The 115,343-nt window shown below is 72.9% G+C and carries 99 protein-coding genes and 2 pseudogenes (1 of these 101 running past the window's edge); 52 read left to right on the plus strand and 49 right to left on the minus strand.

The genetic code is table 11. The annotated features are described in order from the left end of the window. Nucleotides 1-123: 123 nt before the first annotated feature. Nucleotides 124-1,467 carry a hypothetical protein gene (locus ABD901_RS33595; RefSeq protein ID WP_345133040.1) on the minus strand — a complete coding sequence of 448 codons (1,344 nt, stop codon included), beginning with the start codon at nt 1,465-1,467 and terminating at the stop codon, nt 124-126. 138 nt (nt 1,468-1,605) lie between these two features. After that, nucleotides 1,606-2,238 (minus strand): hypothetical protein, encoded by a 633-nt coding sequence (locus ABD901_RS33600; RefSeq protein WP_345133042.1) that lies wholly within the window; start codon nt 2,236-2,238, stop codon nt 1,606-1,608. Between the two features lie 179 nt (nt 2,239-2,417). Between ABD901_RS33600 and ABD901_RS33605 the strand changes: the two genes are divergently transcribed. Together ABD901_RS33605 and ABD901_RS33610 are read left to right on the plus strand one after the other, a co-directional pair. Continuing rightward, complete coding sequence (locus ABD901_RS33605; protein WP_345133044.1) at nt 2,418-4,466, plus strand: sensor histidine kinase; 2,049 nt, start codon at nt 2,418-2,420, stop codon at nt 4,464-4,466. Between the two features lie 28 nt (nt 4,467-4,494). Further along, nucleotides 4,495-5,145, plus strand: coding sequence for a response regulator (locus ABD901_RS33610; RefSeq protein ID WP_345133047.1), 651 nt, complete (start codon nt 4,495-4,497; stop codon nt 5,143-5,145). 4 nt (nt 5,146-5,149) lie between these two features. Here the strand turns inward: ABD901_RS33610 and ABD901_RS33615 are convergent, their stop codons facing one another. Further along, nucleotides 5,150-5,743 carry a hypothetical protein gene (locus tag ABD901_RS33615; protein WP_345133049.1) on the minus strand — a complete coding sequence of 198 codons (594 nt, stop codon included), beginning with the start codon at nt 5,741-5,743 and terminating at the stop codon, nt 5,150-5,152. A gap of 139 nt (nt 5,744-5,882) precedes the next feature. On the opposite strand from ABD901_RS33615, the gene ABD901_RS33620 reads away from it, so the two are divergent. Continuing rightward, complete coding sequence (locus tag ABD901_RS33620; protein ID WP_345133051.1) at nt 5,883-6,467, plus strand: ATP-dependent Clp protease proteolytic subunit; 585 nt, start codon at nt 5,883-5,885, stop codon at nt 6,465-6,467. Here the strand turns inward: ABD901_RS33620 and ABD901_RS33625 are convergent. Beyond that, a complete protein-coding gene (locus ABD901_RS33625; protein WP_345133053.1) occupies nt 6,457-7,104 on the minus strand; it encodes a class I SAM-dependent methyltransferase in 648 nt (215 codons plus the stop codon). The genes ABD901_RS33620 and ABD901_RS33625 overlap by 11 nt on opposite strands. A gap of 18 nt (nt 7,105-7,122) precedes the next feature. Here ABD901_RS33625 and ABD901_RS33630 point away from each other — a divergent pair, with 18 nt between their 5' ends. The 7 genes from ABD901_RS33630 to ABD901_RS33660 all read left to right on the plus strand — a co-directional run bounded on the left by ABD901_RS33630 (nt 7,123) and on the right by ABD901_RS33660 (nt 19,883). After that, complete coding sequence (locus tag ABD901_RS33630; protein ID WP_345133056.1) at nt 7,123-7,482, plus strand: YciI family protein; 360 nt, start codon at nt 7,123-7,125, stop codon at nt 7,480-7,482. Continuing rightward, nucleotides 7,479-8,684, plus strand: coding sequence for an RNA polymerase sigma factor (locus ABD901_RS33635; protein WP_380135739.1), 1,206 nt, complete (start codon nt 7,479-7,481; stop codon nt 8,682-8,684). Before ABD901_RS33630 ends, ABD901_RS33635 begins: the two co-directional genes overlap by 4 nt. 88 nt (nt 8,685-8,772) lie before the next feature. Continuing rightward, the gene (locus ABD901_RS33640) at nt 8,773-9,354 is read left to right on the plus strand and encodes a hypothetical protein (protein ID WP_345133058.1); all 582 of its coding nucleotides are present in this window, start codon (nt 8,773-8,775) and stop codon (nt 9,352-9,354) included. A 98-nt stretch (nt 9,355-9,452) separates the two neighbouring features. Then, a complete protein-coding gene (locus ABD901_RS33645; RefSeq protein ID WP_345133060.1) occupies nt 9,453-11,165 on the plus strand; it encodes a methylmalonyl-CoA mutase subunit beta in 1,713 nt (570 codons plus the stop codon). Between the two features lie 17 nt (nt 11,166-11,182). After that, the gene (gene scpA, locus ABD901_RS33650; RefSeq protein ID WP_425556751.1) at nt 11,183-13,294 is read left to right on the plus strand and encodes a methylmalonyl-CoA mutase; all 2,112 of its coding nucleotides are present in this window, start codon (nt 11,183-11,185) and stop codon (nt 13,292-13,294) included. An 8-nt stretch (nt 13,295-13,302) separates the two neighbouring features. Further along, nucleotides 13,303-14,274, plus strand: a complete 972-nt coding sequence (gene meaB / locus ABD901_RS33655; protein ID WP_345133064.1) for a methylmalonyl Co-A mutase-associated GTPase MeaB — start codon at nt 13,303-13,305, stop codon at nt 14,272-14,274. Between the two features lie 206 nt (nt 14,275-14,480). Next, nucleotides 14,481-19,883: an AAA family ATPase gene (locus ABD901_RS33660; RefSeq protein WP_345133066.1), complete on the plus strand. Its 5,403-nt coding sequence runs from the start codon at nt 14,481-14,483 to the stop codon at nt 19,881-19,883. Nucleotides 19,884-20,397: 514 nt separating this feature from the next. Here the strand turns inward: ABD901_RS33660 and ABD901_RS33665 are convergent. From ABD901_RS33665 to ABD901_RS33675, 3 genes are read right to left on the minus strand one after another with little or no spacing between them, the layout of a single operon-like run. Further along, on the minus strand, nt 20,398-20,613 hold the full coding sequence (locus ABD901_RS33665; RefSeq protein WP_345133068.1) for a ferredoxin: 216 nt from the start codon (nt 20,611-20,613) through the stop codon (nt 20,398-20,400). Between the two features lie 24 nt (nt 20,614-20,637). Further along, the gene (locus tag ABD901_RS33670; protein ID WP_345133070.1) at nt 20,638-21,603 is read right to left on the minus strand and encodes a sporulation protein; all 966 of its coding nucleotides are present in this window, start codon (nt 21,601-21,603) and stop codon (nt 20,638-20,640) included. A 40-nt stretch (nt 21,604-21,643) separates the two neighbouring features. Further along, nucleotides 21,644-21,928 (minus strand): YggT family protein, encoded by a 285-nt coding sequence (locus tag ABD901_RS33675; protein ID WP_345133071.1) that lies wholly within the window; start codon nt 21,926-21,928, stop codon nt 21,644-21,646. Nucleotides 21,929-22,130: 202 nt separating this feature from the next. Here ABD901_RS33675 and ABD901_RS33680 point away from each other — a divergent pair, with 202 nt between their 5' ends. The 3 genes from ABD901_RS33680 to ABD901_RS33690 are packed head-to-tail and all read left to right on the plus strand — an operon-like array spanning nt 22,131 to nt 24,335. Continuing rightward, a complete protein-coding gene (locus ABD901_RS33680) occupies nt 22,131-23,531 on the plus strand; it encodes a condensation domain-containing protein (RefSeq protein WP_345133073.1) in 1,401 nt (466 codons plus the stop codon). 44 nt (nt 23,532-23,575) lie between these two features. Next, on the plus strand, nt 23,576-23,983 hold the full coding sequence (locus ABD901_RS33685; protein ID WP_345133075.1) for a hypothetical protein: 408 nt from the start codon (nt 23,576-23,578) through the stop codon (nt 23,981-23,983). 4 nt (nt 23,984-23,987) lie between these two features. Continuing rightward, complete coding sequence (locus tag ABD901_RS33690) at nt 23,988-24,335, plus strand: hypothetical protein (RefSeq protein ID WP_345133077.1); 348 nt, start codon at nt 23,988-23,990, stop codon at nt 24,333-24,335. A 2-nt stretch (nt 24,336-24,337) separates the two neighbouring features. Here the strand turns inward: ABD901_RS33690 and ABD901_RS33695 are convergent, their stop codons facing one another. From ABD901_RS33695 to ABD901_RS33705, 3 genes are all read right to left on the minus strand, one after another. Beyond that, nucleotides 24,338-25,582 (minus strand): SGNH/GDSL hydrolase family protein, encoded by a 1,245-nt coding sequence (locus ABD901_RS33695; RefSeq protein ID WP_345133079.1) that lies wholly within the window; start codon nt 25,580-25,582, stop codon nt 24,338-24,340. 74 nt (nt 25,583-25,656) lie between these two features. Next, the gene (locus ABD901_RS33700; protein WP_345133081.1) at nt 25,657-27,537 is read right to left on the minus strand and encodes a primary-amine oxidase; all 1,881 of its coding nucleotides are present in this window, start codon (nt 27,535-27,537) and stop codon (nt 25,657-25,659) included. A gap of 9 nt (nt 27,538-27,546) precedes the next feature. Continuing rightward, nucleotides 27,547-29,037: an APC family permease gene (locus ABD901_RS33705; protein ID WP_345133083.1), complete on the minus strand. Its 1,491-nt coding sequence runs from the start codon at nt 29,035-29,037 to the stop codon at nt 27,547-27,549. Between the two features lie 204 nt (nt 29,038-29,241). On the opposite strand from ABD901_RS33705, the gene ABD901_RS33710 reads away from it, so the two are divergent. Next, the gene (locus ABD901_RS33710) at nt 29,242-29,883 is read left to right on the plus strand and encodes a GOLPH3/VPS74 family protein (protein WP_345133085.1); all 642 of its coding nucleotides are present in this window, start codon (nt 29,242-29,244) and stop codon (nt 29,881-29,883) included. A gap of 6 nt (nt 29,884-29,889) precedes the next feature. Here ABD901_RS33710 and ABD901_RS33715 read toward each other — a convergent pair whose 3' ends face one another. After that, nucleotides 29,890-30,777, minus strand: a complete 888-nt coding sequence (locus ABD901_RS33715) for a LysR family transcriptional regulator (protein WP_345133087.1) — start codon at nt 30,775-30,777, stop codon at nt 29,890-29,892. 110 nt (nt 30,778-30,887) lie between these two features. Here ABD901_RS33715 and ABD901_RS33720 point away from each other — a divergent pair, with 110 nt between their 5' ends. Together ABD901_RS33720 and ABD901_RS33725 are read left to right on the plus strand one after the other, a co-directional pair. Beyond that, nucleotides 30,888-31,553 carry a cyclase family protein gene (locus tag ABD901_RS33720; RefSeq protein ID WP_345133089.1) on the plus strand — a complete coding sequence of 222 codons (666 nt, stop codon included), beginning with the start codon at nt 30,888-30,890 and terminating at the stop codon, nt 31,551-31,553. Continuing rightward, nucleotides 31,550-31,816, plus strand: coding sequence for a CBU_0592 family membrane protein (locus ABD901_RS33725; RefSeq protein WP_345133091.1), 267 nt, complete (start codon nt 31,550-31,552; stop codon nt 31,814-31,816). The genes ABD901_RS33720 and ABD901_RS33725 overlap by 4 nt, the downstream gene beginning before the upstream one ends. Here the strand turns inward: ABD901_RS33725 and ABD901_RS33730 are convergent. Then, nucleotides 31,783-33,150, minus strand: coding sequence for a hypothetical protein (locus tag ABD901_RS33730; protein ID WP_345133093.1), 1,368 nt, complete (start codon nt 33,148-33,150; stop codon nt 31,783-31,785). The two genes, ABD901_RS33725 and ABD901_RS33730, sit on opposite strands and share 34 nt — an antisense overlap. Before the next feature lie 35 nt (nt 33,151-33,185). Further along, nucleotides 33,186-36,722: a DNA polymerase III subunit alpha gene (dnaE, locus tag ABD901_RS33735; protein WP_345133094.1), complete on the minus strand. Its 3,537-nt coding sequence runs from the start codon at nt 36,720-36,722 to the stop codon at nt 33,186-33,188. A 366-nt stretch (nt 36,723-37,088) separates the two neighbouring features. Between dnaE and ABD901_RS33740 the strand changes: the two genes are divergently transcribed. The 6 genes from ABD901_RS33740 to ABD901_RS33765 all read left to right on the plus strand — a co-directional run bounded on the left by ABD901_RS33740 (nt 37,089) and on the right by ABD901_RS33765 (nt 42,171). Continuing rightward, entirely contained in the window at nt 37,089-37,430 is a 342-nt protein-coding gene (locus ABD901_RS33740; RefSeq protein ID WP_345133096.1) for an MmcQ/YjbR family DNA-binding protein, read from the plus strand. Between the two features lie 225 nt (nt 37,431-37,655). Beyond that, nucleotides 37,656-37,784 carry a hypothetical protein gene (locus ABD901_RS33745; RefSeq protein WP_345133098.1) on the plus strand — a complete coding sequence of 43 codons (129 nt, stop codon included), beginning with the start codon at nt 37,656-37,658 and terminating at the stop codon, nt 37,782-37,784. A 293-nt stretch (nt 37,785-38,077) separates the two neighbouring features. Continuing rightward, nucleotides 38,078-38,830 carry an NUDIX hydrolase gene (locus tag ABD901_RS33750; RefSeq protein ID WP_345133100.1) on the plus strand — a complete coding sequence of 251 codons (753 nt, stop codon included), beginning with the start codon at nt 38,078-38,080 and terminating at the stop codon, nt 38,828-38,830. Continuing rightward, nucleotides 38,827-39,774, plus strand: a complete 948-nt coding sequence (locus ABD901_RS33755) for a protein kinase family protein (protein ID WP_345133101.1) — start codon at nt 38,827-38,829, stop codon at nt 39,772-39,774. The genes ABD901_RS33750 and ABD901_RS33755 overlap by 4 nt, the downstream gene beginning before the upstream one ends. Before the next feature lie 88 nt (nt 39,775-39,862). After that, complete coding sequence (locus tag ABD901_RS33760; protein WP_345133103.1) at nt 39,863-40,828, plus strand: hypothetical protein; 966 nt, start codon at nt 39,863-39,865, stop codon at nt 40,826-40,828. Nucleotides 40,829-40,989: 161 nt separating this feature from the next. After that, nucleotides 40,990-42,171, plus strand: a complete 1,182-nt coding sequence (locus ABD901_RS33765; protein WP_345133105.1) for an adenylosuccinate synthetase — start codon at nt 40,990-40,992, stop codon at nt 42,169-42,171. 36 nt (nt 42,172-42,207) lie between these two features. On the opposite strand, the gene ABD901_RS33770 is transcribed toward ABD901_RS33765, so the two are convergent. Further along, nucleotides 42,208-43,917 (minus strand): DEAD/DEAH box helicase, encoded by a 1,710-nt coding sequence (locus ABD901_RS33770; RefSeq protein WP_345133107.1) that lies wholly within the window; start codon nt 43,915-43,917, stop codon nt 42,208-42,210. Between the two features lie 111 nt (nt 43,918-44,028). On the opposite strand from ABD901_RS33770, the gene ABD901_RS33775 reads away from it, so the two are divergent. Next, nucleotides 44,029-44,466, plus strand: a complete 438-nt coding sequence (locus ABD901_RS33775; protein ID WP_345133109.1) for a hypothetical protein — start codon at nt 44,029-44,031, stop codon at nt 44,464-44,466. Here the strand turns inward: ABD901_RS33775 and ABD901_RS33780 are convergent. Both ABD901_RS33780 and ABD901_RS33785 read right to left on the minus strand, forming a co-directional pair. Further along, entirely contained in the window at nt 44,453-44,992 is a 540-nt protein-coding gene (locus tag ABD901_RS33780) for an RNA 2'-phosphotransferase (protein ID WP_345133110.1), read from the minus strand. The genes ABD901_RS33775 and ABD901_RS33780 overlap by 14 nt on opposite strands. Nucleotides 44,993-45,031: 39 nt before the next feature. Further along, a complete protein-coding gene (locus tag ABD901_RS33785) occupies nt 45,032-45,589 on the minus strand; it encodes a TetR/AcrR family transcriptional regulator (protein ID WP_345133112.1) in 558 nt (185 codons plus the stop codon). Between the two features lie 89 nt (nt 45,590-45,678). On the opposite strand from ABD901_RS33785, the gene ABD901_RS33790 reads away from it, so the two are divergent. After that, nucleotides 45,679-46,026, plus strand: a complete 348-nt coding sequence (locus tag ABD901_RS33790) for a hypothetical protein (protein ID WP_345133114.1) — start codon at nt 45,679-45,681, stop codon at nt 46,024-46,026. Between the two features lie 27 nt (nt 46,027-46,053). Here ABD901_RS33790 and ABD901_RS33795 read toward each other — a convergent pair whose 3' ends face one another. From ABD901_RS33795 to mhpA, 4 genes are all read right to left on the minus strand, one after another. Continuing rightward, a complete protein-coding gene (locus ABD901_RS33795; protein ID WP_345133116.1) occupies nt 46,054-48,210 on the minus strand; it encodes an MMPL family transporter in 2,157 nt (718 codons plus the stop codon). Between the two features lie 27 nt (nt 48,211-48,237). After that, nucleotides 48,238-49,080 (minus strand): DUF4097 family beta strand repeat-containing protein, encoded by an 843-nt coding sequence (locus ABD901_RS33800; RefSeq protein ID WP_345133118.1) that lies wholly within the window; start codon nt 49,078-49,080, stop codon nt 48,238-48,240. 76 nt (nt 49,081-49,156) lie between these two features. Continuing rightward, nucleotides 49,157-49,666 (minus strand): type II toxin -antitoxin system TacA 1-like antitoxin, encoded by a 510-nt coding sequence (locus tag ABD901_RS33805; RefSeq protein ID WP_345133120.1) that lies wholly within the window; start codon nt 49,664-49,666, stop codon nt 49,157-49,159. Nucleotides 49,667-49,983: 317 nt separating this feature from the next. Then, complete coding sequence (gene mhpA, locus ABD901_RS33810) at nt 49,984-51,378, minus strand: bifunctional 3-(3-hydroxy-phenyl)propionate/3-hydroxycinnamic acid hydroxylase MhpA (RefSeq protein WP_345133122.1); 1,395 nt, start codon at nt 51,376-51,378, stop codon at nt 49,984-49,986. A 318-nt stretch (nt 51,379-51,696) separates the two neighbouring features. On the opposite strand from mhpA, the gene ABD901_RS33815 reads away from it, so the two are divergent. Further along, nucleotides 51,697-52,191: a YciE/YciF ferroxidase family protein gene (locus ABD901_RS33815; protein WP_345133124.1), complete on the plus strand. Its 495-nt coding sequence runs from the start codon at nt 51,697-51,699 to the stop codon at nt 52,189-52,191. A 39-nt stretch (nt 52,192-52,230) separates the two neighbouring features. On the opposite strand, the gene ABD901_RS33820 is transcribed toward ABD901_RS33815, so the two are convergent. From ABD901_RS33820 to ABD901_RS33830, 3 genes are read right to left on the minus strand one after another with little or no spacing between them, the layout of a single operon-like run. Next, nucleotides 52,231-52,992, minus strand: coding sequence for an ABC transporter permease (locus tag ABD901_RS33820; RefSeq protein WP_345133126.1), 762 nt, complete (start codon nt 52,990-52,992; stop codon nt 52,231-52,233). Further along, nucleotides 52,989-54,461: a DUF1349 domain-containing protein gene (locus tag ABD901_RS33825; protein WP_345133128.1), complete on the minus strand. Its 1,473-nt coding sequence runs from the start codon at nt 54,459-54,461 to the stop codon at nt 52,989-52,991. The genes ABD901_RS33820 and ABD901_RS33825 overlap by 4 nt, the downstream gene beginning before the upstream one ends. Next, nucleotides 54,458-55,381, minus strand: coding sequence for an ABC transporter ATP-binding protein (locus ABD901_RS33830; RefSeq protein ID WP_345133129.1), 924 nt, complete (start codon nt 55,379-55,381; stop codon nt 54,458-54,460). Before ABD901_RS33830 ends, ABD901_RS33825 begins: the two co-directional genes overlap by 4 nt. A 133-nt stretch (nt 55,382-55,514) precedes the next feature. On the opposite strand from ABD901_RS33830, the gene ABD901_RS33835 reads away from it, so the two are divergent. After that, complete coding sequence (locus ABD901_RS33835; protein ID WP_345133130.1) at nt 55,515-56,804, plus strand: sensor histidine kinase; 1,290 nt, start codon at nt 55,515-55,517, stop codon at nt 56,802-56,804. 352 nt (nt 56,805-57,156) lie between these two features. Next, the gene (locus tag ABD901_RS33840) at nt 57,157-57,828 is read left to right on the plus strand and encodes a response regulator (RefSeq protein WP_345133132.1); all 672 of its coding nucleotides are present in this window, start codon (nt 57,157-57,159) and stop codon (nt 57,826-57,828) included. 53 nt (nt 57,829-57,881) lie between these two features. Here ABD901_RS33840 and ABD901_RS33845 read toward each other — a convergent pair whose 3' ends face one another. Genes ABD901_RS33845 through ABD901_RS33860 form a run of 4 tightly spaced genes read right to left on the minus strand, consistent with a single transcriptional unit; the run spans nt 57,882 to nt 61,219 of the window. After that, nucleotides 57,882-58,661: a putative protein N(5)-glutamine methyltransferase gene (locus ABD901_RS33845; protein ID WP_345133134.1), complete on the minus strand. Its 780-nt coding sequence runs from the start codon at nt 58,659-58,661 to the stop codon at nt 57,882-57,884. Continuing rightward, the gene (locus tag ABD901_RS33850) at nt 58,654-59,295 is read right to left on the minus strand and encodes a LuxR C-terminal-related transcriptional regulator (protein ID WP_345133136.1); all 642 of its coding nucleotides are present in this window, start codon (nt 59,293-59,295) and stop codon (nt 58,654-58,656) included. The genes ABD901_RS33845 and ABD901_RS33850 overlap by 8 nt, the downstream gene beginning before the upstream one ends. Then, nucleotides 59,247-60,545, minus strand: coding sequence for a sensor histidine kinase (locus tag ABD901_RS33855; protein WP_345133138.1), 1,299 nt, complete (start codon nt 60,543-60,545; stop codon nt 59,247-59,249). The genes ABD901_RS33850 and ABD901_RS33855 overlap by 49 nt, the downstream gene beginning before the upstream one ends. A 59-nt stretch (nt 60,546-60,604) precedes the next feature. Next, entirely contained in the window at nt 60,605-61,219 is a 615-nt protein-coding gene (locus ABD901_RS33860) for a pyridoxamine 5'-phosphate oxidase family protein (RefSeq protein ID WP_345133140.1), read from the minus strand. Nucleotides 61,220-61,297: 78 nt separating this feature from the next. On the opposite strand from ABD901_RS33860, the gene ABD901_RS33865 reads away from it, so the two are divergent. Beyond that, a complete protein-coding gene (locus tag ABD901_RS33865; RefSeq protein ID WP_345133142.1) occupies nt 61,298-62,644 on the plus strand; it encodes an aspartate aminotransferase family protein in 1,347 nt (448 codons plus the stop codon). Between the two features lie 71 nt (nt 62,645-62,715). Then, nucleotides 62,716-63,513 (plus strand): SAM-dependent methyltransferase, encoded by a 798-nt coding sequence (locus tag ABD901_RS33870; RefSeq protein ID WP_345133144.1) that lies wholly within the window; start codon nt 62,716-62,718, stop codon nt 63,511-63,513. A 1-nt stretch (nt 63,514) separates the two neighbouring features. On the opposite strand, the gene ABD901_RS33875 is transcribed toward ABD901_RS33870, so the two are convergent. Genes ABD901_RS33875 through ABD901_RS33910 form a run of 8 tightly spaced genes read right to left on the minus strand, consistent with a single transcriptional unit; the run spans nt 63,515 to nt 71,785 of the window. After that, complete coding sequence (locus ABD901_RS33875) at nt 63,515-64,651, minus strand: ABC transporter substrate-binding protein (protein WP_345133146.1); 1,137 nt, start codon at nt 64,649-64,651, stop codon at nt 63,515-63,517. Nucleotides 64,652-64,681: 30 nt separating this feature from the next. After that, the gene (locus ABD901_RS33880; protein ID WP_345133148.1) at nt 64,682-65,440 is read right to left on the minus strand and encodes an ABC transporter permease; all 759 of its coding nucleotides are present in this window, start codon (nt 65,438-65,440) and stop codon (nt 64,682-64,684) included. Next, a complete protein-coding gene (locus tag ABD901_RS33885; protein ID WP_345133150.1) occupies nt 65,437-66,195 on the minus strand; it encodes an ABC transporter ATP-binding protein in 759 nt (252 codons plus the stop codon). Before ABD901_RS33885 ends, ABD901_RS33880 begins: the two co-directional genes overlap by 4 nt. Further along, complete coding sequence (locus ABD901_RS33890; protein WP_345133152.1) at nt 66,192-67,052, minus strand: ABC transporter permease; 861 nt, start codon at nt 67,050-67,052, stop codon at nt 66,192-66,194. The genes ABD901_RS33885 and ABD901_RS33890 overlap by 4 nt, the downstream gene beginning before the upstream one ends. Then, nucleotides 67,049-68,044: a TIGR03842 family LLM class F420-dependent oxidoreductase gene (locus tag ABD901_RS33895; protein ID WP_345133154.1), complete on the minus strand. Its 996-nt coding sequence runs from the start codon at nt 68,042-68,044 to the stop codon at nt 67,049-67,051. Before ABD901_RS33895 ends, ABD901_RS33890 begins: the two co-directional genes overlap by 4 nt. Nucleotides 68,045-68,047: 3 nt before the next feature. After that, on the minus strand, nt 68,048-69,532 hold the full coding sequence (mmsA, locus tag ABD901_RS33900; protein WP_345133156.1) for a CoA-acylating methylmalonate-semialdehyde dehydrogenase: 1,485 nt from the start codon (nt 69,530-69,532) through the stop codon (nt 68,048-68,050). 10 nt (nt 69,533-69,542) lie between these two features. Next, nucleotides 69,543-70,952, minus strand: a complete 1,410-nt coding sequence (gene hydA, locus ABD901_RS33905; RefSeq protein WP_345133158.1) for a dihydropyrimidinase — start codon at nt 70,950-70,952, stop codon at nt 69,543-69,545. Then, nucleotides 70,949-71,785, minus strand: a complete 837-nt coding sequence (locus ABD901_RS33910; protein ID WP_345133160.1) for a nitrilase-related carbon-nitrogen hydrolase — start codon at nt 71,783-71,785, stop codon at nt 70,949-70,951. The genes hydA and ABD901_RS33910 overlap by 4 nt, the downstream gene beginning before the upstream one ends. A gap of 154 nt (nt 71,786-71,939) precedes the next feature. Between ABD901_RS33910 and ABD901_RS33915 the strand changes: the two genes are divergently transcribed. Next, nucleotides 71,940-73,334 carry an aminotransferase-like domain-containing protein gene (locus tag ABD901_RS33915; protein WP_345133162.1) on the plus strand — a complete coding sequence of 465 codons (1,395 nt, stop codon included), beginning with the start codon at nt 71,940-71,942 and terminating at the stop codon, nt 73,332-73,334. A 168-nt stretch (nt 73,335-73,502) separates the two neighbouring features. Further along, the gene (locus tag ABD901_RS33920) at nt 73,503-74,252 is read left to right on the plus strand and encodes an SGNH/GDSL hydrolase family protein (protein ID WP_345133164.1); all 750 of its coding nucleotides are present in this window, start codon (nt 73,503-73,505) and stop codon (nt 74,250-74,252) included. Here the strand turns inward: ABD901_RS33920 and ABD901_RS33925 are convergent. After that, nucleotides 74,249-75,349, minus strand: coding sequence for an acetate/propionate family kinase (locus ABD901_RS33925; RefSeq protein WP_345133166.1), 1,101 nt, complete (start codon nt 75,347-75,349; stop codon nt 74,249-74,251). The two genes, ABD901_RS33920 and ABD901_RS33925, sit on opposite strands and share 4 nt — an antisense overlap. Nucleotides 75,350-75,367: 18 nt before the next feature. On the opposite strand from ABD901_RS33925, the gene pta reads away from it, so the two are divergent. Together pta and ABD901_RS33935 are read left to right on the plus strand one after the other, a co-directional pair. Next, nucleotides 75,368-77,404 carry a phosphate acetyltransferase gene (gene pta, locus ABD901_RS33930; protein WP_345133168.1) on the plus strand — a complete coding sequence of 679 codons (2,037 nt, stop codon included), beginning with the start codon at nt 75,368-75,370 and terminating at the stop codon, nt 77,402-77,404. Nucleotides 77,405-77,439: 35 nt separating this feature from the next. Beyond that, nucleotides 77,440-77,790, plus strand: coding sequence for a VOC family protein (locus ABD901_RS33935; RefSeq protein WP_345133170.1), 351 nt, complete (start codon nt 77,440-77,442; stop codon nt 77,788-77,790). Nucleotides 77,791-77,792: 2 nt separating this feature from the next. Here the strand turns inward: ABD901_RS33935 and ABD901_RS33940 are convergent, their stop codons facing one another. Both ABD901_RS33940 and ABD901_RS33945 read right to left on the minus strand, forming a co-directional pair. Then, nucleotides 77,793-78,539: a M23 family metallopeptidase gene (locus tag ABD901_RS33940; protein ID WP_345133172.1), complete on the minus strand. Its 747-nt coding sequence runs from the start codon at nt 78,537-78,539 to the stop codon at nt 77,793-77,795. 451 nt (nt 78,540-78,990) lie between these two features. Continuing rightward, entirely contained in the window at nt 78,991-79,791 is an 801-nt protein-coding gene (locus ABD901_RS33945; protein WP_345133173.1) for a DUF6597 domain-containing transcriptional factor, read from the minus strand. Between the two features lie 72 nt (nt 79,792-79,863). On the opposite strand from ABD901_RS33945, the gene ABD901_RS33950 reads away from it, so the two are divergent. Then, nucleotides 79,864-80,427, plus strand: a complete 564-nt coding sequence (locus ABD901_RS33950; RefSeq protein ID WP_345133175.1) for a TIGR03086 family metal-binding protein — start codon at nt 79,864-79,866, stop codon at nt 80,425-80,427. Between the two features lie 52 nt (nt 80,428-80,479). Here the strand turns inward: ABD901_RS33950 and ABD901_RS33955 are convergent, their stop codons facing one another. Further along, entirely contained in the window at nt 80,480-81,025 is a 546-nt protein-coding gene (locus ABD901_RS33955; protein ID WP_345133177.1) for a MarR family winged helix-turn-helix transcriptional regulator, read from the minus strand. 95 nt (nt 81,026-81,120) lie between these two features. Between ABD901_RS33955 and ABD901_RS33960 the strand changes: the two genes are divergently transcribed. Continuing rightward, on the plus strand, nt 81,121-81,765 hold the full coding sequence (locus ABD901_RS33960; RefSeq protein WP_345133179.1) for an FMN-dependent NADH-azoreductase: 645 nt from the start codon (nt 81,121-81,123) through the stop codon (nt 81,763-81,765). 724 nt (nt 81,766-82,489) lie between these two features. Here the strand turns inward: ABD901_RS33960 and ABD901_RS33965 are convergent. Next, entirely contained in the window at nt 82,490-82,891 is a 402-nt protein-coding gene (locus ABD901_RS33965; protein ID WP_345133181.1) for a MerR family transcriptional regulator, read from the minus strand. 38 nt (nt 82,892-82,929) lie between these two features. On the opposite strand from ABD901_RS33965, the gene ABD901_RS33970 reads away from it, so the two are divergent. Next, nucleotides 82,930-83,592, plus strand: a complete 663-nt coding sequence (locus tag ABD901_RS33970) for a sporulation protein (RefSeq protein ID WP_345133183.1) — start codon at nt 82,930-82,932, stop codon at nt 83,590-83,592. Nucleotides 83,593-83,696: 104 nt separating this feature from the next. Continuing rightward, nucleotides 83,697-84,398 carry an FHA domain-containing protein gene (locus tag ABD901_RS33975; protein ID WP_345133185.1) on the plus strand — a complete coding sequence of 234 codons (702 nt, stop codon included), beginning with the start codon at nt 83,697-83,699 and terminating at the stop codon, nt 84,396-84,398. A gap of 10 nt (nt 84,399-84,408) precedes the next feature. On the opposite strand, the gene ABD901_RS33980 is transcribed toward ABD901_RS33975, so the two are convergent. Beyond that, on the minus strand, nt 84,409-85,872 hold the full coding sequence (locus ABD901_RS33980; protein WP_345133187.1) for an SDR family NAD(P)-dependent oxidoreductase: 1,464 nt from the start codon (nt 85,870-85,872) through the stop codon (nt 84,409-84,411). Nucleotides 85,873-86,020: 148 nt separating this feature from the next. Continuing rightward, entirely contained in the window at nt 86,021-87,181 is a 1,161-nt protein-coding gene (locus ABD901_RS33985; protein ID WP_345133189.1) for an MFS transporter, read from the minus strand. 379 nt (nt 87,182-87,560) lie between these two features. Between ABD901_RS33985 and ABD901_RS33990 the strand changes: the two genes are divergently transcribed. Beyond that, entirely contained in the window at nt 87,561-87,992 is a 432-nt protein-coding gene (locus tag ABD901_RS33990) for a hypothetical protein (RefSeq protein ID WP_345133191.1), read from the plus strand. A gap of 4 nt (nt 87,993-87,996) precedes the next feature. After that, nucleotides 87,997-88,200 (plus strand): DUF305 domain-containing protein, encoded by a 204-nt coding sequence (locus ABD901_RS33995; RefSeq protein WP_345133193.1) that lies wholly within the window; start codon nt 87,997-87,999, stop codon nt 88,198-88,200. Nucleotides 88,201-88,523: 323 nt separating this feature from the next. Here ABD901_RS33995 and ABD901_RS34000 read toward each other — a convergent pair whose 3' ends face one another. After that, nucleotides 88,524-89,177 carry a class I SAM-dependent methyltransferase gene (locus ABD901_RS34000; RefSeq protein WP_345133195.1) on the minus strand — a complete coding sequence of 218 codons (654 nt, stop codon included), beginning with the start codon at nt 89,175-89,177 and terminating at the stop codon, nt 88,524-88,526. Between the two features lie 68 nt (nt 89,178-89,245). Here ABD901_RS34000 and ABD901_RS34005 point away from each other — a divergent pair, with 68 nt between their 5' ends. After that, nucleotides 89,246-89,992 (plus strand): phosphotransferase family protein, encoded by a 747-nt coding sequence (locus tag ABD901_RS34005; protein WP_345133197.1) that lies wholly within the window; start codon nt 89,246-89,248, stop codon nt 89,990-89,992. A gap of 139 nt (nt 89,993-90,131) precedes the next feature. Then, complete coding sequence (locus ABD901_RS34010) at nt 90,132-90,380, plus strand: hypothetical protein (protein WP_345133199.1); 249 nt, start codon at nt 90,132-90,134, stop codon at nt 90,378-90,380. On the opposite strand, the gene ABD901_RS34015 is transcribed toward ABD901_RS34010, so the two are convergent. Then, nucleotides 90,358-90,528, minus strand: a complete 171-nt coding sequence (locus ABD901_RS34015; protein WP_345133201.1) for a hypothetical protein — start codon at nt 90,526-90,528, stop codon at nt 90,358-90,360. The genes ABD901_RS34010 and ABD901_RS34015 overlap by 23 nt on opposite strands. Before the next feature lie 283 nt (nt 90,529-90,811). Then, nucleotides 90,812-90,967, minus strand: a pseudogene (locus tag ABD901_RS59185) (phosphotransferase-like protein); the annotation flags it as partial. A 380-nt stretch (nt 90,968-91,347) separates the two neighbouring features. Between ABD901_RS59185 and ABD901_RS34020 the strand changes: the two are divergent. The 10 genes and pseudogenes from ABD901_RS34020 to ABD901_RS34065 all read left to right on the plus strand — a co-directional run. Next, a pseudogene (locus ABD901_RS34020) lies at nt 91,348-91,593 on the plus strand (IS607 family transposase); the annotation flags it as partial. Next, entirely contained in the window at nt 91,590-93,017 is a 1,428-nt protein-coding gene (gene tnpB, locus ABD901_RS34025; protein ID WP_345133203.1) for an IS607 family element RNA-guided endonuclease TnpB, read from the plus strand. The pseudogene ABD901_RS34020 and the gene tnpB, both read left to right, overlap by 4 nt. Before the next feature lie 109 nt (nt 93,018-93,126). After that, nucleotides 93,127-93,606 carry a hypothetical protein gene (locus ABD901_RS34030; protein ID WP_345133206.1) on the plus strand — a complete coding sequence of 160 codons (480 nt, stop codon included), beginning with the start codon at nt 93,127-93,129 and terminating at the stop codon, nt 93,604-93,606. Between the two features lie 33 nt (nt 93,607-93,639). Beyond that, entirely contained in the window at nt 93,640-96,597 is a 2,958-nt protein-coding gene (locus ABD901_RS34035; RefSeq protein WP_345133209.1) for a helix-turn-helix transcriptional regulator, read from the plus strand. Next, on the plus strand, nt 96,594-99,002 hold the full coding sequence (locus ABD901_RS34040) for a caspase family protein (protein ID WP_345133211.1): 2,409 nt from the start codon (nt 96,594-96,596) through the stop codon (nt 99,000-99,002). The genes ABD901_RS34035 and ABD901_RS34040 overlap by 4 nt, the downstream gene beginning before the upstream one ends. 76 nt (nt 99,003-99,078) lie before the next feature. Next, complete coding sequence (locus ABD901_RS34045; RefSeq protein ID WP_345133213.1) at nt 99,079-99,303, plus strand: hypothetical protein; 225 nt, start codon at nt 99,079-99,081, stop codon at nt 99,301-99,303. A 293-nt stretch (nt 99,304-99,596) separates the two neighbouring features. Further along, nucleotides 99,597-100,619, plus strand: coding sequence for a hypothetical protein (locus tag ABD901_RS34050; RefSeq protein WP_345133215.1), 1,023 nt, complete (start codon nt 99,597-99,599; stop codon nt 100,617-100,619). A 133-nt stretch (nt 100,620-100,752) separates the two neighbouring features. Next, nucleotides 100,753-103,482, plus strand: coding sequence for a CHAT domain-containing protein (locus ABD901_RS34055; protein WP_345133217.1), 2,730 nt, complete (start codon nt 100,753-100,755; stop codon nt 103,480-103,482). A 22-nt stretch (nt 103,483-103,504) separates the two neighbouring features. Further along, a complete protein-coding gene (locus tag ABD901_RS34060; protein WP_345133219.1) occupies nt 103,505-106,507 on the plus strand; it encodes a hypothetical protein in 3,003 nt (1,000 codons plus the stop codon). Nucleotides 106,508-106,509: 2 nt separating this feature from the next. Continuing rightward, nucleotides 106,510-106,692, plus strand: a complete 183-nt coding sequence (locus ABD901_RS34065) for a hypothetical protein (protein WP_345133221.1) — start codon at nt 106,510-106,512, stop codon at nt 106,690-106,692. A 167-nt stretch (nt 106,693-106,859) separates the two neighbouring features. Here the strand turns inward: ABD901_RS34065 and ABD901_RS34070 are convergent, their stop codons facing one another. Both ABD901_RS34070 and ABD901_RS34075 read right to left on the minus strand, forming a co-directional pair. Further along, nucleotides 106,860-109,394 carry an Hsp70 family protein gene (locus ABD901_RS34070; RefSeq protein ID WP_345133223.1) on the minus strand — a complete coding sequence of 845 codons (2,535 nt, stop codon included), beginning with the start codon at nt 109,392-109,394 and terminating at the stop codon, nt 106,860-106,862. A 180-nt stretch (nt 109,395-109,574) separates the two neighbouring features. Further along, nucleotides 109,575-109,841 (minus strand): hypothetical protein, encoded by a 267-nt coding sequence (locus tag ABD901_RS34075; protein WP_345133225.1) that lies wholly within the window; start codon nt 109,839-109,841, stop codon nt 109,575-109,577. 256 nt (nt 109,842-110,097) lie between these two features. Here ABD901_RS34075 and ABD901_RS34080 point away from each other — a divergent pair, with 256 nt between their 5' ends. Further along, on the plus strand, nt 110,098-111,114 hold the full coding sequence (locus ABD901_RS34080; protein ID WP_345133227.1) for a hypothetical protein: 1,017 nt from the start codon (nt 110,098-110,100) through the stop codon (nt 111,112-111,114). Between the two features lie 8 nt (nt 111,115-111,122). Here the strand turns inward: ABD901_RS34080 and ABD901_RS34085 are convergent, their stop codons facing one another. Together ABD901_RS34085 and ABD901_RS34090 are read right to left on the minus strand one after the other, a co-directional pair. Continuing rightward, nucleotides 111,123-114,773, minus strand: coding sequence for a CHAT domain-containing protein (locus tag ABD901_RS34085; RefSeq protein ID WP_345133229.1), 3,651 nt, complete (start codon nt 114,771-114,773; stop codon nt 111,123-111,125). A 26-nt stretch (nt 114,774-114,799) separates the two neighbouring features. Then, nucleotides 114,800-115,343, minus strand: partial view of a dihydrofolate reductase family protein gene (locus ABD901_RS34090; protein ID WP_345133231.1) — the 3' portion only. It continues 68 nt past the right edge of the window; 544 of the gene's 612 nt are visible here — the last part of the coding sequence; the start codon falls outside the window, past its right edge; its stop codon occupies nt 114,800-114,802.

Here is a 115,343-nt window from a genome sequence, read left to right on the forward strand (position 1 = left end):
TTCGCCGGGGCGGCCGTCGCGCTGCTGACGGCGAGCTACGCCGTCTGGGTCCTGCTCGACACCATCCGCACCGCCGGCACCCTTTGGTGAGATCCTAGGCCGCGCTGATCCACGAGACAGGCCCTAGCCCGGCACCGTGCCGGCGAGGCCGGTGGGCGCGCTCGACTCGCGCAGGTGCAGCGTGTTGGGGTCGAGACTCCAGGCCGCGGCGACCCGCATGACGGTGATCTCGTTGACGTCCCAGTCCTCGGCGCTCATCGCCGGGATGCCCAGCTCCGCCTCCACCGGCGTCGGCGCGCCCTGCTGCTCGAACTCGCCGCGGGAGCCGTCGCAGCGCAGCCGCCGCAGGAGCCGGCCGCCGGTGGCGAGGGCCCATTCGTGGTACTCCGCGACCCGGTGCGTGCCGAAGAACTGCACCTCGGCGCCGAGCCGCGCGCTCAGCCCCGCCGCCGCGCCCCCGTCGAACGGCAGCAGGTTGCCGGCCACGAACACCCACCCGGCGATCGGCGGCGAGACGAAGACCTGCCGGTCGTACGCGAGGTCGACGCCCTCGTCCCAGCCGACCTCCCGCGCGCCCCGCAGCCCGACGGCCGCGGTGACGACGTCCGTGCTCCCGCCGCGCACCGCCAGCCAGCAGCACTTGAAGCCGAAGCTCGCGCCCGTGTGGGTGCCCGGCGGCAGGTGCTGCGCCGGCAGCTCCCGCAGCATCGCCTCCGCCGCGGCGCACACCTCGCCGAGCGCGTCGACGCGCCCGAGCCAGCGACGCGCCGGCGTGCCGGCGTTGCCCTCCACGCCGCTGCCGATCAGCTCGACGCTGCCGTCGGAGCGCTCGTCGAGGATGATCCGGGCGCCGCCGTGCAGCAGCCGGGGGTCGAGCCCCGCCGCGGTCAGCGCCGCCTCGAACGCCGGCCCGCCGCCCGGCTCAGCGTCTCCCAGCGCACCCAGGACGGCGTCGTGCAGCGCCGCGGCCGCCTCGACCACGCGGGCCGGCCCGACGCAGTACCCGTCGACGTTCGGCATGACGACCACCTGCCCGGTCGCCGCCGTCATGATCATGACCCGCCGGACCGTGGGCCAGCGCGGCTCCATCGACGCCAGCTCGCGCCGTACCGCGGCCCCGAGCGCCGCAAGCCCGTCCGCAGGGTCCACGATCCGCACCGGCGCGTCCATGTCACCGGGCCGGCGGTCCACCTGCCAGCCTTCGTCCGTGCGCAGCGCACGCACCCGCTTCTCGGGCCGGTACTGCCGCACCGGCACTCCGGCGACCCGCTCGCAGAACGCGTGCCAAGGGTTGGGTTCCTTCGACCGGATCGGCAACGGCGGCCGGCTGCGCTGCTGCAGCTGCTCGAGGACCGTCGCGCCCAGCACCTGATCGGAGGCGCCGTCGGCCACGTGCACGCCGGCGGAGAATCCCCACTGCCCGGTCGCGTACATCCGGCCACGAAATACATGGATCTCCGCCCACACGCCGGCCACAGTACGCTCGCGCCGTGACCGGGCCGACGCCGGCGTGGAACGCGGAAATGTCCGGCCGCACTGGCCGGACATTTCCGATGATTCAGGAAGGGTCGGCGGCCGAGAACTTGTACGGTCCGGCCCAGGCGGTCATGCGCGGGCGCCGGTCAGCTCGGGGCGGAAGGCGAGGATCGCGCCCAGGGCGGCGTAGCCGATGAGCAGGTGCGAGCCGCCCACGTAGTCGGCGATCGGGGAGCCGAGGATCGCGAACGTCGGCACGGTGACCACGGCCCAGCTCTCGGCGACCGTGGGCCAGAAGCGCGCGGCGCCGCGCCAGCGGCGGGTGAACAGGATCTTCAGGCCGATCACGAACATGCCGAGCATCGACAGCGGCCAGAAGATGTCCATCGGGACCAGCCACGCGGCGTCGCGCAGCGACGGGATCGCGTGCAGGAAGCTCCACACCGTGGCGATGGTGAGCAGGACGTGCTCGACGTACAGCATGCCGCGCGCCACCTTGGTCGTGCCGGTCGCCGACGTGCGCAGCTGCACCGCCAGCAGCGCGAACAGGCCCAGCTGGAACAGGCCGCCGCCGACGTCGGTGACGGTCAGGCCCAGCGAGTCGGTCGGGTTGTTGCCGACGGTGAAGATGGCGGCCGCCCAGGACAGGGTGCCGGCGGTCAGGGCCAGGCCCAGCGCCCGGGTCGAGCGGGCCGAGATCCGGGCGGTCACCACGGGGGGAAGGTCGGTGCGGGCGGGGATCGGTTCGGTGCGGATCGTCATCTCGGGTTCCTTTATGTAGAGCGCCGTGTGTCGCAGCGCGGTATGCCGAGAACTTTGCGGGAACCACCGACCCGGGCGGCAGGGTCGGGCGACCCCGATGCGGTCCCGCGCGCTGTCCCGCCGCGGTCGGGACGCGAGTCCTCGGGCCGCCGGGACTCCCGGCCTGGCACCATGACCGGGTGTCCAAGCCCCGCGTGTCCACCCTGGTCGGCGGCGTGTTCGTCGCGCTGGCGCTCGCCGCCACCGTGACGTCCGTCGTCTTCGAGATCTCCATCGGGGCGCAGCGGCGCGCGAGCGACGGCCTGGAGGCGGGTTGGATCTCCGGCCTGGCGGGCGTGGCGCTGGCGGTGCCCGGCGCGCTCATGCTGCGCCGCGTGCCGCGCAACGCCGTCGGCTGGTTCCTCTGCCTCGGCGGGCTGCACTGGGCCGTCGACGGGGCGGCGGTGGCCTGGGTCGCCTACGCCACGACGCGGTCGCCGGTGCCGGCGGGCACGGCGGAGTCCTACTGGGTGTACCAGCGCGTCGGCGCCGGGCTGCTGCTGTGGCTGCCCCTGCTGCTGCTGTACTACCCCGACGGGCGGCTGCCGCGCGGCCGGTGGCGGTGGGCGGCGCTGGTGAGCCTGGGCGCCACCGCGGTACTGCCGCTGACCCTGCTCTTCGTGCCGGCCCGCATCGCCGACGCGATGGACGACGGGCCCGCCCCCGCCGCCGCGCAGGGGCTCTCGATCGACCTGCTGACCCTGCCGCTGCCCGACGCCGCCTGGCAGGTGCTGCTGCGGGTCGGATACGCGGCGCTCCCGCTGAGCATGCTGATCCCGTTCGCGGTGGTGTTCCGGCGGTACCGCGCCGCCGACGGCCTCGAGCGCACCCGCATGCGGTGGCTGCTGTGGGCCGGCGTCGTCGACGTGCTCGTGATGCTCTCCGCGCTGGTGCTGCCGCAGTCGTGGCTCGGCGCCGGGCTGTTCGTCGCGATCGCCGTCACCGCCGGCGCGATCGCGGTCGGCGTGCTGCAGCCCCAGCTCATCGACATCGACCGGCTGCTCGGCGGCACCGTGCTCTACGGCTCGCTGGCCACGATCGTGGTCCTCGTCGACGCCGGCGTCCTCGCCCTCGTCACGACGCTGCTGGGCGACCGGGGCGCGGCGCTGGTCGGGCTGCTCGTGGTGCTGGTGGTGTACGGGCCGCTCCGCAACCGGCTGTGGCTGCTCGTCCAGCGCGTCGTCCTCGGCCGCCGCCACGACCCGTACCGCATCATCTCCGGCCTCGCCGAGCAGCTGGAGCGCTCCGACAGCCCCGAGCACCAGCTCCTCGCCGTCGCGCGCAGCGTCGCCGAGGCGTTCCGCACCCCCTACGTCGCCGTCGAGGTGCACCGCACCGGCGGGCAGGCGCTGCTGGCCGAGTTCGGCACGGCGCCCGCCGCCACACAGACGCTGCCCATCACGTACCGCGACGAGACCGTCGGCCGGCTCATCCTCGCCGCCGGCGGCTACCGCGCCGCCCTCTCCCCGCGCGACGAGCGCCTCCTCGCCGACGTGGTCCGCCAGGCGGCCGCCGCCGCCCGTTCCAGCTACCTCGCCGCCGAGCTGCAGGTCAGCCGGGAGCGCCTCGTCGGCGCGCGGGAGGAGGAGCGCCGCCGGGTGCGCCGCGACCTGCACGACGGGCTCGGCCCGGCCCTCGGCGGCGTCGCGCTGCGCATCGACACCGCCCGCAACCTCATGCGCGCCGACGGTGTCCGGGCCGACGCGCTGCTCAAGCAGGCCCGCGAGGACGTCTCGGCCGCGCTCGCCGACGTGCGGCGGCTCGTGCACGACCTGCGCCCGCCCGCGCTCGACGACGTCGGCCTGGCCGGCGCGGTCGGCCAGCTCGCCGAGCGGCTGCGCACGCCGAAGCTGGCCACGCAGGTGTCGGCGGACCTGCCGGCCGACCTGCCGGCGGCGGTGGAGGTGGCGGCGTACCGCATCGCCTCGGAGGCCCTGACGAACGTGGCGAAGCACGCGAACGCCACCGTGTGCACGGTGCGGCTGGCCGCCGACGGCGAGACCCTCGTGGTCGAGGTCGCCGACGACGGGACCGGGATCGCGGCCGGCACCCCGTCCGGCGTGGGCCTGGTGTCGCTGCGGGAGCGGGCGGCGGAGCTCGGCGGGCGCTGCGAGATCGAGTGCCCGGCGTCGGGCGGCACCGTCGTGCGCGCCCGGCTGCCCCTGGCCACGACCGCTGTATCGTCATGAACCCAGCGCGACGCGAGGAGCCCAGGCCATGACCGACGACGCGATCCGGGTGATCGTCGCCGACGACCACCCGATCTTCCGCGACGGCCTGGCCGTCCTGCTCGGCTCGGTCGGCGGCATCGAGGTCGTCGGCACGGCGGCGACGGGCCTGGAGGCGGTCGAGCTCGCCCTGTCGCTGCGGCCGGGCGTCGTCGTCATGGATGTACAGATGCCGGGGCTGAACGGCATCGAGGCCACCCGGCGGCTCGCGGCCGAGGCGCCCGAGGTCGGCGTCGTCGTGCTCACCATGTCCGAGGACGACGGCACCGTGTTCACCGCGGTGCGGGCCGGCGCGCGCGGGTACCTCGTGAAGGGCGCCGAGCAGGAGGAGATCGTGCGGGCCATCAACACCGTCGCCTCGGGCGGCGCGGTGTTCGGCGCGACCCTCGCCCGGCGCATCGCCGAGTTCTTCGCCGCCGGGCCGCCGGCCGCGACCGAGGCGTTCCCGCAGCTGTCCGCCCGCGAGCGGGAGATCCTCGAGCTGCTCGCGGCCGGCCGCTCCAACGCCCAGATCGCGCAGGCACTGTTCCTGTCGCAGAAGACGGTCCGCAACAACGTGTCGAACGTGTTCGCGAAGCTGCAGGTCGCCGACCGCGCCGAGGCGATCGTCCGGGCCCGCGAGGCGGGCCTCGGACGGTGACGCCCTACGCCACCACGGTCAGCGAGATCGTCATCGAGTGCTTGTAGAACTCGTAGGCGTCGGCGCCCGCCGTCGCCTTCCCCGCGTCCGCCGCCCGGACGTGGATGAGCTCGTACGTGTGCCCCGGCGTCGTCGCGGGAATCCCGGCCACCCGAAACGCGAACGGCGGCGTCAGGGAATCCGGCACGTCCTGCAGCGGCCACACCTTCGCCGCGCCCGGGCCGATCAGCCCGTTGCCCGACACGTCCTCCATGAGCAGCAGGCGGTCGCGGCGCAGCGCCGGGCAGGCGCTGCCACGATCGCCGACGCTGAACTGCCCGCCGGCGTACGTCAGCTTCCACGCCCCCGCACAGCTGCTCGGCAGGTCCGACGGGGTCGGCTCCTCGGTCTCCACCGGCAGCGCGTAGGCCCGCCGCTGCGCCGGGCCGAGTTCGCGCAGCCGGTCCCAGCGCTCCAGCATCCGCGCGAAGCCCTCCGCGGTCGCCTCGGCGCCGAGCTCACGGCCGGCGAAGGCGCGCATGGCGTGCTGCACCCGCGCGGCCTCGGCGCGGTAGAACTCGGCGAAGTCCGGCGGCGCCGTCCCGATTTCGTGCGTCACGCATATAGAAAGCCGCGAGCCGCCGATGCCGTCCAATGGCCACAAGGCAAGCCGGCCGATCAGGCTCGGCGGTTCAGCCCGTAGCGGAAGGGGCGGCTCGGGGTCGGCCGGCGGCGGTGATCTCGCCTATGTTCGGCACATGCGCGCACGCTATGACCGGCGACCCGACGACGAGCCGCCGATGCCGCCGGCGCTGCACGCGCCGTGGCTGGACGAGCAGCTGTTCGGCCGGCGCATGGTGTTCCTGCGCGGGCCGATCGAGCCCGAGATGGCCTCCCGCACGGCGGCGACGCTGCTCGCCCTCGACGCGGCCGGGGCCGAGCCGATCAGCATGCACATGAGCGCCGAGCAGGGCACCCTCGCCGCCGTCTGGACGCTCGTCGACGCCATCGACTCGCTGCAGGCCCCGGTGCACGCCACCGCGGTCGGCGAGGTCAGCGCCGCCGCGCTCGGGGTGTTCTGCGCCGCCGCCCGGCGCAGCGCCTTCGCGCACGCGCGGTTCCGGCTGGCCGAGCCGCGGGTGACCTCGCCCGGCGGCAACGCCGACCAGGTCGTCGCCGAGGCCGGCCGCTACCTGCGCGACCTGGAGGACCTGATCCTGCGCATCTCCGGCGCGACCGGCCAGCCGCGCTCGCGGGTCGAGGACGACCTGCAGTCGGGCCGGTTCCTGACCGCTCAGGACGCCGTCGAATACGGGCTGGTCGCGGAGATCGTCAAGCGCTGAACTGCGCCCGCCAGCGGTGACTGCCGCCCTCCCGGAACTCCTCGACGCTCACCAGGCGCAGGCCCGTCGCCTGGTGAGCGAACGACTCCACCTCGGCCCGGGTCAGCGGCCACGGCGGCCCCTCCTCGGACCGCTCGCCCTCGTCGGCGGCCGCGGCGATGACCAGCAGCGTCCCGCCGGGGCGCACGAGGGCCCGGACGGCCCCGACGGCCCGCTCGCGGTACGAAGGCGGCAGCGCCTGCACCGTCAGGCTCTCCACCACCAGGTCGAACCCGGCCGCGATCGACGGCGGCGGGTCGAACAGGTCGGCGGCCACGTACTGCACCGGCGATCCCGGGAAGCGCGCCTTCGCCGCCGCGATCGCCGTCGGGGAGATGTCGAACGCGGTGGTCCGCCAGCCGCGCGCGGCCAGGAACTCCGCGTCGCCGCCGAGGCCCGCGCCGACGACGACCGCGCTGCCGCGCGGCTCGGCGGGACCGGGCCAGGAGGCGAGCAGGGCGTGCGGCCCGCCGCGGTCCCACGGGATCTCGGTGACGCCCTCCCCGGCGGCCGCGTAGAGGGTGTCCCACCAGCCGGTGGCATCGTCGCGGGCCAGGGACTCGGCGGCGAGCGCGCGGATGTACTCGTCGGGTTCCATGCATGCCAACATACCGACATGAAGTACCTCATCATGATCTACAGCAACCCGGCGAGCCGCGCCGCGTGGGCGGGCTTCGACGAGGAGCAGCGCCGGGCCGGGTACGCCGCGCACGAGGCCCTGCGCGCCGAGATGGCCGCGTCCGGCGAGCTCGTCGGCGCCGAGGCGCTGCAGCAGCCGGAGTCGGCGCGGATCGTCGCGGTGCGCGGCGGGCGGGCGCAGGTCACCGACGGGCCGTTCGCCGAGGTCAAGGAGCACCTGGCCGGGTACTACCTGGTCGAGTGCGACTCGATCGACCGCGCGGTGGAGCTGGCCGGGCGCATCCCCGAGGCCGAGTTCGTCACGGTCGAGGTCCGGCCCGTCGTGTCGCTGCGGTGACGATCGAGGCGATCCTGCGGGAGGAGGCGCCGGCGGTCCTGGCCTCCCTCGTGCGCCGCTACGGCGACTTCGACACGTGCGAGGACGCGGTGCAGGAGGCGCTGCTCGCCGCGGCGGTGCAGTGGCCGGGCGAGGGCGTCCCGGCGTACCCCCGCGGATGGCTGCTGACCGTGGCCTCCCGCCGCTGGATCGCCCAGTGGCGCTCCGACGACGCCCGCCGCCGCCGCGAGCTGCGCACCGCCGCCGAGCCCGCGCCCGCCGAGCCGCCGGACCTCGACGACTCGCTCACCCTGCTGCTGTTGTGCTGCCATCCGGCGCTGACCCGCCCGTCGCAGGTGGCGCTCACGCTGCGCGCGGTGGGCGGCCTGAGCACCGCCGAGATCGCCCGCGCGCACCTGGTGCCGCAGGCCTCCATCGCCCAGCGCATCAGCCGCGCGAAGCAGCGCATCCGCGAGGCCGGCGCACGGTTCGCCCCGCCGGGCCCCGACGAGCTGCCGGAGCGCCTCGACACGGTCCTGCAGGTGTTGTACCTCGTGTTCACCGAGGGCCACACCGCGTCCTCGGGCGAGGCGTTGTACCGCCCGCCGCTGACCGACGAGGCGCTGCGCCTGACCCGGCGCCTGCACGCCGCTCTCGCCTCGGCGCCGTCCGCCCTGCGCGGCGAGGCCGCCGGCCTGCTCGCCCTGATGCTGCTCACGGAGGCGCGCCGGCCGGCTCGCACGGGTACCGACGGCGCCCTGATCCCGTTATCGGGCCAGGACCGCACCAGGTGGGACGCCGCGCTCATCGCCGAGGGCGTGGACGTCCTGACCGGCGCGCTGCGGTCGGCCCCGATCGGCCCGTTCCAGGTCCAGGCGGCCATCGCGGCGGTACACGCCGAGGCACCCCGCGCCGAGGACACCGACTGGCCGCAGATCCTGGCCCTCTACGACCTGCTGCGCACCCTCTCCCCCGGCCCGATGGTCACCCTGAACCGCGTCGTGGCCGTCGCCATGGTCCACGGCCCGCAGGCCGGCCTCGCGGCCCTCGCCGAGGCCGAGGCCGACCCGGCCCTGCGCGGCCACCACCGCGTGCCGGCGGTCCGCGCGCACCTGCTCGCCGACGCCGGCCGCACGCAGGAGGCCTCCGCCGAGTTCGCGGCGGCGGCGCGCCTCACCGCGAGCGAGCCCGAACGCCGTTACCTGCTCGACCGCGCGGGTTGACGCCGGCGCGGAAGGCCTCAATGCGCTCGGCCACCTGGCGGGCGGTCAGCGTGCCATCCCCGCGCGAGCGGCCTACTATCGGGCAGAGATGGACATCGAGGTGACGGGCGCTGAACCGGTGCCGGAGCCGGGGGCAGGCCGGCGGCGGCAGCGCGGCACGCTCTACGTCGTCGTGGCGCTGGTCGTCGGGGCCGCGTTCGGGTTCGCCGTGGCCAACGCCCGGCCCGCCGAGCCGGCGCGGATGTCGGTCGTGGCGGCGCCGGTGACGCCGTCGGCGGCCGGCGAGGCGCCCGGGCTGCCGGGTGCGCTGCGGGAGCGGATGCTGGCGCGCGTCCGGCAGTACAACCAGGCCGAACCCGACGCCGTCGAGGCCTCCGACGTGCGGCTGATGACGTCGCAGCGCGACAACGTCGTGCGGCTCGACGACGAGCGGGCCTACCCGCGCGGTGACTATCGCCTCCAGGTGATCTGCCTGGGTGAGGGGCAGGTGTGGGCGCTGTTCCGCATCGGCGACGACGAGACGTACGTCGACATGGACTGCCACGACGAGCACGTCCTCGTCACCCAGCTCCTGCTGACCGCCCGAGCCGACGGCAGGCGGGCGGTCACGCTGGTGTCGGACTCCCGGGCCGGGGTCGCCGTGGGCTTCCAGGTGCTGCGCCGCGCCTGAACCCGCGCTGAAGGCGGGCTGAACCGGTGCCATATTGGGTGGGTGGAGGTTGTCACAAGGGTGGACGTCCGGCCGATACCGGCCCTTAGCATCGCCTCATGAGCGCCCCCGTGGATCTGCAGGACTGGCGGCGGCTCGCGCTGGGCGTGCTGCGCAAGTCCGGGCTGGCCGGCGAGGACACGCCGCCGGACGCGGTCGACGAGCTGCTGTCGACCGAAACCTACGACGGGGTTCGCGTCGCGCCGCTGTACACCGCCGCCGACCCCGCGCCGCCGGCCGGGCAGCCGGGCCGGGCGCCGTTCGTGCGCGGCGCTTCGACGGCGCCCCGACCGTGGGACGTGCGCCAGCGCCATGCCGACCCGGACGCGAAGGCGACCCGCGCGGCGGTCCTCGACGACCTCGAGCACGGCGCGACCTCGCTCTGGCTGGCCGGCATCGCGCCCGCCGACCTGGCCGAGGCGCTCGACGGCGTGCACCTGAACCTGGCCGCGGTGGTGCTGGACAACGGCGCCGACACGCTCGAGGCGGCCCGCGCGTTCCTGGCCCTGCCGGGCGAGGAGAAGTCCGGCAACCTCGGCGCCGACCCGCTCGGCTGGGAGGCCCGCACCGGGCAGCGCGCCGACGCCGGGCTGCTCGCGACGCTCGTGCGCTCCTCGCCGATCCCGGTGGCCACCGTCGACGCCACGGTGTACCACGACGCCGGCGCCGCCGACGCGGAGGAACTCGGCTACGCGACCGCGACGGGCGTGGCCTACCTGCGCGAGCTCGTCGCCGCCGGGCTGAGCGCCGGCATGGCCCTGGGGCAGCTGGAGTTCCGGTTCGCGGCGAGCGCCGACCAGTGGGCGACGATCGCGAAGCTGCGCGCGGCGCGGCGGCTGTGGGCCCGCGTCGCGCAGGTCATCGACGTGCCGCACCGGGGCGGGATGCGCCAGCACGCGGTGACCAGCGACGCGATGATGACCGCCCGCGACCCGTGGGTGAACCTGCTGCGCACCACCGTCGCGTGCTTCGCCGCCGGCGTCGGCGGCGCCGACGCGGTCACCGTGCAGCCGTTCGACGCGCGGCTCGGGCTGCCCGACGGCTTCGCCCGGCGTATCGCGCGCAACACCCAGTCGCTGCTCATCGAGGAGTCCTCGGTCGCGCGGGTGCTCGATCCGGCCGGCGGTTCGTGGTACGCCGAGTCGCTCACCGACGCCATCGCGCACGCCGCCTGGGAGGTGTTCAACGAGGTCGAGCGGGCCGGCGGGATGGCCGCCGCGCTGCGCAGCGGGCAGGTCTCCGACCGGATCGCCGCGACCCGGCAGCGGCGCCTCGACGACATCGCGCACCGGCGGCAGCCGATCACCGGCGTGTCGGAGTTTCCGGACCTGTCCGAGCGCCGCCCGGTCCGCGCGCCCGCCCCGGTCCCACCCTCCGGCGGGCTTCCCCGGATGTGGTACTCCGAGAGCTTCGAACGCCTCCGCGACGCCGCCGACGCCGCGGCGCAACCCCCGGCGGTGCGCCTGGTGGCGCTGGGTCCGCCGGCCGCGCACTCCGCGCGGGTCGCCTTCGCCACCAACCTGTTCGCGGCCGGCGGGGTGCGCCTGTCCGCCGAGCCGTCGGCGGTGGCCTGCATCTGCGGCTCCGACCGCTCCTACGCCGAGGAGGCCGCCGCCACCGCCGAGCGGCTGCGCGCCGAGGGCGTGACGAAGGTCTGGCTGGCCGGTAGGCCCGGCGACTACGCGGGCGTGGACGCGTACCTGTACACCGGCTGCGACGCGCTCGCCGTGCTGCAGCAGACGCACGCGGACCTGAAAGTGGTGGCGCCGTGATCCCCGACTTCTCCGAGATCGCGCTCGGCACCCCGCGCGTCGACGATGATCCCTTTGCCGGTAGCGAGCCGTGGCTCACGCCCGAGGGCATCGCCGTGAAGGGCGTCTACGGCCCCGAGGATCTCGACGGCGTCGAGTTCCTGCACGGGATGCCGGGCATCCCGCCGTACGTCCGCGGCCCCTATCCGACCATGTACACGACGCAGCCGTGGACGGTCCGGCAGTATGCGGGCTTCTCCACCGCCGAGGAGTCCAACGCCTTCTACCGCCGCAACCTCGCCGGCGGCCAGAAGGGCCTGTCGGTCGCCTTCGACCTCGCCACGCACCGCGGCTACGACTCCGACCACCCGCGCGTGGCCGGCGACGTGGGCATGGCGGGCGTGGCCATCGACTCGATCCTGGACATGCGCCGGCTGTTCGAGGGCATCCCGCTGGACCGCATGAGCGTGTCGATGACGATGAACGGCGCGGTGCTGCCGGTCCTGGCGCTGTACATCGTCGCCGCGCAGGAGCAGGGGGTGGCGCCGGAGCAGCTGTCCGGCACCATCCAGAACGACATCCTCAAAGAGTTCATGGTCCGCAACACCTACATCTATCCGCCCGCGCCCTCGATGCGCATCATCGGCGACATCTTCGGGTACACCTCGAAGCACATGCCGAAGTTCAACTCCATCTCGATCTCGGGCTACCACATCCAGGAGGCCGGCGCGACCGCCGACCTGGAGCTGGCCTACACGCTCGCGGACGGTGTGGAGTACCTGCGCGCGGGCCGCGACGCCGGCCTCGACGTCGACGCGTTCGCGCCGCGGCTGTCGTTCTTCTGGGCGATCGGCATGAACTTCTTCATGGAGGTAGCCAAGCTGCGCGCGGGCCGGCTGCTGTGGTCGCGGCTGGTGCGGGACTTCGGCGCGAAGAACCCGAAGTCGCTGTCGCTGCGCACGCACTGCCAGACGTCGGGCTGGTCGCTGACCGCGCAGGATGTGTTCAACAACGTGGTGCGCACCTGCATCGAGGCCATGGCCGCGACGCAGGGCCACACCCAGTCGCTGCACACCAACGCCCTCGACGAGGCGCTCGCCCTGCCGACCGACTTCTCGGCCCGCATCGCCCGCAACACGCAGCTGCTGCTGCAGCAGGAGTCCGGCACCAACCGGGTCATCGACCCGTGGGGCGGCAGCGCGTACGTCGAGCGCCTCACCCACGACCTCGCCGCCCGCGCCTGGTCGCACATCGAGGAGGTCGAGCGCGCCGGCGGCATGGCCCGCGCGATCGACGAGGGCATCCCGAAGCTGCGCATCGAGGAGGCCGCGGCGCGCACGCAGGCCCGCATCGACTCGGGCCGCCAGCCGGTGATCGGCGTGAACAAGTACCGCCCCGACGCCGACGAGCCGATCGAGGTCCTGAAGGTCGACAACTCGGCCGTGCGCGCCGCCCAGATCGCCCGCCTGCGCGAACTTCGCGCTTCCCGGGATGCCGCCGCCTGTGCCGCAGCCCTGGACGCCCTGACCGCGGGCGCCGCGAACGGCGCAAACCTGCTGGAGCTGTCGGTGGCCGCGGCCCGCGCCCACGCCACCGTCGGCGAGATCTCCGACGCGCTGGAGAAGGTCTTCGGCCGCCACACCGCGCAGATCCGTACCATTTCCGGCGTGTACCGCGATGAGGCAGCCGGCGCCGGAAACGTGGAACGCGTCCGCGCCGCGACGGACGCCTTCGCCGAGGCGGAGGGCCGCCGCCCCCGCATCCTGGTGGCGAAGATGGGCCAGGACGGCCACGACCGCGGCCAGAAGGTGATCGCGACCGCGTTCGCCGACCTCGGCTTCGACGTCGACGTGGGCCCGCTGTTCTCGACGCCGGCGGAGGTGGCCCGCCAGGCGGTGGAGGCCGACGTCCACATCGTCGGCGTCAACTCCCTGGCCGCCGGTCACCTCACGCTGGTGCCGGCCCTGCGCGAGGAGCTGGCCGCGCTGGGCCGCGACGACATCCTGATCGTGGTCGGCGGCGTGATCCCCCCGCAGGACTTCGACGAGCTGCACGCGGCGGGCGCCGCCGCGATCTTCGGCCCCGGCACGGTGATCGCCGACGCGGCGCTGGACCTGCTGGAGGTGCTGCGATCCCGGTTGCAGCACTGAGCGAGCTGGTGGCGGGCGTGCTGGGCGGTTCGCGCGCCTGGATCGCCCGCGCCATCACGCTCGTCGAGTCCACCCGCGCCGACCACCGCGCACGCGGCCAGGAGCTCCTGGCCGCCCTGACCCCGCACGCCGGCAACGCCCGCCGCGTGGGCGTCACGGGCGTCCCGGGCGTCGGCAAGTCGACGTTCATCGACGCCCTGGGCACCCAGCTCACGACGGCGGGCCACCGCGTGGCGGTCCTTGCGGTCGACCCTTCCTCGACCCGCACGGGCGGCAGCATCCTCGGCGACAAGACGCGGATGACCCGCCTGGCCGCGGATCCCGCCGCGTTCGTGCGCCCTTCGCCCACGTCCGGCACGCTGGGCGGCGTAGCGCGCGCCACCCGCGAGGCCATGGTGATCGTCGAGGCGGCCGGCTACGACGTGGTCCTGGTGGAGACGGTGGGCGTCGGGCAGTCCGAGACCGCGGTGGCGGACATGGTGGACACGTTCCTGCTGCTGGCGTTGGCCCGCACCGGCGACCAGCTGCAGGGCATCAAGAAGGGCGTCCTGGAGCTGGCCGACGTGATCGCGGTCAACAAGGCCGACGGCCCGCACGAGCCGGACGCGAGGGCGGCCGCCCGCGAGCTGTCGGGCGCCCTGCGCCTGCTGCGGACCTCGCGGACCGAGTGGCAGCCGCCGGTGGTGACGTGCAGCGGCCTCACGGGCGCCGGGTTGCCGGAGCTGTGGGCGCAGCTGTCCCGCCACCACGACACGCTCGAGTCCTCGGGCGAGCTGAAGGCGCGGCGCGAGCGGCAGCAGCTGAGGTGGGTGTGGTCGATGACGAGGGACGCGCTGCTGGACGGCCTGCGCACGAACCCCGCGGTGCGCGCCCTGACCCCGCGGGTCGAACGTGAGGTCCTGGCGGGCACCCTGACCCCGGTCCAGGCCTGCGAGGCGCTGCTGACGGCCTACCACCACGGCGTGGCGCCGACCGATTGAGGATTGGCACCGCGTCGCGGACCCGTGGATAATGGATCTTTATCCTCAAATCTCATGAATTATCGCTTTTCACCCTAATGGGGGCGGCCCGGATCGGGTGGGTGTCCGACCTCCCTGGAGGTGTCGGGATGGGGGCAGGCGAGGTGCCGCCCGGCCGAGATCCGCTGGTTCAGGCTGAACTGATTCACGAGAGCGCGCACGCGCGCGTGACTCGGCTGTTCGTCGACGGGCGCACCGTCGTGCGCAAAGAACCGCTGGGGCCGGACGCGGCCCGCCGGCTGCGCAATGAGGTGGCGATCCTGGAGCGGCTGCGCGGTGTGGAGCGGGTCGGGCAGTTGGTGGAGACGCCATGTTGCCCCGGGTCGATCGTGTTGGCGGACGTTGGTGACACGAGTCTGGCCGGGTTGGCGAAACCGCTGGCGGTTGACGATCTGATCGGGCTGGCGGTGGAACTGGCCCGAGCGGTGGCCGGCATGCACCACCGTGGGGTGATGCACCGGGACATCACGTCGGCCAACATCGTCATCTCCCGCGGTGGCGTGCCGTTCCTGGTGGACTTCGCCCTGGCGACATCGTTCGCCGAGATCCGTCCCGAGTTCACGCATCACAGCGAGATCGTGGGGACGTTGGCGTATCTGGCACCGGAACAGACCGGGCGCACCGGCCGGGCGGTCGACCAGCGCGCCGATCTGTACGCGTTGGGTGCGACGTTGTATGAGCTGGCGACGGGTGCGCCGCCGTTCGGCTGGGGTGATCCGCTGCGGCTCACTCATGACCATTTGGCTCGGGTGCCGGTGCCGCCGGCCGCGGTGAACCGAGCCGTCCCGGGGGCGTTCTCCGAGATCATCATGCATCTGCTGGAGAAGGAACCGGACAACCGGTACCAGACCGCGGATGGCGTGCTGTACGACCTGGAGCGGTTGCGGAGCGCGGGCACCGAGCCGGCAGCGACCGCGCTGCGGGTCGGCGAGCGCGACGTCCCGCTGCGTCTGCTCCCACCGTCGCGGCTGGTGGGGCGCGACGCAGAGGTCACGGCGCTGGAGGCGGCATTCGACGATTCGATCGCGGGCCGGTGTCGTGGGGTGCTGATCGCCGGGGCGGCGGGCGTGGGCAAGACGGCGTTGGTCGACCAGCTTCGGCCCGTCGTGACGAGCTGTGACGGCTGGTTCGTGGTCGGCAAGTTCGACCAGTACCGGCGGGATCTGGAGTCCGACGCGGTGTATCAGGCGTTCCGGGGGTTGGGCCGGCTGTTGCTGGCCGAGCCGGAGGACGATCTGGCCGAGCTCCGTGGACGGATCTTGGCGGCCGTGGAGCCGAATGCGGGTTTGATCGCCGCGGTGGTGCCGGAGTTTGCGGCGTTGCTGGGGGTGCCGCCCGAGCCGGGGGATCCGCTGACGGCGCAGGTGCGGGCGCAGCGCGTGGCCGTGCAGGCGGTGCGGGCGGTTGCATCACGGAAGCGGCCGGTGGTGATGTTCATCGATGACCTGCAGTGGGCGGAGCCTACGCCGCTGGGCGTCGTGGAACTGGTCGTGAGCGAGGAGGCGATCGACGGTCTGTTGCTGGTGGCTGCGTGCCGTGAAGGCGAGGTGGATGCGATGCGTCCCTTGGCGGCGGCGTGGTGCCGGTGGCGGGAGCAGCCCGGGGTGCGGCACCTGCGGCTGGGCAACCTGCCGGTGTCCGGCACGATCGCCCTGGTCGCCGAGATGCTGCACGTGGACGAGGCCGCGGCAGCGAGCCTGGGTGAGGTGATCGGTCCGTATACGTCCGGCAATCCGTACGAGACGGTGGAGTTGCTCAACGCGCTGCGCCGTGACGGTGTGTTGACGGCGGCGGACGGATGGCGGTGGAACGCGACCGAGGTACGGGCTCACCTGGGCCGGTCGGAGATGGCCGGGTTGCTGGCGGCCCGGGTCGAGGCCGTGCCGGCGCGGTCGCGGCAGGTGGTCGAAGCGATGGCGTGTCTTGGCGGGCGAGCCGACCTGAGCGTGCTGCAGACCGCCGTCGCCGCGCCGGTGGAGGTCGTGGAGCAACGGCTGGCGCCCGCACTCGACGAGGGGCTGCTGGTGGTGGAGCCGGGGGTGCGGGAGGCGGTGCGGTTTCGCCACGACCGGATCCGGGAGGCGGTGCTCCGGCGGATGGATCCGCAACGGCGGCGCACCCTGCAGTTGGCGATGGCGCGGCGGCTGGCCGGGGCGGCGGAGTGGTTCGCGGTCGCGGCGGAGCAGTACCTGGCGGTCATCGACGCCGTCGACGATGCCGTGGAGCGGCGTCAGGTGGTCGGCCTGCTGCGGCGCGCCGCCGGGCAGGCGACGTTGATCGGGAACTACACATCGGCGAACGCACTGCTGGCCGCCGCGCTGCGGCTCATCGATCCGGACGAGACCGCCACGCTCGTCGCGGCGCACACCGGCCGGCACACCGCGCTGTACAGCATGGGGCGCCTGGAGGAGGCGGACGAGGAGTTCCGCACTCTCGCAGGTCTGTGCACAGATGCCTTGAGCCGGGCGGACGCGAGAGCGGTGCAGGCGCGCAGCCTGACCCACCGGCACCGCTTCGCGGAGGCGATCGGGCTCGGCCTGGAGTCGCTGCGTGAGCTCGGCATCGCCGTGCCGGCCGCGGACCGGATCGCGACGGAGCTCGACCATCAGTTCGACTATCTGTACCGATGGCTCGACGACACCGATGCCGCCCACGATCCGACTCGGGCGGACATCACCGAGCCGACGCTGCTCGCCGCGACCCGGGTGATCAACGCGATCCTGCCGCCGGTCTACTTCGTCGCCGACCAGGCCACGCTCGGCTGGCTGAGCCTAGAAGCGCTGCGGATCTGGATCGAGCACGGCCCCGCCCGCACCCTGCTCGGCCCGGCGAGCCACGCCAGCTGGGCCGCTTTGGATCTGCGCGACGACTACGTCGCCGGGTACCGGTTGTTGCGGCGGGTCCTGGCGACGGGCGAGGCCCGCGGCTACGAGCCCGACACCTCGCAGGCGCGGTTCCTGTTCGCTCTGTGGTCCTGCTGGTTCGAGCCGATCGAAAACAGTATCCAGGCAGCCCGGCAGGCCCGTGAAGGGTTGATCGCGGGAGGCGACCTCGACAACGCCGGGCACACCTACTATCCGACGGTGACCGGCCTGCTCGACTGCGCGCCATCGCTGGACGCCTACGCTGCCGAGGTCGAGGCCGGACTGGCCTTTGTGCGGCGTACCGGAGATGAGCAGACCGGCGCGTCGCTCGACAGCTACCGGTGGCTGGCTGGTGTGTTGCGCGGCGAACGCTCCGCCGCAGCGGGTGAGGCGATCCCGACCGACGGGTACGCCGGCAACCTGCCGGCGTTCCACGCGCATGTCACCCGCGCGATCGCCGCTGCCGTCCTCGGCGACCTGGTCGGCCTGGCGCGGCACACGGCAGCGGCGATGCCGCTGCTATCGGCCGCCCCGGGCGTCTACACGACCGCCGTGGCCCATGCGCTGCGCGGGCTGGCCATCGCCCGGCAGGCCCGGGCCGGCCACGTTGACGAACGCGACGGCCGGCTGTCCGAACTGGACGACGTGACGCGATGGCTGGATGCCCGGGCCGCGGACGCGCCGGACAACTTCCTGCACCTGCTGCGGTTGGTCGAGGCGGAGCGAGCGTGGGCGGTCGGGGACTTCCACGCCGCCGTCCTGGGCTTCGACGCCGCGCAGCGCGCGGTCTCCCAACGCTCACGGCCGTGGCACCGGGCCCTGATCACCGAACACGCGGCCGAGTTCTACCTCGCGCACGGCCTGGAGTTCGCCGGCGTCAACCTGCTGATCGAAGCGCGCCGGGAGTACCTCGCCTGGGGCGCCACCGCGAAGCTGGACCAACTCGCCTGGGCGTACCCGACCCTGCGCCCACAGGCCGACGCGGCGGGCGGCCCGGACGGCGACGGGCCCGTTGACGTCCTCCATCAGCGGGCCGCCGTCACCACCGGAACGCTGGACCTGCTCGGCATCGTGTCCGCGTCGCAGGCGCTGAGCTCGCAGACCAGCATCGAAGGGCTGCACTCCCGCCTGGTCAAGGTGCTCAGCGCGATGACCGGCGCTACCGGCGTGCACCTGCTGCTGCGCAGCGACGACCGCCAGGACTGGCTGCTGCCGACACCGGGCGGCGGTACCGTCCTCGGCGGCGTCACCGGCCACGAATACGTGGTTCCGACATCCGTGCTGCGATACGCCCAGCGCACGGGCGAACCGCTGATCGTGGACGACGCCACCCGCGACGACCGCTTCGCCCGCGACCCGTACTTCAACGACATCGCCTGCTGCGCGATGCTGGCCGTGCCCATCCTGAGCCGCGGCACGCTGCAGGCGGTGCTGCTGCTGGAGAACCGCCTCATCCGTGGCGGGTTCACCGCCGAACGACTCGACGCCGTGAAGCTCATCGCCGGCCAGCTCGCCGTCTCGCTCGACAACGCCCAGCTGTACGCCGGCTACCGCCGGATCGCCGACGAACAGGCAGCCTTGCGGCGGGTGGCGACGCTGATCGCCCGCGGTGCGTGCCCCGATCTCGTGTTCGCCGCAGTGGCCGACGAGGTCGGCACGCTCTTCGGCGCCGACGGCACCGGAATCGTCCGGTTCGAGCCGGACGGGGAGGTGACGGTCATGGGAGGCTACGGAATCGAGCCGGCCCAACCGGGCTCGCGGGGCGAACCCGATCCCGAATCGGCCCTGGCGTCGGTCCGGGCGACCGGCCGCGCGGCTCGCCGCGACGCGGACAACCCCGCGTCGGAAGGCCTGCCCGAGGCCGCGCTCCCGAGGTTCCGTTCGGCGGTCGCGAGCCCGATTCTCGTCGAGGGCCGGGTCTGGGGTGCCATGGGTGTCGGGTCGGGCCGCGAACGGCTGCCGCAGGACACCGGACAACGCCTCGCCGACTTCACCGAACTCATCGCGACCGCCATCGCCAACGCCGAGAGCCGCGCCGAACTCGCCGCCTCGCGCGCGAGGATCGTCGCCACCGCCGACCAGACGCGCCGGCGCATCGAACGGGACCTGCACGACGGCGCCCAGCAGCGACTGGTCTCCCTCGCACTGCAACTGCGCAACGTGCAAGCAACGCTGCCGCCCGAGCTCGGCACAATCCGTGTGCAGCTCGACCGCGCCGTCGCCGGATTGACCGGCGCGCTGGACGAGCTGCGCGAGATCGCGCACGGCATCCACCCGGCCATCCTGACGAAGGGCGGCCTACACCCTGCCCTGCGCGCGCTCGCCCGCCGCTCACCGGTCCCCGTCAGCCTCGACATGCACACGGCGGGACGGCTGCCCGAGCATGTCGAGGTCAGCGTGTACTACGTCGTCGCCGAGGCGCTGACCAACGCGGCCAAGCACGCCCACGCCTCCGCCGCCCGGGTCGCCGTCGAAGCCGACACCGCCGACGCCCTGCTCCGCGTCACGGTCGACGACGACGGGGTCGGCGGCGCCGACTTCGCACACGGCACCGGACTCACCGGCCTCAAAGACCGCGTCGAGGCACTCGGCGGCCGAATCGTCCTGCGCAGCCCGCGCGGTGCGGGCACCACCCTGCGCGTCGAACTCCCGCTCAGCACCATGAACGGTGGCATCGCCGCTGACCCGCCGCGTCCGTCAGCCTGAGGCAGCTCGCGAACCTGAGGCAGCTCGCGCGAAGCGCGTTGGCGGCTGCTCGCGCGCGGGCGCCGGCGTTTGCCGTGCCAACGGTGGCGTCGCCGCTCACCCGCCGCGTGCGTCAGCCTGAGGCTGCTCACGCGAAGCGCGTTGGCCCGGCGTTTGCCGTGCCAACGGTGGCATCGCCGCTCACCCGCCGCGTGCGTCAGCCTGAGGCTGCTCACGCGAAGCGCGTTGGCCCGGCGTTTGCCGTGCCAACGCGTGGCATCGCCGCTGACCCGCCGCGTCCGTCAGCCTGAGGCTGCTCGCGTGAAGCGCGTTGGCGGCTCCTCGCGCGCGCGGGCGCTGGCGTTTGCCGTGCTGTGGACCTGTTGGCGGTGCTGCGTTCGCCGCCGCAAGGTCCGATGACGGCAGGGATCTCGGCGGCGGCCGGCCCCTCATTCATGCTCCTCGAGCCTACCATCCGCCGAAAAACCCGATCATCGCACCAACACCCGCAGTGACGATCCCGCCACCGTGCGCGCTAGGCCTCGATAGGCTCGCCCGTGTCCAGGTCCACCACCGTGATTGCCTCCATCGGGCAGGACGCGACGGCGTCGAGGACGGCGTTGTCGGGGTCGATGTCAGCCGGGGTCGGATGTGAGCGGCCCTCGAAGTCGTCGATCTCGAAGCGCTCGGGCGCGAGGCCGACGCAGCTGCCCGAGCTGATGCACTTGTCGCTCACGGTGATCCGCCACATGGGCTCCAACCTATCGAAACTCGCCTACTCGAAGAAGCCGCCACCCTCGTCGTCGTCGAAGAAAGCCTCCTCGATCATCTCGCCGGCGACGATGCCGCCGACGACGCCGGCCGCGCCCGCGGCGATCGCGGTGCCCATGCCGGGGCCGCGGCGGCCGTGCGGGTGGCCGTGGCCGTGGCCGCCGTAGGAGCCGTGGTCGTAGTGGGAGCCGTAGTGCGACGCGTGGCGGTCGGAGGCCTCGCGGATCCAGCCGTCGACCAGCCTGGGCCAGTCGGTGCGGGTGGCCTCGGCGTGCGCGATGCCGAAGCGGCTGTAGGCGTCGTGGCCGGACTGGAACATGCCCGACCGCTTGTCGAACTCCAGGATGACCTCGACGCCCTGCGGGTTGGTGACGAACGTCAGCTCGACCTCGTTGATCCGGCCGGCGTACTGCTGCGGCGGCCAGAACTCGATCTCCTGGAAGAACGGCAGCTGCTGCTGGACGCCGTGGATGCGGCCGTGCTCGACGTCGGCGGACTTGAAGCGGAAGCCCAGCTCGGCGAAGGCGTCCAGGATCGACTGGTGGATGGGAAGGGGCTCGATCGCGATCGGGTCGAGGTCGCCCTTGTCGCGGCCGCCGGCGACCTCGAGCTCGGTGCGCACGCCCATGACCATGCCGGGCAGGCGCTGGCCGTAGACGGCGGTGATCGGGGTCTCCCACGGGACCGGCAGGCGGAACGGGACCGAGCGGGCCTCGCCCGCCTCGACGCGGAAGCGCTCGGCGACCGGGATGCGGTTGATCTCCAGGCCGGCCTCGCGGTCGAAGGAGTCGGACTCGACGCGGGTGACGAGGGAGAGCAGCACGCGCTCGATCAGGGCCTCGCGGTCGCCGCCCTGGATGTGGACCTGTCCGTCGATGAAGCCGCCGGGCCTGGCGGCGGCGGCGTCGAGCACCGTGTCGACGCTCGGGCCCCCGACACCGAAGGCGGCGAGCATCTTCTTGAACACCATGCCCGCGAATCTATCACGTGGGACTGTACGGTATCCGAAATCAGAACCTTGCCAGCAGGGCGCGCAGGATGATGATGGCGAGGAAGACGACGATGAAGGCCAGGTCCAGGGAGACGCCGCCCAGGCGCAACGGGGGCAGCGCCCGCCGGACCGGGCCGAGGACGGGCTCGGTGACGCGCCACACGCCGGCGGTCAGGCGGGAGCGGACCGAGCCGGTGGCCGAAGGGCCGGCGAGCACGGCGCTCCAGTCGAGGACGGCCCGCAGGACGAGCAGCAGCTGGAACACCAGCAGTGCGAGGCTCACGATGCCGAGAACGAGACCCACTGAGTACCTCCGAGACAGTCGGGCGTGCTGCAACTGTGCGTCGGATCGCTGTGAGCCCGCTGTGCGTCGGGTGCGGGCCCGCTGGGTGACTTGCAGTAGACGGCAATATCCGTAGCGTCAAGCCTGGATTTCCGCAGCGATCGTTGAAAGACTCCTCCAATCGCGCGCCACGTCGGATGATGATCCAGAGGATCGGTGTGCCGTGGACCAGCAGAGCATCGCGTTCAGCACCGGCCGCGCCGGCGAGGGCCCGCTCATCTGGGCACAGCTGGCGATCTGGGACGTGTTCCGGTGGCTGCCGCCGGACGACACCACGCTCAACCTGCTCGTGACCTGCCCCGTGCCGGCCGGGCGCGAGCTGCCGGCCGTGCTCGACGCCCTGCGGCGGCTGGTGGAGCGGCACGACTCGCTGCACACGGTGTACGTCGACACGCCCGACGGCCCGCGCCAGCGCGTGGTGCCCGAGGGTGAGGTACCGCTGCGGCTGCACGACCTGGACGACCTCGGCGACGTCGGGCTGGAGGAGGCGGCGGGCGAAATCGGCGAGGCGCTGCGCCGACCATGGTTCGACATCGGCGCCGACCTGCCGCTGCGGGCCGCGGTGCTGCTGCGCGCCGGCGAGCCGCTGCTGGTGCTGCTCGCCGCGAGCCATATGGCCGTGGACGGCTCGAGCCTCGACATCGTCCGCGGCGACCTGGCCAACCTGCTCGCCGACCCGCCGATCGTGCTCGAGCCCGGGCAGCAGCCGCTCGAGCGCGGGGAGTACGAGCGCTCGGACCTCGGCCGCCGCCGGGAGGCCAAGGCGCTCGCATTCTGGGCCCGCCACCTGGACACGCTGCCGATCAGCATGATCGAACGGGTGCGCGGCGACGGCCCGCCGAACCTGGACTGGGGGCTCATCCAGTCCCCCGCGCTCGCCCTGGCCGCCAACTCCCTTGCCGCCCGCCACGGCATCCCGCCCGCCACCGCCCTGTTGGGCGGCACGACGCTGCAGCTGGCGGCGTACACCGGCGAGGACGACGCCGCCCTGCGCATGATCGTGTCGACGCGCTTCCGGCAGGCCAGCCGCGGCGTGGTCGCGGCCTTCAACGAGAACGCGCTGTTCCGCCTGGAGTGCCCACCGGACCTGCGCCGCACCGAGACCGTCGAACAGCTCCTGCGCCGCTGCGCGGATGCGGCCCTGGCGGCGTACCTGCACTGCGAGTACGACCCGCGCGCCCTGGAAGCGCTGTTCGCCGACCTGGGGCGCCGGCGCGGCGTGACCCCGGACGGCTACTGCTTCTTCAACGACACCCGCTTCGGCGCCCGCGACACGCCCCCGCTGGCCGCGGTGCCGGACGAGGAGCTGGCCGAGCGGGTCGCCGACCTGCTGCCGGCGACCAAGCTGCGCTCGCCGGTGATCGACCGGCTGCCGAAGGGCGCCAACTTCTTCATGTTCCTCATGGACCTGGGCGAGACGGCCGAGATCATGCTGTGCGTCGAGCACGGCTTCTTCGGCCGCCGCGGACCGCTGGGCTTCCTGACCGACCTGGAACGCCTGGTCGTCCGGGCCGCGCTGGACACGACGGCGACCACGGGCGCGCTGTACGCCGCGGTGCGATAGAACCAGCGGTGCGATGAAACCAGCAATGCGATAGAACAACAGGCATGTCCGACGACGGCTTCGTGATCGGCGACGACCCGCTCACCAACGGCATGTCCCTGTCGATACGACTGCGGCGCGACTTCACCGTGACCGACGCCGAGCGCCTCCTCGCGACGGCCCGCCGGCTGTACCGGGAGCTGAACCCGGGCACCGATGAGAGCACCGCCGAGCAGTTCGTGACCGGCGCGGCCGACGCGCTGTACGTCATCCTCGAGCACGCCGGCCTGCTCGGCGACGCCACCGACGACCGCCTCGACGCGCTCGCCGAGGACGGCCTGGCACTCGGCGGCTGGCTCGCGCAGGTCGTCCTCGACGAACCCGAGCCGCTCTCGCCCGGCCCCAGGAGCAACTGCCTGCGCACGGGCGACCTGTTCGCGTTGCCGCCGAGCGCGCTCCTGGATGCAGAATGACCGGGTGACGCTCGAAGATCCACAGACCCCGTACCTGGCCCTGGACCCCGCGAACGTCGAGCGGCTGCGGGCGCGGCTGGACCGGCTCGGGGTGGCGCTGCGCCCGCACGTCAAGACGGCCAAGTCCCTCGACGTGGCGCGGCTGGTGCAGGACGAGCCCGGGCCGGTCACCGTGTCGATGCGCCCGGGCAGCGCCCGCCCGCTGCCGGACATCCCGGTCGGCGCGCGGCTGCGCGTCCTGCCCAACGTGCGCGACCGCGGCACAGCACGATCACTACCACGTCGTGGGCGGCGGCGTCTGGGAGCGGATCCGGGGCTGGTGAGCCGCCCCGGACCCGCGCCCGGGCGCTAGTACTAGGTCGTGGTGAGGCTGCCGTCGGGCTGTCGCGAGCAGGTGACGGCCCGGGCCGCCGTGGTCGCGGCGGCGGCGAGGCAGCGGGCGAGGACGGCCTGGCCGGCCGCCGTCGGGTGCCACGACTCCTGGCACGTCTGGAAGTACGACACGCAGGTGTTGGCGATCCGCTGGATCGCGATCTTGTCCTTGCCCGACAGGCTCGTCACGAACGTGCCGCTCGGGCCGTCCTGCAGCCGGATCGGCGTGGCCAGCGCATTGGCCGGGCTACCCGCGTGCTCGCACAGGCGGGCGCCGTCGAAGGCGTGCTGGACGTCGAGGAACACGAGGTCGTCGTTCGGGAACTCGGCGGCGACGGTGTTGCGGACGTTCTGCACGAGCGTGCCCAGGCCCTGCGAGAACAGGTGCCCGGCGGACAGGCTCGCCCGGTGGATCGGGCAGCCGGCGGCGTAGCGCAGGGCGCCGAGGTCGCGGAACTTGTCCCGGTCGTCCTGGCGTCCGTCGGCCTCCCAGTAGGAGCTGTCCAGGTCGAACGGCAGCGGGTTGGTGTAGTCCTGAAAGACCACCCGGTGCTGGTGGTCGGCGTCGACCTGGTTCAGCGTGACGAGCAGCTGGCGCACGGCCGCGACCGTCTCCGCCGTCGCCGCCGAGAACTGCGCGGCGGTGGCGAGGTCGTCGGCGGTGCACGGGGCCTGCTCGACCGGGCCGTTGAGGTACGCCCAGAACTCCCACCACCCGGTCCACGCATCGGCGATGAAGCGGTTCGCGCACTTCTCCGCGACGTCGCCGAACGTGAACGAGCTGTTGTTCGAGCCGAGGCCGACCAGCACGAGGTCGATGTCGTGGGTCTGCGCGACGGCACGGAGCTGGTCGAGCTGCGCGGCGACCGTGCGGCCCTTGTCGCGGGCCGACGACGCCGCGGCGAAGTCGGCGGGGCGCCCGCCCGAGCAGGCCATGTTGTAGCGGTCCTGGATGCCCGGCAGGCTCGCCTGCAGCAGGGAGGCGTTGGCGGAGCGGTGGCAGAAGAAGGCGTTGCTGTTCGGCGCCGACCAGCCCGGGAAGGCCTGCGACACCCCGTTGACGTCGACGACGGGCTGATAGTTGCCGGCGCCCTCGCCGCTGATAAAGCTGTCGCCGAGTGCGACGGCGGCGGTGGGCAGGGCGGCGGCGGCCGGGCCGGCGGGCGCGACCAGGGCGCTGGTGGCGACGAGCGTCGCCACCAGCGCGGCACGGCGGATCACGGACACGGGCGGTCTCCCCAATCCAAAGAACGTGAAGAGTTCTCGGATCAGATCATGGGAGTACCACAACCGTCAATGCGTCAGTGGCAGTGCCTCGCCACCGACTCGGGCACGTCCAGGGCGGGGTTGCGGTCGAAGAAGCCGTACGGGCGCAGCACGAACCCGCACGCGTCGACCGGCATGACCGGCCAGTCCTCCGGGCGCGGGAAGTGGGTGAGCCCGAACGTGTGCCACAGCACGACGTCCTCGCCGTCCAGGTCGCGCTCCCGGGCCATCCACTCGGGCAGCCCGGCGCCGCCCGGGTGCTGGTTGACCAGCTCGCCGGCCGGGTAGCGCTCCTGCGGGTCGTAGCGGGTGACCCACAGGTGCCGGGTCGCGAACGCCGCCCGCCGCGCGATCGACGAGTCCGGGTCGGCCAGCAGCGCCGGCTGGCCCGCCGGGTGCAGCACGAACGCGGTCGGCTTGCCCAGCCGGTTGGTGCGCTCGGCGCTGCCGATCCGCCACACCCGCCCGAGCGCCGGGTCGGCGTCGCGGGCGCCGTCGGCCTCGTTCGCCAGGCGCGTGAACCGGCGGGTGAAGGCATTGCCGTAGGGGTTGTCCGGCCCGATCGGCAGCCGGACGAGGTCGACCTCGTCCACGGCGTTGGCCACGCCGTCCACCGTCATGTCCAGGCGCGCGTTGAACAGGTGCTGGTGGCCGGGCGCGCCCAGCTCCGGCGCGACCTGCTCGGCCCACGGGGACCCCTCGACGTGCGCGGACGTGAACAGCACGCCGCTGACCTTGCACTCGAGCTGGAACGAGCCGTCGAGGTAGAAGTACCAGTAGAAGCCGTAGTCGTAGTTGCCGACGGTCGCCCAGTAGGACACGACCAGGCGCCGCTGCCGGCGGGTCTCCTGCGCCTCGGTGAACAGGTCGGTGTGCTTCCACAGCACGCCGAAGTCCTCCTCGTGCAGGCAGACCGCGTTCTCGACCGTGCGGGGCAGGCCGTCGCCGTCGGCGAGGACGGCGTCGAAGTACCGGATCTCGCCGAGGCAGTCGCAGCCGTTGCGCAGGCTGTTGACCTGCTGGCCGAGCAGGTACTCGCCGGCGTCGAAGTAGTTCTGCCAGTAGCGGGCCGGGGACGGGTCGGCGTACGGCACCACCATCTCGGCCACCGAGGCGCGGTAGCACACCGGGCGCCCCTCGAGGGTGATCTGGTGCAGCACCAGGCCCTCGCGGGGGTCGAAGCCGATGCGCAGCCGCCACCCCTCCCACTCCACGACGTCGCCGGTGATCGCGAAGCTGGCCCCGTCGGGCTGGGTGATCTCGATCGGGCGCAGGGTCTCGCGGGCGGGCCCGACGTACGCCGGGTCGTCGTAGTTGCCCTCCTCCTGCGGCACGCGCAGGTCCTCGTGGTCGATGAGCTCGAGGACGCGCCGCTCGGTGAGGTCGACGTAGGCGACGATCCCGTCGATCGGGTGCGCCCAGCAGTGGTCCTCCGGCCGGTGCTGCAGGAACGACAGCACGCGCAGCATGCGCCGGCCGGCCTCGCCCGGGATGTCGAAGACGCCGGCCGACAGCGGGCAGGGGCGCACGAGGTCGAGATCGGTGATCCCACGCCGCTTGAGCGCCGCGACCCAGCCCGCGTCGGCCTTGACGATCTCGTCGACGGCGATGAACTCCTCGAGCAGGATCGCCGGCTGGCCGTCCGCGGCGGGGTCGACGGCGTGCTGCCAGTCGATCTCGCCGCGGGTCAGCGACGCGAGCACGATCGTGCTCGCGCCGGTGGCCACGTCCAGCAGCACGGCGCGGACCGTGCGGTCGACCGGGTCGCCGTCGCGGTGGGCGAGGACCTCGTCCTTCGCGGGCTCCTCCAGCCCCAGGAACGGGACGCGGGTGGTGGGCCCGAGCAGGCCGGCGTCGTCCAGCAGCGCGCGGGCCGCGGTGATCTCCTCGGCGGTGAGCCGGTCCAGGGGATGCATGGCGGTCGCCTAGGCCGAGACGCGGTCGTCGGCCCGCGCGAGCAGGTCCTCGATCCCGGCGAGCGCGGCCGCCTGGCGAGCGCCGCCCTCACCGATGCCGGAGTAGACCGACGGGTTCCTGAGCTTGATGACGTACCCCCAGACGAGCCCGATCACCAGCGCCGCCCCGACGATGCCGGGCAGCACGTACGTGAGGGCAGAGCCCTTCTCGGCGCCGAGGACCGAGTCGGCGTTGACGATGATCGTGGCCGTGATGGCGATGAGCGCGATGCTGGCCAGGGCCGGCGCGATGATCCGCTGCCAGGGGCTCTCGGCGGTGTCGCGGCCGCGGAAGTACCCCAGGACGCTCAGCGAGGTGCCGATCATGAGCACGAGCACGCCGACCGCCGCCACGTAGGACAGCCACGTGAACAGCTGCTGCAGCGGGTCCCTGCCCTGGATCGCGAAGATGCCGAAGGTGACCACGGCGGCGAGCGACTGCAGCAGCGAGCCGGCCACCGGCGAGCCCGTGCGGCGCCAGGTCGCGGCGGTGAAGCGCGGCAGGACCCCCTCCTGTCCGGCCGCGAACGTGTACCGCGAGACGACCATGTGGAACGACAGCAGCGCGGCGAACACGCTCGTCAGGAACAGCACGTTGGCGGCGGTGGCGAGGTTGGTGCCGAACCAGTCGGCGATCATCGCGAACGGGTCGGCCGGGCCCTTGGACAGCGCCTGCTTGCCGGCCGCGGCGGCGAGCGCCCAGGCGGAGACGGCGTAGAGCACGGAGGTGATGGCGACGGCGATGTACGTGGCCCGGGCCACGGTGCGGCGCGGGTCCTTGACCTCGCTGGAGTACACGGCGGCGGACTCGAAGCCGACGAAGGCCGCGATGCCGAACGCGAACACGCCGCCGACGCCGGCGGTGAACAGGTTGTCCGGCCGCAGGGACTCGGCGCTCACGGAGCCGCCGGCGGCGTGGCCGAAGCCGCCGAGGTCGAACAGTAGTACCGCGGCGATCTCGGCGATCAGGAAGACGCCCAGGACCTTGGCGGACAGGTCGACGTTGAACAGCCCGAGGATGCCCACGATCGCCCAGACGCCCAGCGCGCACGCCCACCAGTCCAGGTCGACCTTCCACTGCGCGGCGGCGAAGCCGCTGAACGCCCAGCCGAACAGGCCGTAGAGCCCGATCTGGATGGTGTTGTAGGCGACGATCGCGACGGCGGAGCCGGCCACGCCCCACGCGCGGGAGAGCCCCAGAGCGATGTAGGCGTAGAAGGCGCCCGCGTTCTCGACGTAGCGCGTCATCGCCGCGTAACCGACCGCGAACAGCGCGAGAGCGACGCCGAGGATGGGGAACGACAGCGGCACGCCGATGCTCCCCGTGACGGCGTACGTGGTGACCACGCCGCCGGCGAGCACGGTCATCGGCGCCGACGCCGAGACGGTGAAGAAGATGAGCGATCCGACGCCGAGGCGTCGCTGCCGCAGACCCGGTGCGGCGGGTGCAGGTTGAGCCATCGATATCCTCGCATTCATCAAAGCGGACAACGCACTCTAGGGGCCGCGACGAAGATCGTGCAATCCCGAACGACCGCTTCACGAGGTGGTAACAATGCATTTCAACGGTACGGTTGAATCGTCCTTGCCGGATGCACTAGTCTTTCCAGGGCCACTCACCCGGGGTCGATTTCGTCGTGCGTCAGCACCGAGTCGAGAGGGATCATGACAGCTCCACGCCGGCTGCCGCTCGCCGACGAATTCTGGCTCCTTGCGCACCACGATTACTCGGGCCGGGCGCTGTGCGCGCCGCAGATACTCGGCGCCGCGATGGCCTCGTGCGTGCTGACGGAGCTGTGGCTGGCGCGGCAGGTCAACCTGGCTCAGGGCCGTATCGTCGTGGTGCCCCGCTCGGCGGTGCCCAACGACCCGGTCTGGGCCACGACGCTGCAGGAGCTGTCGGCACAGCCGGTGAACTATCCGCTGCGCGAATGGATCTCGCATTTGGCGCCGCAGGCACCCGCCATGGTGACCAAAAGGCTGGTCGGCGCCAATCTCGTGGAAGAGGTGCGAAGCGGACCGTTCGGTCGCCGAAAATACGTTCCGTTAGATCCGGTGATCGGCTCCAGTCCAGCGATCTTGCTCAATCACATGATCGAGAACTTCGACCGGCTCGACTATCAGACCGCGGTTCTCGCCGGGCATGCGCTCATCACCGGATTGGACTCCGAAATCGTTTCACCCGACGCGGTCGCGACCCGCAACGGGCTGCGCGCGATGGTCCGCGACCTGCCGCCCGACCTGCTCTCGGTGCTCGCGGCGCTGCAGTCCGTGGTCAGCGCCGCGCCGCTGCGCGTGAAACGCTGACGCACCTCAGCGCGCGACGGCCTTGAGGCACGCCAGGAGCGCCTCGACCGCCGGCAGCTGGGCGCGGCCGGCCGTCAGGTGGGCGTCCAGGCGGCGCGCACCGGCGCCCGGCAGGCTCGTCACCCGGATCTCGTCGCGGTTGACGCCGCGCAGTGCCAGGTCGGGGGCGATCGTGGCGCCGTGCCCGGCGGCGACCAGGGCGAGGACCGCCGGGTAGTCGACGCAGGCGTGCGCCCGGCGCGGGGTGAAGCCGCGTTCGCGGCCGAGGCGGTCGAGGACCTCGCCGGCCGTCGACGACGGCGGGCCGGCGACCCACGGGCGATCGGCCAGGTCGCCGTAGGAGTGGATCGGCGGCCAGCCGACGGGGACGACCACGCGGTACGGGTCCTCGCACAGCGGTACCACCGTCATCTGCCGGTGGGTCTGCGAGCCCTGCACCGCGTCGCGCTCGGTGATGGTCAGGTCGATGCCGCCGAGGCGCAGCTCCCGCAGCGCCGGCGCCCCGTCGAGCTCCGTGATCGAGCACGTGACGTCCGGGTGGTCGGCGGCCAGCCGCGCCATCGCCGGCACCAGCAGGTGGCGGATCACCGTCGGGAACGCCGCCACCCGGACCAGGCCGGCGGCGCGGCCGGACATGGCGGCCAGCTCGCGCTCGGCCTCGGCCAGCTCGCGGGCGATCGCCTCGGCCCGCGCCGCGAGCAGCCGGCCGGCGGCGGTCAGCACCGCCCGGCGGCCCGAGCGGTCGACCAGGGGCCGGCCGACGCTGTGCTCGAGTTGGGCCAGCTGCTGGGACACCGCCGACGGGGTCACGTGCAGGGCCGCGGCGGCGCCGGCGAGGCTGCCGCGGCGGGCGATCGCGGCCAGCACGGCCAGGCGGCGCGGGTCCAGGTCCATCGGCAATCCGTCTTCCGTCGGGCGTCCGTCCGGGTGTTCAGCGCTGCTGAAGTCGGGCTGTAGGAATCCTCGCTCACACGTTAGCTGCACTGGATGGCAGGATCGAGGGCGTGAAGCGCTTCGTCGATCTGAGCCACCCCGTCCGCGCCGGCATGGTGACCTACCCGGGGCTGCCCGGGCCCGTGGTGGGCGACCACCTGAGCCGGGACGCGTCCCGGGCGATCTACGCGCCGGGGACCGAGTTCCAGATCGGGCGCATCGAGATGGTCGCCAACACCGGGACCTACCTCGACACGCCCAGCCACCGCTTCGACGGCGGGTCGGACCTCGGCGGGGTGCCGCTGGAACGGGTCGCCGACCTCGACGGTGCGCTCGCCGACTGCGCCGGGCTCACGGCGATCACGGCGGCGGACCTGGACAAGGCGGTGGAGGGCTCGATCGAGGACGGGGCACTGCTCGTCGGTACCGGATTGGGCCGCCACTTCGGGACGGAGCACTACGGCGACCCGGCGGCGCCGTTCCTCACCCGCGACGCCGTGGAGTGGATCGTGCGGCGGCGGCCCGCGCTCGTCGGCATCGACTCGGTCAACGTCGACGACCGGCAGGACGGCGAGCGGCCCGCCCACACCGGCCTGCTCGCGGCCGGCATCTACGTCGTCGAGCACCTCACGGGCCTGGACGCCCTGCCGGCGCGCGGCTTCCGCTTCTCCGCGGTACCGCCGAAGGTCGAGGGCATGGGCACGTTCACGGTGCGCGCGTTCGCGGTGCTGTCGTGATCGCGTTCCTGGGCTGGGCCGGCGCCGCGCTGGTGCTGGCCGCCTACGCACTGGTCTCGTCCAAGAAGCTGGCCGGCGACGGCGCGACCTTCCAGCTCTTGAACATCGTCGGCGCCGTCGGGCTGGCCTGGAACTCCGCGGCCAGCCACGCCTGGCCCTCGGTCGCGATCAACGTGGCGTGGGTGGGCATCGGCGCGGTGGCCATGTTCCGCCTCGCGCGCCGCCAGGCTCACAGGGAGTACCAGGGCGCCCGGATGCGGTAGAAGACGAACTCGCCGGGCGTCGCGCACGCGAGGTAGGTGTGGCTCCACGTGCAGGCGTCCGGGCGGGCGTCGAGCGTGCCCAGCTCGCGGGCCGCGCCGCGCGAGGCGTCCACGCCGGTCCACGCGTACTGCCCCGGCGGCGGGACGGCCGGCAGCAGCAGGTAGCTGCCCTCGTCGAGGCGCGCCGCGCGCTTGCCGGGCCAACTGTTGACCGTCCGGCCGCCGGCGTCGAGCAGCGTCTCGGTGACCCCGATGGCCTGGGTGGCGGTGCGCAGCATGACGCGGTCGCCGACCGGCACCGCGAGGGACGGGCGCTCGGCCGCGATGCGGAACACGACCTCGCCGGTGTCGGTGTTGAGCTCGGTGAGGTGGTGCTCCTCGCCGACGCAGACGCGCTGCTCGCCGCACGCGGTCACGAACAGCGGCTGGGCCTGCGTGTCGGGCGACGACCAGGTCCACTGCGGCTTGCTCAGGTGCGTGCGGTCGTACACCCGCAGCTGGGCACCGGCGGCGCGGGGCGCGACGAAGATCTGGTCCTCGTAGGCGTACACCAGGTCGCCGGGGTCGGCGAGGCCCGTGCCGGCGCCGAGGACGTGCCCGCCGGCCAGCCCGACGACCTCGAGGCCGCGGTCGGCGGTGGCGCGCACGATGTGCGGGTCGACGGTCAGCGCCTCGTCGAGCGGCTCGCCGCTGGTCGAGGTCGGCACCTGCTGTCCGCTCCAGTTGTCGGTCGGCCACCAGGCGTTCGGGCCGCCGGGCTGGTCCCAGGCCGCCGTCTGGCGCCCGTTGCCGACGTCGGTCACGACCAGGCGCTGGTCGGCGGCGGAGTACCGCACGAAGTACTTGCCGATGAGCGACCAGCGGTCGCCGGCCTGCACGTCGAACGCGGCGAACGGCACGCCGTTGTTCGCGTTGAGCAGCGTGATCCGGCGGTGGCCGTCGGCGGCGGGCCGGCCCGTCACCTCGACCATGCCGCGGGCGGAGCGGAACGTGTCGACGTCGGTGAGGGCGGCGTTGGTCCACACCGCGGCGCCGGGCTTGTCGGCGTCGACGGCGCGCAGCTCGTAGCGGCCGTCGGCGGTCGCGTGGCCGAGGAAGGCGCGGCCGCCGTCGAGGTAGGCGCGCGCCCGTTCGGCGCCGTCCGGCAGGGCGACGCCGCCGATCCGATCGAGCCGGTCGAAGCCGTAGGGGCGCTGACTCACGCGGTACACCACCGTGAAAACCAGCAGGGCGACGGTCAGCACGATGACCGCGGACGCCGACCACCGCGCACGCCGTGACAGCCATAACGACCGACGCGGGCGCAGGTCGTCGGCCAGGGCGTGCGTATGCACCCGCCGACACTACATCGTGATCCGGCCGGTTGTTGTCATGAGAAGCTGTTCGGCCCCAGCAGCGCTTTCAGGTCGCCCTTGAGGGCCGTTGTCGGGTTGACGTGATAGGGCCCGAGGCGCAGCAGCGTGGTGCGCGAGCCGTGGCTGAGCTTCACGTGGACCTCGGCCTTGCCCGGGTGGTTGACCAGGATCTCCTTGAGCCGGTCGACCAGCGGCGGCGTGCAGCGGGTGGCCGGCAGCGACAGCACCACCGGGCGGTTCTCGTCGGCGGCGGAGACGTCCGGGATGGACAGGTCCATCGCCATCAGCCGCGGGGTCTCGTCGCGCCGGTCGATGCGGCCCTTGACCACCACGATCGCGTCCTCGGCGATGTACTGCCCGACGAGCTCGTAGGTGTTGGGGAAGAACAGCGCCTCGACCGCGCCGCCGAGGTCCTCCAGCGTGGCCGACGCCCACGGCTTGCCCTGCTTGGTGATGCGCCGCTGCACGCCGGTGAGCATGCCGGCGAGGGTGACCACGGCGCCGTCGGCGATCGCGCCCTCCTCGGACAGGGTGCTGATCGTCGTGTCGGCGGCCTTGGCCAGCACCGGCTCGAGGCCGAACAGCGGGTGATCGGACACGTACAGCCCGAGCATCTCCCGCTCGAACGTGAGCAGCTCGCGCTTGTCCCACTCGATCTGCGGGATCTGCACCGTCATCGCCGTGCCGCCGGACGCCGAGTCGTCGGCGCCGAACGCGTCGCCGAACAGGTCGAACTGCCCGATGGCCTCGTTCTTCTTGAGGTCGGCGTAATTGTCGATCGCGTCGGCGTGGATGGCCAGCAGGCCGCGGCGCGGGTGCTTCATCGAGTCGAACGCGCCCGCCTTGATCAGCGACTCGATGGTCTTCTTGTTGCACACGACGGCGTCGACCTTGGACAGGAAGTCGTCGAAGTCCTTGTACGGGCCGTTCTGCGTCTGCCGGCAGCGCGCGATCGCGTCGACGACGTTGTGCCCGACGTTGCGCACGGCGGCCAGGCCGAAGCGGATGTCCTTGCCGACCGGGGTGAACGGGCCGGCGGACTCGTTGACGTCGGGCGGCAGCACATCGATGCCCATGCGGCGGCACTCCGCCAGATACATGGCCATCTTGTCCTTGTCGTCGCCGACGCTGGTCAGCAGCGCCGCCATGTACTCGGCCGGGTAGTTCGCCTTGAGGTACGCCGTCCAGTACGACACCAGGCCGTAGCCGGCCGTGTGTGCCTTGTTGAAGGCGTAGTCGGCGAAGGGGACCAGCACGTCCCAGAGCTTCTGGATGGCCTCGTCGCTGTAGCCGTTGCCGCGCATGCCGTCGCGGAAGGGCACGAACTCCTTCTCGAGGACCTCTTTCTTCTTCTTGCCCATGGCCCGGCGCAGCAGGTCGGCCTGGCCCAGGGTGTACCCCGCCAGCTTCTGCGCGGCGCGCTGCACCTGCTCCTGGTAGACGATCAGCCCGTACGTCGGGCCGAGGATCTCCCTGAGCGGCTCCTCCAGCTGCGGGTGGATCGGAGTCATCTCCTGCTGCCCGTTCTTGCGCAGCGCGTAGTTGGTGTGCGAGTTGGCACCCATCGGGCCGGGCCGGTACAGGGCCAGCACGGCGGAGATGTCCTCGAAGTTGTCGGGCTTCATCAGTCGCAGCAGCGAGCGCATCGGCCCGCCGTCGAGCTGGAACACCCCGAGCGTGTCGCCGCGGGCCAGCAGCTCGTAGGCCGGCTTGTCGTCCAGCGGCAGCGAGAGCAGGTCGAGCTCGATCCCGCGCCGTTTGATGTTCTTCACGGCGTCGTCGATGATCGTCAGGTTTCGCAGCCCGAGGAAGTCCATCTTCAGCAGGCCGAGCGTCTCGCAGGTCGGGTAGTCGAACTGCGTGATGATCGCCCCGTCGGCGTCGCGGCGCATGAGCGGCACGTGCTCGATCAGCGGCTCCGCGGACATGATCACGCCGGCGGCGTGCACGCCGGTCTGGCGGATCAGCCCCTCGAGGCCCTTGGCGGTGTCGACGACCTTCTTCACGTCCGGATCGCTGTCGTACAGCGCCCGGAACTCGACGGCCTCGGAGTACCGCGGATGGTTGGGGTCGAAGATCCCCGACAGCGGGATGTCCTTGCCCATCACCGCGGGCGGCATCGCCTTGGTGATCTTGTCGCCGACCGCGAACGGGAAGCCCAGCACCCGGGCCGAGTCCTTGATCGCGGCCTTGGCCTTGATCGTGCCGAACGTCGCGATCTGCGCGACCCGGTCCTCGCCCCACTTCTCGGTGACGTACCGGATGACGTCGCCGCGCCGGCGCTCGTCGAAGTCGATGTCGATGTCGGGCATCGAGACGCGGTCGGGGTTGAGGAACCGCTCGAAGATCAGCCCGTGCGGCAGCGGGTCGAGGTCGGTGATCCCCATCGCGTAGGCGACCAGGCTGCCCGCGGCCGACCCACGCCCGGGCCCGACGGCGATGCCCTCGTTCTTGGCCCACAGGATGAAGTCCGAGACCACGAGGAAGTACGCCGGGAAGCCCATCTTCACGATCATGTCGGCCTCGTAGTCGGCCTGCCGCTGGTGCTCCTCGTCGATGCCGTTCGGGAAGCGCCGCTGCATGCCGCGCGCTACCTCGGCCCGGAAGAACGACTCCTCGGTCTCCCCGTCCGGCACCGGGAAGCGCGGCATCAGGTTGCGGAACTCGAACATCCCGTCGGTGTCGACCTTCTCCGCCACCAGCAGCGTGTTCTTGCAGCCCTGCTGCCAGATCTCCGACGAGTCGACCGCGCGCATCTCGTCGGCGGACTTGAGGTAGTAGCCCGACCCGCCGAACCGGAACCGGTTGGGATCGTTGATGTTCGCCGCCGTCTGCACGCACAGCAGCACGTCGTGGGCCTCGGCCTGCGCCTGGTGCGTGTAGTGCGAGTCGTTGGTCACCACCGGCGGGATGCTCAGCCGCTTGGAGATCTCGGTGAGCCCCTCCCGGACCCGCTTCTCGATGTCGAGCCCGTGGTCCATGACCTCGAGGAAGTAGTTGTCCTTGCCGAAGATCTCCTGGTACTTCGCGGCGGCCTTCAGCGCCTCGTCGAACTGGTCCAGCCGCAGCCGCGTCTGCACTTCCCCCGACGGGCAGCCGGTCGTGGCCATCAGCCCTTCGGCGTGCTCGGCGATGATCTCGGCGTCCATCCGGGGCCACTTCACGAAGTGCCCCTCGATCGAGGCCCGGGAGTTGAGCCGGAAGAGGTTGTGCAGGCCGGTCCGGTTGCGCGCCCAGATGGTCTTGTGCGTGTAGCCACCGGAGCCGGAGACGTCGTCGTCCTTCTGGTCCGGCCGCCCCCAGCGGATGCGCTGCTTGGTGAGCCGCGACTCGGGCGCCACGTAGGCCTCGACGCCGAGGATCGGCGTGACACCGGCCGACTTCGCCTGCTTGTAGAAGTCGTAGGCGCCGTGCATGTTGCCGTGGTCGGTGATCGCCACGGCGGGCATGCCGAGCCGGTTGGCCTCGGCGAACATCTCCTTGAGACGGGCCGCACCGTCGAGCATGGAGTACTCGGTGTGCACGTGGAGATGCACGAACGAGTCGGCCATGCTCAACCCCCTGAGGCTAGGTCTGACGCTATCGGCGGGTCAGCCTATCCACCTCAGCCCCGCAACACACCGACCGACACTGCCATGTGCTCGGGATCGCTTCGTGTCGCCGCCGCCGATCGCGACATTCCGGGCCGCCGCTCGCACAGCGCAACCCCGGCGTCGCGCTGCGCCGTCTCCGCGCCGCCATGTCCCACTTCGGGCCGCGGGTGGCATTTTGGTAGGGGTTGGGCCTTGCTAGCTGCGGCGATGGAGATCGACCGCGGGGTGATCGGAAAGGTCAACAAATGGGGAAAATCGGATCCCAGGAAAAGTGTCGTACCGGGCTGTTACACCAGAGTTATGGGATTGCGGACCGTACGCGGCGTGAGCGTCGAAGAGGCGCTCCGGATGGTTCTCATGCTGCCCGAGGTCGACCAGCGCCAACACGGCAACCACATCGGCTTCCGGGTGCGGGACAAGGGTTTTGCCTACCTGTGCGCCGACGACTGGACCATGCTCGTCAAGGCGTCGAGGGAGGATCAGGCGGCGCTGGTCGAGGACGACCCGCGGGCGTACAAGAAGGCCCATACCTCCGGGCGGGTCGGCTGGGTGCAGGTGCGGCTGCGGAAGGCGCACGAGGACGAGGTCGCCGACCTGATCACGGAGGCGTGGCGGATGACGGCGCCCCGGCTGATCGTGGCGCGGGCCGAGCTGCCGTTGTGCTGAGCCGCCCTCTGCCTCGCCCCGCCTGACCACCGCCGCCCGTCCACGGCCACGGCCCTCAACCGGCTCCCAGCGGCGCGGGCGGCGGTGGCCGCGAGGCGCTCGGGGCAGGGCGGCGCGCCGCGAAGGGCCGCGTGTGGTTGGTCAGCGGGCGGCGGAGGATGGCGTGATCAAGCCGCGGCCGGCGGGCTCGGGCCGGATGACGTGCTCGGATTGGTGGATCAACTGGTGCATGCGCGCCTGCTGGTGGCGGGGCCGGGCGGGCACATGCCGCACCGCAGCGAGCTGGTTCGCGCCGCCGTCGCGGCTCAGGTCTCCGCGGCCAGCAGCCACCACCTCCGGGCAACGCTGGCATAGCGAGGTCGGCCGGCATTTTCTCTCCGCGTGGGACCCGCCGACCGCCACCAATCGGCCTGATGCCGACCGTCGGCCGCCGGCGTCACGCCGGTTGATGGCACCCAACGCGGAACATACGTTTCGTGCGCTTTTATCTGCTTTCGGGGTATAAGTCCGACATATCGCGCAATTCGAGTGACGGGTCGCCGACAGGAAAAGGGCGTTGCGCGGGTGCAGGGGTCCGGCTTATGTTGTTCTCAGTTCGAGAAGTACTCAAGCCGAGAAAGACTCTGACTGAGAAGGACTGCGGCGCCGTGACGAACGAAGATGCGGACTTCCTCGCCAGCTACGACCCGCGCGCCTATCCGCCCGTGGCCGTCACCGTCGACGTCGTCGCGTTCACCATTCGGGACGGGGCGCTGCACGTGCTGCTGGTGCGGCGAGCCTGTCCGCCCATGAAGGACATGTGGGCGCTGCCCGGCGGGTTCGTCGGCGAGTGGGAGGACCTGCCGACCGCGGCCGCGCGGGAGCTGGCCGAGGAGACCGGGGTCGCCTCGGCCAACCGGCGGCTGCACCTCGAGCAGCTGGGGACCTACGGGGCGCCGGACCGCGATCCGCGGATGCGGGTCTTCTCCGTCGCGTACCTCGCCTTCGCGCCGCACCTGCCCGATCCCGTGTCGGGGACCGATGCGCGCGAAGCGGCCTGGGTGCCGATGGACGACCGGCCGGAAGGGCTCGCGTTCGACCACACGACGATCCTGGCCGACGGGCTCGAGCGGGCGCGGTCCAAGCTCGAGTACTCGCCCCTCGCAACGCGGTTCGTCGGGGAGGAGTTCACGATCGCGGAGCTGCGGGCCGTGTACGAGACGGTCTGGGGGGAGCAGCTGCACGCCGGGAACTTCCACCGCAAGGTCCTGTCGGTGCCGGGGTTCATCGAGGGCACCGGTGCCACCACCGAGCGGGGCGGTGCGCGGGGCGGGCCCCGGGCCAAGCTCTACCGCGCCGGCGATGCGCAGCTGCTGCACCCGGCCCTGCTCATGCCGAGCCGGGAGGAGACGGTGCGATGAACACCGACGAGGCCATCGCCCTGGTCGAGGGGGCCACCGCCGAGGAGCTGTTCGGCGGGGCGGACGCCCACCAGCAGTACCGGGCGCTGGCCAAGCTGATCCACCCGGACGCGATCGGGCCGCGCGGGACGAAGGCGTTCGCGCGCCTGTCCGAGCTGTGGCGCAGCCGCGGGACGATTCGCAGTGCGCGCGGGGTGTACTCCACGACGACGCTCGAGCACCGCGGCGACCTCGCCAACCTGTACAAGGTGCCCGAGGGGCATCTCAAGCTGGTCCGCGACCCGGCGTGCAACGACCTCATGGCCCGGGAGGCGGCGGCGCTGCGCCGGATGGCCGAGCACGCCGACCCGAGGTACCTGCCGTACGTGCCACGGCTGGTGGACACGTTCCGCCACAAGGCCGACGGGACCGCCCGGCGGGGCAACGTCATCGGCGTTTCGGCGACGCGGCTGCACAGCCTCGCGGAGGTGCAGCGCAAGCGGCCGCACGGGCTCGACCCGAGGGACGCCGCGTGGATGTGGCGGCGGCTGCTCGTCGGGCTCGGCACGGCACACCGGGCCGGCGTCGTGCACGGCGCGGTACTGCCCGAGCACGTCCTCATCGAGCCCGGCGACCACGGCGTCGTCCTCGTCGACTGGTGCTACAGCGCCAGCGAGCCGGGCGAGCGCATCGCCGCGATCGTCCCGCGGCACCGCGACCGTTACCCCGCCGAGGTCCTCGACCGCGGCGAACCCGGGCCGTACACCGACCTGGCCATGGCCGCTGGGCTCATGGCCGACCTCATGGGCGATCGCGCACCGAAGGCGCTGCGCCGATTCGCCGACGGCTGCCGGCTCGCCTCACCCCGGCAACGGCCCGACGACGCGTGGCGGCTGCTCGCCGAGCTGGACGAGCTGCTGCACCGCCTCTACGGCCCCCGCAAGTTCCGGCCATTCGCCATCTGACCAAGAACAAAAAACGCACCCTGACCAAGCACAAAACGCACCCTGACCAAGAACAGAAACGCTCTGACCAAGCACAGGGAGTACCAAAATGGGCAGTGGAACCTGGTCGACCGATGTCTATGACGCCGCCGACCGATACCGGCGGGCCACCGGCACGAGCGCCTTCGCCTACAGCGACTCCGGCGCCCGCACCGTGCACAAGGCCCTCGACCCGAAGGGCGTCGCCGCCCGGGAGAGCCGCGACTCCGACGAGCACCCGAACTCCGTGGCCATCGCCGTGCTCTTCGACGTGACCGGCTCGATGGGCTCGGTGCCGCGGGTGCTGCAGCAGAAGCTCCCGCAGCTGCTCGGGCTGCTGCTGCGCAAGGGCTACGTCAAGGACCCGCAGATCCTCTTCGGCGCCATCGGCGACGCCACTTGCGACCGCGTGCCGCTGCAGGTCGGGCAGTTCGAGTCGGACAACCGGCTCGACGAGGACCTCGGGCGCTTCGTGCTCGAGGGCGGCGGTGGCGGGCAGATGACCGAGTCGTACGAGCTCGCGATGTATTTCATGGCCCGGCGTACCAGCATCGACTGCTTCGAGAAGCGCGGCCGGCGCGGGTACCTGTTCATCATCGGCGACGAGCAGGCCTACCAGCGGGTCAAGCCCGCCGAGGTGGAGAAGGTCATCGGCGACCGGCTCGCCGAGCCGATCGGGCTGCGGGCGATCGTGGACGAGGTGCGCCGCACCTACGACACGTACTACATCCTGCCGGCCGGCTCGTCCTACGCCGGCAACGCCACGATCCTCGACTTCTGGCGCGACCTGCTCGGCCAGAACGTCATCGCACTCGACGACCTCGACGCGGTGTGCGAGACGATCGCGCTGACCGTCGGGCTCGGCGAGGACACCATCGACCTCGACGAGGGCCTGGCCGACCTGCAGGAGGTCGGCTCGGGCGCGGCCGAGAGCGTGGGCAAGGCCCTCGCCCGCATCGGCAGCGGCCGCGCACCGGTCGCCACCGGCTCCACCCCGTCCGACCTGGCCGACCCGGTCAGCGTCGAACGCCTCTAGCGAAGACCCCGTCCGACCTGGCCGGCCCGGCCAGCGTCGAGCGCCTGTAACGAAGACCCCGTCCGACCTGGCCGGCCCGGCCAGCGTCGAGCGCCTGTAACGAAGACCCGCCGGGTGCCGTCGAGGGGGCGGCATCCGGCACCGGGCGAGGAGGACCAGCGATGCACATCATCGTCGTCGACCTGGGCTTCGGCGACTGCGGCAAGGGCACCGTGGTCGACTACCTGTGCGCCACGCGCGACGTCCACACCGTCGTGCGCTTCAACGGGGGCGCGCAGGCGGCGCACACCGTCGTGCTCGCCGACGGGCGCAAGCACACGTTCGCGCAGTTCGGCGCCGGATCGCTGCGGGCCGGGGTGCGCACGCACCTGTCGCGCTTCATGGTCGTCGACCCGCTGTCGCTGGTCACCGAGGCCGAGCACCTCGTCGCGCTCGGCGCGCGCGACGTCTGGGGCCGGCTCAGCGTGGACCGGGCGGCGCTGATCTCCACGCCGTACCACCGCGAGGCCAACCGCGCCAAGGAGATCGCCCGCGGGGCGGAGCGGCACGGCTCGTGCGGGATGGGCGTCGGGGAGACGATGGCGTACGCCCTGTCGCACCCCGGCGACGCGCCGCGCGCGGGCGACTGCGCCGAGCCCGCGCTGCTGCGCCGCAAGCTCACCCTGCTGCGGGACCGCCTCGGCGCCGGCGGCCCGCCGGTGGAGGCATGCCTGGCCGCCTACGAGGGGTTCGCGGCGACGGCGCGCCTGGTCGACGGCTTCCGCCCGGAGGGGCCCTGTGTGTTCGAGGGTGCGCAAGGGGTACTCCTGGACGAGTGGCACGGCTTCCACCCGTACACGACGTGGAGCACCACCACCTTCGCCAACGCCGAGGAGCTGCTGGACGGCGCGCCGGCCTTCCGCCTCGGCGTCCTGCGCACGGTGACGACCCGGCACGGGGCCGGCCCGCTGCCGACCGAGGACAGGGCGCTGGGCATCACCGACCCGAACAACCCCGCCAACGACTGGCAGGGGCCGTTCCGGGTCGGGCACTTCGACGCGCCGCTGCACCGGTACGCGCTGCAGGTGTGCGGCGGCGTCGACGGCCTGGCCCTGACCCACCTCGACCTGCGGGTGCACCGGATCTGCCGCTCCTACCGGGTCAACCCGCTGCGCGCCGGCGCGCCCGGCGACCTCGAGCGGCAGGAGGCGATGACCCGGGCCCTCGACGCCGCCGAGCCCGAGTACGCGCGGGTGACCGACTGGGTGCGCACCGTCGAGGACGAGCTCGGCGCCGGCGTCGTGCTCGAGTCGTGGGGGCCGGCCGCCGAGGACAAGAAGTCGTCCGTGCGGCTGACGCCCTGACCTGCGCCGGCCCCGGCGGCGCGAGGCTGCGCCGGGCTAGACCGGGCGCTGGCGCTCGCGGCGCACGACCGGCCGGCGGCCCTTGAGGGTGGTGCGGCGCAGCGTGTCGATGACCTCGTCGACGGCGCCGTCGGGGACCTCGACCAGCGAGAACCGGTCGGTGATCTCGATCGCGCCGATGTCGCGGCCGGACAGGCTCGACTCGCCGGTGATGGCGCCGACCAGGTCCTGCGGCCGGATGCCGGCCGCGCGGCCCGCGCCGACGAACAGGCGCGTCATGCCGCCGGCCGGGGTGCGCCGGCCGCCGGCGTCGCGGCCGCGCGGGCGGCCGTCGGGCTCCCGCACGCTCACCCGGCGGCCGGGGCGTTCCTCGCGCTCGCGGGGTTGCCGCACCGGTACCTCGGGAATCTCCTCCTGGTCGCCTTCGCCGACGCCGGTCGCCTCATGGGCGAGCTTGACGGCGGCGAGCGCGATCTCGATCGGGTCGAACTCGTCGGCGAGGGACTCGACGACCACCCGGAAGCGCTCGAGGCCGTTGTCGGCGATGAGGCTCTCCTGCAGCGACGCGCGGGTCAGCTCGAGGCGGCGGGCGTGCAGGTCGGCGACCGAGGGCACCTTCTCGATGGCGATGCGCTGCTTGGTGACCCGCTCGATGGTCTTGAGCATGCGGTGCTCGCGCGGCTCGGCGAGGGTGATCGCGACGCCCTCGCGCCCGGCCCGCCCGACGCGGCCGATGCGGTGCACGTAGGACTCCGGCGCCGACGGCACGTCGTAGTTCACCACGTGGGTGAGGTGCTCGACGTCGAGGCCGCGCGCGGCCACGTCGGTGGCCACGAGCAGGTCCGCGGTGCCGTTGCGCAGCCGCGCCATCACCCGGTCGCGCTGCTCCTGGCCCATGCCGCCGTGGAGGGCCTCGGCGCGGTACCCCCGCCCGTTCAGCGTCTCGGTGAGCTGGTCGACCTCGTCGCGCGTGCGGCAGAACACGATCGCGGCGCCCGGCGCCTCGACGTCCAGGACGCGGCCGAGGGCGGCGGGCTTGTGCGCCCGCGACACGACGTAGGCGACCTGGCGCACCAGCGGCGCCTCGCCCGACGGGGTGGGCTCGCGGCCGATCTGGATGCGCACCGGGTTGTTGAGGTGGCTGCGGGCCAGCCCGTCGATGCGCGGCGGCATCGTCGCCGAGAACAGCACCGTCTGGCGGTCCTCCGGCGTCTCGGCCAGGATCGCCTCGATGTCCTCGGCGAAGCCCATGTCGAGCATCTCGTCGGCCTCGTCGAGCACGACGACGTGCAGGTCGTGCAGGCGCAGCGTGCCCCGCCCGATGTGGTCCAGCGCCCGGCCGGGTGTGGCCACGACGACGTCGACGCCGAGCTCGAGGGAGCGCAGCTGCCGGCCGATGGGCTGACCGCCGTAGATGGGCACCACGCGCACGCCCAGGTCCTTGCCGTAGCGGTGGACGGCCTCCGACACCTGCACCGCCAGCTCGCGGGTCGGCACCAGCACGAGCGCCGACGGGTTGTCGCCGGGCGGCTGGGGCAGGCTCTGCAGCAGCGGCAGGGCGAATGCGGCGGTCTTGCCGGTGCCGGTGGCGGCCTGTCCGAGCAGGTCACGGCCCTCGAGCATCGGCGGGATGGCCTCGCGCTGGATCGGGGTGGGCTCCTCGTAGCCAAGGCCGGTCAGGGCCTTGAGCAGCTCATCCCGCAGCCCCAGCTCGGCGAAGCCGGTGGTGTCCTCTTCGTAGGTCACGGGATTTGCTCCTCACTAAGGCATGGCATGCGCTTCCAGCATCCCAAACGCCCGATCCGGGCCCGGTGGCGCGGTGGCCGGGTGTGATCTGCGACCGGTTAGGGTTTCCCGATGCCGGACGATCGGAACCCTCGCGACGGCGGCGATGTGGGCTGGCGCGAGCAGCGCGCACGGGCCGTCGCGCACCACGGCGCGGAGCTGGAACGGCGCCGCGGGGAGGAGGCGGCGAAGGCCTCGGCCCTCATCGCCGGGTTCGTTGCCGCCGCGCGCGAGGCGAACCTGGCGCCGGAGCCGCTGCGCGCGCGCTCATACACGGGCCGTTCCTATCGGACATCACTTCGGGGTTGGTACCTCAACCCGGCCCGCACCATCGCGGTCTCCGCGGCCGGGGAGTACTACTCGCTGCTCGTCCCGCCGTCGGCGAAGGCCTGGCTGACCGGCGCCGACCCGCAGCCCCAGCCGCCGCGGCTGATCGTCGGCGAGGGCGCCCGCGACGGCGAGTCGATCCCCCTGGCGACCCTGCTGGAGCGGTTGCTCACGCGCGGATGAACTGCGGGGGTACCTCGTCGGCGAGCCAGACCCCGTTGTCCGACCGGTAGAACGCGTGCCCCGCGCGGGACATCTCCCCCGCGAGCACGGTCAGGATGACGATCGCGCCGCCGCGGCGCGCGCCGACCCGACGGGCGGTGCCGGTGTCCGGCGAAAGGTGCACGTGGTGGCGGCCGCCCTTGTTCAGGCCGGTCGCCTGGATGGAGGCGAGCGAGCCGGCGCTCGTGCCGTGGAAGAGCAGCTCCGGCGGGTCCGCCGGCTCCAGGCCGAGCTCGACCGGGACCGAGTGGCCCTGGTTGGCCCGGATACGCTCGACGCCGTCTTCGCCGACGGCCACGGCGAAGCGCTGCTTGTCGTTGCCCGCGACGACCTCGTCGAGGGCCGCGCGGTCGATGCCGAGGGCGGCGAGCAGCTCGGCGACCGGCACCCACCCGGCGGCGTCGAGCGTGATCCCGATGCGCGCGGGGTCGTGGCGCAGGGCCTTCGACATCCGTTTACTGATCTTGACTAACTGGGCGTATTCCATAACGCGTCCGATTGTGCGCCGCGGAGGCCACCCGGCTCATCACCTTTTTGCGCGCAGGCCGTCCAGGACGACCGCCACGGTGCGCGCCCGGGCCGCCTCCGGGGCCCAGCGCGCCGCGTGCGAGGCCCCGACGAGCACGGCGACGACCTCGACCGGTCCCACGTCGGGCCGCAACGCGCCGGCGTCGCGGGCACGCAGCACGAGCGCCTCGACGGCCCCGAGCAACTCTGCGCGCACCTCGCCGAACACGCTGGACACATCGACGCCCGCCCCCGCGAGGGCGTCGGCGAACGCGTTCTTGGCCGCGCTCTGCGCGACGACGTGCTCGAGGAAGCCGAACAGCGCCGCGCCGGCGTCGGGCTCGGCGTATGCGGCCCGGGCGTGCTCGGCCAGGCCGCGCAGCCGCTCGACGAGCACCGCCTCCAGCAACGCCTCCTTCGTCGGGAAGTGCCGGAAGACGGTGCCGATGCCGACGCCCGCGCGCCGCGCCACCGCCTCGGTCGGCGCCCCGACGCCCTCGGCGGCAAAGACGTCCTGCGCCGCCTCGAGGACCCGCTCCCGGTTGCGCCGAGCGTCGGCGCGCAATGGCTTGCTCACCTCACCATCTCACCACCTTTGACATTCGGAGTGGCTACTCCGTATCGTAAGCGGAGTAGCCAGTCCGATTCAGGGTTCCGGAGGTTCCCATGGCGCTCACCGTCCTGCTCGCCCTCGTCGCCGGCTTCTTCGCGGGCAACGGGTTGCCGTACTTCCTGCAGGGCAGCCTCGGCGAGGGCCGCAACCCGTCGCCGTTCCCGGACCGCCCCGCGGTCGCCGTGGCCACCGGCGTCGGCTGCTTCCTCATCGCGGGTACCGCATGGGCGTTCGCGAACGTGAGCGAGCACCCCCTGGCGGGCTGGCTCGCGGCCGGCGCCGGCGTCCTCGCGGTCGGCCTGATCCACGCCCGCACCTGGCGCGACGCCGACCCGTGGGGCAAGCGCACCCGCCGGGCCGCCGCAGCGGCCCGGCGGGCTACATCCGTCGAGTCAGTTTGAGCCGTCGGATCGGTTTGAGCTGTCGGATCAGTTTGAGCCGACCGGCACCTGGGGCGGGGCCGGCGCGCGCTCGGCCCCGCTGCGGTTGACGTCGCCGTGCCCCGGCCACCAGGCGGCGTGCCCGAGGAGCGCGGTGAGCGACGGCACCAGGAACATCGACATCACGAACGCCGAGAGCAGGATGCCGGCCGCCACCGAGAACCCGATCTGCTGCAGGAAGGAGACCGGCGCGAGGGCCAGCACCGCGAAGGTGCCCGCCAGGATCAGGCCCGCCGCCGCGACGGACGGGCCGCCGTGCTGCACGCCGAGCGCCGCGGCCTTGCGGGGCTCATTGCCGGCCCGGGCCTCCTCGCGCAGCCGGGCGATCATGAGGATGTTGTAGTCGGTGCCGATCGCGAGGACGAACAGGTACAGCACGATCGGCAGCTGGAAGGTCACCCCGGGCCGGCCGGCCACGCCCTGGAACAGGTAGATGGCGGAGCCGAGCGTCGCCGCGAAGTTGAGCAGCACCGCGACCACCAGGTAGACCGGCGCCACGACGCTGCGCAGCAGCAGGGCGAGGATGATCGCGATGAGCAGCGCCGCGATCGGCAGGATCACCGACAGGTCGCGGGTGTTGGCCGAGTTGATGTCCGCGTAGATGGCCGTGGTACCGCCGATCAGCACCTTGGTGCCGGGCGGCGCGACGGCGTGCAGGTCGCCGCGCAGGTGGTCGTGCACCAGGTCGATCGCCTCGTTGGACGCCGGGTTCACGTTGAGCAGCAGGCTGTAGACGGCGACCGTGCCGTCGGCCGACGTCGCCGGTGGCTGCACGCCGCCGACCCCGTTCACCTTCGCGGCGTCCGCCGCGAACCGATCCAGCTGCGCGGGCGTGAGCCGGCTGCCGTCGCTCGTGGTCAGGTACGCCAGGGTGGGGTCGAGCGCGCCCTGCGGGAAGCCGCGCTCCAGGTCCGCGGCCGCCTTGGCGGACTCGGTCGTGCTCGGGAAGCCGGCCGCGAAGTCGTAGTCCGCCTTGAACATCAGTGCCCCGCTGGCGAGGGCGATCAGCACCAGGCCGGAGGCGACGGCCGTCACCGCCGGACGCCGGCCGACCGCCGCGCCGATCCGCGCGAACGCGGTGCCCTTCGGCTCGCGCTTCCACGCCTTCGACGGCCAGAACGTCGCCGGCCCGATCAGGCTGACGAGGGCCGGGATCAGGGTGAGCCCGGTGACGAGCATGACGAAGACCGCGATGGCCAGCGCCGGCCCGAGCGATCCGAACCCGCCGAACGTGGCCAGCAGCAGCACCAGGAAGGCGACGATGACCGCGGCGGCGGCCGACGTGATGACCTCGCCGACCCGGGCGACGGCGTACACCATCGCGCTCTTCTTGTCCGCGCCGGCGCGCAGCCGTTCCCGGTAGCGGAACAGCAGGAACAGCATGTAGTCGGTGCCGATGCCGTACAGCACGATCAGCAGCAGCGTCTGCAGGCTCTGGTCGACGTTGAAGCCGAACGCCTTGCCGGCCGTCGCGATCAGGTTCGACGAGACCTGCAGTACCACGCTGATGACCACGATCGGCAGCAGCGCGGCGATCGGGCTGCGGAAGATGAGCAGGATCAGCAGGATGATGAGCGCGAAGGTGGCCGAGCCGACCACCGTGAACGCGGTGTTGAAGGTGTCGTTGTTGTCCACGACCTGCGCGATCTGCCCGGCGACGCCCGCGCTCAGCCCGGTGCCGGCCAGGCTGGTCTTGATGACGTCGCGGGTCTTGGTCACCGCGTCCATCTGACCCTGGGCGTCGGTCAGGGCCGCGGTGATGGGCACGTTGATCAGCTGCACCAGCTTGTTCGGCGCGACGGCCTGGGGGCCGGTCACCGGCTGGCCGATCCCGGCGATGTGCGCGCCGGCGATCGCGGTGGACAGCGCACCGACCCGGTCCTGGTCGGCCTGTGTCAGCTCGCCGCCGTCGGAGCGCTTCACCACCACGATGGCGGTGGACGTGGCCTGCTCCGGGAACGCGGTCTTGGACAGGTTGATCGCTTGCACCGACTCGTAGCTGCCGGGCAGGAAGCTGCCCTGGTCGCCGCTGGTGATGTCGGAGAGGTTGGGCAGCAGGCCGATGATCAGGAACGCCCCGACCAGCCAGCCGCCGATGACCCACCAGGCCCGCCGCACGACGAACCTGCCCCATCTGTCGAACATCGAACTTCCTCCCTGTATGCGCGTCGCTCAGGCGCGGTGGATGGTGATGTCGCCGTAGGAGGTGCGGGCGCGCACCTCGACGGTCAGGTCGGTCTCGTCGGGCCCGATTGCGTTGTCGACCCGGTTGTGCACGCGGCCGAAGCCGGTGTCCAGCTCGAGCCAGGCGGCGGTGCCCTCGGCGATGCCGACGCTCAGGTCGCCCATGGCGGTGCCGAGGACGACGGAGCCGCGCACGACCTCGCCGACGCGGATGTTGCCGTTGGAGGACTTCGCGTCGACCCCGGCGCCGGCCCGCCCGATGGTGATCTCGCCGTTGGCCGCGCGGACCCGCACGTCGCCGGCGACCCGGTCGACGGTGGTCGCCCCGTTGGAGTTCTTGATGACGGCGGTACCGTCGATCTCGCCGACCTGGACGTTGCCGGTGCCAGTCGAGATGTCGGCGTCGCCGGCGACCTCGCGAGCGGTGACGTGCCCGGCCCCGGTGTCCAGGTGCAGCGGCCCGGTGTGCTCGAGCCCGACGTCGCCGATGCCGGTCTTGAGCCGGCACCGCCCGAGGAGCCCGGTGCTGCGGACGTCGCCGGCCTGCACGTCGGCGGAGACCCGGGACCCGGCGGGCAGCTCGATGGTCACGTCGACCGACTTGGTCTTGCGGGAGAAGTCGAAGGTCCGCCTGGGCCCGGTCACCCGCAGCGTCCCGTTGGCGTAGTCGACCCGGATCTGCTGTGCGGCCTTCACGTCGGACTCGTCGCTGTCGTCGCTCGGCCGCACCTCGACGACGGTGTCGGTGCGCTCGCTCGCGGCGATCTTCAGGTGCCCGACACCGAGCTCGACGGTGACGGCGATCGGTTCGAGGGTCTCGAAAGTAGGCATGGTTGTCCCCGCTTCGTGGGTAGGTGGAACGTCCCCGCAGGTCAGGGACGTGAGGTGAGGATTCGTGCGGTGCGGGTCAGCGCACCCAGCCGGTGAAGCGCTGCTGCTGTTTCGGCCCGCGCGGCTCGGGCCGCTGTTCGCGCTCGCCGCGCTGCAGCCCGGCGGCGGCCGCCCGCACCAGCCAGGCGTTGACGGAGCGCCCCTCCTTGGCCGCGGCGTCCTCGATCGCGGCCTTGAGCTGCTCGGGCATGCGCACGTTGATCCGGGCGGCGGGCCCTTCCTCGCCGACGAGCAGTTCGCTGTCGGCCGGCGCCTCCGCGGCGGTGGCGGCGCGCACTTCGGCGGGCGGCGGGGTCACGACGAAGCTGGGGTCGCGCCCGCGCAGCCGCAGCTCCACCGACCCCGGCGCCAGATCCCGGGTGATCTCGTCGGCCGCGGCGGACAGCGCCTCCAGCAGCGTCATCCGGATCGCCGACTCGAGCGACCCGGTCAGGTGCTCGACCAGTGCACGCGCCTCGTCACCGCTGGTCTCGGCGAGCGTGGCGAACTCGCGGCCGAGGTTGCTCACATACGTGGTCAAGTCCATGCTGCCATGATGGCACACGCTTGGCACCACCGCAAGCCACATTGGCTCAGCATGGTGTCGCCGCGGCACCGCCTGGCACTTCACAGCACTTCGTTGGCACCGCCCACGTATGGCACCGCCTGGCACCTCGCGGCACCGGCCCAGCGCCTTACGGCTTTGGGGCGCCGGCCTGGCACCTCGCGGCACCTCATGGCACCGCTTGGCACCACCGCTCGGTGCGGCCTGCACATTCGGACGAAAAAGGATATGTCGCCTGTCAGGGTATAAGTCCGAAAAGTCGTGGCGCGGAGCGCCCGACTTTTCGTGCGGAACGCCGGTCAGCGCGTGGCGTGGACGACGCGGTCGGGGCGCAAAACCACCGTGCGGCCCCGTAGCCAGCGGCGCAGCCTGCCCGACGGGTCGAGCTCGGGCGTTACCCGCACAACGCGATGACCGGAGTCCGGCGACACCGCCCGGCCGTCCGGGCAGAGCACCGACCAGCCGGGGCCGAGGGCCTCGTCCAGCAGTCGCTCGCCGTCGTCGAGCATCACCCGCGGCTGAGGGGACAGGGTGCCCGCGCGGCGGCCGGAGCCGACGCCGCGCAGCGGGGGGCTGGTCGAGCGCAGGGCCAGGCCCTTCAGGCCGGGCAGGCGCCAGATCGCGCCGAGGACCACCCGGCGCACCGCGGCGGCGCGGTCCTGGCCGCCCGTCATCGCCCAGCCGGCCACCTTCGCCAGGCGGATCTGGGCGCGGACGTGCGGGGAACGTTCGCGTTCGTAGGAGTCGAGCAGGTCGGGCGCGCCGCCGGGGGTCTGCAGGTCGGCGGCGAGCTTCCAGGCCAGGTTGTAGGCGTCGCGCAGGCCGGCGCCGAGGCCCTGGCCGATGAAGGGCGGGGTCTCGTGTGCGGCGTCGCCGAGCAGGAAGGTGCGGCCCGAGCGCCAGGGGTCGGCCACCGCGGCGCGGAAGGTGTACTCGGCTCGGCGCACGATCCGCACGCCGGTGCCGCGCAGCCATGGGGAGAGCAGCGGCTCGACGTCCAGCAGCGGCTCGTGGTCGAAGAGGCGGAACTCCCAGCGGTACCGCTGCGGGCCCAGCTGCATGAAGCTCGCGGCGCGGCGCGGGTCGCAGACCTGGTGCACGCCGCCCCAGGCCTCCAGATCGGACTCGCAGACGCCGTCGACGACGAGCCACCGTTCGGCGAAGCGCAGGTCCAGGCGCTGCGCGCCGATCAAGGTGCGGACGGTGCTGTTGGCGCCGTCGCAGCCGAGCACGGCCGACGCCGGCACGGTGTGTTCGGTGTTGTCGGACGTCAGGCGGTACCGGACGGAAGAGGAATCGGCCGCGAAGACCTCGGCGCCGCCGATGAACTCGATTCCTTCCAAAGCAGCCATGCGCGCGCGCAGCAGGCGTTCCAGGTCGGGTTGGTCGAACATGTTCGCCTGCGGGTAGCCGTGCGGGCCGCTGGTCGAGTCGCGGCGGAACTCGGCCATCACGCGGTGGCGGGCGTCGAGCAGGCGCAGGCCCAGGCCGGGGCGGCTCAGCCGCAGGAAGTCCTCGGCGACGCCGATCTCCTGCAGGATGCGCATCACCTCGTCGTCGACGTGCACGGCTCTCGGCAGCGGGTACGGCTCGGGGTAGCGGTCGAGGACCAGGCACGGGACGCCGCGCTGGGCCAGGAGGATGGCCGCGCCGACGCCGACCGGGCCGGCACCGACGATCACCACGCGATCCACGCGCCCGAATCTACACACGATCCGGGCGCGCGGACCCCAGTGAAGCGTTGGACCTGAGCAAAGCGTGCGGCCACGGGACGAGCTCAGCTGCAGGTGCGGCCGTTCAGGGCGAACGACGCGAGGTTGGTGTTCGTGGCGTTCCAGTTGGCCAGGAAGCCGAAAGTCGAGCCTCCCTTCTCGTTGCAGGGCAATGCATTAACCGCCTCAGTAAGGGTCAGCGAACCACCCCCCGCACACCCGGCCATCGGCGTGAACGGCGTGCAAATTTCGGTGCCGCGGGTAGAGCACGCCAGATCCCAACCCAGACAGGAGAAGCGAATGGCACTCGACAACCCGGCCGACCTGTTCCTCTACGAGCTGTCGGGCATGTACGACGCCGAGCGCAAGAGCAACCAGATGGTGGGCGAGATCCTCGGCAGGACGGAGCAGAGCCCGCTGGCCCAGATCCTGCGCGCCCAGCAGCAGCAAGGTCAGCAGAAGATCCAGAACATCGAGACGTGCTTCGCGATGATGGAGACGGAGCCCGTCGAGGTGCCGTGCATGGCCGTCGACGGCATGCGGGCCGAGTTCCAGGCGTTCGCCGAGCAGCGGCCGTCGATGGAGGCCATGGAGATCTACACCGTCGACGCCGAGACGCGCCTGGCACACTACGGCGTCGCCGCCTACCAGAACCTGATCGACAAGGCGCTGCTCATGGGCGAGATGCAGTGCGCCCAGATCCTGCGCACCAACCTGGTGCAGAAGCAGGAGAACGCCGGGACGTTCGAGCGGATCAGCCACGAGCTCGGTCAGCGCGTGGCGATGAGCGTCTGACATACGGGCCGCCGCGACAACGAAGTCGCGGCGGCCGCCTTACACATCCCGTAGCTCGAACAGCAGCAGCCCGATCACCACGGCGCCCGCCGCGTAGAGGGCGAGGACGCCGAGCCCGGCCCACGGCCCGATGTCGGGCGGCGTGACGTGCCGGGTCATCTGCACGGCGAGGCCGGCGTCCATCGGGCCCCAGCGGTGCAGCCGGTGCGCCCACTTCGGGCCGGCCACCATCGAGGCGAGCAGTGGCACGACGAACAGCACGGCGAGCACGGCGCCGATCGCGGCACCCGTGTCGCGCACGATCAGCGCGATGCCGGCGGCGAGCAGGGCGATGAGGGCGAGGTACAGCACCGAGCCCGCCGCCGCCCGCCGCGCCGGCTCCTCGCCGAGCGCGAGGGCCGCGAACCCGCGCCGCGGCACGACGTACGCCCCGACCAGCAGCGAGGCGCCGACCGAGACCGCGCCGGCGACGAGCACCGTGGCGGTCAGCACAGCGAGCTTGCCCAGCAGCGCGAGGGCGCGGCGGGGCATGGCGGCGACCGACGGGCGGATCGTGCCCGTCCCCCACTCCCCCGCGACCACCAGCACCGCCAGGACGGCGACCGCGACCTGCCCGAGGCGCACCCCGTACAGGCTGCGCTGCACGGTGTCGACGACACACGCCCCCTCGCAGTGGCGCGCGTCGAGCGACACGGTCATGAGCGCGCCGATCCCGGCCGTCCCCACCACCGCGGCCGCCAGCAGCCAGTACGTGCTGGCGACCGTCCGCAGCTTCGTCCACTCCGCCAACACGGCGCTCACGCGTCCCGCCGCCGCAGCAGCCACCAGGCCAGGATCAGCGCGCCGGCCGCGTAGGCGCCCGTGCTGGCCAGGCCGGCGAGGGAGCCGATCGCGGCGGTCGGGTCGGCGAGCGTGTCGTCCGGCGGCTGGGCGCGCCAGGTCGCCAGGCCACCGGCCGGCGTGAGCAGCATGACCCACCGCGCCAGGCCGAGCGGGACGACCGACCCGATGATCACCGGCAGCACCAGTAGGGCGATGACGGTGGTGATCGCGGCCGCGCTGTGCCGCACGATCGCGCCGACCGCCGTGGCGAACACCGCGATCAGGGCCAGGAACGCGGCGGTCAGCAGCAGCGTGCGCAGCACCGGCCAGTCGGCGAGGGAGTAGCGGGGGAACGCCGGCGGCGCGTACCCGTGCGCGATCAGCCTGGGCCGGGCCAGCAGCAGCGCCGCCGCGCCGCCGGCAAGGGCCACGACATAACTCACGGCGCCGATGACGACGGCCTTCGCGGCCAGGGTGAGGCCGCGACGCGGCTCCGCGATGAACGTGGTCCGGATCATGCCGCGCCGGTACTCCGCCGTCACGAACAGCGCCGCGACCGACACGAGCGCCATGGCACCCGCCAGCACGCCGAAGAGGGCGACGCTGATCGGGTCGTCCGGCGGCGCCTTGGGCCCGATCTCGCCGCGTCCCTTGACCGTGAACGTGCCGCCCTGCTCGGCGAACGACGGTCCGTCGCGTTCGGCGGGCGGCTCGCCGTTGCCCCGGTCCGCACCCGCGGGAGGCGGGTCCTTGACGACGTTCTCGCGGGGCATCTCGACGGGGCCGCCGGCCCACTCGCCGGAGGCGCCGGTGACAGCGACGCCGTCGAAGGTGGCGGTGGCCAGGGTCGGGCGCTCGCCGACCGACGTGCCGCCCGGCTGCCGCTCGACCTTGATGTCGGCCGGCGAGGCGACGAAGAGCCCGATGAGCACGTCGTGGGGCAGCGCGGCCGCGGTCACCTTCGCGACGCGGGTCCAGGTGGTGCCGTCGGCGGACTGCTCGCCGGTGACGGTGTTCCCGGCGCGGGTGAGCCGCAGCCACACCGGCGCCGCACCGGCGCGGCCGCGCACGTCGGTGCCGTAGTCCTGGCTCAGGTGCACGCCGGTACGCCGGGCGGCGAACAGCGACACGTACCGCGAGCCCGATGTCAGGCCGTCCTTGAGCATGAGCCCGGCCGCCGCGTCGACGCCGTTGTCGGCGATGGTCGCCACCCGGACCGTGATGCTCCCGTCGCCGGACAGCGGCCGGTGCACGAACTCGAACTCGTCCGACACCGGCCGCCCGTCCGGGCCGACTACGAAGTTGCGGTGCACGTTGGCGTCCGTGCCGCCGCTGGAGGAGGCCAGCAGCCCGAGCCCGACGATGAGCACGGCGGCGCCGAGCAGCGCGGCCGCCCACCGCCGCACCGTGCGCAGCTTCGTCCACTCGGCCAGCAGCGCGGCGGTCATGCCGCACCCGCCCGGGCGGCGAACTCGGTCTCGTCGCGGGTCAGCTCCATGTAGGCCTCCTCGAGGCTCGCGCGGTGCCGGTGCAGCTCGGAGAAGGCGACCCCGGCCGCGGTGAGCGCCGCCGACACCTGCGCGGAGGGCATCCCCTCGACGGCGAGGCGGTCGGTGCCGACGGCGGCGACCGTCCCGCCGGCGTTGGCCAGGACGGTCATCGCGCCTTCCCGGTCCTCGGTGCGCACGTCGACGCGGTCCTTCGAAGCCCGCTCGATGAGCTCGGCGACCCCCACGTCGGCGAGCAGCCGGCCGCGGCCGACGACGAGGAGGTGATCGGCGGTGTCCTCCAGCTCGCTCATGAGGTGGCTGGAGACGAGCACGACCCGGCCCTCGGCGGCCAGCGAGCGCAGCAGCTGCCGGATCCACACGATGCCCTCCGGGTCGAGGCCGTTGACCGGCTCGTCGAGCACGAGGACGCGCGGGTCGCCGAGCAGCGCGGCGGCGATGCCGAGGCGCTGGCGCATGCCGAGGGAGAAGCCGCCGGCCCGCCGCCGCGCCGCCGTGGCGAGCCCGGCCAGCTCGAGCGCCTCGTCGACCCGGCGGCGGGGCAGGCGGTTGCTGTGCGCGAGCCAGAGCAGGTGGTCGCGGGCGCTGCGCCCGGGGTGCACGGCGGCGGCGTCCAGCAGGGCGCCGACGTGCGTGAGCGGGCGGCGCAGCGACCGGTACGGCACGCCGTTGACCAGCGCGCGCCCCTCGTCCGGCGCGTCCAGGCCCAGGATCATGCGCATGGTGGTCGACTTGCCCGCGCCGTTGGGCCCGACGAAGCCGGTCACCTCGCCCGGGCGCACGGTGAAGCTGAGGCGGTCGACCGCGACGACCGAGCGGAAGCGCTTGCTCACCGCCGACACCTCGATGGATGGTTGCATGGGCTCGACGCTATGCGGCGGCGGGCCCCCGGTCGTCACGCCGCGGAGCGCACCCGCCGTCCCCCGCACGAGCTACGCGCGGGTGTCACCGCAGGGGGACGCCGTCGCGCCAGCGGGCGACGACAATGTCCCTGTGCAGCGGGCGATCGGGTGGGCGAGCCGGACGGGGCGCGCCGTGGTGTCGTCCCGGCCCTGGCCGTTCGCCGCGGCGGCGGTCCTGGCCCTGTTTGCGGCCGACCTGAGCAGCGTGCCCGGGCTGCTGCTGGGGCTCGCGATGACGATTCCCCTGATGTGGTACCGCACGGTGCCCGCCCTCGCCGCCGCGCTCATCGCCGCCGGGGTGGTGGTGAGCCTGCTCGCCGGCCGGGTGCCGCCCGCGGCCGGCATCGCCGCGCTGGCCGGCGCCTACCTGGTCGTGGGCCTGCGCTCGGCGCGCGCGTGGATGGTGATCCTCGTCGTCCCGTTCGCGCTGCTCGCCCTGTTCCCGGTGGCGGTCGCCCCGGCGAGCGGGTCGAGCAGCGGCACGGTCGGCGCGGGCCAGGTCCCCGGCTCGCAGGCCGACGCCCGCGAGCAGCCGGCACGGGGGCCGGGCGGCGACGCCGACACGCAGCCCGGCGCGGACCCGGGCGAGCAGGGCCGGACGTTCGCGGTGACGCTGCTGCTGCTCACCGGCGGCGCGGTGGCGTTCGGCGCGATGAGCCGGTCGCGGGCGGAGACGGCCCGCCGCACGATCGACGAGCGGCGCGTCGCCGACACGCTGCTGGACCACGCTGCCCGCGGCGAGCGCGCCCGCATCGCCCGGGAGCTGCACGACGTCGTGGCGCACCACGTGTCGATGATCGCCGTGCAGGCCGAGGCGGCCCGGCTCACCACGCCCGGCCTGCCGCCGGACGGCGGCAAGCGTCTGCTGGCCATCGGCGACACCGCCCGGACCGCGCTGACCGAGATGCGCCGCCTGCTCGGCGTGCTGCGCGAGGACGCGGGCACGCCGCCGGCCCGCCGGCCGCAGCCGGGCCTGCGGCAGCTCAACGAGCTCATCGACGAGGCCCGGGCGTTGGGCGGGGCGAGCACCCGGCTCATCGTGCGCGGCGCGGTCGCGCCGCTGGACCCGGGGGTCGAGCTGACCGTGTACCGGATCGTGCAGGAGGCCCTCACCAATGCCCGCCGCCACGCGCCCGGCGCCGCGGTCGACGTCGAGCTGGACTACGGGCCGTCCGAGCTGCGCGTCCGCGTGCGTGACAACGGCCCCGGGGCCGCCCGCGGGCCGGACGTGCCGGGAGAGCAGGGGCACGGGCTGACCGGCATGCGGGAGCGGGCCGCGATGCTCGGCGGCAGCGTCGAGGCGCGGCCCGGATCGGTCGGCGGGTTCCTGATCGAGGCCCGCCTGCCGATCCTGGCGGGCGACCGGGCGGAGGCGCAATGAGCGGTACGGAGCGAAGCGGAGTGGCCGCTCATCGTGGACACAGGTTCAGCTCATACCGCTGCCGGAGCGAAGCGGAGGTGACGGAATGAGCGGTACGGAGCGAAGCGGAGTGGCCGCTCATCGTGGACACAGGTTCAGCTCATACCGCTGCCGGAGCGAAGCGGAGGTGACGGAATGAGCGGTACGGAGCGAAGCGGAGTGGCCGCTCATCGTGGACACAGGTTCAGCTCATACCGCTGCCGGAGCGAAGCGGAGGTGACGGTATGAGCGGTACGGAGCGAAGCGGAGTGGCCGCTCATCGTGGACACAGGTTCGGCTCATACCGCTGCCGGAGCGAAGCGGAGGTGACGGTATGAGCATCCGGATCGTCGTGGCCGACGACCACGAGCTGGTGCGCAACGCGTTCGCGTCGCTGCTGGACACGCAGCCGGACTTCGCCGTCGTGGGCACCGCGGCCGACGGGCGCGAGGCGGTCCGCGCGTGCCGGGAGACGGGGCCCGACCTGGTGCTCATGGACGTCCGGATGCCGGTGCTGGACGGGATCGAGGCGACCCGGCAGATCCTCGCCGCGGCCGGTGCCGCGCCGCGGGTGCTGATGCTGACCACGTTCGACCTCGACGAGCACGTGTACGACGCGCTCAGCGCCGGCGCGAGCGGCTTCCTGCTCAAGGACGTGACCGCCGAGCGGCTCTTCGACGCGGTCCGGGTCGTGGCGGCCGGCGAGGCACTGCTCGCGCCGACGGTGACGCGGCGGCTCATCGCCGAGTTCGCGCGGCTGCGTCCGCACGCCCGCCCGCCGGGGCCGGCGTTCGGCGCGCTGACGCCGCGGGAGACCGAGGTGCTGCGGCTGCTGGCCGGCGGGCTGTCCAACCCGGAGATCGCCGTGCGCCTGGTGGTCAGCGAGGAGACGGTGAAGACGCACGTGAGCCGGGTGCTGGCCAAGCTCGGGTTGCGCGACCGGACGCAGGCGGTCGTCGCGGCCTACGAGCACGGCCTCGTCGTGCCGGGATCCGGCTCAGCGTAGGCGCCCGACCACGATGAGCGGCCTACGAGCACGGACTCGTGCCGGGATCCGGCTCAGCGTAGGCGGCCGACCACGATGCTCGTCTCGGTCTCCTCGTCGGTGACCGTCGCCGGGTGCAGGCCGGCGGCGCGCAGGACCCGGTGCGCCTCGTCGAGCTGGGCGGTGCCCGCCTCGCACAGCAGGGCGCCGTTGGGTGCGAGCCACCCGGGCGCCTCGGCGGCCACCCGGCGGAACACGTCGAGGCCGTCGTCGCCGCCGTCGAGCGCGGCCCGCGCCTCGTGGACGCGGAACTCCTCGGGCAGGAACGCGATCTCGGCCGTGGGCACGTAGGGCACGTTGGCGAGCAGGATGTCGACCCGCCCGCGCAGGTCGGCCGGCAGCGGCTCGAACAGGTCGCCCGCGAACACCTCGCCGGTGACGCCGGCCAGGTTGCGCTGGGCGCAGTCGACGGCGACAGGGTCGATGTCGGCGGCGACCAGGCGCGCACCCGGCACGCCGCGGACCACGACGAGGCCGAGCGCGCCGGTGCCGCAGCACAGGTCGAGGACCGTGGCGCCGTTGCGGATCAGCGCGCGGGCGGTCATCGTCAGCAGCTCCGTGCGGTGCCGTGGGACGAAGACGCCGTCGGCGATGTCCAGGCGTACCCCTGCGAAAAATGCGTGACCGAGCACGTGCTCCAGCGGTGCGCCGTCCGCGCGGCGGGCCACCATGGCCTCCAGCGCCTCGTCGTCGGCGGCCGCGGCGAGCAGGTGGCCGGCCTCCTCCTCGGCGAAGACGCAGCCGGCGGCGCGCAGCCGGGCCACGACCTGCTCGTGTGCGCGCGGGCTAGGCATTGAGATACGCCAGCACGGCCAGGACCCGCCGGTTGTCGTCCTCGGAGGGCGGCAGTTCGAGCTTGGCGAAGATGTTGTTGATGTGCTTGCCGACCGCCTTCTCCGTCACGAAGAGCTGGGACGCGATCGCCGCGTTGGAGCGGCCCTCCGCCATCAGGCCGAGCACCTCGCGCTCGCGCGGCGTGAGCGCACGGGTCGGCGCGCCGGCGTTGCGGGCCAGCAGCTGCGAGACGACCTCCGGGTCCATGGCGGTGCCGCCGGCGGCGACCCGGTGTACCGCATCCACGAACTCACCGACCGTGGCCACCCGGTCCTTGAGCAGGTAGCCGACCCCGCCGTTGCGGTCGGAGAGCAGTTCGCGGGCGTAGAGCTGCTCCACGTGCTGCGACAGGACCAGCACCGGCAGGCCGGGCGCCTCGGCCCGGGCGGCGATGGCGGCGCGCAGCCCCTCGTCGGTGAAGGTCGGCGGGAGGCGCACGTCGACGACGGCGACGTCGGGCCGGTGCGCCAGCAGCGCCGCGCGCAGGTCGGCGCCGTTGTCGACGGCCGCGACGACCTCGAACCCGTACGCGCCGAGCAGCCGGATCAGCCCGTCGCGGAGGAGGGCGAGATCTTCGGCGATGACAACGCGCAAGGCAGCTCCATGGTCAGCACGGTCGGCCCCCCGGGCGGGCTGTCGACGCGGAGGCTCCCGTCGAACGCGGCCAGCCGCTTCTCGACGCCGGCCAGCCCCGAGCCGGCGCGGGCCGCCGCGCCGCCCACGCCGTCGTCGCCGACGCTGACGTAGAGGGCTCCCCCGAAGTAGGTCAACGATACCCATGCGGCCGTGGCGCCGCTGTGCTTGACGACGTTGGCGAGCGCCTCGGCCGCGGCGAAGTACGCGGCGGACTCGACCGGCGCCGGGGGCCGCCCCGGCAGCTCACCGTCCACGGCCTCGACCGCGACCGGCAGCGGCAGCGTCAGGGCCAGGGCCCGCAGCCCGCCCAGCAGGCCGCGCTCGGCGAGCACCGGCGGGTGGATGCCCCGCACGAGCAGCCGCAGCTCGGCGAGGGCCTTGGTGCTGGCCTGGCGGGCCTCGGCGATGAGCGCCTGCGCGGCGTCCGGGTCGTGCCGGACGAGGTCCTCGGCCATGCCCAGGCTCATGCCCAGCGCGACGATGCGGGCCTGCGCGCCGTCGTGCAGGTCGCGCTCGATGCGGCGCAGCTCGGCGGCCTGCGCGTCGACGACCTGCGTGCGCGTCTGGGTGAGCCGGTCGACACGCACGGAGAGCACTGCGCTGCGGGTCGGCCCGAGCAGGCTGTGGTCGTACCGCGCCAGCGCCCACTGCAGCCACGGCCCGCAGTACAGGGCGCCGGCCGTGATCAGGGCGCCCTGCGGCGGGACGAGCAGGAAGTCGGCGAGGTCGTCGACGGGCCACGTCACGCCGTAGCCGTAATAGCCGCTGGCCGCGCTGGCGATGACCGGGACGAGGACGACGCCCTGCACGCCGTACAGCAGCGCGATGAGCCCGGCCAACCCGCCCGCGAGCCCCAGCGGCGCCCCGCCGACGAGCCACAGCAGGTCGCGCCACGTCGCCGGGTCGCGCACCAGCCACATCCACCGCCGCGGCGAGCCGATGAACGCGCCGGCGGGCCGCGGCCGGTAGGGCCGGGGTATCTCGACCCCGGCCCACTCACGCGCGAGGTCCCGCCGCGCGTCGGCGTAGGCGCGCACCAGCAGCTGCACCAGCGGGGCGAACACGAGCCCGACCCCGAGCACCGTGGTCAGCCACGAGAACACGGTGAGGATGACGAGGAACAGGTGGATCGGGAACGACAGGATGCCGACGAGCGCCACCCGGCCGATGCTGACCAGTCCTCGGCGTGCGAACGGCCACCAGGTCATGCAGCCATTCTGTCCGCGCGAGGGTGCCGCGGCAGTAGGTCTAACCCCCCAAAGTTCCCTCAGGCGTACAGGCCCCGGCTGTAGTTGGCCTCGGCGTAGTACTCCTCGAGCTGCTCGACGCTCTCGGGGGTGTCCTGCACGCTCTTGACCAGGTTGGCGTGCGAGGGCAGCTGCTCGGGCGTCCAGGTCTCGGGCTTCCACAGCTTCGAGCGCATGAACGACTTCTGGCAGTGGAAAAAGATCGTGTCGATGTCGACGACGAGCGCCAGGACCGGCCGGTGGCCCTCGACGACGAGCTCGTCGAACCAGGGCGCGTCGGTGAGCAGCCGGGCGCGGCCGTTGATCCGCAGGGTCTCGCGGCGGCCGGGCACGAGGAAAATCAGCCCGACGTGTGGGTTGGCCAGGATGTTGTGGAAGCCGTCGGCGCGCCTGTTGCCGGGGCGCTCCGGCACGGCGATCGTGCTGTCGTCGACGACGTAGGTGAAGCCGGGCGGGTCGCCCTTCGGCGAGACGTCACAGTTGCCCTGCGCGTCGCTGGTGCCGACGAGGACGAACGGCGACAGGGCGAGCCAGTCGCGGTCGGTCTGGCACAGGCGCGGGCGCTCCTTGGACTTGGCCCGGGGCATCGGCGACCCGAGCAGCTCCTCCAGTTCCTGTTCCGAGGTGATCTGCATGGGACCAGCATAAGGGCGGTAACAACCTGTAACAGAGCAAGTATTGTACGGCCGGACGTGTGCCATTAGCTTCAGCTCATGACGGGACAACGCACCGACGCGTACCTCGACGACCGAGCGCACGTCTTCCACTCGTGGTCGGCCCAGCGCAGCCTCGATCCGGTCGTCGTGGCCGGCGGCGAGGGCGCGACCTTCTGGGACGAGTCCGGCCGGCGGTACCTCGACTTCGCCTCGCAACTGGTCAACCTCAACCTCGGCCACCAGCACCCCCGGGTGGTGGCCGCCATCCAGGAGCAGGCCGCGGCCTTGTGCACGATCGCGCCCACGTTCGGCAACGCGGCGCGCAGCGAGGCGGCCCGCCTCATCACCGAGGTCGCGCCCGGCGACCTCAGCCACGTGTTCTTCACCAACGGCGGCACCGAGGCCAACGAGCACGCGGTCCGCATGGCCCGCGCCACCACCGGCCGCCACAAGATCCTCGCCGCCTACCGCTCCTACCACGGCGCGACCACGGGCTCGATCACGCTCACCGGCGACCCGCGCCGCTGGGCCAACGAGCCGGCGATGCCGGGCGTGGTGCGGTTCTTCGGCCCGTACCCGTACCGCTCACCCTTCCACGCCGACAGCGAGGAGCAGGAGACCGAGCGCGCCCTGGCCCACCTCGAGGAGGTGTTCACCCTCGAGGGCCCGCAGACCATCGCCGCGGTGATCCTCGAGTCGGTCGTCGGCACCAACGGCATCCTGGTACCTCCCCCCGGCTACCTCGCGGGCGTGCGTGACCTGTGCGACCGCCACGGCGCCCTGCTGATCGCCGACGAGGTCATGAGCGGCTTCGGCCGCTGCGGGGAGTGGTTCGCCGTCGACCGCTGGTCCGTGGTACCCGACCTCATCACGTTCGCCAAGGGCGTGAACTCGGGCTACGTCCCGCTCGGCGGCGTCATCCTCGGCCCGCGGGTCTACGAGACGTTCGCCGAGCGCCCGTTCCCGGGCGGCCTGACGTACTCCGGCCACCCCCTCGCCTGCGCGGCCGCCGTGGCCACGATCGAGGTGATGCGCGAGGAGTCCATCCCCGAGCGCGTCCGCGACCTGGGCGAGCGCGTGGTCCGCCCGCGCCTGGAGAAGCTGCGTGAGCGCCACCCGAGCGTCGGCGAGGTCCGCGGCCTGGGCCTGTTCTGGGCGATCGAGCTCGTCCGCGACCGCGACACCCGCGAGATGCTCGTGCCCTACAACGCCTCCGGCCCCGCCGCCGCCCCGATGGCGGAGGTGATCGCGGGCTGCAAGTCCCGCGGCGTCTGGCCCTTCACGCACTTCAACCGGGTCCACGTGGTGCCGCCGCTGGTCATCACGGAGGACGAGCTCCTGCAGGGCATCGACGCGATCGACGACGCCCTGGACGCCGCCGACGCCCACACGACCTCCCTCTGATCCCTCCCGCCCTCGTCGCCGCGCCACCTCCGCGGCGACGAGGGCCGGCGGGGAACAGCTAGGCTAGGGCAGTGACATCGGTCGAACTGAACACCGGCGTTCCGCACTCTGCCCGCATCTACGACTACCTGCTCGGCGGCAAGGACAACTTCGCCGCCGACCGGGAGGCCGCGGCCGGGATCACCGTGGACTGGCCCAACCTGGCCATCTCCATGCGGGCCAACCGCAACTACATGGCGCGGCAGGCGCGGTTCATCGCCGCCGACCTGGGCATCCGGCAGTTCCTCGACATCGGCGCGGGGCTGCCGACCGCGCCCAACCTGCACGAGGTCGTGCAGAGCGTGGCGCCGCAGAGCCGGGTCATGTACGTCGACAACGATCCGATCGTGCTCGTGCACGCCCGTGCGCTGCTGACCGGGTCGCCGCTCGGGCGGACCGCCTACCTCGACGCCGACCTGCACGATCCCGATGCGATCGTGGCGTCGCCGCAGTTCCGGGAGACGTTCGACCTGTCGCAGCCGGTCGCGGTCAGCCTGATCGCGATCCTGCAGTTCATCGTCGACGAGACCAAGGCGCGGCGGATCATCGAGCGGCTCATGGCGCCGCTGGCCGCCGGCAGCGTGCTGGCACTGTCGACGGTTACGGCCGACAGCGCGCCGGACGAGGTCAACAAGGGGGTTGCCGCCTACGTGGCGCGCGGGATCGACGAGAAGGCGCGCGACCTGAGGACGGTCGAGGCGCTCTTCGACGGGTTCGAGCTGATCGAGCCTGGCGTGGTGCTGGTGAACCACTGGCGGCCGGACGCGGCGGCCGCCGCCGTACCGGACGAGCACGTCCACATGTACGGCGGCGTCGCGCGTAAGCAGTAAATCAGGCGCCGCCGGCGGTCAACGTGACCGTCGCGGGCTTGAACGAGTTGCCGTTGACGTCGACGCCGGCGGCCTTCGCCGCCGCGACGGCCTGGTTGATGTACTCGTTCGTGTGGTCGAGGCCCTCGGGCTTCTTCTTGAGTACCGTGTCGCCGGTCTGGTTCTTGGTGTTGAGCGAGATGTCCACGGTGCGCGTCCAGTCGCCCTCGCTCACCACGCCGATGCCCAGCGGTGCCGGCCACACGAGCTTGTTCACCTCGTTCATCTGCCACAGCTGGTGTGTCTTGCCGAGCTTGGAGCCCTTGGCCACCACCATGTCGCGGCACTGCTCGGGGTTGTCGCGGCAGAAGGCCCAGCCCTGGATCGTCGCCGTCAGGAACTTCACGGTCTGGTCCTGGTACGCCTTGTCCTTGAGCTTGTCGGTGTTGGCCCAGACGGCGTCCTGCAGCATCGACGTGCCGACGTCCTTCCAGTCGATGATGGTGAAGTCCTCCGGCTTGTACAGCTGGCCGGTGGCCGGGTTGGTGGCCTCGAGCAGCTGCGCGTACTCGTTGTAGGACATGGCCTGCGCGACGTCGATCTCCTTCTTCAGCAGCGCCTGCATGTCGAACTGCTGCTGCACGAGGGTGACGTCCTTGCCGGGGTTGAGCCCGGCCTTGGTCATGCCGGCGAAGAGCTCGTACTCGTTGCCGAAGCCCCAGTTGCCGACCTTCTTGCCCTTGAAGTCGGCCGGGATCTTGATGTTGGAGCTGGCGAAGGCGACCTGGTAGGTGCCGGAGCGGGCGAAGATCTGCCCGACGTCGGTGATGCCGGCGCCCTGCTCGCGCGAGGCGAGGGCCTTGGGCACCCACGCCACGGCGTAGTCGGCCTTGCCCTGCGCGAGGACGGTCTGCGGGACGATGTCGACGCCGCCCTCCAGCAGCTGCACGTCGAGGCCCTGCTCCTTGTAGAAGCCCTTGTCCACGGCGGCGATGTAGCCGGCGAACTGGGCCTGGAAGAACCACTGCAGCTGCAGCTTCACAACCTTGGTGCCGCCGCTGCTCGTGGCGGTCGGCGTGGTGGGCTCGTCGGCGGTGCCGCAGCCGGCCAGGGCGAGCCCTGCCGCGACCACGGCCCCGATCAGGGGCACTCTCTTCACAGGATCCTCCGGGGGTACCGTTGAAAAAAACTACGAACGGGCCTTCCAGGGCATCGCGAGCCGCTCCAGCAGCAGGGTGGTCAGGTAGAAGGCGAGCCCGAGGGCGCATGCTCCGGCCACGAACGCCCACGCACGGGGATACGCGGTGAACGCGGCGGCGGAGGTGATGCGCGCCCCGAGCCCGTCCTGCAGCCCGCCGAAGTACTCCGCGACGACCGCAGCGATGACGGCCAGCGACGACGCCTGTCGCAGGCCGGTGAACAGGTGTGGCAGCGCGCTCGGCAGCCGCACCAGGCGGGCGAACTTCCACCCGCCCGCGGCGTAGCTGTCCATGAGCTCGCGGTGGGTCGGGTCGACCTCCCGCAGGCCGCGCAGCGTGTTGACGAACACCGGGAAGAACACGATGATCCCGGCGACCAGCCGGCGCGGCACGCTGCTGGTGGAGTCGAACATGTTGTTGAGGATCGGCGCCAGCGCGATGATCGGCAGCGCGTTGACGACCGCGGCGAAGGGCACCGAGACGTCGCTGAGCCACCGGGCCTGGCTGGTCAGCAGCGCGGCCAGCACGGCCACGACCGTGCCGCCGATCAGCCCGGCGAGGGCGTTGGCCCCGCTGGCCAGGGCAGCGTCGAGGACGTTGCCGCGCTGCTCGACGAGCTCGGCCCAGATCGCCGAGGGGGCCGGCAGGATGAACGGCGCGATGCGGCCCAGCTTGACGGTGAGCTCCCAGCCGGCGAGGCCGAGCACGCCGACGACGACGGGCGGCAGCACGGTGCGGGCCCACCTCATGACCGCAGCGCCTTGCGCACGGCGGTGACGGTGTCGAAGTAGGCGGTGGACTGCCGCGCGGCCTCGTCGCGGGAGGGCAGCTCGACGTCGATGGTGGCGACGATCCGGCCGGGGCGGGCCGACATGACGACGACCTTGTCGGACAGGAACACCGCCTCGGAGATCGAGTGCGTGACGAAGACCGTCGACGTTTCCGTCTTGGCGCAGATCTGCAGCAGCTCGGTCTGCAGCCGCTCGCGCGTCATCTCGTCGAGGGCGCCGAAGGGCTCGTCCATGAGCAGCAGCGGCGGGTGTACCGCAAGAGCCCGCGCGATCGCCACGCGCTGCTGCATGCCGCCGGAGAGCTGTGCCGGGTAGTGCCCGCCGAAGTCCGACAGCCCGACGAGGCCGAGCATCTCCTCGGCCCGGGCCCGCCGCTGCTGGCGCGGGATGCGGCGCAGCTCCAGCGGCAGCTCGACGTTGCGCCGCACCGTGCGCCACTCGAACAGCCCGGCCTGCTGGAAGGCGATGCCGTACTCCTGGTCCCGCCGCGCCTGCCGGGCCGGCTTGCCGGCGACGGTGAGCGTGCCGCTGGTCGGTTCGATGAGGTCGGCGATAAGCCGCAGCAGCGTCGACTTGCCACAGCCGGACGGCCCGATGAGGGAGACGAACTGTCCGCTGTCGACGGTGAGGTCCACATCGGACAGCGCGGTGACCTCGTCGGATCGGCCCGCGTTGAAGACCTTGGTCACGCCCGCGATCGACACCGCGGTCATATCACGTTCACCTCTACTCGGCGGCGGTGGCGCATGAGGGGGATCTCGAGCAGGCTGACGAACCCGGCGACGGCCAGGCCCAGCACGGCGGCGCCGAGCATGGCGGTGTACACCTTCGCGGGGTCGGAGGTGGCCTCGCGGGCGTACTCGATGACGAGCCGGCCGATGCCGCCGCGGGTGCCGGTGGAGATCTCACCGACGACCGCGCCGACGACCGCGGCGGCGCCGGCCAGGCGCAGGGCCGGGAACAGGAACGGCAGCGCCGAGGGCAGGCGCAGCTTCACGAACGTGCGCCACCAGCCGGCGGCGTAGCTGCGCATCAGCTCGACGCCGCTTGCCGGCGGGGACTGCAGGCCGCGCAGCAGGCCGACGGCGACGGGGAAGAACGCGAGGTACGCCGCGATCGTCGACACCGTCATCCAGTCCTGCCACGGGTAGGGGCCGAACGACAGCCGGCCGCTCCAGCCGGCGACGAGCGGTGCGAGTGCGACCAGCGGTACCGTCTGGGACAGCACGACATAGGGCAGCAGGCCGCGCTCGATGACGCCGAAGCGCTGCATGAGCGCGGCGAGCAGGAAGCCGACGAGGACGCCGGCGGCGAAACCGGCCGCGGTGATGCCGAACGTGAACAGGCAGGCGTCGAGGACGACGCGCCAGATCGGGCGGCCGCCGGCGAGCTCCGGGTGGCCGAGGCGCTGGATCACGGTGTACAGGTGCGGCATGGAAAGGTCGTCGGTGCGGGGCAGGATGTGCACCCCCCAGAGCGCGGTGCCCTCGGGTGCGCCGACCGCCTTGTAGCCCTCCCAGAGGGCGACGAAGGCGGCGAAGCCACCGAGGGCACCGAGAACTCGTCTCATGAGACGACCGGGATGACGTGCTCGCCGTAGGCGGCGAGCGTGGACTCCTTCGCGTCGTGCTGCAGGTACAGGGCGAACTGGTCCACGCCGAGCTCCTTGAGCTCGGCGAGGCGTTTGAGGTGCTGCTCGACCGGGCCGAGGATGCAGAAGCGGTCGACGACCTCGTCGGGCACGAAGTCGGTGTGGACGTTGCCGGCCCGGCCGTGCTGTGCGTAGTCGTAGCCGGTGCGGCCCTTGATGTAGTCGGTGAGGACCGCCGGGACCGCGCCCTGGGCGCCGTAGCGGGCCACGATGTCGGCGACGTGGTTGCCGACCATGCCGCCGAACCAGCGGGTCTGGTCGCGCTGGTGCGCGAGGTCGTCGCCGACGTAGGCCGGCGCGGCCACGCAGAACTTGATCGCCGCCGGGTCGCGTCCGGCCTGTTCCGCCGCCGCGCGGACCGCCTTGATCATCCAGGCGGCGATGTCCGGGTCGGCCAGCTGCAGGATGTACCCGTCGCCGACCTCGCCGGTCAGCGCGAGCGCCTTGGGCCCGTATGCGGCGACCCACACCTCGAGCCGGCTGTCGGGCGCCCACGCGAACTGCAGGTCCCGCTCGCGCAGGCGCACCGGCCGGCCGTTGCCCAGCTCCCGGATCACCTGCACGCACTCGCGCAGCTCGGCGAGCGTGGTCGGGCGGGCGCCCAGCACGCGCACCGCCGAGTCGCCGCGCCCGATGCCGCAGATGGTCCGGTTGCCGTACATCTCGTTGAGGGTGGCGAACAGCGAGGCGGTGACCGTCCAGTCCCGGGTGCCGGGGTTGGTCACCATGGGCCCGACGACGACGCGTTGCGTGTCGGCGAGGATCTTGCTGTAGATGACGAACGGCTCCTGCCACAGCACGTGGGAGTCGAACGTCCACACGTGGCTGAAGCCGGCCGCCTCGGCCCGCTTCGCAAGCTCGACCACGCCCATCGCGGGCGGGTCGCACTGCAGCACCACCCCTATGTCCATCGTTCACCGCACCTTCGGGAAGCCGAGGTCGACCTCGGAGGTGGCCGGGTCCGGCCAGCGGGAGGTGACGACCTTGCTGCGCGTGTAGAACTGGATGCCCTCGGGCCCGTACATGTGCAGGTCGCCGAAGAGCGACGACTTCCAGCCGCCGAAGCTGTAGTAGGCGACCGGAACCGGCACGGGGACGTTCACGCCGACCATGCCACAGATGACGTCGTACTGGAACTGCCGGGCGGCGCCGCCGTCGCGGGTGAAGATCGCGGTGCCGTTGCCGTACTCGTTGTCGTTGACGAGCTTCACGGCCTCGTCGTAGGACTCGGCGCGCACGACGGACAGGACGGGGCCGAAGATCTCGTCGGTGTACAGCGGCGAGCCCGGGCTGACCTTGTCGACCAGCGAGGCGCCGAGGAAGAACCCGGGGCCCTGGCTGACCGGCGCGTCGCGCCCGTCGACGACGACCTCGGCGGTGCCGGGGTCGGCGAGGTAGCCGGCCACCCGGTCGCGGTGCTCGCGGGTGATGAGCGGCCCCATCTCGGCGGCCGGGTCGGTGGCCGGTCCGACGGCGATGCGCCCGATGCGCTCGCTGATCGCGGCGACGAGCGGATCGGCGACGGCGCCGACCGCGACGACGACGGAGACGGCCATGCACCGCTCCCCCGCCGAGCCGTAGCCGGCGGAGACGGCGGCGTCGGCGGCCGCGTCGACGTCGGCGTCCGGGAGTACCACCATGTGGTTCTTGGCGCCGCCGAGCGCCTGGACCCGCTTGCCGGCGCGGGTGCCGGCCTCGTAGACGGCCCGGGCGATCGGGGTGGAGCCGACAAAGCTCAGCGCCTGCACGTCGGGGTGGGCGATGAGCCGCTCGACGGCCTCGCGGTCGCCCTGCACGACGTTGAAGCAGCCGTCGGGCAGCCCGGCCTGGCGCAACAGGTCGGCCAGCAGCAGCGAGGCGGACGGGTCCTTCTCGCTGGGCTTGAGCACGAACGTGTTGCCGCACACGAGGGCGTTGCAGAACATCCACATGGGCACCATCGCCGGGAAGTTGAACGGCGTGATGCCGGCGACGACGCCCAGCGGCTGGCGGATGGAGTACACGTCGACGCCGGTGGAGGCCTGCTCGCTGTAGCCGCCCTTGAGCAGGTGCGGGGCTCCGGTGGCGAACTCGATGTTCTCCAGGCCCCGGGCCAGCTCGCCGCCGGCGTCGGCGACGGTCTTGCCGTGCTCGGCGCTCACCAGCGCGGCGATCTCCTTGCGGTTGGCGTCGACGAGCTCGCGGAAGCGGAACATGACCTCGGCCCGGCGCGACAGCGAGGCGGCCCGCCATGCCGGGTAGGCGGCGAGGGCGCTCGCGACGGCGGCGTCGGTCTCGGCGGCGGTGGCCGCGACGACGTACGCCTGCTGCTCGCCGGTGGCCGGGTCCCAGACCGGCAGCTGCCGGCCGCTGGTGCCGGACACGGCCTGACCGTCGAGCCAATGCTTGATCTCACGCATGTTGTTGCCCCTAAACCAGGTAGTCGGACAGGCCTCGGCGGAGGTACTGCCCGTGACCCTTGCGGCCGTGGTAGGCGTCGCCGGAGACGATCACGGTCCCGCGGGAGATGACCGTGTCGACCTTGCCGGCGATCTCGTAGCCCTCCCAGGCCGAGTGGTCCATGTTCATGTGGTGCGTCTCGACGCTGATGCGGGTGCGCGCCGTGGGGTCGTAGAGGACGATGTCGGCGTCGGAGCCGGGCGCGATGACGCCCTTGCGCGGGTACAGCCCGAACATCCGCGCCGGCGTGGTGGCGACGGTCTCCACCCAGCGGGACAGAGACAGCTTGCCGTCCACGACGCCCTGGTACAGCAGGTCGACGCGGTGCTCGACGCTGCCGATGCCGTTGGGGATCTTGGAGAAGTCGCCGATGCCGAGCTCCTTCTGGTCCTTGAAGCAGAAGGGGCAGTGGTCGGTGGAGACCACGGACAGGTCGTTACTGCGCAGGCCGCGCCACAGGTCGGCGCGGTGGCTCTCGTGCTTGCTGCGCAGCGGGGTGGAGCAGACCCACTTGGCGCCCTCGAAGCCGGGCGCGCCGAGCTGGTCCTCGAGGGTGAGGTACAGGTACTGCGGGCAGGTCTCGGCGAACACGTTGCGCCCGAGGTCCCGTGCGGCGGCGACCTGCTCGAGGGCCTTGGACGCGGACAGGTGCACGATGTAGAGCGGGCAGTCGGCGGCGACGCTGGCCAGCCAGATCGCGCGGCTGGTCGCCTCGGCCTCGAGAGCCTCGGGGCGGGTGAGGCCGTGGTGGATCGGGTCGGTCTCGCCGCGCTCGAGCGCCTGCTTGACGAGCACGTCGATGGCGGGGCCGTTCTCCGCGTGCATCATGATCATGGCGCCGTTGTCCCGCGCCTTCTGCATGGCCCGCAGGATCTGCCCGTCGTCGCTGTAGAAGACGCCGGGGTACGCCATGAAGAGCTTGAAGCTGGTGATCCCCTCGTCGGCGACGAGCTGGTCCATGGCCTTGAGCGACTCGTCGTCGACGCCGCCGAGGATCTGGTGGAAGGCGTAGTCGATGTGGCACTCGCCGGCCGCCTTGGCGTGCCACGCGGCCAGGCCGTCCTGCACGACCTCGCCGGTGCGCTGCACGGCGAAGTCGATGATGGTGGTGGTGCCGCCGAACGCCGCCGCCTTGGTGCCGGTGTCGAAGGTGTCGCTGGCGAAGGTGCCGCCGAAGGGCAGCTCCATGTGGGTGTGCGCGTCGACGCCGCCCGGGATCACGTACTTGCCGGTGGCGTCGAGCACCTCGAAGTCGCCCTCGACGGGCCCGTCGCCCGGCATGAAGATCGCGGAGACCTTCTCGCCGATGACGAGCACGTCACCCGGGATCGCGCCCTGCGGCCCGACGACCGTCCCGCCCTTGATCAAAATGCCGGTCACGGCTGCACCAGCTCCCCGTAGGCGTCGGGGCGGCGGTCGCGGTAGAACTGCCAGCGGTCGCGGACGGCGGCCAGCAGGTCCAGGTCGAGGTCGCGGACGATGAGCTCGGGGTTGTGCGCGTCGCCGACCTCGCCGACGAACTTGCCCTCGGGGTCGACGAAGTAGCTGGTGCCGTAGAAGTCGTTGTCGCCGAGGGGCTCGATGCCGGTGCGGTTGATGGCGCCGATGAAGTACTCGTTGGCCACGGCGCTGGCCGGCTGCTCGAGCTGCCAGAGGTAGGCGGACAGGCCGCGGCTGGTCGCCGAAGGGTTGAACACGATCTGCGCGCCGTTGAGGCCGAGCGCTCGCCAGCCCTCCGGGAAGTGCCGGTCGTAGCAGATGTAGACGCCGACCTTGCCCACGGCGGTGTCGAAGACGGGATAGCCGAGGTTGCCGGGGCGGAAGTAGAACTTCTCCCAGAAGCCCTTCACCTGCGGGATGTGGTTCTTGCGGTACTTGCCGAGGTACTTGCCGTCCGCGTCGAGCACGGCGGCGGTGTTGTACAGCACGCCGGGCTGCTCCTGCTCGTACATCGGCAGGACCATCACCATGCCGAGCTCGGCGGCGAGGGCCTGGAAGCGCTCGGTGGTCGGGCCGGGGATCGACTCGGCGTACTCGTAGTAGGCGGAGTCCTGGACCTGGCAGAAGTACGGGCCGTAGAACAGCTCCTGGAAGCAGATCACCCGGGCGCCCTGTGCGGCGGCCTGCCGGGCGTAGTCCTCGTGCGCCTTGATCATCGATTCCTTGTCGCCCGTCCAGTTGGTCTGGACTATGGCGGCCCGGATGACCGTCATGGCTGCCCCTCTCTGGTCGTCCACAAAGGCCGGTTGCGGGGTGTGTCCGGTGGCTTGGGGTGACCTTGTCTTGGGTCGGATGCCGTAGGACACTAACGACACAAATCTAGGCGGACAATGGTCCGACCGTTACAGAATGTTTCGGAGATGTAATTTGCTCGCCCTTATCGCCGGGGCGGTCGACGACCGCAGCGCCCGGGGCATCGCGGCGGCCGTGAGCCGTCTGGTGACCGCGGGGACGCTGCCGGCCGGCACCCGCCTGCCCACCGTCCGCGACGTCGCCCGGGAGCTCGGCATCAGCCCGACGACGGTCAGCGAGGCGTGGCGCAGCCTGGCCCGGGCGGGCGCCATCCAGACCCGCGGGCGCTCCGGCACCTTCGTCGCCGGCCCCTCGGTACCCCGGCAGCGGCTGCGTTATGCCCAGCTCGGGTCTCTGGGAAGCGTCAGCGAGCTGCGCGGAGGCCTGCAGCGCGACTACTCCACCGGCGTGCCGGACTACGACCTGCTGCCGAGCCTGACCGAGGCCCTCAAGCGCATCGGCGACGCCCGCCTGACCACCTCCTACCTCGACGGCGCGGTGCTGCCCCGGCTCGAGGAGGTGCTGCGGGAGCGCTGGCCCTACCCGCCGGAGCGCCTCACCGTCGTCGACGGCGCCATGGACGCCCTCGACCGCGTCACCGGCGTCGTGGTCCGCTTCGGCGACCACGTCCTCGTCGAGGACCCGGCGTTCCCGCCGACCCTGGACCTCCTGGAGACGGTCGGCGCCACCGTCGTCGGCGTGCCGATCGACGAGCACGGCCTGCGCCCCGACGCCCTCGCCGCGGCGCTGGCCACCTGCGAGCCCGTCGCCGTCTACCTGCAGCCGCGCGCGCACAACCCGACCGGCGCGAGCATGACCCAGGCCCGCGCCGACAAGCTCGCCCGCGTCCTGGCCAAACACCCCGGCGTCACCGTGATCGAGGACGACCACGCCGGCGGCATCGCCACCGCCCCGCCGGTGAGCCTCGGCCGCCGCCTGCCGGAGCGGACCGTCCACGTGGTCAGCTTCTCCAAGAGCCACGGCCCCGACCTGCGCCTGGCCGCCATCGGCGGCCCGGACTCGGTCATCACCGCGGTCGCCGACCGGCGCCTGCTCGGCCCCGGCTGGTCGAGCCGCCTGCTGCAGGCCGTCCTGGTGGAGCTGCTCACGGATCCGGCGACGGTACGCCAGGTCGAGCACGCCCGCGACGAGTACGCCCGCCGCCGCACGCTGTTGCTCGACGCCCTCGGCGCCCGCGGCGTGACGGCCACGGGCGCCGACGGCATCAACATCTGGATGTCGGTGGCCAGCCAGCAAGTGGCGATGCTCACCCTCGCGGCGCACGGCATCGCGGTCGCACCGGGCGCCCCGTTTGAGGTGAGCCACCTGGACACCGACCACGTCCGCATCACCGCGGGCCTGGTCAGGGACGATTTCGAGGCCCTGGCCGACATCTTCGCCGAGGCGGCCGGCGCGCCCACGCGCGGCAGCGGCCCCCGCAGCGCCAACCACCCCCGCGGCTGGCGCTGACTGTATTCAAGCTCGCTGCGCTCGCGGTGGGGGAGCTCCGCTCCACCCACACCCGCGCCGTCGCCGGCGCCGCAGCCGCCCTGAACGCCCTTCGTGACGCTCGCGACAGGCCAGGGCCCGGGCCGGGCGGGCTGGCATAGGGTTGCCGGGAACGAAAGGACGGCTCCAGTGCGCTATGTGGCGATCGGCGACAGTTTCACCGAGGGCATGGGCGACGAACGGCCGGACGGCACACCGCGCGGCTGGGCCGACCTCGTCGCCGCCGGGCTGGCCGCGGCACACGGCGGCGACGTGCAGTACGCGAACTTCGCCATCCGCGGGCGCCTGCTCGAGCCGATCGTCACCACCCAGCTCGACGCCGCCCTCGCGCTGACGCCGCTGCCGACCCTGATCACGCTCAACGGCGGCGGCAACGACATGATGCGCCGCGGCTCGGACCTGCACCGGCTCGTCGACCTCACCGAGCGGGCGGTGCTGCGCTGCGCCGACGCTGGCGTGCGCCTCGTCGTGCTCAGCGGCGCCGACCCGTCCGAGCACCTGCCGTTCGGCAAGGTGCTGCGCGAGCGGGCGGCGCAGCTCACCGAGGCCGTCCGCGAGCTGACGCTGCGTCACGACCTGCTGTTCGTCAACTGCTTCGGCGACATCGAGCTGCGCCGCGCCGCCTACTGGTCCGGCGACCGGCTGCACCTCAACGCGCACGGGCACCGGCGGGTCGCCGGGCTGGTGCTGACGGCGCTCGACGCGGCCGGCGAGGACTACCGCGTGCCGGCCGCCGCACCGGCGGGCCGCCGGCTGCTGGCCGAGGCCCGCTACTACCGCGAGCACGTGCTGCCCTGGGTGGCGCGCCGGCTGCGCGGCACGTCGTCGGGCGACGGCCGCGCCGCCAAGTACCCGGACTGGACCGCCGCCGCCGGCTAAAGCAGCGCGGCGGTCTGCTCGGCGATCGAGTACTCCTCGTCGGTGGGCACCACGCACACCGCCACCCGGGCGCCGTCGGGGCTGACGATCGGCTCGTTCGCCGCGTTGCGGGCCTCGTCGACCTCGATCCCCCACGCCTGTAGGCCCGACAGCGACGCCGCGCGCACGGCGGGGGCGTGCTCGCCGACGCCGGCGGTGAACACGATCGCGTCGAGGCGGCCCAGCACGGCGTGGTAGGCGCCGACGTACTTGCGGATGCGGTGGCAGTACACGTCGAAGGCGAGCGCGGCGGCCTCGTCGCCGTCGGCCCGGCGCTGCAGCACGGTACGCATGTCGTTGACGCCCGCGAGGCCGAGCAGGCCGGCGCGGCGCTGCAGGGTGTCGTCGACGGCGGCGAAGTCCATGCCGGCGACCCGGTTGAGGTACGCGCCGACGGCCGGGTCGACGTCACCCGACCGGGTGCCCATGACGAGGCCTTCGAGGGGCGTCATGCCCATCGAGGTGTCGACGCTGCGCCCGCCCTGCACCGCGGTGGCGCTCGCCCCGTTGCCCAGGTGCAGCACGATCAGGTTGAGCTCCTCCAGGGGCCGGCCGAGCAGGGCCGCGGCCCGCCCGGAGACATAGGCGCACGAGGTGCCGTGAAAACCGAAACGCCGGATGTCGTACCGCGCGGCCAGGTCCCGGTCGATCGCATAGGTGGCCGCGGCCGGCGGGATGGTGGCGTGGAACGCGGTGTCGAACACGGCCACGTGCGGCACCGACGGCAGTTTCTCCCGCGCCGCCTCGATGCCGGTGATCCCGCCCGGGTTGTGCAGCGGCGCCAGGGGCACGAGCTTGCGCAGCGCGGCGAGGACCTCGTCGTCGACGATCACCGGCTTCTCGAAGCGGGTACCGCCGTGCACGATGCGGTGCCCGACGGCCTCGATCGGGGCGTCGCCGAGCCCTTCGAGCACCTGTTCGAGGGCGGCGGCGTGGTCGGGGACGCCGCCGGGCTCGCCGATGCGCTCGACGAGGCCGCGCTCGCCGGCCGCCGGGTCGTCGAGGTCCACGACGCGGAACTTCACCGACGAGGAGCCGCTGTTGAGCACCAGGATCATGCCAGGCAGACTACTGCCGTGGCCCGTATCGTGTACCTCGTCGAACTCGGACCGGACTCCGGCAAGTCGGCGGTGGCCCTCGGCCTGGCCGAGCTGCTGTCGCGCAAGGTTCCCGGCATCGGCGTCTTCCGGCCGGTCAACCCCGCCTCCGACGATGTTCTGCTGGAGTTGCTCCGTTCGCGGTACAGCATCCGCGACGAACGCCTGTTCGGCGTGAGCCAGGCCGAGGCGTCGCAGATGCTCGCGGAAGGCCGGGCCGAGGAGCTCGTCGGGCAGATCGTCGAGCGGTTCCGCCCCCTGGCGCACCAGCACGACGCCGTCGTGGCCATAGGCACCGACATCGACGACGACCTGGCGTTCAACGTGCGGCTGGCCAACGAGTTCGGCGCCGTCGTCGTGGCCGTCGTCAACGGCTCCGGCGCTGACGAGGCCGCGCTGGACTCGATGGCCAGGCAGGCGTACCACGCGCTGACCGACCTCGACGCGACCGTCGCCGCCGTGGTGCTCAACCGGACCCCGGAGGCGGTGGCGGCCCCGAAGCTGCCGGTGCCGTGCTTCGTCATCCCCCACGTGCCGACCGTCGCGGCGCCCACCGTCGCCGAGGTCGCCGCGCACCTCGGCGCGAGCGTCGTCACCGCCGGCGCCGACCCGCACACCGCCCTGGGCCGCGACGTGCTCGACTACGTCGTCGGCGCCGCCCAGGTGCCGGCCCTGCTGACCCACCTGACCCCCGACTGCCTGCTCATCACCCCCGGCGACCGCAACGACCTGCTCGTGGCCGCGGGCGCCGCGCACGCGTCGGGCCTGGTGCCCCTCGCCGGGATCGTGCTGACCCTCGGCATCACGCCCGACCCCGCCGCGCTGGCCCTCTTCGAGCGCCTGAACCCGGGGCTGGCCGTGCTCACGGTACCGACGGCGAGCTATGACACCATCGAGTCCTCCACGCGCATGCAGCACCGGCTCTCCCCCGCCAACCCGCGCAAGGTCGAGGCCGCACTGGGCGCGTTCGAGTCCAATGTGGACACCGCGGCGCTGGCCGACGTGCTCGAGCTGACCGCCTCGGCGCGGGTGACGCCGCTGATGTTCGAGTACGACCTCATCGACCGCGCCCGCGCGGACAAGCGGCGGCTGGTGCTGCCCGAGGGTACCGAGGAGAGGATCATCCGCGCCGCGGACATCCTGATCCGCCGGGGCGTGGCCGACCTGACCCTGCTCGGCGACCCGGCCGTCATCCGGGCCAGGGCCCGCGACCTGAGCGTCGACCTGGGCGCCGCCGAGCTCGTCGACCCGGCGACCAGCCCGCTGCGCGAGCGGTTCGCGTCCGTCTACCGGGACCTGCGCGCACACAAGGGCGTGACGCTGGACCTGGCCTACGACGTGGTCGGCGACGTGTCGTACTTCGGCACGCTCATGGTGCAGCTGGGCCACGCCGACGGCATGGTGTCGGGCGCGACCCACACGACGGCGGCGACGATCCGCCCCGCGTTCGAGATCATCAAGACCGTGCCGGGCCTGAGCGTCGCCTCCAGCGTGTTCTTCATGCTGCTGCCCGACCGCGTCCTCGTCTACGGCGACTGCGCCGTCAACCCCGACCCCGACGCCGAGCAGCTGGCCGACATCGCGCTGTCCTCGGCCGACACCGCGGCCCGCTTCGGCGTGACGCCCCGGGTGGCGATGCTGTCGTACTCGACGGGCACCTCCGGCGCCGGCGCCGACGTCACGAAGGTCGCGCAGGCCACCGCGATCGTCCGCTCGCGCCGGCCCGACCTGCCCGTCGAGGGCCCGATCCAGTACGACGCGGCCATCGACCCGGCCGTCGCCGCCACCAAGCTGCCCGGCAGCGCGGTCGCCGGCCAGGCGACGGTGTTCGTGTTCCCCGACCTGAACACGGGCAACAACACGTACAAGGCCGTGCAGCGTTCCGCGGGCGCCGTCGCGGTCGGCCCGGTGATGCAGGGCCTGCGCAAGCCCGTGAACGACCTCTCACGGGGCGCTACGGTCAAGGACATCGTGAACACGGTGGCGATCACGGCGATCCAGGCTCAAGGCTCCTAGCGTTTTTTGTCGTACCGTGGGGGCACGATGGAGACATGATTGCGAGACTCTCCACCGTCGTGCTGGACACCTCGGACCCGCACGGGCTGGCGCGCTTCTACTCCGAGCTGCTCGACCTGCCCATCACGAAGGTCGACGGCGACTGGATCGACATCGGCGACGGATCCGCGCGGATAAGCTTCCAGCTGGCGCCCAACCACATTCCGCCGCAGTGGCCGGACCCCAACTATCCGCAGCAGCTGCACCTGGACATCTGGGTCGACGACATCGACGCCGCCGAGGCCAAGGTGTTGCGGATGGGCGCGCAGCTGCTGTCGTCGAAGGAGTCGGGCTTCCGGGTGTACAGCGACCCCGCCGGCCACCCGTTCTGCCTCGAGCACGACTAGGCTTACGGGTCGACTGTGGCCTTGTCGGGGCAGCCGTTCTTCTTCTGCCAGGCGTCGAGCTCGGCGACGGGCGACTTCTCCTTGCCGGCCTTCCACGCGTCCAGATACGACCAGGGCCAGATGACCCCGCGCCGCGTCCACCAGTCCCCGGTCTTCGCGCACGCCGGCGAGAGCCCGAAGTGGATGTGGCAGGCGCTGGCGTCCCCGGTCCGCCCGACCTTGGCCACCGGCTGCCCGGCCTGCACCTTGGTGCCGGCCTCGATGCCGTCGTTGATCGAGGAGAAGTGCGACATGTAGTACCGCGCACCGTCGTTGCCGAGAATCGACACCGACAGCCCCCCGCGCGACGACCCTTCGTTCACCTTGGCCGTCCACGTGTCGACCTTGGTGACCTCGAGCACCGTCCCGTCGACGGGCGAGAGCGCGTTGAGCCCGCAGTTGGCAATGATGTCGCTGGCCGGGTAGTCGTGATGGTCGTGCGAGTACGACCCCTTGCCCTGCAGCGGGAACGCATGCTTGGCGGTGCCGGCACCCGGCGCCCCGCTGGCGGCGTTGCCCCCGTTCGACGGCGCGAGCCCGGCGTTCGCCCCCGGCGGCGCGGAGCCGTCGCCGACCTGCCGCCCCTGTGACTCCTGGGCGACGGGCGCCTGATCGGCCGTGCCGGCGTCGTCCCCGCCCCCACAGCCGGCTGTGCCAAGGGCGACCACGAGCGCCAACCCGGCGGCAAGACTCACACGCAGCGCAGACATCGCCCGCCACCCTACGCGCCGCCGTGTCGCCGCCCAAGCCGCCGCCGCCCGCCCCACCCGGTCGGTCCCCACATCCTGACCGATCGACGCCTCGCTCCGCCTCCGCCCGGCACCGCGCCCTTCCCCGTCCCATGCTCCCGCGGCCCGCCCTCGCTTTCCCGCCCCACGCTCTCGCGCCCTTCCCCGCCCCGCGCTGCCGCGCCCTTCGCCGCCCCGCGTTCCCGCGCCCTTCGTCGCCCCGCCTTCCCGCGCCCGGCCCCACCCCGCGCCGCGTTCCCAGCGCCCGGCGCCGCCACGCGTTCCCTCGCCCGGCGCCGCCCCGCGCTGCCGCGGCCGGCCCTCGCTGTCCCGCTCTCGCCGCCGCACGCCCGACCCTCATTCTGTCTCCGCACCCTGCCTCGCGTTCCCGTCCGCCTCCGCGTTTGGCCACCCGGCGCGGCGTCCGCGCGCCTCAGTAGCGGGCCGCGTAGCTCGTCGGGGGTTCGCCGAACATGGCGGTGAAGTCGCGGATCAGGTGGGCCTGGTCGGCGTAGCCCAGTTCGAACGCCAGGCCGGCCCAGTCGATCGGCTCGCGGCGCGCCATGCGCTCGGTGATCTCGTGCAGGCGGAAGCGGCGGATCACCCATTTCGGACTCACCCCGGCGTGTTCGGCGAAGAGGCGTTGGAGGCGGCGGGCGGGGACGCCGTACCTGGCGGTGAGGTGGTCGACCCGGCGGAGTTCGGGGGTCGCGGCGATGTCGGCCAACCACGCCGCCACCTCGTCGCCGATCGGGTCGGGCGGCGGGAGGCGCTCACGGAGGAACCGCTCGACCTCGGTCGCCATCGCCGCCACGACCGTCGGGGGGTCCGGGGTCTCGCGCAGCGGGGCGGCGTTCAGCCGCGGGAGGGAGTCGCCGAACACCGCGGCGGCGGGCACGGCGCGGTCGGTGATCGACTCGACGGGCGAGGCCAGGAAGCGGCGGAAGATGCCGGGGCGGAAGGTCACGCCGAAGACCGCGCCCAGGCCGGACAGGGTGCGGCGGACGCGGCCGCGGGAGGCGCCGCGGACCATCGGCGGAGCGTCGGTGGAGAAAGTGAGCTGCACGCTGGGGTACGGGACGATCAGCTGTGCGTAGTCGGGTTCGCCGCGCAGGTCCCAGCGGGCCCACCAGTACCGTGCGACGAGGGGCGCCAGGTCTTCTGTGGCGGGGGCGAAGCCGTGGCTCTGGAAGCGTGACCACGCCCCGGCCAGTTCGCGGCTGTCGCGCATCATGGGTCATCCTGCCAGGCACTGTGTCGCGTTTGTTCAAGACTCGTGGGGTACCACTGCGGGATCTTCGACGGCATGGAGAAGCACTTGTTGCTGCGCGAAGCGGCGCTCGGGATGCTCGCGGTCGTGGACCGGGTCGGCGCCGGGGACCTGGGGGCGCCGACGCCCTGCGCGGGGTGGGACGTGGCGGCGCTGCGGGGGCACCTGCTGGAGTGGGGGCCGGCGCTGGAGGGCGCGGCGCGCAAGGAGAGCGTGCCGCCGGGCGCGGCGTACGACTCGCTGCGCGAGCAGGTCACGCGGCTGGCGGAGGCGTGGGGGGAGCCGGCGGCGTGGGCCGGCACGACGCGGATGGCGACGGTGGAGCTGCCGGCCGAGGTGGTCGGCGGGATGGTGCTCGGCGAGTTCGTGCTGCACGGCTGGGACCTGGCCCGCGCGCTCGGGCTGCCGGTCACGTGGGACGACGAGGTGCTGCGCCTGTTGTACGCCGAGGTCGCCCGCTCCGCCGATCAGGGGCGCTCGATGGGGGTGTACGCCGCGGAGGTGCCCGTCCCGTCCGGCGCCTCGCTGCTGGCGCGCACGCTCGGGCTGAGCGGCCGCGACCCGGACTGGACTCCGTCGTCGCTCAGCCGCTCGTCGTAATGCGCCGTCCGGTCCGCGTGCCCGGCTCGTCGTAGTCCGGTCAGGCCCCGGGTCAGGTGCCGTTGCGGCGGCGCCTGGTCCGCGTGGCGGGCTCGACGCCGAGGGCCTCGATCGCGGTGCATGTGTTCTCGAGCGGGTCGTGCTCGTCGAGCGCGACGGCGACGGTGCGCAGCATCGAGCGGAACGCGGCGCGATCGTCCTCCGGCAGCGAGCCGAGCACCCGGTCCTCGACGTGGCGGAGCTTGCGCTGCAGCTCGCAGAGAGTCGCGCGGCCGGCCTCGGTGGCGATGATGCGGCGGGCGCGGCGGTCGGCGGGGTCGGGCTGCCGCTCGATGACGCCGGCCTTCTCGAGGTCGTCGAGCAGGTACGTCATGACGGTCCGGTCGATGCCCAGCTTGTTGGCCAGGGCGAGCTGCGTGCACGGGGTGCCGTCGACGGCGGAGGTCAGCACCTGGTAGCCGCGCGGCCCGCCGGGCACGTCGGCGATGACCGACTGGGCGCCTTTCGCGTAACCACGCAGGAGCACGCCCAGCGCCCAGCCCAGGTCCGACTGGAGGTCGACGTGGGGGTGAGCCGGGCTCTCCGGCGCCTGTGTCATGCAGCAATGATAGACAGCTCACTCACGCTTGCCGACAGATGTTCTGTGGAGCAGACTTTCTGTGTTGCCACTGGACTTCGTGGAGGTACCGCGACATGCATCTCTTCCGTCTCGACGCGAGCATCCGGACCGCCGGATCGGTCAGCCGCGCGCTGGCCGACACCGCCGAGAACGCCTGGCTCGCCGAGCACCCCGGCGCGAGCGTGACCCGGCGCGACCTGGGCCGGGACCCGCTGCCGTCCGACCTGTGGGCGAAGGGCGCCCGCGCAGTGGTCGACCCGACCGCCCCGCCGTCGCCGGACACCGCGGCCCTGGTCGAGCGCCTCGCGAGCGAGCTGGTCGAGGCGGACGCGTTCGTGTTCGCGGTGCCGCTGTACAACTGGGGCGTCCCGTCCCACGTGAAGACCTGGCTCGACCTGCTCATGCTGGACAAGCGCTTCGGCTCCGGCGGCGACCAGCCCATCACGGGCCGCCCGGCGGTTCTCGCTCTCAGCCGCGGCGGCGGGTACGGCCCCGGCACCCCGCGGGAGGGCTGGGACCACGCGAGCCCGTACCTGCGGCGCATCCTCGGCGACGTCTTCGGCCTCGACCTGCACGTCGCCGAGGCGGAGCTCACGCTGGCCGAGGTGACCCCGGCGATGGCCCCGCTGCGCGGCCTGGCGGCGGACCTGCTGAAGACCGGCCACGAGCACGCCGAGGCACACGGCCGCCGCCTGGCCACTCTGACCCAGGCCGCCTGACCGGCATTTTCTCTCCACGATCACGCGAAAACGCGGGGGACAATCCGGACATCCGCATCATGGTGGAGACATAATGTACTCATAGGTACGTTTTCTCTCCACGATCACGGCAATGTCCGATCTCGAGCCGTCGTTTTCGCATGATCGTGGAAACAAAACGTCGCGCGGGAACTCGGTTCGCGAGGGATGTTCTGCACGAAATATCCAGACGCTGGCGCGTCCGAATATTTCGGACTTATGCCCTGCCGGGGTATAAATCCGATAAGTCATGACGCGCGAGCGTCGTGACTTATCGGTACTCGCACGTCATTTGCGCACCGCCGGCGACCATCCGCACACCGCAGAACTCGCCCGCGCACCGCAGGTGAGCACCCGCGAGTGCCGCAGAACTCCCCCGCGCGCCGCCGGGGACCATGCGCACAGCAGAACTCCGCGCGCACCGCGGGCGAGGGCCTGCGCGCCGCAGAACTCCTCCGCGGACCCCGTGCCAGCTCCGCGCGCACCACAGACGGATCTCGCGAGCTTCGCGGACGAGCCGCGTGAGATTCGAGAAGCCGACACCCCGGCCGCCTCGGCCTCGGCGGGCCGCAGCGCCCCGCGCACCGTCCCCGCGGACGAGCCGCGAGAGAAGCGAGAAGCCGGCACCCCGGCCGCCCCTGGCCGCCCGCAGCGCCCGACGCTCCCCCGCCCGCGAACGAGGCACGGGAGAAGCGAGAGGGGCGAGTCAGCCGCCCAGATTGGGCAGGTTGTTGGTCAGTTCGATCGCCGTGTGGATCAGCGACTGCAGCCGGGCCGTCAGCGCCAGCAACAGCTGGTGCGCCGCCGGGCCCGCGTGCACGGCGGCCTCGCGCAGCGTCTCGAGATCGCCCTGGACCTGGCTCAGCTGGCCGGGCAGGTCGCCGGCGCCGCGCTCCAGGGCCTCGGCCATGTCGGCCAGGCTCACGCCGTTGGCCTCGAGGACCTTGATGGCGGCAATGCGCTCGATGCACGAAGCGTCGTACAGCCGGAAGTTGCCGGCCGTGCGCTGCGCCGACTCAATCAGGCCGAGGCCCGTGTAGAAGTCGACGGTGCGGGTCGACACGCCAGCTAGGTTGGCGAGCTCCCCGATCCGCAGCAATCTTGACACGATCCAACCCTACAGTGCCGCGTGCTAGTGTGCCCGCCATGGTTTTCAGGAGCCTGCGCCGCCGCATGGGCGTGGGCGGGCCGGCCGTCGACACGGTACTAGACAATCCTGTGACCCGCCCCGGGGACGCGCTGTCGGGAGCGGTGTGTCTCATCGGCGGCGAGCGCGACGTCGAGATCGAGCGGATCGTGCTGACGCTGGTGACGAGGGAGGGCGCGAGCACCGCGGAGCTCGCGAAATTGGAAATCGAGAACCGTTTCCGGCTGGGGGCCGGCGAGCTGCACGAGGTACCGCTGCGGCTGCAGATCCCACTGCGGACGCCGGTCACGCACGTCTACGGTGAGCGGGTTCCCGGGCTGGCGGTCGGGGTTCGCACCGACCTCGAGGTCGCGTTCGCGGCCGATCCCGAGGACATGGACCCGGTGGCCGTGCACCCGCTGCCCGCCGAGGCGGCCGTGCTGGAGGCGCTGCGCGAGCTGGGGTTCCGGCTGAAGTCCGCCGACGTGTCGCAGACGTTCGAATTCTGGACGGCGCCGCAGTACCAGGACATCGCCACCGAAATCGCTGTCGGCTTCGTGACCAGGGCCGACGAGCTCGAGCTCGTGCTCGACGGGCGGGCCCGCACGCACCATGACCGGCGCGAACACGTCGACTGGACGGCCGAGGTCGACCGGCTTATGCGACAGATAGGGCACAACTGACGATTGAGGTCCACCTGACCGGGCCAGGGCGTCGATCGGTCGACACGGTACCGTTAGCGGCACAGGGGTTGACAGCAGTTGACGACGGACGCAGGAGGCGGGGCATGCGAGAGCTCGTCGTGGTGGGTGTGCGGGCGCAGACCTGGCAGAGCCGTCCCGTAGTCCTGCTGAAGGAGGAGGCCTCCGGCCGGCACCTGCAGCTGCCCGTCGAGGGCGGCCCCCGCAGCATGGACGAGCCGATCAGTGCCGAGCTGTTCCAGCGCGCGCTGACCGCGCTGCGGGCGCCGCTGCGGGCCGTCGAGGTCGTCGCCGCACACGGGCCGTTCCAGCTCGTGCTCGGTGAGGGCATCCGCGTGCCGGCCGCGCCGCTGGAGGCGATCGGGCTGGCCCGGCACTGGGGCGTGCCGATCGTCACGACCGAGGAGCTGCTCAACTCGGCCGCGGTCGCCGCGCCCGAGGGGCCGACGCAGCCGCTCGACCTGACCGCGCACATGGAGAAGCTGCCGTCGGGGCGCGCCACCCTGCTGATCCGCAAGGGCGCGGAGGCCGGCGCCGAGTTCGCGCTCGACGGCGACGTGGTGCGCTGCGGCCGCGACTCGGCCAACCAGATCGTCCTCGACGACAACACCGTGTCGCGCAAGCACGTCGAGTTCCACCGCAACAGCGGCGGGGTCGGCTACTCGATGCTCGACCTGGGCAGCCTCAACGGCACCTATGTCAACGGCGAGCGGGTCAAGAGCGCCAACCTCACCGACGGCGACGAGGTCCAGGTGGGCAAGTTCATGCTGCAGTACAAGCTGCGCTGACCCTGCCCCCTCACCAGTTCGACGGCTCGTAGTCCTTCAGGAAGCAGCCGTAGAGGTCCTCGCCGCGCTCGCCGCGCACGATCGGGTCGTAGACGCGCGCCGCGCCGTCGGCGAGGTCCAGCGGAGCGTGGAAGCCCTCCTCGTGCAGCCGCATCTTCGTCGGGTGCGGCCGCTCGTCGGTGATCCAGCCGGTGTCGACCGCGGTCATCAGGATGCCGTCGGAGAGCATCTCCTCGGCGCTGGTGCGCGTCAGCATGTTCAGCGCCGCCTTCGCCATGTTGGTGTGCGGGTGGCCGGGCCCCTTGTACCGCCGGCTGAACTGCCCCTCCATCGCCGAGACGTTCACCACGTACTTGCGCCGCGCCGGCGAGGCCGCCAGCGCCGTGCGCAGCCGGCTCACGAGGATGAACGGCGCCGTCACGTTGCACAGCTGCACCTCGAGCAGCTCCAGCGGGTCGACCTCCTCGACCGTCTGCACCCAGCTGTTGGAGTCGGCCAGGTCCGGCACGAGCCCGCCCGCGTCGATCGCGCTCAGCGCCGCGATCTTCTCCGGCGTCGTGTTGCGGCTGGTCAGCGCGAGCGCCGTGAGCGCGTCCGGCGGGATCAGCGTCGGCGCCACACCCGCCTCCAGGGTCAGCTCCGCGTGCGGGTCGGCCTTGTGGAACGTGACCACGTCCGGCATCGGCCCGTCGAGCATCAGCGGCGCGGACTCGGCCGCCACCAGGTGCGAGTACGACCCGGCGGTGCGCTTCACCGTCTGCGCCGCGTTGTTGATAAGAATGTCCAGCGACCCCTGCCCCGCCACGTCGTCGGCGAGCGCCGCCACCTGGGCCGGGTCGCGCAGGTCGATGCCGACGATGCGCAGCCGGTGCAGCCAGTCGCCGCTGTCGGGCATGGCGGCGAAGCGCCGCACGGCGTCGTTCGGGAACCGCGTCGTGATCGTCGTGTGTGCGCCGTCGCGCAGCAGCCGCAGCGCGATGTACATGCCGATCTTCGCCCGCCCGCCGGTCAGCAGCGCCCGCCGCCCCGTCAGGTCGGTGCGCTGGTCGCGCCGCTCGCGGTTGAGCCTGGCGCACGACGGGCACAGCTGGTGGTAGAACGCGTCCACGTCGACGTACCGCGTCTTGCACGTGTAGCACGACCGGGCCCGCAGCAGCTTCCCCGCGCTCGCCCCGATCGTCGGCGACACCAGCGCGATGCCCTGCGTCTCGTCGTCGATGCGCCCCGGCGCGCCGGTCGCCGTCATCGCGGTGACCTGCCGGTCCGCCTCCGTGACCGCCGCCCGTCGCTCGCTGCGCCGCTGCCGCTTGACGGTCTTGTACAGGTGCGAGGTGGCCCGCCGCACCAACTGCACGTCGGGGTGGTCGGGCGGCAGCTGCGACAGCTCGTCGAACACGGCAAGGCAGATCGCCAGCCGCTCGGGGTCGACGCCGGGCCCGAAGTCAGTGGAGGGGGTGAGGTCGTGCGGGGTCACGCAGGAACTGTACGCACCGCCCCCGCCACCGCACCAAACCGAAAACGGGCCGGCAATTTCCATGACTCGGACCGCGTCACTTGCAGACCGTTGTTCCCACCAGACACCGCTGCGGGCCTGGCGGCCCTCCGCTGCCAGGCCCGCGGTGTCAAGATTGAAAAGCGCGAACCTGCCGGGCGACCGGGCGCAGCCACGGCACAGCGAGCAGGATCACAACCGGCGGCAGGACGAAGCCCGCCCGCGTCGAGGCGAACGAATCCAGGATCGCCCCGGCCAGCGCCGCACCCGCCGCCGCCCCGACCGAGAACGCCGTGGCAACCCAGGCGAACGCCTCCGCCGCCGTCCCCGCCGGCGCGACCCGGTCGACCGTCAGGAACGTGGCCGCGAGCAGCGGCGGCAGGCAGAACCCGCACAGGATCGCCAGCGGCACCATGAGCAGCGCCGACGCCGGCGTGAGCAGCAGCGGCAGGTACCCGAGCCCGAGCAGCAGCCCCAGCAACGGCAGCCGCCGCCCGTCGACCTTCAGCCGCGTGTTCACCAGCCCGCCGATGAGCGCACCGACCGCCTGCGCGGCCAGCAGCCAGCTCGACCAGGACCGGTGCCCGACCGTCTCGGCGTAGTCCAGCAGCGCCACCGGCAGGCTGCCGACCCCGGCGCCGACGAGGACGACCGCCGTCAGCATCAGCCGCAGCGACCCCGAGCGCAGCGCGCCCGCCCAGTGCCGCTCCGCCGCCTCGCCCCGCCAGCCGCGCACCACCGGCGTTGTGACGAACCACACTGTCCCGAGCAGCTGCAGCCCCGCCGTCGCGTACACGCCGGCGACCCCGCCGCCGATCGCCACCGCCGCGCCGGCCACCAGCGGCCCGAGGATGAAGATGAGCTCCTGCACGGCGATGTCGAGGGTGTACGCCGTCGGCACCTCCTCCTCGGCCAGCAGGTCCCGCCACAGCACCCGCAGGCCCGCCTCGAACGGCGGCGCGCCCAGGCCCGCCAGGAGCACGGCCAGCAGGGCGGCCCACAAGGGTACACCCTGGGCAAGCACCACGAAACCCGCCGTGGACACGGCGGCGCCGAAGAGCATCACCGGCGGCTGCCGCAGCCGGTCCGCGATGCGCGCCAGGACCGGCCCGCCGACGGCGAGACCGGCCGTGTACACGCCCACGAGCAGCCCCGCCGCCCCGATCGACAGGCTCTCCCGCGCGTACAGCAACAGGGCCACCGGCGCCGCGCCGAGCGGCAACCGCCCGAGGGTGCTGGCGGCGAGCACGCGGGCGACCTGCGCGGCGCGCAGCACTGCGGTGACCGACATGGTCGTGATCATGCCACGCCCACCGGGGCAGGGACTTTGTGTGATCGATTCACGGATGCCTGACCTGGGCGTACTTGGGTGTCCGGGCCGGGTCCGCCTCCGCAACACCGCGATCGGGTTCCACCGCACAACGGCGAACCCAACATCGCCCGAGCCACCAGACGCGCCAACCGCCGCCCCAGCGACCTGATCGAGGCCGTGACCAGCAGCTACCCGACCGTGCAATGACCCTGCCTTCGAGCACGGCAGTTTCGGCCACAGAGCGCCACGCGGCTGCGGTCCCGTGCATACCTCGTTGAAGGCGTGAAGTTCAATCGTTGCCATGACGAATCGGGGGCGTCGCCGGGGAACACGGGTGGCTGGGTTCACGGTGGGCGTCATGCTGGCCGGGACCGCGCTCGCCGTTGCGGTGGTGGCCGGGTGGAACACGGTGCGCAAGCACTCGGACTGTCGATATCAGGCGCAACAGACCGCCGACCACAACATCACGCAGACGCTGGCGAGTCTGGCGACGCAAGCCGGTGCCGTGGAATCGCGCGACGGTGTCAACACACAGCTGGACTATGTTGCGTCGGCCATCAGCAGCAAGGGCGGCGTGGTGTACGGGCGGACGGTCAGCCGATCCCACCAGGAAGGCACGCTCGACGTCACGTTTGTCGTGCGTGACAACGGTGGCGGGTTGTGCTCGTCAACAGGCGACGTGCACACATGTGCGCAGTTCCATTTCCGGAAGGTCAGCGCCGTGTACAGCGACGTCACACTCAAAGCCGTGGATTGCCCGCCCGATCTGCGCCCCTCACCGTCACGATGACCGCGTGCGGCCGGCCGGCGGTCGACCCCGCGCAGGCGCCGCCCGCCACCGAGGGCATCCGGCTCTGCATGCCGCACACGGCGGCCGCCCCGCAACCGGCCCCGAGGAGATCAAGGCCCTGCAGGACGCACCGGGCCAGGACTTCGGGACGAAGTTCCTGAACCTGCTCATCGCGCACCAGCACAACGCGGTCGAACTGGCCCAGTAGCTCTCCACGACCGGCCGGAACGAGACGGTGCAGCAGTTCGCCGAGCGTATCGAGCTCTCCCGCACGCAGCAGATCAAGCAGATGCTGACACTGGCCGGCGCCTGACATGTTCGGACCACCCGGATCGGGGGCATCACTGTCCTCGGTCCGGTCACATGTCAGGAGGTCCGCGTCATGTCCACCACAGCATCCGAGGCCATGAGCCGCTGCCCTGTGTGCGGCGCCCGCGTCCACGTCAACGCCGGCTCCGCGACCCCACCCCACCAGCCCGACGGCAGCGCCCCGGGCACCGCCCAGTGCGAGGGCACTGGCAAGCCGTCGCGTTAGTCCCCGGTCGGCCAGACGAAGTCCTTGAACCCCGGCTCGAACGCCACGACGGGCAGCCGATACGCCCGGCACCGGCTGTCCGCTAGCCGCTCGAGGCGCTCCCACCCGAGGTTGTGCTCGTAGTACCGCACCGCGGCCCGCACCGACGCGGCCCAGTAGTCATCGACGACCACGATCCCGCCCGGCCGGACAATCTTGCGCAGGTAGTACAGGTCGAGAAACACCTCGTGAAACCGATGACTCCCGTCGACGAACCCCGCATCGACCACGACGTCCTGGGCGACGAGCCGCGGCAATGCAACGGACGAGGGCACCCGCATGAGCGTCACCAGGTGCTCGAGCCCACCCTCGACGAGCATCTCCCACCCGACATCATCGAACGCAGCACCCTGCAGCGGATCGACGACGTAGTGCCGCTCTCCCCCGGTGCGCACGAGCGCTTCCCCGATGGCCAGCGCCGAACTGCCGTACGCGAGCCCGACCTCCACCACCGACCGCACCCCTTCGTCGACGAAGAGGTCGCGGACGAGATCGCACTCCCGCCGCGGCAACGTCACCGTCTCGAAGTCCCCGGTGCCCCGACTCCGCGGCGGCCCTTCTTGGCCGAGCCTCTCCCGCACCCGCTGCACCCGCGCCAACTCCCCACCCATAACGCCAGTCTCCCGTGCCCCGGTCGCGGGCGATAAACCAGGTGACGCCGGTGTGCAGCCTCGCGACAATGGCCGACGTGGATGAGGTCGAGGTCGTCGTCGCCCATAACGAGCGCGCGACCCTGCGCGTCGGCGACGTGTTCCTGAAGATCGACGCCGATCAGGCGCGCATCGACGTCGAGGTCGAGGCGATGGCCATGGCGCCGATCCCGACCCCGGAGGTTCTGTGGCGCAAGCCGCCCGTGCTCGCGCTCGCCGCTGTCCCAGGCACGGCGCTCGGCCGCCTCGGCGAGCCGTCGGCCGCGTCGCCGGCGGCGTGGTCCGCGGCGGGTGCCGCCGTGCGGATGCTGCACGACGCGCCGCTGCCGCCGTGGCCCGGCCGGAGCCTCGACGAGATCGCATCGCGCCTCGACGTCGAATGCGAATGGCTCGTCACGAACGGCGTCCTTCCCACCGACCTGGTCACGCGCAACCGCCGGATCGCCGAGGCGGCCCTCCGGCCGTGCACGCCGGTGTTCACGCACGGCGACCTGCAGATCACCCACGTGTTCATCGACGGTGACGAGGTCACCGGCGTGATCGACTGGTCCGAGGCGAGCCGCGGCGACGCCCTGTTCGACCTCGCCACCTTGACGCTCGGACACGAGGAGCACCTCGGCGACGTCGTCGCCGGCTACGGCACGGACGTCGACCTCGACGTGATCCGCGCGTGGTGGTCGTTGCGAAGCCTGCTGGCGGTCCGCTGGCTGGTCGAGCACGGCTTCGACCCGTCCTCGCCGGGCTGCGAGGTCGACGTGCTGAGAGCCCGGATGTGAGGCCGCACACGCCCGACGGCTACGAGTAGTCCACAGGCAGGCAAAGACGCCCGCCGAGCGAGGGTGGGTGCGGGGTGAAACCGCGGATCACCCGTTTCATAACGGGCCTCCGGGCCTGGTCAACGGCACGATCATCCGCATGTTGCACCTCGACCCGGACAGCGTTCTCGTCACCACCGCCGCCGAGCTTCAGACCCGGCATCTCGAGCGGGATCCCGACGATCCCAGCCGCTGCGGCGCCTGCGGTGCGCTGCTGCCCTGCCCCGTCGAGGCGGCCGCCGCGCTCGTGTGCCGGGCCGGCGGGCTGTGGCTCGAAGGGGACACCCTCGTCGACGCGCTCGAACCGCCCACGCAGCTGATCGCGATCATTCCGGCCGAAGTCGCCTGAGCTCGCGGTCCTGGACCCGACGGCCGAGGCGCTGCAGCTCGTAACCCGAGAGGCTCTCCATGGGCAGGCCGCGGGCCGACTTGAAGGATATGCCGGCGTCGATGAGGGGCCACGCCGCCGGCATGTCCAGGGCCCTGTCGCTGTACATCTCCCACACCAGACGCGTTGCGCCATACGTGGCGAAGCCGCCGGGTGTCGCCGGCCACACTCGGCCTGCGAGCGTAAGCACACCGCCCAGAGGGTGGAGGTTCACTTGGATGCCGGGTCGGTCCCCGTCTCGCACAGGATTCCAGGCCGTGGACGCGGCGGCCTTGACGCCGAGAACGGGAAGGCCGGCGCAGCATCGCCAGCGTGTCGGACGCTGGCCCGGGCCATCGCGGCGACGCCGGCCAACCAGGCCGCCCCCAGCTGCCGGAGCTCGATGCTTCTCCGACCGGGCGCATCGCGGCGATCAGCATGTCTACCTCGACCGCGAGCCGCGGCTCCGGCAGTACGGCCTGCGGGCACTGGACGATCCCGGACTTGCCGGAGCCGGACCCGCTGTTGACCACACGATCCTGCGGCGGCGGCTTCGCCGAGCGCGCCACGGAGCCAAGAGTCGCCTTTGCGGATGGTGCCGGCGTGGTGATTGCCGGCGGATTCGTGGTTGCCGGGGCAGGCCGGCCAGGAAGCCGCCGGGGTCCAGCGTCGCGTACTGGTTCGAAGCGCCGAAACGGCTGGCCGCGACCTTGGCCCCAAGCCCGCTGCGGAACGGGTCCAGCTCGTAGCGGCCGTATCGGTCCAGGAACTGCAGCATGTCGGGAGGGTTGACAACTGCTTACTCTTCTGTCAGCAGATATGCGAATCTGTGAGTGTTAGTTTCATTGGGTGAAGCTTGCCGAGTGGGCGCTGTAATGGTGTGCACCCGCAGACCGCGTACGGCTGGTTCGGCGAGGGGACCATGCCGGTCCCCGCTCGGCGTCTTCCATCCGGCACGACTACGGTGGCCGAGCATCGGGATCGGTTCGCGCGGCTCGGAGCCGAGTATGTTGAGGCGGCGCCGGCCGCGCAGGGGCGCCGGCTGATGGTCGATCCAGCCGAGGTGGACGACGACCTGGTGCGGGACGTCACGGAGATCCTCACCAGCCTCTGCGCCCGACTGTACGGCCGCCGCGCCGCGGCGAACCGGGCCAGGCGCGCCGTGGCCGCCGCCACCGCCGAGGACGAGTCGTGAAGCGGGACGAGCCGCCGGCTGGCTGGACCGTGCAGGCGTACCGGTTCGCCCTGGACCCGAGTGACGCCCAGGTGCTCGGTCTGCGCCGCAACACCGGCGCGGCCCGGTTCGCATACAACCACATGCTGCGGCGGGTCAGTGCGGTCAAGGCACAGCGCGCCGCCGAGGCCAACTACGGGGTGGCCGAGGCGGACCTGACACCGTGGCAGGGCTGGTCTCTGCCCGACCTGCGGCGAACCTGGAACGAGATCAAGCAGTGGGTGGCGCCGTGGTGGGCGGACTGTTCCAAGGAGGCGTTCAACACTGGCCTGGCGAACCTGTCCGCGGCGCTGGGTCACTGGCACGCGTCCCGTACCGGCACCCGCAAGGGACGCCGGGTGGGCTGGCCCCGCGCCAAGAGGAAGCACGGTCGCAGGTCGGCCCGGTTCACCACTGGCGCGATCCGGGTCGACCCCGGCTACCGGCATGTGGTGCTGCCCAGGCTGGGTCGCATCCGCACCCACGAGTCCACCCGTAAGCTGGCCCGGCGGGTAAAGGTGGGCACCGCGCAGGTCCTGTCCGCCACGGTAACCGAGACCGCCGGCCGGTGGTTCTGCTCGTTCCAGGTCGTGGTCCAGCGTACGTTCGGACGGCGGGCGCACGCGCCGAGAGCCAGCCGGGTCGTTGGTGTGGACGCCGGGATCAAGCACCTGGCGGTGCTGTCCACCGGCGAACTCGTGCCCAACCCGGCGCCGTTCAAGGCCGTGTTGAAGAAGCTCGGCAAGGCCCAACGCCGGGCCGCCCGGCGGATCGGACCCTACGACCCGCAGACCAGGCGCAAACGAACCGCGTCGAACCGGTGGCGGCGGGCACAGGACGCGGTGGCCCGGCTGCACGCGACCGTCGCGGCCGTGCGCGCCGACTCGTGGCACCACCTCACCACCCGCCTGGCGCAACAGTTCACCACAGTCGTGGTCGAGGACCTGCACGTGGCCGGGATGGTCCGCAACCGCAAGCTGGCCCGGTCCCTGGCCGACGCCGCTCCGGCGACGCTGCGCCGGCACCTCGGCTACAAGACCGGCTGGTACGGCAGCATCCTGCACGTCGCCGACCGGTGGTACCCCAGCTCCAAGACGTGCTCCGCCTGCAAGACGGTGAAACCCAAACTGTCGCTGGCCGAGCGCACCTACCACTGCACTACGTGCGGACTGTCCCTGGACCGCGACGTCAACGCCGCAAGAAATCTTGCCGACCTCGTGCGGCACGTCGACCTGGAGTTGCTGGGCGACGCAAAAACAGGACGTGGAGCCTACGTAAGACCCGTAAGACCTGCACCCGCAGGCGGGGCAGCGGGCCGTGAAGCGTCAAGACCGGCTCACCCGGTCAATGTCGCCCGGCAACGGACGACTGCCAATCGTGAGTCACATCTACTCACCGAGAGGTAACGGAACGGGGAACGCCTTCCGCGCGGCCGAACTATCGCACGCCGAACTCTGACGGACGGCTCTGTCCGTCAGAGATCTGCGACGGTGGGTCGAGCCAGGGAGGTACACCGTGCGCAGCGGACGCCCGCCACGGACGCCCTACGGCTACCTCGCGCCCGACTGGGCCCCCGTGCGCAGCTGGGAGTGCACCAACGAGGGATGCGGCCGCACGAGCGAGCCGACCGACCCGAAGTTCGAGGAGCCGTGGGCGCACGAGGCCCGCGGGTACCGAATCCGGCAGCAACTGCGCTCGGCCGACCCCACGGCACATGCCGATCAGCACGTCTGGGCGTACAAGGACGCCTGGCTGCACGACGAGGAGGCGGCGATGGGCGCGGCGGTGACCCGTGCCGACCCGCTCGGGCTGCGCGTGTCCTACGCCGACGTCGCCGCGACCACCCGCAACGGCGCCGTCGTCTGCATCGCGGCGGCGAAGGCCGGCCGGGACGACCTGCGGGCGCTGCTGCCCGGCGTCGAACCGGAGGGCGCCGGTGAACAACCGTACGGGGCGCCGAGCTACTCGTCGGCGTTCGCGTACACGGGGGCCTGACGATGCAAGACGGCGGCACAGAAGGGTGTGGCGATGGACCGCATGGCGGAACCGGCGTTCGTCGGCCGCGGCGAGGAACTCGACCGGCTGCGGCTCAGGCTCGCCGACGTGCGCGACGGCGAGGCGCGCACGGTGCTGGTCAGCGGCGAGGGCGGGGTCGGCAAGAGCCGGCTGCTGCAGGAGTTCATCGCCCTGGCGCGGACGGCGGGCGCACACGTGCTGCACGGCTCGTGCGACGAGTCGCTGGACGGGACGGTGCCGTACCTGCCGCTGACCGAGGCCCTCGACGGCTTCGAGCGCGACCACGGCGACGCCGCCGGCGAGCTCGGCGGCCCGTCGTACGCGATGCTGGCCGGGCTGTTCGACGGCACCGCGCAGGCCGGCCCGCTCGGCACGCAGCCGCAGGTGTTCCTCGCGGTACGCCGGATGCTCGACCACATCGGCGACCGCGCGCCGGCCGTGCTCGTCCTGGAGGACCTGCACTGGGCCGACCCGTCGACGCTCGGTCTCGTCGGCGCCCTCGCGCGCGCCCGGCCCGAGGGGCGCCGGGTGCTGCTGGTGTGCAGCCACCGGCCCGTCGGCGCCATGCTCGACACGCCGTTGTGGAAGCTGCTGGGCAACGCCGACTTCCTGCGCCGGGTCGAGCAGTTCCCGCTGCCGGTGTTCACCAAGACCGAGCTGCGCCGGTTCATGACCGACATCGCCGGGCGGCCGGTGCCGCCGGAGCTCGTCGAGCGCTGCCTGGCCTGGTCCGACGGCATCGCCTTCCACGCCGAGCTGCTCATGACGACCGACGTGCTCGACCGCCCGGCCAGCGAGCTGCCGCGCGAGGTCGCCGACGTGATGATGGCCCAGGTCGCCCGGGTGTCGCCGGCAACGCGCAAGGTGCTGCGGGTGGCTGCGGTCGCCGGGCGGCGGATGAGCCACGCGCTGCTGCGCACGGCCAGCGGGCTGCCGTCGGGCGAGCTCGACGACGCGCTGCAGGAGTGCCTCGACCAGCGCATGCTCGTCGACGACCAGCCCAGCGGGGTGTACCGATTCCGGCACGCGCTGCTGCGCGAGGCGGTGTACCGCAGCCGCGCCACCGGCACCACCGCCGAGCTGCACGAGCGCATGGCCGAGGCGCTCACCGCCGACCCGGGGCTCAGCCTCGGCGACGCGGGCACCGCCGACGCCGAGGTCGCCTACCACTGGCACCAGGCCGGCCGGTGGCCCGACGCTCTCGCCGCGGCCGTGCGGGCCGGACAGGCGGCCCAGCGCACCCTCGCCTTCCCGTCCGCGGAGCTGCAGTTCGCCCGGGCCGTCGAGCTGTGGGACCGGGTTGCCGACGCCGAGGCCCGCGCCGGGCTGCCCCGCGTGCGGGTCCTGGCCGCCGCCGCGAACGCCGCCCGCTGGTCGGGCCATCTCGGCCGCGCGGTCGAGTACACCAGGGCGGCGATCGCCCTGGTGGACCCGGTCGCCGACCCGGACCTCGGCGGGCTGCTGCAGGAGCGGCTGGGCAACTACCTGTGGGAGGACGGGCAGCGCGGCGAGTCACCGGTGGCGTACGACGCCGCGGCCTGGCTGCTCGCCGACCGGCCGCCGTCGGCGGTGAAGGCGCGCGTGCTGGCCGCGCAGGCGCTCACCGACCTGCGCCGCGGCCGGCACTCCGACGGCCACACGAAGGCCGGCGAGGCCCTGGCGATGGCCCGGGCGGTCAAGTCGCGGGCGGCGGAAGGCCGGGCGCTCAACGTCTCCGGGCTGGCCCTGGGCATGCGCGACGACCCGGAGGCCGGCATCGCCCGGCTGCGCGCGGCGATCGACATCGCGCGGCAGGTGCACCACCTCGAGGACCTGTTCCGGGCGTACAGCAACCTCGGCCTCGTCCTCGAGCACGCCGGCCGGCTCGCCGAGGCGGCGAAGACCAACCTCGACGGGCTCGCCGAGGCCCGCCAGCTCGACCTGCAGGACAGCCGGCAGGCCACGGTGCTGGCCAACAACGCCGGCACCGCCCTGGCCCAGCTCGGCCGGTGGGACGAGGCCGAGGCGGTCATCACCGAGACGACGCAGAGCCGCCAGATCGGCGAGAGCCTCTACCCGCGGCTCACGCTCGCCGAGATCCTCGTCGCCCGCGGCCGCTTCGAGCAGGCCCACGACCTGCTCGAGTCGGTATCCGGCGCCGAGCAGGGCACCGACGTGCGCTTCCACGGCCCGCTGCACGCCTACCAGGCCGAGCTGGCGCTGTGGCAGGACCGCCCGGCCGACGCCGTCCGGCACGTGCGCGACGGCATCGCCGCCGTCGCGCCGAGCGAGAACGCGGTGGAGAAGCTGCGGCTGTACGCCATCGGCCTGCGCTGCGCCGCCGACCGCGCCGCCGCGGCCCGCACGCCGGCCGACAAGGCCGCCGCGCAGGCGACCGGCGACGAGCTCGCCCGGCTGGCCAACGACGCCGTCAAGGGCCGGGCCACGACCGCCGAGGTCGAGCAGCTGGTCCGGCTGTGCCGGGCGGAGCGGCGCCGGATCCGCGGCGAGGACGCGGCGGTGCTGTGGGAGGAGGTGGCCCGCGGCTGGGCCGGCCGCCGCTACCAGGCGGCGTACGCGCAGTGGCGCACCGCCGAGGCCGCGCACGCCTCCGGCGACGAGCCCCGCGCCCGCGAGGCCGCCCGGGCCGCCTACGCGACCGCCCGTGCGCTCGACGCCGAGCCGCTGCGCGCGCGGGTCGAGGCGTTCGCCAAGCGGGCCCGCATCGACCTCGCGGCCGCGCGCGAAACGGCGCCGCTGCCCTTCGACCTCACCGAGGCCGAGTACGCCATCCTGACGCTCATCAGCGAAGGCCACGACAACGCGCGCATCGCCGCGCAGCGCGGCGTCTCCCTGCGTACCGTCGAGACCCAGATCAGCAAGATCTACCGCAAGCTCGGCGTGCACAGCCGGGCCGACGCGATCGTGCTGGCGCACAAGGACGGCCGGTTCGGCGGCGGCGCCCGACCCGTCCGTCAGAGAGAGGCATGACGCGAAGAGCGCTGCTGATCGGCGCACAGACCGGTGGGCTCGAGGGTGTCGACAACGACGTCGCCGCGATGGCCGAGGCGCTCGGGCTCAGGGAGTTCGAGGTCCAGACCCTCATCGGGACGGCGGCCACCCGCACCGGGATCCTGGAGGCGTACCGCGGGCTGATCTCCGCCGCGAAGCCGGGCGACGCGTGCGTCGTCTACTACAGCGGCCACGGCGGCCTGATCCGCCCGCCGGACGACGCGCCGCCCCCGGCCGACGACCCCCTGGGTGCCGGCCGGCCCGACCTGCAGTTCATCGTCCCCTCCGACTACCACGACTCGACGCTCGAGGACTTCCGCGGCATCACCGGCCGGGAGCTGTCCGCGCTGCTGGCGGAGCTGACCGAGGTCACCACCAACACCACGGTCGTGCTGGACTGCTGCCACTCGGCGCACATGTCGAAGCGGGCCGATCTCAAGGTCAGGGCCCTGCTGCGGCCGACAAGCACGCACGTGACGTACGACAGCGTCAGCCGGCACGACCAGGGCCGGGCGCCGGCGGTGCGCGGCTGGTACAGCAACCCCCACGCCGTGCGCGTCGTGGCGTGCGCGCCGCACGAGTCGGCGTGGGAGGGCACCAACCGCCACCACGTCACGATGGGCGTGTTCACCGACGCGCTCGCCCGGATCCTCGACGAGACCAGGGACCTGCGGGTCAACTGGGCGACGCTGCTGGACGCGGTGCGCCGCGAGGTGCAGGATCTCTCCCCGACCCAGCGCCCGGAGGCCGAGGGGCCGTCGGGGCTGCGGCCGTTCGAGGCCGACGAGGTGTACCCCACGGCGACCCTGCCCGTCGTGGTGACCGGCCCCGGCCGGATCCGGCTGCTCGGCGCGCCGCTCATCGGCGTGCAGCCCGGCGACGAGTTCGCCGTCATGCCCGCCGGGGCCGCGGACGCGGGCGACGGCGAGCCGATCGGCGCCGCCCGGGTCACGGGCCTGGCGCCCATGGCCGCCTCGGCCGACCTCGTCCTGGCCCCCGGCCGCACGCAGGTGCCCGCCGACGCACGCGCGCACCAGACCCGGGCCGTGGCGCCGCGCCTGCCGGTGCGCCTCCCGGACCACCCGGTGGCGGCGGACCTGCGCGCCCGGATGGCGCTGCGGCCCCTGCTGCGGCCCGCCGAGCCCGGCGAGGAGGCCGGCATCGCGGTCGAGGCCGCCGACGGCGGGCTCGTCGTGCACGATCGCGTCGGCCCGTTGCACGCGCCGCACCCGGCGACCGCCGCGGGCGCCGGCGAGATCGTCGCCAACCTCCTGCGGATCGCCCAGGCCACGGCGCTGCGCCGGCTCGAGCCCGACCCGGCCGGGCCGCTGCCGCACGGCGTGCGGGTCGAATGGGGCCGCGCCCGCGCCGGACAGCCCGAGCCGTTGCAGCTCACCGACGCGCTGCTCTACGCACACGGCGGCGAGCGCATCTACGTCGCGCTGCACAACGACGGCGACAACGACGTGTACGTCTCGCTCATCGACATCGGCATCTCCTCCCGCATCTTCCTGCTCACCGCCGCCGACCCGAGCGGGCGACGCCTTCCGCGCCGGTCGGCCTACGTCTTCGGCTGGAACGAGGACGCCGCCCGGCTCGACGGCGTCGCCGTCGAGTGGCCCGCCGGCATCCTCGCCACGCGGCCGCGCACGGAGACGATCCTGCTCGTCATCAGCGACGCACCGGTCGACGTGAGCGTGCTGCAGCAGGCGGGCGTGCGCGGGAAGAGCACGTCACCGCTGTCGCGCCGGCTCACGCAGGTCATGAACGGCGGCATGCGGGAGGTCGGGCCGGAGCCGGGCAGGCAGGCGCGCTACGCCCTCGTGCCGATCGACTTCACCATCGCACCGTCGGCGCCGCCCGCCCGCGAGGCGGCGGCGTTCCTCGTCGACGACCGCCCGTCGGATGAGGTGCGCCGGCTCGCGCCGCGCGGCGGGCCGCCCGTGCCGGTCGCCGTGCGCCTCACCGGCGTCGCCCTGCCGGGCGACCCGCCCCGCCGCCTCGACGCCGTCGTGGTCACCGGCAGGCCGGACGGGCGGCCGCAGTACCGCGCGGCCACGCTGCGCCCCGGCGGCGACCCGCTGCTCTACTCCGGCACCGCCGCCGACCAGCTCGACGTCGCCGTCTGGGCGACCCGGGACGCGCCCGGCCGCCCCGACCTCGCCGAGCTGCTCGCCAAGGACCTCGACGACGTCGCCGCGATCGTCGACGCCGCCGAGCGCGCCCTGCGCGACGAGTCCGGCCCCGCGACCGGCCTCTACCGCACCACGCTGCTGGCACAGGAGCGTTTCGGCGCCGGCGCACACGGCCGCCGGGCCGGCGACTGCACGTTCTCGCTGGAAATCGACCTGGAAATCGATCCGGAAATCGAGCCCGGCGCGTGAAAACACGCACGAGCCGTCCGTCAGAGAACAACAGCAATCCGGTACATCACATGACACGACGAAAGGGAGAAGCACCATGGCGAAGAAGCTGATCGTCGGGCAGTCCGAGTGGACCATCAGCGACGAGGAGGCGCCGGGCGTGGCCAAGCTGGTCCGCGAGGCGATGCAGAGCCGCACACTGGTCGAGCTGCCCCTGCTGGACGGCGCGGGCCGCGCGGTCACCGTGTTCCTCAACGGCGCCGTGGCCCCGACCGTGGTCCTCGACCTGGACGGCGTCCCGCGCCCGAGTGAGATGGCCTGACGCGCCCGGGCCGGGCCCCGCGCCGGGCCGGGCCCCGCGCGGGGCCCGGCCCGAACGCCGGCGTACGTAGGTCATACGTAGATCAACAGCGGCGTACGTAAATGCCGGTATCCGGCGCCCGAACATTTGAGCGCCCGGGCGTCGCGCCAGCAAAATCGAAATCGCAGCAGAAAACGACGCGGTTCCCCCGGACCCGGCATTCTCCCAGACAATACGCGGACCTTTCCGCGCATTGACGCATGCCCTCCGGCGAAACCGCGGCGACGCGATTTCGATGACGGAGGCGCGGACCCGTGACAAATAGCGAAGAACTGTCCGACGCGGCCGAGTTCGTCCGCAAGCTGGCTCGGGACGGCACGCTCGCGCGGTACGCGCGGGCGGTCGGGGAGCAGGAGCGCCGGTGGCTGCGGGCCGGCGCCTGCGAAATCGCCTTTCCGATCGTGTTCGGCAAGGTGACCCGGCGCATGGAGCACAACCGGGGGCACTTCCTGTGCGCCACCGCCGTCGAGCGGCTGGAGCCGGATTGCCTCGACCGGTTCCACAACGACGTGGAGTCGGTCCTGGACCACCTCTTCGACCGGGCGGAGGTGCCCATCGTCAACCTGGAGGGCTGGCTGACCATGTGCCTGCAGCGCGCCACGGTGGACGGCCACCGGCGCCGGCGCGGGGAACGGGGCGCACTCCAGCGCGCTCGTCCCCCGATCTGGCTGCAGCGGGCCCTCGGCAACGACCCGTGGCTGGTGGCGCTCGCCGAGGCCATGATCGACTGGGTCGGGATCGAAACGACCGCGGGCGCCGGGACGTGGCCCCTCACGTCGTGGGCCGAGCGGCGGGCCGCCGCGACCGGGGACCACTCCGGCGGCGAGGGGGCCACCGACCGGGACGTCGTGGTGGTGCTCGCCGCGATGCAGCTGCGCCAGCGGTGGTACCAGCGCAACATCGAGATTCCGCTCGGGCGCAAGCAGGCGCCGGTGTACGCCGCGCGGCGCACCGAGACCGGCGCGTACGTGGAGCCGGAGCCGTTGCTGCTCACCGAGCGGCACGAGCGCGACGACGCCGTCCTGCGCGAGCTGGCGGCGACGGCCCTGGACACCATCCGGGACCGGGTGCGCCGCGGCGAACGCCCCGAGGCGGTCGTCGCCGAGGTGCTCGGTGCCGTGTTCGGCGCGGCGCCGGCCGGCGGGGAGATGGACCGCAGCCCCGGCGCCGGCATGGGTCACGCGGAGCGGGCCGTGGCGCTCGTCGCCGACCCGGTGCGCTTCGCCCGCATCCTCGCCGCCGTCAACGAACTGCTGGCGGAGGAGCGCGGGGACTGAACAGGCGGCCCGCGGCCCCCGGGCAAGCGGGCAGGAGGGGGGCGGACGGTCCGTGAGCCCGGCCGGGAGTGCGGACCGTCCGTCAGAACAGCAAGAGCAACAAAACAGTTCCATCGAACCCGAGGAGCGCGAAGTGTCCGAAGCACCCGCAGCACCCGCCGACGACGCCGTCGCCCGGTGCGCGGTCGCGGTCATCCACGCGCGCTCGACCCACGGTCCCGCGCGCGAGGCCGCCGTCGACGACGCGGTCCGCGAGCTGGAGCGCGTCCCGGGCGACGGGCCCGCGACCGGCACCCTCGCCGCGGACCTCGTCCGCATGCTGCTGCGCCCCGACGGCCCGCCCGACGTGCAACGGCTGCGCGTGCTCGACCCGCTGATCGCCCGCGCCGACCGGCACCCCCCGGCCGATCCGGACTGGCCGCGGATCCGCGCCGCCGCCCGGCTGACCGCGCTGACCCGGGCCGCCGCCGTGTTCGAGATCGACGACGCGCGGGAGGCGCTGCGCCAGGCCGACGAGATCGCCGCCGAGCACCCAGGCGACCCGGCCGTTCAGACGCTGCACCACACCTGCCGGATGGGCCTGGAGCTGCTCGCCGGCCTGCAGGACGGCGACGAGGGCATCATCCGTGACCTGCCCGGGCGGATGGGCCTCCTGGACGGGTTCGCCGCCGGGCACCCGGAGGCGCAGCGGCTGCTGTCCACCGTGACCACGATGTCGGAGGTCCTCGCCGCACAGCGCCGCGGCGACCACGACGCGGTCGCCGCGGGCATCGCCCGCCTCGAGGGCGTCGACGGGATCCCCGGCCTGCCGGAGCTCGACGGCGGGCACTCCCTGAGCGACCTGCTGCGCGCCTTCATGCCCGGATCCGCGCCGCCGGCGGCGCGGACCATCGACGGCGAGGCCACGACGGCGCCGGCGCCGAGCCTGTGGCCGAGCGGCGGCACGGAGGTGCTGCGCCGGATGGCGGAGCGGCCCGGCGCCTCGCCCGCCGAGCGCGCGATGTTCCTCACCGCCGTCGGCGGGCTCGCGCTGAAGGGCGGCGAGGAGACCGACCCGCAGGTCATCGCGGCGTCGCTCGCCGACCTGCGCGAGGGCCTGGCCCAGGCCGATCCGGGCGACCCGCGGCGGCCGTTCTACAAGGCGTCGCTGGCCCTCGGGCTGTGGCAGCGTGCCCAGGCCGACGGCTTCTCCTCCGACCTCGACGAGGCCTTGGAGCTGCTGGAGCAGGCGCGGGCCGAGGCCTCCGGGCCCGACGACCCGGCCTGGAGCCTCATCAACGGGATGCTCGCCGAGGTACACCGCCTCAACGGCGCCGACCACGCCTCGTCCCGCCGCGCCGGCCTGGACGGGCTGCGCAGCTACGCCTGGCGGGTGCTGCTGCAGCCCGACCCGCTCGCCGCCCGGATCGCGGCCCGCGACGCCGCCAAGGACGCGATGGACATCGCCGCCAACTGCCTCATGGACCACGAGCTCACCGACGCGCTGCGGGCGCTCGACGCCGGGCGCGGGCTGCTGCTCTTCGCCGCGACCGAGCTGCGCGACCCGACCACCCGCCTCGTCGAGGCCGGGCACCCGGAGCTGGCCGCGCGCTGGGCCGCGGTCGCGGGCAAGGACGCGCCCGCGCAGCTGCGGCGCGAGGTGATCGACGTCCTCGCCCTGCAGTCGGGCGTCCTCGACACGCCCGGGCTCGAGGAGATCCAGGCGGCGCTGTGCCGGCTCGACGCCGACGCGCTGGTGTACCTGGTGCCGGGCGCCCCGACCCGGCCGGGCTGGGCCGTGATCGCACCCGCCGAGGGCCGGCCCAGCTACATGGCCCTGGCCAACCTGCTCGTGGACGACAGCGTCGACGTCGAGCGGTACCTCAACGCCATCACCACCCGCGAGGTCAACCGCGAGCCGGTCGAGCTGCACGACAGCCTCCACGGGCTGTGCGAATGGGCGTGGAAGGCGGCGGTCGGCCCAGTGATCCGGCCGTTCCTCGACGCCGCCGGGGCCGGCCGCGTGCCCCGCCTCGTGCTGGTGCCGATGGGCGAGCTCGCCCGCATCCCGTGGCAGGCCGCGCGCGACCCCGAGGGCGTCTACGCCGTCGAGCGGGTCGCGATCTCCCAGGCGGCGTCGGCCCGGATGCTGTGCGACTCGGCCGCCGCCGCGCCGGTGCCGCTCACCTCGGCCGGGCTCATCGTCGCCGACCCCGACACCGGCGGGCGCGCCGCCGAGCTGTACGCCGCCCGCCTCGAGGCACACGCCGTGCACCGCTCGTTCTACCGCGGCGCCCGCTACGTCGGCCGGCTCCCCGACGGCACCGTGAGCCGCTCCGGCCCCGGCTCCCCCGACGACGTCCGCGAGTGGCTGCGCGCCGACGACGCCGAGGCCGGCGCGGTGCTGCACCTGGCCTCGCACGGCGTCATGCGCGCCGGCCCGCAGGAGGCCTCCTCGCACCTGCTCCTGGCCGGCGGCGAGATCCTGGCCGCGGACGAGCTCGTCGGCCTCATCGCCGCCAACCGCCGGGCCGTGGGCCTGGTCGTCCTGGCCGCCTGCCACACCGGCCGGTCGGTGCACGGCTACGACGAGGCGTACAGCCTCGGCACGATGTTCCTCGCCGCCGGCGCCCGCACGGTGCTGTCGACCCAGTGGAGCGTGCCGGACCAGGCGACCTCGCTGCTGATGTACATGTTCCACCACCACCTCATCGCCGAGCGCCGCCCCGCGTGGGACGCGCTGCGCCGGGCACAGCTGTGGATGCTCGACCGTGACCGGCGGGCGCCCGAGGGCATGCCCGAGTCGCTGCGCGAGATGCTCCGCGGCCACACCGACCCGGCGCGGGTCGCGGCGTGGGCCGGCTTCATCCACTGGGGACAGTGACCGACCGGAAGGCGAGTTTCCGATGGACGACCGAGTCACCGCGCTACGAAACCGGCTCGCCGGGCTGTCGGGCGCGGCGCGGATCCACACGCTGCTCGAGCTGGGCCAGGCTCTGGCCGACCGGTACTGGCGCACCGGCCCCGGCCGCCCGGCCGGCCTGCCCGACCTGGAGGGTGCGATCGCGGCCTGCCGCGAGGCGCACGGCCTGATCGACCCCGCCGCCGCCGTGCGGGGCAACGTGGCGGCCAACACCGGCTGGATGCTCGGCGTCCGCCACACCGTGCACGGCGGCCCCGTCACCGACCGCGAGGACGGCATCGCACTGCTGGAGGAGGCCCTCGCCTGCGCCGGCCTGGCCCCGATGCTGGGCGCCATGGCCCGGGTCGTGGCCGCACAGCTGTACCTCGGCCGCGTCACCGAGGAGATGGGCTCCTTCGACGCGACCCGCCTGATGTCCGGCGGCGCGACGACCACGGTCGCCGACGCCGACCGCGCCGCCGCACGCCTGCGCGAGGTCCTGGCCGGCCCCGCCATGAACGCCGAGATCACCGCCGCCGCCGAGGGCATGCTCCCCCTCGCGGAGGCCCTGCGCGACATGCTCGAGGGCTTCGGCGGCGGTGGCGGCCTCGCCTCGTTCGACCTGAGCCGCATGATGAAGGCCATGGCGGCGGCGGAGCAGCTGCGCCAGACCATGGGGACGATGCCGCGCCCGGCGAGCTCCATGGCGTCGCCCGCGCCGTTCCTGTCCGATGCCCTGGCGGCCGCCGACCCGCTCGACTACCCGGTCGCCGTGGTCCGCGACACCTCGGCCAAGACCGCGACAGCGACCGCTACCGTGCCACGCCCGCGGGCCGCACCGCCGCCACCACCCTCGGACGCCGCCCGCGCGGCCGTGCGCCGAAGGCTTTCGAGCCTCGCCGGTACCGCGGAGGGCCAGCCCTGGGACCACGCGCTGCGGCTGCTGTTCGCCGACGCTGCCGCACTGCCGCGCAAGGACGTCGACGCCCTGGTCGGCGGCGCGTCGAACGCCGCCGACCTGGCCGAGCCCGACGACGCCGGCGTCGACCGCCTGCTGCTGGCCGTCGCCCTGTGCCTGCGCCACGATGACGACGACCTCGATGCGGCCGTGCGGCACCTCGTCCGCGCCGTCGAGCTCATCCCGGACTGGCACCAGGCCGCCGGCGCCGCGGTGGAGGCGTTCGGCGCGCTCGTCGACCCCGAGCGTCCGTTCGCCGGGCCGATCGGCGACCTCGCCACGCTGCCGCTCGGCAAGCGCGGCGGTCGCAGCGCGGTGGACGTGCTGTGCCGCGCGCACGCGGCGATCCGCTCCGGATCGCCGGTCGACCCGGAAAGCCTCACGGACGCCCTCGATGCGCTTCCGGAGGGGCACTCCCTGCGGCCCGCGCTGGCCCGGGCGATCGGGCAGGTCCGGCTCGCCGCGGCCGTGCACAGCGGCGACCCGGACCGCATCCGTGCGGCCGCCACCGAAGCCCTGGCCCCCTCACCCTTCGCCGACGCGATCGTCGCCGTCACCGGCGACGACCTCGATGCGCTGCGGGCGGCCGGCGAACGCATCGCCGCCGGGCCCGATGCCGGCGGACCGGCGCTCGCCGCGGTGGTGGGCGCCGTCCGGCTCTACGACGAGGACGACGCCGGCCTGAAGGGCGCCATCGAGGCACTGGAGTCGGCGGCGGCCGGGCTCGACGACATCGGGTCGGGGCTGCGGACGCGGACCTGGCGGCGGCTGGCGGCGGCGTACCGGCGGCGGGGAGCGGCCGGGGACGCCGAGCGCGCCAGGGCCGCCGCCGTCGCCGCCCTCGACGGTGCCGACCAGGATCCGGTGTGGGCGGCCCGGTTCGCCGGTTGGATGCTCGCCGACGGGCGGGCCGAGGACGCCTTCCGAGCACTCGAGATCGCGGCCTCGCCGGGCGTTGCGGCCGGTGCCCGCGCGGAGTCGGCGTGGCTGGCCGGGGACCTCGTCGAGGCCATGATGGGGGTGGGCGCGGCCGGGGTACCGACGCCGGAGACGCCCGAAACGCAGGACGTCGCGGCGGCGCTGCGGAGCATGGGTGCGGCGGCACTCGTCTACCTGCACCCGACCGACGAAGCCGGGCGCACCGTCGGCGTGCTGTGCCTCGACGCGGCCACCGAGCAGCTCGACGTCGCCGCCAACGTGCCGGTCACCGACCCGCTGACGTCTGGCGACCCGACCTGGCCCGCCATCGTCGAGCGATGGCGCGACGGGGGCGGCGGGGTGCGGCGGCGGGCCCGGATCCTGGTGGCCGCGGGCGACGGGCCGGTCGGCATACCGCTCGCCGCCGCCCGCACCGTGAGCGGCAAGCGGGTCGCCGAGGAGTTCGACGTGTCGCGCGTCGCGGGGGGCGCGGAGGCGGTGCGGCTGGCGGGGCTGGAGGTGCGCGCGATCGCCGTCGAGCCCGTCTTCGTGATCAACCCGCGGGGCGACCGCGAGGAGGACATGATCGACGTGCTGGTGCTGCGCCGGCTGTTCTACCCGCGCTCGGTCTGCCTCGGCCGCGCGCTGGAGCCGGTCGACGGCGCCGGCGAACCCGCGGAGCTGCTCGACCGGCTGCCGGGTGCGTCGCTGCTGCACCTCGCGTGCGGGGTGCGGGTCGACGACGGGACGGCCGTGCTGGAGCTCGCCGGTGGGCGGGTGCTGGCCATCGCGGACATCGCCGCCGCCGGCGGGCTGGCGATCCTGCCGGCCGCGGGGCACGCGGCGTTCACGGCGCTGGCCGACGCGCTGCTGCGGGCCGGGTGCACGGGGGTGGCCGGTTGGCAGCGCGGTGTGCCGCCGCCGGTCGCGGCGCTGGCCCAGTTCATGCTGCATCTGGCGCTGGTCGAAGGGGCGGCGCCGGCGGTCGCGGTGGGTGCCGTGCAGCGGTGGATGATCAACCCTGACCGCACCGTGCCGGCGGACCTGCCGACCCCGCTCGCCGGGGTGGCGCGGGCCGTGGACCTGACCGAGCCGGCGCTGTGGGCGTCGCTGACCTACCGGGGGCGGTGAGCGTGGACAGCGAACGGCCCGAGGGCCCCGACCCGATCGGCGAGATGCTGCTGCGTGAGCTGCGCGGCGCGGTGGAGGCGCGGCGGCGGGCGGGCGACGACCCGGTCGAGATCACCGCGGACCTGACCGGCCGGCTGCACCGGGTGCGCGCGTTGCGCGCCGAGCAGGCCGACCGGCTCGACTAGGCCTCGAGCAAGCGAGGTTCGGGGCTGAGCGGATCAATGCAAACTGACCACAGACAGCCCTTGGTTGTTGATGTTCTTCCCTCGACAAGAAAATGATCAACCAAGGGCTGTCTCCATGATCGACCGAGGTCCACGCCCGACCGCCACATGTTCAAGACCAGGCTCATTCATGAGAACAAGGTTAGGCGGCGAGGCAGTCGCCACACCTTGACCTTGTGGTCGTTGCTGGCGGTGGCCATGGTCTTGCCGTCCGGGCTGAACGCCACCGACGAGACACTCTGATGGTGGTCGGTGAGGGTGGCGATTCGGGTCGGCGCGGCCGGGTTGGCCACGTTCCACATCATGACCGTGCCGCCCTGGCCGGTGGTGGCCATGGTCTTGCCGTCCGGGCTGAACGCCACCGAATACCCCCAGTCTTTGTCGTCGGTGAGGGCGGCGATTCGGGTCGGCGCGGCCGGGTTGGTCACGTTCCACATCATGACCGTGCCGTCGAGGCTGGCGGTGGCCATGGTCTTGCGGTCCGGGCTGAACGCCACCGACAACACACACTCCTGGTGGTCGATGGGGGTGGCGATTCGGGTCGGCGCGGCCGGGTTGGTCACGTTCCACAAAATGACCGTGCCGTCGAGGCTGGCGCTGGCCATGGTCTTGCCGTCCGGGCTGAACGCCACCGACAACACATTGTTGGTGTGGTCGGTGAGGGGGTCGAGTCGGGTCGGCGCGGCCGGGTTGGCCATGTTCCACACGATGACCGTCTTGTCGAAGCTGGCGGTGGCCATGGTCTTGCCGTCGGGGCTGAACGCCACCGAACGCACACCCTCGTGGTGGTCGGTGAGGGTGGCGATCCGGGTCGGCGCGGCCGGGTTGGCCATGTTCCACACCATGACCGTCTTGTCGAGGCTGGCGCTGGCCATGGTCTTGCCGTCCGGGCTGAACGCCACCGACGTCACCGAGTCCTGATGGTCGGTGAGGGTGGCCATCCGGGTCGGCGCGGCCGGGTTGGCCATGTTCCACACCATGACCGTCTTGTCGAGGCCGGCGCTGGCCATGGTCTTGCCGTCCGGGCTGAACGCCACCGACGTCACACCGTTCTGATGGTCGGTGAGGGTGACGAGCGCGACGGGGTTGGTTTGAGCCGTTAGAGCGATCACCACGATCACCGCGACGATCACCGCGAGCGCGGAAGCCGCAGCAACGGCGAGCCGTCGACGACGGATCCTACGTACCGGAACCGCCGAAGCTTCGACCTCGGCTCCAGGTTCGATCGGCGCTGCGGCAGACCCGGGCGGCTCCAACGCCTCGGGTACCTGCTGCGTCTGCACGGCGGTCGGGACCGCCAGGACCGGCCGATCGGTACCCAGCCCGGCCGCACGGGTCTGCTGATAGCCCCCGAGCCCGGTCATGCTGGCAAGCTCGGGCACCGGTGACACCGGCGCGGGCGACACCGGGACAGGAGAGGACAGCGGGCCCGGCGAGATCGGAGCGTGCGGGTACGGCAGGCCGAGCGTCGGCGCAGGCGACGCCGGCAGCTGCGCCCCGGCCGGTGTCGAAACCTGCGGCGGTACCGAATGCAGTTCTCCGCTCAGCAACGACCGTGCCCTGGGGTGCGGCTCGGCGCCCGCCACATGCAAGGTGCCACCGGCCACGATCAGTTCGGGCTGCTCGATCACCGTCGGCGCGACCCCCAGCGACTGGTGCAGCAGTGTCGCGGGTAACGACATGCGGCTGGAGCCGCCAACGAGGAACACCGCCGCGATCTGTTCGGCGCCGATCCCGGCATGACGCACCGCCAGCCGGGTCGCCGCAACCGTGCGGTCCAGCAACGGCCGGGCCAGATGCTCCAACTGCTCCCGCCCGAGAACCGCCTCCACGCCGAGAATCGGCACGTACATCGTCGTCATCGACGTGCGGGACAGTTCCTCCTTGCCGGCGCGCACATCGTCCCAGAAGGCACGCGACGCTCGCCGGTCGTCCGCGGTGACCGGCGCAGTGAGCCGCCGCCAACCTTCCGCGTCGGAGGCGCCGTACACCGCACCGAGATACCCGACGATCGCCGCGTCGACGTCCAAACCGCCGGCGTCGACGATGCCACCATCGGCCAGCACCTCGAACCCGCCGGCCGTGCGCCGCACCACCGACGCATCGAACGTGCCCGCCCCGAAGTCATAGACCACCAGGCAACCACCCACCGGCACCACATGACCGAGCACATGCACGTAGTACGAGGCGGCGGCGACGGGCTCACTGACCAGCACCGCCGCCGGTAGGCCCGCGACGGCGGCGGCCTCCGCCAGCGTCTGCCGGCGCGGGGTGCCCCAACCTGCCGGATGGGCCAGCACCAGCCGATCAACCGGCGCACCCGCCACCCGGACCGCCTCGTCACCCACCCGCCGCAGCACCGCACCGATCAACTCGACCACGGGTACCGCCCGCTCACCGAGCAGCACGTCACCGTCGTCGATCCGAGCCTTCGGATGCGCCTCGAACGCATCCGGCCGGGCACGTGACGCCCGCACCGCATCACGCCCGACGAGCATCTCACCACCCGCAGCGACGCAGACCGCGGACGGCAACAACGGCGTCTCACCAAACAGCAGCGGCACCGCCCGCCCGTCGTCCAGCCCGACGACCGCCACGGTCGACGATGTCCCGAAGTCGACGCCCAGCACCACCACGGCAAGGTCATACCACAGCGGCAGCACCGCGATCGATATCCAGCACGCCCATTGCGAGCACTTGTGACCATTCGACGGAGACTGCCTCCACCGCGCAGAGACCTCGCTCCATGTGCTGGAGCACACCCACGATCCGAGCCCGGGTTCCGCAGTTCGTGGGTTCCTCGACACCGTGGTCCGCGCCCCCGAACCTCGCTTACTCGAGGACTAGGCGTCTTCCTCGCGTTCCTTGTCCTTGCGTTCCTTGGACGCCTCCGCGGCGTTGAGCCGGCGGAGGCGGGCCAGGCGCTCGGTCAGGTCGGCGGTGATCTCCTCGGGGTCGGTGCCGGACTCGCGGGCGGCCTGGCCGGCGGCCTGCAGCTCGCGGCGTAACACCGCGGCCACGCGCTCGGCCTGCTCGTCCCCGGCACCGCTCGCGGACGCTTCGCTCTGCGATGCGCCCGCCCCATCGGGCGTTCCGGGACTGTCGGTCATCACCCAATAGTGGCAGATGAGGTCGTAAGCGGCCTGCAAAGCGAACCGTTCTACGTACCGTCATGGCCCGACTCCGGAATAGCCTCGTCCGTTTTCCTGGCCCGGCTGTCGATCTACGCCCATGACCGGCCCGAAGACCGTGCAGTACACCAGTTCGCCCCGTTCCATTCTGCAACCACGCTGACGACACTCCACTTGACCGTTTCCGATCCGCCGAGCGCCGGCCGGCGGCCGACAACGTTCGAGAGGGAACCGCATGCTCGCCGTCTCCGCCCCGCGCCGCCGCGCCGACGAGGTGCGAACGCTAGCGCGCCGTGGTGTCCTGGCCGCCACCGTCGCGAAGGCGGCCCCGGCCGAGCGCGCACGGCTCACCGGCGGCACGTACGACATCGCCTGGCCGGTGGTCTTCAACGGCCTCACGCAGGGCCTCGAGCGCCGGCGCGGGCACGTGGGGTGCGCGACCTCCGTGCGCCAGCTCGCCGACGACTGCCTCGACCGCTTCGAGGACGACGTCGAGGCGGTCGTGCACGACGTGGTCCGTTCGGCCCGCAAGCCGATCACCAACCTCGAGGCGTGGATCGCGTCGCGACTCAACGCGGCCACGGTCGACGGCCACCGGCGCCGCCGCGGCGACCTCGGCGCGCTGCAGCGGCCCCGGCCGCCGAAGTGGCTGAGCGCGGCGCTGGGCGACGACCCGTGGCTGGTCCACCTCGCGGTGCAGATGCTGGTGTGGGTCGGGCAGCCGGCGACCGCCGGCGCCGAGCTGTGGCCGCTGGAGAGCTGGACCGCCGAGCGGGCCGAGCACACCGGCGACTGGGCGGCCGGGCGGGCCCTCGTCCGGCGCGACATCGACCGGGTGCTCGAGGTAATGCGGCGCCGCCCGGACTGGTACGCCGCCTATGTGGAGCGGCCCCTCGGCCGTAAGGAGGCGCCGGTGTCCCGTTCCGCGCTGCCCGTGGTCCCGGGCACCGAGCAGCCGATGCTGGCGCTCGTCGACCCGGCCGACCTCGACGACGCGTACATGCGCGCCCTCGCCTACGAGGCCGTGGTCGCCATCCGTGGCCGGATCGCCCGCGGCCTGCCGGCCGAGCGGGCCGTCACCGACGTCATCCGGCTGGTGTTCGGCGACGACGCCGACATCGCGATCGACCGCGCGCCGCACGGCGGCGATGCCGGCGGCGAACGGGTCGTGCGGCTGCTGCGCGACACCGGCGAGCGCAACCGCATCGTCGCCGCCGTCCTCGCCATCATCACGGACGAACCCGACCTGTAGAGCCGGCGCTACCGCCCGAGGTGGACGAAGGCGGCCCAGGCGCGGGGATCCTCGGCGCCGGGCACGTTCGCCAAGGCGGGCGGCATACCCGGTGGTGGCGTGCGGTCCGCGTCGATCATCCACAGCTGGGCCCGGCGCAGGGCCCCCACCGGCTCGCAGCCGTCCACGGACAGATGGTGGTGCAGCAGGTACATCAGCACCGACGTGTCGACGTCCGGCACCGTCCACAGCGTGCCGAACACGGTGTGTGCCCCGCCGGCGAGGAACGCGGCCGCGAGGCTGACCGCCTCGTCGTGTGCCGTCCCGGTGACGCCGGTCGAGCAGGCCGACAGGACCACCCGGTCGATGTCGACGCCGGTGCGCCGGGCCGCCTCCAGCAGCCGCCGGGTCGGCAGGTTGCCGCCGGTGAGCGCCAGGTGCGCCTCGACCGGGCGCGCCGGGTCGACCCGGCCGTGGCAGGCCAGGTGCAGCAGCGACGGTCCGCGTTGCGGCGCGGCGACCCAGTCGAGCACCTCGTCGGGCGTCGCCCGCTCCAGCAGCGTCCCGCCCGGGTGGAACGCCGCGTGCACCGCGCTCGCCTCGGCCGCGGCGTAGGGCAGGTCGCCGCGCGGGTCGCCGACGATCAGCGCGGACGACGGCCCGCGCAGCGGGTGCTGCGCCGAGGCGCAGAACATGCGCGCCGACACGCCGTAGGAGATGACGGCGTCCTGCAGCGCGTAACGGCCCTCGTGCGCCGCCGCGTGCCACGGCACCAGGCTCAGGTCCCCGGTCGGCACGAGGACGAGCCGCACGGGCCGTTGCAGGTGCCATCTCCTCGTGTACTGCAGGAGCGGCCCCATCGCGGCGCTCCAGGCCCACCGGCACACCTCGTCGAGGCGCCGGCCCTGGTCCTGGTCCTGGTCTTGGGGGCCGGTCACGACCAGCTCCCGCACGTCGCCGGTGGGGCCGCCGGGCGCGTGCCCGGGCTCCAGGCCGGGCAGCGGCAGCACCTCCGCGCCGCCCGACACCGGCACGATCACGGCGTACCCCGGCTGCCACTCGTCGGTCGCGGCGAGGTACACCAGCGCATCGGCACTGACGGCGGCCAGCGCCCGGCGGATCTGCTCCGGGCGCACCGGCGCGAACGCGTCGGCGCTGAGCGCGTGCAACGCCCTCTCCCGCAGGTCGTCGGGCACGATCGAGGCCGGCGTCGCGCTGCCCCGCCCGCCGGAGTCGCGCCAGCGCGCCGCGAGGTCGTGGTGACCGGCCTCGGCCAGCCGGTCGGGGATCGACCGGGAGGCCGCCGCCGCGTACAGCGTCAGCCCGCGGCCCGCGTCGAGGGCCGTGACGAGGTCGTCGTACGCCTGGTCCTGCACGCACCACGAGGCGACCAGCCGCGACGCGGCCGCCGCCGACCGCGCGGCCTGCAGCGCCAGCTCGTCGTCGGCCTGGATCAGCACCTGCCAGGTGCTGGTGCGCAGGCTCGACAGGCCGTGGCGCCGGCTGCCGGGCCGGTCGTTGTACCGCACCGCGACCGCGAGGCACCTGGTCAGGTCCGGCCATCGCGGGTGGTGCGTACCGCCGGCGAGCTCGCAGGCTTCGCGCAGGTGCGCGGCCGCGCGGCGGGCGGCGCCGGCCCGCTCCGCCGGGACCACCTCGGCCAGGGCGGTCTCGGCCTCGCCGGCGGCTTCGAGGGCCGTGATGCGCTGGTCGGCGGTGTTGTCGGGGAACCGCGCGATCATGGCGGTGGCCGCGGCGGCGATGCGCCGCAGCTCGGGCCCGTCGCGGCGGGCCAGCGCCCGGCGCTGAGCGACGACCAGCTGCACGATCTGCGCCGCCGCTTCCAGCGCTCCCCGCGGCGGCTCCCGGTCCGCGACCGGCCGGCCGTCGAAGCCATCCAAGCCGTCGAGCATGGCACCCATGAAGGCGAGGTCGGGCACGGCGGCCGTCAAGCGCCGGGCCTCCGCCACGGCGGCGCGGGAGGCCTCGGCGTCGCCCGCGCTGCTGTGGTGCTGCGCGTCGATCATGGCGGCCAGCGCGGCGGCGGCCGCGTCGCCCTCGCCGCCGCGCAGCATGGTCACCGCGGCTCGTTGTGCACCCAGATCGCCGCTGTTCACCGCCCGCTGGGCCAGCAGCGGGGCCATCAGGGCGGTCGTGTCCAGACCGGGCAGCGAGCCGGCGAGGCGCTCCAGGTCGCGAAGGGCCTGGTGCTGCTCCGCGCTCGACCCGGTCAGGAACGTCAGCAGCGCCGCCGCGGAGTCCAGCTCGACCCGCCAGCGCGGGTCGGGCATCACGACGTGCGCGTACGACGAGACGAGCGCACGGATGTCGGCGAGGAGGCGCTCCCGGTCGCCGGTCGCGACCTCGCCGTGCAGCACCGCGGCGAGGGTGCCGGCCAGCCGCGCACGCCACATCTCGTCGGCGTGTGCCGCGTCGCGCAGCACGGCCTGCGCCTGCGCCGCGGCCGCGGCCAGCCGCTCCTTGGGCACGGTCCCCTGCCCGGCCAGGATCGACATGCTGCGCAGCCGTTCGCGCATGATGCGCACCCGCTCGTCGTCGTCGGGCCCGGCAAGGTCGGCCGCGTCGAGCCAGCGCAGCGCCTCGGCGTGCTCGTCGCGCAGCGCGTGCACGGACCCGAGCAGGTAGCGGGCCTCCACGCCGAGCGGATGGCCGGGGCCGGTCGCGCGCACGGCCGCATGGGCCACCTGCAACGCCTCGTCCAGGTCGTGCGGCGAACGCCCCCGGTCGGCCCGGTCGAACAGCAGGTGCCCGCAGCCGACGAGCGCGAAGGCCTCCGCATCGACGTGGTCGTTGACGAAGCGCCACAGCTCGATCGCCCGGTCGCGGTCGGCGGTGCGCTGCCGGTCGCCGTCGAAGCGTTCCTGGTACACCCAGGCCAGACCGCGATGCAGCAGCAGCACGGCGAGGAGGTCGTCGTCGCCGGCCCCGGCGATCGCCTCCTCGCCGGCGGCGACGGCCCGGTCGAGGGCTTCGGGCCGGCCGAGCGCCGCCTGGTCCCGATAGCCGTGCATCAGGTCGGCGACGGCGCGCGTGCGGTGTGCCGTGCCCACCGGTACGTCTTCCAACGCCTCCGCGAGGGTCGCGATGCCCCGGTGCAGCCACTCCGGATCGCCCTGCGCCGGCGCCTGCCGCATCAGCGCCATCCCGTAGAACATGCGCACGAACGGGTGGCGTGCGGCCGGCTCGGCCAGCGCCGCGACCAGCCGGTCGACCTCGGCCCGGGCCGCACCGTCGTGCACCACGGTGCCGGCCACCGTCTCGAACCGCAGCCAGTACAGCTGCGCCAGCTGCCATTCGGTCTCGACCCGGTCCGGATCGTCGTGGCTCTGCTCGCCGCGCAGCACGCTCAGCCAGGCGATGGCCCGCTCGTACTCGACGACATCGTCGTCGTGCATCGCCAGCCGGGTGTGCGCGTCCGCCAGCCAGTACCACCACCACTGCCGGTCCTCGTGCCCGGGGAACCGCCGGATCGCCGCCTCGCACAGCGCGATCGCCTCATGGATGGGCTCGGCGACCCCGTCCCGACCGGCCAGGTCCAGCAGCGCACCGGCGAGGTTCCCCGCGGTCCCCGCCGCGTCGTACGACTCCGGCTCCACCGCGGCACCGAGCTCGCCGCGTAAGCGCGCGATCGCGTCGTCGAGCGACTCTTCTTCCTCCACACCCAACTACTGACGGACACCGAGGTCTAACGGCGCACCTTGAACCTCAGGTGCAGCACCCGGTCGCCCTGGATGACCTCGTGGGGATCCTCCAGCAGGTGCTGCCCGCCGATGCTGCCGAAGTAGCGTTTGCCCGACCCGAACACCACCGGCACCACGTCCATCGCCACCTCGTCCACGAGGCCGGCCGCGAGGATCTGGCCGCCCACGTCGCCGGCGTTCACGGCGACGGTTCGCTCCCCGGCGAGCTCCCGGGCCTTGGCGATCGCCTCCGTCACGCTGTCGACGAAGTGGTATGACGCCTCGGGGTGCCAGCCGTCGGGCTTGGGCCGGTGGGACACCACGACCACGTGGTCGCCCGCGGGCGGCCGGCCTTCCCAGCCGTTCACCAGGTCGAAGAGGTTACGGCCCATCACGATCGTGCCGATCGACGCCCAGATCGGCCCGACGTAGGCGGCCGATGCACGGGAGACCTTGAAGCCGGTTCCCGCTCCGGAATGGTCGTACCCCTCGTCGCCGACATCGGTGATCGGGGTGTCGCCGTTCCAGTACCAGTCGTGCAGCGGCCCG

The organism is Dactylosporangium darangshiense, assembly GCF_039537565.1.
GTDB lineage: Bacteria > Actinomycetota > Actinomycetes > Mycobacteriales > Micromonosporaceae > Dactylosporangium > Dactylosporangium darangshiense.

Excerpts from the sequence above, each read along its gene's own strand:
- ABD901_RS33600 (WP_345133042.1), bottom strand. The coding sequence starts at position 2,238 with ATGACGATCCGCACCGAACCGATCCCCGCCCGCACCGACCTTCCCCCC.
- ABD901_RS33610 (WP_345133047.1), top strand. The coding sequence starts at position 4,495 with ATGACCGACGACGCGATCCGGGTGATCGTCGCCGACGACCACCCGATC.
- ABD901_RS33620 (WP_345133051.1), top strand. The coding sequence starts at position 5,883 with ATGCGCGCACGCTATGACCGGCGACCCGACGACGAGCCGCCGATGCCG.
- ABD901_RS33625 (WP_345133053.1), bottom strand. The coding sequence starts at position 7,104 with ATGGAACCCGACGAGTACATCCGCGCGCTCGCCGCCGAGTCCCTGGCC.
- ABD901_RS33630 (WP_345133056.1), top strand. The coding sequence starts at position 7,123 with ATGAAGTACCTCATCATGATCTACAGCAACCCGGCGAGCCGCGCCGCG.
- ABD901_RS33640 (WP_345133058.1), top strand. The coding sequence starts at position 8,773 with ATGGACATCGAGGTGACGGGCGCTGAACCGGTGCCGGAGCCGGGGGCA.
- ABD901_RS33645 (WP_345133060.1), top strand. The coding sequence starts at position 9,453 with ATGAGCGCCCCCGTGGATCTGCAGGACTGGCGGCGGCTCGCGCTGGGC.
- ABD901_RS33665 (WP_345133068.1), bottom strand. The coding sequence starts at position 20,613 with ATGTGGCGGATCACCGTGAGCGACAAGTGCATCAGCTCGGGCAGCTGC.
- ABD901_RS33670 (WP_345133070.1), bottom strand. The coding sequence starts at position 21,603 with ATGGTGTTCAAGAAGATGCTCGCCGCCTTCGGTGTCGGGGGCCCGAGC.
- ABD901_RS33685 (WP_345133075.1), top strand. The coding sequence starts at position 23,576 with ATGTCCGACGACGGCTTCGTGATCGGCGACGACCCGCTCACCAACGGC.
- ABD901_RS33700 (WP_345133081.1), bottom strand. The coding sequence starts at position 27,537 with ATGCATCCCCTGGACCGGCTCACCGCCGAGGAGATCACCGCGGCCCGC.
- ABD901_RS33705 (WP_345133083.1), bottom strand. The coding sequence starts at position 29,037 with ATGGCTCAACCTGCACCCGCCGCACCGGGTCTGCGGCAGCGACGCCTC.
- ABD901_RS33710 (WP_345133085.1), top strand. The coding sequence starts at position 29,242 with ATGACAGCTCCACGCCGGCTGCCGCTCGCCGACGAATTCTGGCTCCTT.
- ABD901_RS33715 (WP_345133087.1), bottom strand. The coding sequence starts at position 30,777 with ATGGACCTGGACCCGCGCCGCCTGGCCGTGCTGGCCGCGATCGCCCGC.
- dnaE (WP_345133094.1), bottom strand. The coding sequence starts at position 36,722 with ATGGCCGACTCGTTCGTGCATCTCCACGTGCACACCGAGTACTCCATG.
- ABD901_RS33755 (WP_345133101.1), top strand. The coding sequence starts at position 38,827 with ATGAACACCGACGAGGCCATCGCCCTGGTCGAGGGGGCCACCGCCGAG.
- ABD901_RS33760 (WP_345133103.1), top strand. The coding sequence starts at position 39,863 with ATGGGCAGTGGAACCTGGTCGACCGATGTCTATGACGCCGCCGACCGA.
- ABD901_RS33765 (WP_345133105.1), top strand. The coding sequence starts at position 40,990 with ATGCACATCATCGTCGTCGACCTGGGCTTCGGCGACTGCGGCAAGGGC.
- ABD901_RS33775 (WP_345133109.1), top strand. The coding sequence starts at position 44,029 with ATGCCGGACGATCGGAACCCTCGCGACGGCGGCGATGTGGGCTGGCGC.
- ABD901_RS33780 (WP_345133110.1), bottom strand. The coding sequence starts at position 44,992 with ATGGAATACGCCCAGTTAGTCAAGATCAGTAAACGGATGTCGAAGGCC.
- ABD901_RS33790 (WP_345133114.1), top strand. The coding sequence starts at position 45,679 with ATGGCGCTCACCGTCCTGCTCGCCCTCGTCGCCGGCTTCTTCGCGGGC.
- ABD901_RS33795 (WP_345133116.1), bottom strand. The coding sequence starts at position 48,210 with ATGTTCGACAGATGGGGCAGGTTCGTCGTGCGGCGGGCCTGGTGGGTC.
- ABD901_RS33800 (WP_345133118.1), bottom strand. The coding sequence starts at position 49,080 with ATGCCTACTTTCGAGACCCTCGAACCGATCGCCGTCACCGTCGAGCTC.
- ABD901_RS33805 (WP_345133120.1), bottom strand. The coding sequence starts at position 49,666 with ATGGACTTGACCACGTATGTGAGCAACCTCGGCCGCGAGTTCGCCACG.
- ABD901_RS33815 (WP_345133124.1), top strand. The coding sequence starts at position 51,697 with ATGGCACTCGACAACCCGGCCGACCTGTTCCTCTACGAGCTGTCGGGC.
- ABD901_RS33825 (WP_345133128.1), bottom strand. The coding sequence starts at position 54,461 with ATGACCGCCGCGCTGCTGGCCGAGTGGACGAAGCTGCGCACGGTGCGG.
- ABD901_RS33830 (WP_345133129.1), bottom strand. The coding sequence starts at position 55,381 with ATGCAACCATCCATCGAGGTGTCGGCGGTGAGCAAGCGCTTCCGCTCG.
- ABD901_RS33840 (WP_345133132.1), top strand. The coding sequence starts at position 57,157 with ATGAGCATCCGGATCGTCGTGGCCGACGACCACGAGCTGGTGCGCAAC.
- ABD901_RS33845 (WP_345133134.1), bottom strand. The coding sequence starts at position 58,661 with ATGCCTAGCCCGCGCGCACACGAGCAGGTCGTGGCCCGGCTGCGCGCC.
- ABD901_RS33855 (WP_345133138.1), bottom strand. The coding sequence starts at position 60,545 with ATGACCTGGTGGCCGTTCGCACGCCGAGGACTGGTCAGCATCGGCCGG.
- ABD901_RS33860 (WP_345133140.1), bottom strand. The coding sequence starts at position 61,219 with ATGCAGATCACCTCGGAACAGGAACTGGAGGAGCTGCTCGGGTCGCCG.
- ABD901_RS33865 (WP_345133142.1), top strand. The coding sequence starts at position 61,298 with ATGACGGGACAACGCACCGACGCGTACCTCGACGACCGAGCGCACGTC.
- ABD901_RS33880 (WP_345133148.1), bottom strand. The coding sequence starts at position 65,440 with ATGAGGTGGGCCCGCACCGTGCTGCCGCCCGTCGTCGTCGGCGTGCTC.
- ABD901_RS33885 (WP_345133150.1), bottom strand. The coding sequence starts at position 66,195 with ATGACCGCGGTGTCGATCGCGGGCGTGACCAAGGTCTTCAACGCGGGC.
- ABD901_RS33890 (WP_345133152.1), bottom strand. The coding sequence starts at position 67,052 with ATGAGACGAGTTCTCGGTGCCCTCGGTGGCTTCGCCGCCTTCGTCGCC.
- ABD901_RS33895 (WP_345133154.1), bottom strand. The coding sequence starts at position 68,044 with ATGGACATAGGGGTGGTGCTGCAGTGCGACCCGCCCGCGATGGGCGTG.
- mmsA (WP_345133156.1), bottom strand. The coding sequence starts at position 69,532 with ATGCGTGAGATCAAGCATTGGCTCGACGGTCAGGCCGTGTCCGGCACC.
- ABD901_RS33910 (WP_345133160.1), bottom strand. The coding sequence starts at position 71,785 with ATGACGGTCATCCGGGCCGCCATAGTCCAGACCAACTGGACGGGCGAC.
- ABD901_RS33925 (WP_345133166.1), bottom strand. The coding sequence starts at position 75,349 with ATGATCCTGGTGCTCAACAGCGGCTCCTCGTCGGTGAAGTTCCGCGTC.
- ABD901_RS33935 (WP_345133170.1), top strand. The coding sequence starts at position 77,440 with ATGATTGCGAGACTCTCCACCGTCGTGCTGGACACCTCGGACCCGCAC.
- ABD901_RS33940 (WP_345133172.1), bottom strand. The coding sequence starts at position 78,539 with ATGTCTGCGCTGCGTGTGAGTCTTGCCGCCGGGTTGGCGCTCGTGGTC.
- ABD901_RS33945 (WP_345133173.1), bottom strand. The coding sequence starts at position 79,791 with ATGATGCGCGACAGCCGCGAACTGGCCGGGGCGTGGTCACGCTTCCAG.
- ABD901_RS33950 (WP_345133175.1), top strand. The coding sequence starts at position 79,864 with ATGGAGAAGCACTTGTTGCTGCGCGAAGCGGCGCTCGGGATGCTCGCG.
- ABD901_RS33955 (WP_345133177.1), bottom strand. The coding sequence starts at position 81,025 with ATGACACAGGCGCCGGAGAGCCCGGCTCACCCCCACGTCGACCTCCAG.
- ABD901_RS33960 (WP_345133179.1), top strand. The coding sequence starts at position 81,121 with ATGCATCTCTTCCGTCTCGACGCGAGCATCCGGACCGCCGGATCGGTC.
- ABD901_RS33970 (WP_345133183.1), top strand. The coding sequence starts at position 82,930 with ATGGTTTTCAGGAGCCTGCGCCGCCGCATGGGCGTGGGCGGGCCGGCC.
- ABD901_RS33975 (WP_345133185.1), top strand. The coding sequence starts at position 83,697 with ATGCGAGAGCTCGTCGTGGTGGGTGTGCGGGCGCAGACCTGGCAGAGC.
- ABD901_RS33985 (WP_345133189.1), bottom strand. The coding sequence starts at position 87,181 with ATGTCGGTCACCGCAGTGCTGCGCGCCGCGCAGGTCGCCCGCGTGCTC.
- ABD901_RS33990 (WP_345133191.1), top strand. The coding sequence starts at position 87,561 with ATGCTGGCCGGGACCGCGCTCGCCGTTGCGGTGGTGGCCGGGTGGAAC.
- ABD901_RS34000 (WP_345133195.1), bottom strand. The coding sequence starts at position 89,177 with ATGGGTGGGGAGTTGGCGCGGGTGCAGCGGGTGCGGGAGAGGCTCGGC.
- ABD901_RS34005 (WP_345133197.1), top strand. The coding sequence starts at position 89,246 with ATGGCCGACGTGGATGAGGTCGAGGTCGTCGTCGCCCATAACGAGCGC.
- ABD901_RS34010 (WP_345133199.1), top strand. The coding sequence starts at position 90,132 with ATGTTGCACCTCGACCCGGACAGCGTTCTCGTCACCACCGCCGCCGAG.
- ABD901_RS34015 (WP_345133201.1), bottom strand. The coding sequence starts at position 90,528 with ATGTACAGCGACAGGGCCCTGGACATGCCGGCGGCGTGGCCCCTCATC.
- ABD901_RS34035 (WP_345133209.1), top strand. The coding sequence starts at position 93,640 with ATGGACCGCATGGCGGAACCGGCGTTCGTCGGCCGCGGCGAGGAACTC.
- ABD901_RS34040 (WP_345133211.1), top strand. The coding sequence starts at position 96,594 with ATGACGCGAAGAGCGCTGCTGATCGGCGCACAGACCGGTGGGCTCGAG.
- ABD901_RS34045 (WP_345133213.1), top strand. The coding sequence starts at position 99,079 with ATGGCGAAGAAGCTGATCGTCGGGCAGTCCGAGTGGACCATCAGCGAC.
- ABD901_RS34060 (WP_345133219.1), top strand. The coding sequence starts at position 103,505 with ATGGACGACCGAGTCACCGCGCTACGAAACCGGCTCGCCGGGCTGTCG.
- ABD901_RS34075 (WP_345133225.1), bottom strand. The coding sequence starts at position 109,841 with ATGACCGACAGTCCCGGAACGCCCGATGGGGCGGGCGCATCGCAGAGC.
- ABD901_RS34080 (WP_345133227.1), top strand. The coding sequence starts at position 110,098 with ATGCTCGCCGTCTCCGCCCCGCGCCGCCGCGCCGACGAGGTGCGAACG.